Source organism: Leptotrichia sp. OH3620_COT-345, assembly GCF_003932895.1.
In the GTDB taxonomy this organism is placed as follows: Bacteria; Fusobacteriota; Fusobacteriia; order Fusobacteriales; family Leptotrichiaceae; genus Pseudoleptotrichia.
This window is the reverse complement of record NZ_RQYW01000008.1, coordinates 1-114,303: the sequence shown is the minus strand read 5'-3', so window position 1 is coordinate 114,303 and position 114,303 is coordinate 1. Positions and strand designations below refer to the sequence as shown.

The following is a 114,303-nucleotide window of genomic DNA, read 5'->3' as shown; positions in this document are numbered from 1 at the left end:
TAAATCAAAAGCATTTGACCATAACAACAGTTTAAACTGGACGATATCGGGAGAAGGTTATGTATCGAGAAGCGATATGCATAGAAAGTTCCTTGTAGCGGATGAAATATTTGAAGCTGAATCGACATATAATTCATACGGTTTTGCTGTAAAAAATGAAATGGGAAAAGAGTTCAGGACAGGAGAAAAATTCAGTATAAGACCATATGGAAATTTAAAACTTGAATATGGAAGATTTAATACAATAAAAGAAAAATCAGGAGAAATGAGAATAGAAGTAAAAGGGAATGATTATTATTCGATAAAACCTGAATTAGGAGTAGAACTTAAATATAAACAGCCTATAGCAAGAAAAGCATCATTCACTGCAATATTAGGATTAAAATATGATACTGAACTAGGAAAATCTTTAAGTCAAAAAAATAAAGCAAAAGTAAAACATACAACATCAGATTGGTATAATTTAAAAGATGAAAAAGAAAACAAAAAAGGAAATTTTAAAACTGATTTGAATATCGGAATGGAAAATACAAGATTTGGAGTAACATTAAATGTAGGATATGATACGAACGGAAAAAATATAAGAGGGGGAATAGGATTTAGAGCTATCTACTAACATTTGATATATTTTAGAATAGTCTGAAATTAAAAAAACTGATTTTCAATTTTATTTGAGAATCAGTTTTTTAATTGGATTTATTATTTTAAATTGCATAGTTCCTTTGCAATTTCAGTAGCCAGTTTTGTATTATTGAATACAAGTTCGATGTTTGCTTTTAAACTTGAACCTTCTGTTAATTTCTGTATTTTATCCAATAGAAACGGTGTAGACTCTTTTCCTTTTATACCTAATTTTTCAGCTTCTTCTATGGCATTTTCAATTACTTTTGAAATAATATTATTATCCATAGAATATTTTTCAGGAATAGGATTTGCTATGACAACACCGCCTTTTAAACCTAATTCCCATTTTGCATGAAGAAGGTTTGCAAATTCCTGAGGACTGTCAATGGCATAATCAAGGTTAAATCCACTGTTTCTTGTATAAAATGCCGGAAGTTCTTTTGTCTTATAACCTAAAACCGGAACTCCGTTAGTTTCCAAGTATTCAAGAGTTAATCCTAAGTCCAGAATTGATTTTGCTCCTGCACATATAACAGCAACATCTGTATTTGCAAGTTCTTGTAAATCTGCAGAAATATCCATGGTATTTTCTGCACCTCTATGAACTCCTCCGATACCTCCCGTGGCAAAAATCTTAATCCCCGCCATATTGGCAATGATCATAGTTGATGCTACTGTTGTAGCACCGTTCAGTTTGTTTGCAACAATATAAGGGATGTCTCTTCTACTTACTTTTATAACTTTTTCTCCTTCTTTTCCGAGAAGTTCAATTTCTTCAGCAGATAATCCTACTTTCAATTTTCCGTTTATAATAGCTATAGTTGCAGGAATTCCACCGTTTTCTCTTACAATGTTTTCAACTTTCAATGCAGTTTCAGCATTTTGAGGATAAGGCATACCGTGGGATATGATTGTAGATTCAAGTGCTATTACAGGTTTATTGTTTTCCAGTGCATTTTTTACTTCTTCGCTGATTTCAAGATATTTTTTAAACATTTATAATTCCATCTCCTCTATAATATTTTCAACATTTTTGACATTTATATGCTCACTTACTGTTTTTTCATTCAATGAAGTAAGAAGAGCGGCACCCAGACCGAATTTTGATGCTCTTTCTACATCATAATCATGATATTCTCCGTAAGAAATTCCCGCTACAAAAGCATCTCCGGCTCCTGTTGTACTTACAGTATTTATTCTTGGAATTTTTATAATTCCATTTTTTTCTTCAGTCATATAGAATATACCTTTAGGTCCTAATGAAATGAATATTTTTTTAACACCTTTGTTAAGAAAATGTTCTCCTACTCTTATTAAGTCATCGTTACCGTATATTGTGATATCAGACAGAACTTCCGCTTCAAGTCTGTTAGGTTTTATAATATGGAATCTTCCTATGAAGTCTTTTACTTTTAAAGCTTTTTTAGTAGATACAGTGTCAAGTATGAGATTAGGTTTTCTTCTTAAAAAAGCTACGTATCTTAAAGTTTCTTCTTCCAGATTAGTATCTAAAACAATGAGTTTTGCATTTGTTACTTTCTTTCTTATTGTGTCCAGAAATTCCGGAGTAATACTTTTACATATGTCTGTGGATGAAACTGCCATTTCCATTTCGTTATCATCATTTAAAATTGAAACATACATTGATGTCTGTTGATTTTTCAGAAAAAGTGAATCTGATATGTCGAGATTCTGGTTTTGAAGGTAATCTTTAATATCTTTTCCGTATATGTCATCTCCCAAGGCAGTTATAAGTTTGGAAGTAATACCGAGTTTTCCGATATTCTCAGCAATATTTTTTCCTACCCCTCCGAAAGAAATAGTCACTGAGCCGGGATTCGAATCATAACGTACAATACTATTATAAGATTTTCCCTGTATATCCACATTTGTTCCGCCAATAGTTAAAATATAAGGATCTTCATTAATAATATATTTTTTCCCCAGGATAACACCCTTTTTCATAAGGTTACTTATATGTACCGCGATGGAAGTTCTGGCACAATTCAATGTTTCCGCAATTTCTTCTTGAGTAATAAGGGGATTTTCCTTAATTAAATTGATAATCTGTTTTTCACGTTGAGTCATTTCCTGATTTCCTTTCTATTTTAAGATAAAATTTTACTTACTGAAATAAAAACAATTCAAAGACTTTTAAACAAAAACAAAATAGATTTAATTATGTTTATACAATAAAATAATACTACATAATATTTTAAAAGTCAATATACTTGAATGCAAAGTTTAAGTTTATTTTCTATAAATTATACCTTAATAATGCTACTTGTCAAGATTAAAAAGCTGATATTTTATATTTTCTTCAAGAAAATCGGTTAAAATTAAAACTGACAGACAGTCTATGAATATGTTATAATGTAAAAAATAAAACCGGTCTAAAGTTAGGTAGAAATGAAAGGAAATATATGAAAAAAGCAGTTATATTGGATACGAGTGCAATTATGTACAGAACTCACTTTGCACTTATGGGAATGAGAAATTCTCGAGGAATGGCAACCGGAGCGACATATGGTTTTGTAAATACTTTGGAGGGAGTAATAAAAGAATTTAATCCTGATTATTTGGTAGCTTGTCTTGATATAAAAAGAAGCGATCTGAAAAGATCTGAGGAGCTGGAAACATATAAGGCACATAGGGAAAGTATGCCTGATGATCTTGTTGCCCAACAGGAGTTTATAATGTCTGTACTTGACGGATACAGAATACCTAAATATAAAATAGACGGATATGAGGCTGATGACGTAATGGCAACTCTTGCTACAAAATTTTCCAAAGACGAAAATGAAGAAATAGAAGTGTATATAGTTACGGGAGATAAAGATTTGGCACAACTTGTAAACGGGAAAATAAATATAGCATTATTAGGAAAAGGGGATAAGAAATCATTATTCAGATATATAACAAATGATGATGAAGTAGTGGAATACTTAGGAGTTACTTCTGATAAAATACCGGATCTTTTTGGATTGATGGGGGATAGTTCCGACGGAATACCCGGAGTTTCAGGGATAGGCCCGAAAACAGGAGTGGAGCTCATAAATAAATACGGAAGCCTTGAAGGTCTTTATGAAAATATAGCAGAAATAAAAGGGAAAAGAAAGGAAAAGCTTTTAGAAGATAAGGAAAAAGCCTTTTTAAGCAGAAAACTGGCAACAGTTCATAAAGATATTGAAGTAGAATATGATAAAAATAAACTGAAAATAGAAAGTAAAGACTTGGAAAAGCTCCTTTCAATATACAAAACAATGGAATTTAAAAAGTTTTCGGCAACAATCGAAAATGAAATAAAGAAAAAGAGTACCGCCTTAAATGAAAACAGTCAATCTGACAGTAGTCAGATTTCCTTATTTGCAGGAGTGACAAATCATCCTGACGGGAAAAAGGAGATTTTGATTGAAAATGCTGAAAATAATACAAGAGAGAATAAAGTAAAAACGGAGAAAATTTTATGGTCAGTTGGGCCAGATGTTCTGGAAAAAATGGAAGAAAAAGTTGGAATATTCGGAAATGAATTTGGGATAGCAGTATGTGACGGTAAAAAGAATATAGTATTACTAAATGAAAATCAAGAAACAGTGAAAGAAGTATATGAAATATTAAAAGATAAAAAAATAGTCAGTTATAATGTAAAAGAATATATGAAGAAAGGGATAAACTGTAAGGAATATTTTGATGTAATGCTGGCATGGTATGTACTTGGAACAGAAAGTTCACAGGATTTGGAAAATATAATTTTTTCCGAGTTTGGAGAAAATCTTGAAAAATTTGAAGAGCAGTTTAAAAAACGTAAATTTCAAGAAATAAGTGAAGAAGAGAAGATAGAATTTCTTGGAAGAAGAGCATATTGTGTAAAAAAGCTTGAAACGGTATTAAAAAATAGATTGGAGAGTGAAGATCTCATAGATGTTTTTGAGAATCTTGAAAATAGACTGGTTCCTGTTCTGGCGAGTATGGAAATGTACGGTATAAAAATTGATAAAAAATATTTTGAAGATTATAAGTCAAAACTGCAGGAAAATATAGAAAAAGTGGAAAAAGAAATATTTTCTTTGTCCGGAGAAGCTTTTAATATAGGCTCTCCAAAACAGCTTTCCGAAATATTATTTGAAAAAATGGGAATAGATCCTGTGAAAAAAACAAAGACAGGATATTCCACAGATGTAGAGGTATTGGAGGAACTGGCGTTAAGAGGGATTGAAATTGCTGAAAAACTTCTTGTTTACAGAGGACTTACTAAACTACTTTCGACTTATGTGGAACCTTTACCTAAACTGGCAGATGAAAATGACAGAATACATACTACATTTAATCAGAATGGAACTTCCACGGGAAGGCTTTCTTCAACAAACCCCAATATACAGAATATTCCTGTGAGAACTGATGAGGGAATAAAAATACGTAAAGGATTTATTTCAGAAGAGGGATGGAGTCTTGTGTCTTTCGACTATTCGCAAATTGAACTGAGAGTTCTCACAGAACTGTCAAAAGATGAAAATCTTGTACTTGCGTATAAAAAAGACAGAGACCTTCATGACCTGACTGCAAGGAAAATATTTTTTAAAGCGGACGGAGAAGTAATTTCCAGAGAGGAAAGAAGTATAGCTAAAGTTATAAACTTCAGTATTTTATATGGTAAAACTCCTTTCGGACTATCCAAAGAGTTAAAAATTCCTGTAAGTGACGCTTCACTTTATATAAAAACTTATTTTGAACAGTATCCGAGAGTAAAGAAATTTCTTGAAAATGTTCTGGAAAATGCAAGACTGAACGGTTTTGTCGAAACATTATACGGAACAAGGAGATATATAAACGGAATAAATTCGAGCAATAAAAATATACGATCACAGGCTGACAGAATGGCTGTAAATACAGTTGTTCAAGGTACTGCTGCAAATATTATAAAAAAAGTCATGGTAGAGTTGTATAATGAATTTAAAGACAAAGATGATATAAGAATGCTGTTACAAGTTCATGATGAACTTATTTTTGAAATAAAAGATGAAACTATAGAAAAATATATGGAAAAAATTAAGGAAATAATGGAAAATACAATAACATTTGAAGATGTAAAGTTAAATTCAAACGGTTCTTATGCAAAAAATTGGGGAGCTTTAAAATAAAAATTTTGAATTTTATAATGTTTTTATGAAATTAGAATATTGAAGAAATATGAAAATTAAAAATAAGGAGTTATAAAACAGAAATATGTTACAAAATGCGAGAATGGAAAATTATTTAAAAGGATTAAATGAAGGATTAGGTATAGGAATTGCCTATATTCCTTTCGGGATAACATTAGGACTTATTTCTAAAAATTTTGGAATGGATACGTTACTTGTATTTTTAAAGTCATTAACTTTATATGCCGGAAGTGCACAATCATTTTTTTTAAAAGCGGTATATGAATTAAAATCAGGACCGGCAGAAATTCTTATTTCAATATTTATGATTAATTTAAGATATTCTCTTCTAAATCTTATAATTTATAGGGAACTTAAAAAGGGAGGAACATTATTGGAAAAAATGATTGTAGGGCTTGGACTTACAGATGAAACGGTTGCTTTCATTATGATAAGGAAAAATAAAAATCCTTATTATATGATGGGAGTAAATACTTTGCCTTATATTATGTTCGGATTGGGAACATTAGCAGGATCTTTATTCGGAAATTTAATTCCTCCGTTTTTTACGAAAAGTATGAATTTTATACTTTATGCAGCATTTTTAAGTCTTCTTGTAAGTGCTTTAAAAGCAAATTTTAAATATATAAAAGTTGTAATAATAGTAACAGTATTTAAGATAATATTTGAATATATACCTGTAAGTAAAGGCTGGGCAATGATTTTAATTATGTTTCTGGCAAGTATGACTTATGCTTTAATAACTTATAAAGAGGGAGTGAAAGAAAATGAGTAATTTTATGATAGTTATTTTGATTTTAGCAACAGCATTAATAACAGCTTTTATCAAATTAGTCCCTTTATTTATAAAAATTCCTGAAAATAATCCGATTATAAATAAGTTTTTTGAAGCATTGCCTTATACAGTTCTGACTATTTTGATTTTTCCGGGGATATTTACATCTACAGGAACGGATACATTCAATATTATAAAAGTATTGGCGGGGATAGGGATTATAGTGTGGCTTTCATTGAAAAAATTTAGTCTGGGAGTGGTAGTCCCCGTTTCTATAGGAATAATATTTTTGTTTGATATAATAAAATTTATGATCGGATAATATTCAGAAAAATGACGAACTGACAGTAAAATCTATCAGATAGTTAGAATAAACATATGATAGAAGCTTGATTAGTTAATATTTTGAAGTGAATTATATATTAAGGCGATAAATATAAATATGAAAATTTTTATATTTAAAAAATATAATTAAAAGGAGAAAATCAAAAATGAATAAACTAATTGAAAAATACTTGCTTACATTAAGTGAAGAAGAAAGAAAAAATGTCCATATAAATAAATTTGCTTTCGGATATGAGGAAAACATACAAGATGCTCTTGCAGACCTTGTGTTGAAAGGAGAGAAAAAAGCAACCACTTCTTTATATGTACTTTATGACCTTGAGAATGAAAGAGTTCCCAAGAAAGGAGATATAAATATAATATTAAACAGCAAAGGAGAAGAAGTATGTATAACGATAAATACGAAAGTGTACAGGACACCTTTTAAAGATGTAACGAAGGAATTTGCGTTTAAGGAAGGGGAGGGAGATAAAAGTTTAGAATATTGGAGAAAAGTGCATATAGATTTTTTTATGGAAGAAACTGACGGGAAATTTACAGAAGATATGGAAGTATTATGTGAAGAATTTGAATTAATGGAATAAAAAACAAATATGGAATATAAGGGGGTATTTATGAGTACAAATACGGAAAAAATAAATAGGGAATTTTAAAAATTTCCGGATAAAAATTTGAAAGATAAATGGACTTAGAAAAATGTCTATAGTTTAGTCAAATATTTGTAGAAGAGTATAATATAAAAAATGGAAATCGGGCTTTTTTTCAAATGGAAAAATTGTAAGAAGCTTTTGATGATTTTTTAAAACTTGTAGGAGGAGTCAAAAAGTAGTCAACTGTTCATTAGGTTTAGTGAAAAAGCTTTAAAATCGGATGCTGATGATTTAGATACTGAAATAATAATTGTCAGTCATAGTAGAGTTAATTAAATTGATATATTGAAAAAACCAGAGAAAATCTTGAAATGCGTTTTAAAAATATATTTAATTTTAAAACAACTGATTGGTATGTAGAATGTGCTTGTAATCAATTAAAAAAATGGAAACAGTTAAAAAAGAAAAAATAGTTATTAGTAAAGATTATAAATGAGAGGTGGACTTCATATGAAAAAAAACTTTAATTTAAAATGGTGGCATAAATCAACAGTATACCAGATTTACCCTAAAAGTTTCAATGATACTACTGGAAACGGACAAGGGGACATAAAAGGGATTATAGAAAAACTTGACTATTTAAAAGAGTTGGGGGTAGATGTACTGTGGCTTACTCCAATGTATAAATCTCCTCAGAAAGATAACGGATATGATATAAGTGATTATTATAATATAGATGAAAATTACGGAACAATGGAAGATTTTGAAAAACTTCTGGAAGAGGCTCATAGAAGAAATCTGAAAATAGTAATGGATATTGTAGTAAATCACTCATCAACTGAAAATGAATGGTTCAAAAAATCTGAAGCAGGAGACGAAGAATATAAAGATTTCTATATATGGAAAGATCCCATTAATGGAAAGGAACCGACAAACTGGCAGTCAAAATTCGGGGGAAATGCATGGAAATACAGTGAAAAAAGAAAGCAATATTATTTACATCTTTTTGATGTGACACAAGCTGATTTAAACTGGGAAAATGAAAAAGTAAGGAAAAAAGTTTATGAAATGATAAAATTCTGGCTTGATAAAGGTGTGGACGGGTTCAGATTGGATGTTATAAATCTCATTTCCAAAGATCAGAGATTTTTGAATGATGACGGAAGTGATAAAAGATTTGTTGCCGATGGAAGAAGATTTTATACTGACGGACCGAAAATACATGAATATTTGAAGGAACTTAATAAAGAAGCCTTTGGAGGTGGAGAACTCATAACAGTAGGAGAAATGTCATCGACAAGTATTGATAACTGTGTAAAATATTCCAATCCTGATGAAAAAGAACTTTCAATGGTATTTTCATTTCATCATTTAAAAGTCGATTATCCAAATGGGGAGAAATGGGTAAAAGCTCCATTTAATTTTATTCAGTTGAAAAAAATATTTTCTGAATGGCAGAAAGGAATGTATGAAGGAAACGGTTGGAATGCCACATTTTGGAATAATCACGATCAGCCGAGAGCATTGTCAAGATTTGGAAATGATAAGGAATATCGGAAAGAAGCGGCAAAAATGCTGGCAACGGTACTTCACGGACTGCAGGGAACACCTTATATATATCAAGGAGAAGAATTCGGTATGACAAATCCTTATTTTGATCATATTGACAAATACCGTGATGTAGAATCTTTGAATGTCTATAAGATAAAAGAAAAAGAAGGACTTTCAGATAAGGAAATACTTGATATTTTAATGCAGAAATCAAGAGATAATTCAAGAACTCCCATGCAGTGGAATGACAGTAAAAATGCAGGGTTTACTGAAGGGACGCCATGGATAGGAATTCCCGACAATTATCAAGAAATAAATGCCGAAGCGGCTTTAAAAGATGAAGATTCGATATTCTATTATTATAAGAAACTTATAGAACTCAGAAAAAACGAGGAACTTTTAATAACAGGAAAATACGAGGACATAGACCTTGAAAATGAAAAAGTATATGCTTATAAAAGAATAGGTGAAAATGGGGAACTTGTAATAATAAATAATTTTTACGGAGAAAAAAATGAATTTGACGTTACAGAACTTAACTTTGAAAATTCTGAAATTTTACTGTCAAATTATAAAACAGAAATTGAACTTAAAGATGGAAAAATACTATTGAAACCTTATGAAAGTGTGGTATTAAAAAAATATTTCTAACCTTTTTTGTAAAAAAGGTCAGACCAAAAAACCGCTCAACACAAATTTTACAGACACTTAAAAATGCCCGTTCGCTGTAAAAACAAAAAAAGGATGTTTTTACAACGCTCACTTATTGTAAAATTTGAATGTTGAAATAAAGATTAAGATTAAGAGAAACTATGAAAAAAAGTACAGTTAAATTTTATAGTAAACTATAATAATATTTTATAATTTTATCATATTTTTGAAAAAAGACTGAACCAAAAACTATGTAAAAGTATAATATAAAAAATATTTCTAACCTTTTTTGTAAAAAAGGTCAGACCAAAAAACCGTTCAACACAAATTTTACAGACACTTAAAAATGCCCGTTCGCTGTAAAAACAAAAAAGGGATGTTTTTACAACGCTCACTTACCGCATTTTTTACGTTGTAAAATTTGAATGTTGAAGAAAAAAGATGGAAATTCACTTAAAATTATTTAGTAAAAAACCTCATAAATAGAAATAATTGAAAATAAGAAGGTGGTTAAAATAAAAGCGGAAATTTTATGTATAGGAACAGAGCTTCTTATAGGGGATATTGTTAATACTAATGCTCAATACATATCAGAAAAACTTACAGATATCGGTGTAGATTTATACTATCAGACAACAGTGGGGGATAATTATAACAGAGTGAAGGAATGTCTTGAAATTGCTTTTAATAGAGTGAATCTTGTAATAACAACGGGAGGATTAGGGCCTACAATAGATGATATTACAAAAAAAGTTGTGGCAGATTTTTTCGGAGAAGAACTTGAAATAAATCAGAAGTACTATGATAAACTTGTTCAAAGGTATAAAGAAAGAGGTTTTGGCATTGATATTCCTGATGGTGGGAAAAAAGAAGCATCGATAATAAAAGGGTCGATATTAATAGAAAATGAAGTAGGACTTGCTCCGGGGTTTTACTATGAAAAAAGGGATAAAAAAATAATAGTGTTGCCCGGTCCGCCAAAAGAAATGATTTGGATGATGGATAATCAGGTTTTGCCTTTGTTAAGTCAATATTCGAACAGCATACTAATCATGAAAACTTTGGAAATAAAAGGTGTGCCTGAAGGGAAAATAGATGAAAGATTAAAAGAATACTTTCAAATGTCCAATCCTACAGTTGCTCCTTATGCCAAAGAAAGAAGGGTTCAAATAAGAGTAGCGATGAAAGGCTCAAGAAAAGATAAAAACGGGATTAATAAGGAAATAGACAGAATTATAAAAGGAATTAGAAAAATTTATCCCGATGCCGCTGAAGTAGAAAAAAATGACAGTTAAAGTAAAAATTTATAAAGAATAAGAAATGGAGAATTTATGAAAAAAAGAAAAGTATATTTAAATCACGATGGAGGGGTGGATGATTTAGTTTCATTATACTTGTTATTAAAAATGAAAGATGTGGAACTTGTGGGAATTAGTGTTATGGATGCGGACTGTTATATACAGCCTGCATCTTCAGCTACAAGGAAAATCATAGAAAAATTTGGATCTGAAAAAGATAAAAAAATAAAGGTTGCACTGTCGGACTCAAGAGCTGTGAATCCTTTTCCTAAAGACTGGAGAATGCATGCTTTTGTGATAGATGCATTACCTATTTTGAATGAGATTAAGCCTCTGACAGTAGAAGAAACCCATATAAAAGCCCATGAAGATATAGTCCGTGTGCTGAAAAAAGCTGATGGGAAAGTAGACCTTGTATTTGTAGGGCCTTTGACGGATTTGGCAAGGGCATTGGATATTGATTCAAGTATAGAAGAGAAAATAGGTAAACTGTATTGGATGGGAGGAACATTTTTAGAACATGGTAATGTGGAAGAACCTGAGCATGACGGCACGGCTGAATGGAATGTATACTGGGATCCTTTTGCAGCAAAAAGAGTATGGGATTCAAATATAAAAATAGAACTTGTAGCCCTTGAAAGTACGAGAATGGTACCTCTTACAGAGGAAATTCGTGATATGTGGGCAAGTCAGAGAAAAAATGAAGGAATTGATTTTTTAGGACAATGTTATGCAGTAGTACCTCCGTTAACACATTTTGTGACAAATTCCACTTACTTTTTGTGGGACGTTCTTACGACGGCATCTTTCGGAAAAGAAGAACTTGTAAAAAGAGAAGTTGTAAACAGTGATGTAATAACTGAAGGTCCAAGTAGAGGACGTACAGTAAGGAAACAAGGCGGACGTCCGGTTGATTTAGTCTATCATGTGGATAGAGACAGTTTTTTTGAATATATAACAAATTTGGCGAAATATTAAAATTTATTATCAAAGGAGAGAAAATGAAAAGAGGATTACTTCTATTATTTTTATTATCATTAAATTTATTTGCAAAATTTGAAGTCATAACTTTAGGAAACAGCGGAGGAGTGAAAGCGGGAACTACCACTTCGTACATTCTAAGAGATATCGGAAGCAAAGAATATCTGGCATTGGATGCGGGAAGTGTCGTGAACGGTCTTGAAGAAGCATTGAAAAAAGGAAATTTTAAGGATATTAAAGTTCCCGAAGATTCCAACTATACGAAATTGGGATATATATTCAGAGAATCAATAAAAGGTTATTTTTTGAGCCATGCACATATGGATCATATTGCAGGTCTTGTTTTATCGTCTACTGAAGATACGAAGAAAAATATATACGGCTTGCCTTCTGTTATAGATATACTGGAAAAGAATATTTTCAATTGGAAAGTATGGCCTAATTTCGGAGATTCCGGAGAAGGGTTTAAATTGGGAGTTTATTCCTATAAAAAACTTGAAATCGGAAAGGAATTCAAAATAGAGGGAACGGAACTGTATGGACAGGTATTTCCGTTAAGTCACAGTAACTACGAGTCTTCAATGTTACTAATAAGAAGCGGAGAAGAATATTTTGCCTTTTTCGGTGATACAGGTCCCGATAAAGTTGAAAAATCCCAATTGCTGAACAATATATGGAAAGAATTAGGTCCGAAACTGAAAGCTGGAAAATTGAAAGGGATTATTATTGAAGTTTCCTTTCCCAACTCAACGGAGGATAAAAATTTGTTCGGACATTTGACGGCTAAATGGCTGATGGAAGAAATGAAAGTGTTATCGGAATATAGTGGAGGAACCGAGAAATTAAAAAATCTGAACATAATCATAAACCATATAAAACCTAATTTTTTAAAAAATGTAGATAATGAAAAAACTGTAAAAAAAGAAATAGAAGCTTTAAATATTTATAAAATAAAGTTTTTATATCCTAAACAGAGAGAAAGCATGATTTTTTAGTAGTGTTTTTAAAATAAAGGCTGTTTTATAAGTCGGAAGGTATACTAATCCTAAATTTTATATATTTTATTATTTTTATAAAATGAGTAAAAACAATAATTTTCATTTTTGGAAATATGTATTATTTATCATTAGAAATCCGTTTCCGATTTATAGGACGGCTTTTTTGTTTTTGTAGTTTGGTTTTTTGTGAGACCATTGATATTTTTAAATTTAATTTTTGAGAGGTTTTTGTTTGTTGAAAAATTAATAAAATTATAAATTAACAGTTGAAATATTTTCATTATAGGATATAATTATAGCAGAAAATGAAAAAATTATTGGTCAAGGAGGAAGAAAGATGAGTAAAATATATGGGTATAAAAAATGGTGCAATTATAAAGAAGAAGTAAGAATAGAATTAGGAAGAACAGAAAGACCGAAAATTAAAAATGATGAAGAACATACGGAAATTAATTTAGTAGTTATTGATGAAAAAACTGAAAAATATAAAATAAATTTCAATAATAAAGAAGTATATTTAAAAATTTTGTATAATGAAAAATTAAAAAAAAGAATACTAGAAATAGATAAAGAAAAAAATAAGAATAGAAGTATAAAACTTAATTATGATAAAGAAACAAAGGATTATATTTTAATTTTTGATAATAAAAAAATTAGAGTAAAAAGAGAATATATTACAAAAAATAATAATGAAATTCCAGATAACACAGATACTAAAGAAAAAAATAAATATATTGTAAAAAGTAAGAGAGATGAAGATAAAATTAAAATTACAAATAGTAAATTTATAGAAAAACTTATAGAATATAAAACAGAAAATAACATACAAAAAGATTTTAATAGAAAATTTCATATGGGGAATATTTTATTTAAATTGAAAAAAGAAAATATTTTAATAAAAGGTGAAGATATTGTAGATGAGATAGAAGTATTATCACGAACCGAAAATCTTTCAAAAAAAATTACTAGAAAAAAGTTGAAAGAACAATTGAAAAAACAGTTGGATAAAGGAAAATTAAAAGAAAATTCCAAAGAAATTTATTTGACAATAAAAAATGAAAACATAAAAATTAAACTTGAATATAATAAAACTAAATTTGATAGAAATAAAGAGGAATATATTTTAAGTTGGAAAAAAATTGATGAAAAAGAAAGACAGGCAAAAATAGAAGTATACAGAAAGTTTCAAAATATAAATGAAAAATTTTATTATTTAATAGAAAACTTTGTAAATGAAGAACAAGGAGAAGTTAAGAATCTTAAAAAAAGATATTTTAGAGATTATATCGAAATTTTATTTTTAGAAAAAGAAGAAGAATACGGTAAGATTGTAGAACATATAGAGGAAATAAAGAAAAAAAATTCTGAAAACAAAAAATGGAATATTGATAAATTTGTAGAATTTTACTCTAATGTTGGTGGAAAAAAAGCAACTGAAAATAAAAAAATTTTTGTAAATAAAATTTTAAATTATATTTGTAACAGTGTTAAATTAACAAAAGAAGATATTGTAGATTATATAATTGGAGAACTGAAATATTGGGATATTGCAAAAAGAGTTGAACTTAAGAAAAAAGAAACTCAAGATATGCCGAAAGAAAAAATAGAAAAAGCCAGAATTAAAACATATGTAGAAATGGATAAACATGAAAAGTTTAAAGAAAAAGGAAAAGAAAAAAATGAAATAGTAAAATTATTTATAAAAGATATAGAAAGTAAAGTTATTAGAAATAAGATAGAGAAAATTTTAAAAGAATTTAAAATAGAAAAATTAGTAAATGATTTAAAAGATAAAATAAAAGAAGAAGAAAATTTTGATACAGAAATTTTTGGCTTATATAAAGGACATTACAAATCAATATTTAAAAAAGACGGAAATATAGAAGTAATTGGGGATAATTTTGAATTTGAAAAAATGCCCTGTAATGAAAAAGAACTATATAAAATTATATATAGATATATAAAGGGCAGAATAGAAAAAATACTTATTAACAGAAGAGAGATAAGAGAAAATTCTTTAAAAATAGAAAAAATATTAAATTTTGACTCACTGTTGAATAAAATAGAAAAAAGAGTTAAGCAATATACGTTAGAACATATTATGTATTTAGGAAAAATAAAACATAATAATATAGATATGACAAAAGTTAATACTAATGATTTTTCTAAACTTCACGCAAAAGAAGAATTAGATTTAGAATTGATAGCATTCTTTGCTGCTACTAATATGGAATTGAATAAAATATTTTCTAAAAAAAATGCTGAAGGTACTGAAAATATAGATTTTTTTGGAGGAGATAGGGAAAGAGATTATATACTGGATAAAAAAATTTCGAATTCAAAATTAAAAATAATGAGAGATTTAAAATTCTTAGATGACAAAAATGAGATTACAGAAAATTTCAAAAGTAAATTTATAAAGATAGGAACAAATGAAAGAAATAAAATACTGCATGCAAATGATAAAAGAAGAAATCAAAAAGAAATATTAGAGAATGATAATGACGACAAAACAAGAGACCAAAAAGGAACATTAGAAGACTATAATAAAGTGGTGAGTATAATTCAAAATCTAAAAATATCAAATGAAGAAATATCAAAAGCATTAAATTTAGATGTAGTTTTTAAAGGAAAAGAAAAAATAATTTCTAAAATAAATAATATAGATATCTCAAAAGAAAATAACAAAATTATTAAATTTCTTCCGTCGTTTTCTAAAGTACTTCCTGAAATATTGAATTTATATAAAAAAATGAATAAAAATAATCCGTTTGATACAATAGAAACAGAAAGAATTATAAGGAATGCTTTAATATATATAAATAAAGAATTGTATAAAAAATTGATTTTAGAAAAGGATTTGGGAAAAGAGAATAATAAGTATAAATTTTTAAAGGAATTGAAAAAAACGTTAAGTGGAACTGATGAAGTAGATAAACCTATTATAGAAAATTATTATAAAAATTCTCAGATTTTAGCTTCGAAAGGAAATAATAAAGCTATAAAAAAATATCAAAAAAAAGTTATAGAATGTTATATTGAATATTTGAAGAAAAATTACAAAGAAATTTTTGATTTTTCAAATTTTAATATGGATATAAAAAAAATTAAGCAAAAAATAAAAGATATTAATGATAATAAAACTTATAGAAGAAAAGTTATAATAAAATCTGACAATAAAAGCATAGAAATAAAAAATGATTTTGAATATATAATTTCAATATTTGCGTTATTAAATAACAATGTTGTTATAAATAAAATTAGAAATCGATTATTTGCAATATCAGTTTGGTTAGATAGACAAGAATATCAGAATATTATAGAAGTTTTAGATGAAATAATGCAAATAAATACATTAAAAACGGAATGGATAACAGAAAATTGGAAACTAGATTTAAAAAAATTTATTGAAAAAATGGAACTTATAGAGGAAGAATTTTTACTGACAAAAAGGGAATTTTTTGGTAAATACTATGAAGATATAAAAGAAAATATTAAAAGTAAATTCATAAATGATTATGAAATAAAAAAAATATTAGATAGAAAATTTAATCAAATTGTGAATTTTGAAGATGATACAAAAATAAAAATAAAAGCAGATAATTTAGATAGAAATGAGAAAAAAATATTAATGCCGAAGATTAATCCTAAAAATTTAAATAGTGTAGATATAATATCTGAAATAGATAAATTTATAGAAAAAATAAAAAATAGAAAGGCACTTAAATTAATATTTAACTCAAAATTTTTGAAAAAGTATAAAGAAATAATTGATAACTTAATAGAAAATGAAGATAAATTTGAAAAAGTATATTATCCAGAGAAAAATAAGAATGAGTTATATATTTACAAAAAGAATTTATTTTTAAATATTGGAAATCCAAATTTTGATAATATATATGAACTAATTTCAGAAGATATAAAAGTAGTTGATACAAAAGTGTTATTTGATAATAATATTAGAAATAATGAAATATTTGAAATTGATGAAATATTGAAATATTTAAATAATAAATTGAATGGGTATTCTAAAGAATACAAAGAAAAATATAAAGATAAATTGGAACAAAATAGTTGTTTCTTTATTCAAAATATAAAACATAAAAAATATGAGTCTTTTGAAAAATTGAAAGAAAATTATAATGAAGTTTCTGAATATAAAAGAGTTAGAGACTTGGTAGAATTTAACTACTTAAATAAAATAGAAAGTTATTTAATAGATATAAATTGGAAACTTGCCATTCAAATGGCTAGATTTGAAAGAGATATGCATTATATTGTAAACGGATTAAATTATTTAGATATTATAGAGTTAGAAAATAATAGGAATGAGAATAGATCATCGCCATATCCTAAGTATAAATATATAGACAAAAATGACAAGACAAAGGGTAGAGAATTGGATTTTGCAACTTCATACTATAATTTTAAAGATTACCCAAAATTAGTGAAAATTTGCTTGAAATTTGGAATTAATTTATCAGAAAATTCTGAAATTAATAAACCAGAGAAAAAAAGTATTAGAAACTATATTTCGCATTTTTATATTATAAGAGAACCTTTTAAAAAATACAGTATTGCAGAGCAGATAGATAAGGTTTCTGAAGTGATGGAGTATAGTACAAGATATAATAATTCCACATATAATAGTGTATTTGAAGTATTTAAGAAAGATGTGGATTTAAATTATAATAATTTAAAAAGAAAGTTTAGATTGTCAGATAATTGCCCAGATAATAGTAAAACTTTATTTGAAATAAAAAATTTGATAAATCCTAAAAAAGTTTCAGTGTTAGAATTAGAGCACTATAATTCTGAATATGTCGTAAAATTAATTGAAAAAATATTAACAAAGAAATTGTAATACTGTGTATTTGAAGGAGCTGAAGAAAAGTGTCAAATATAATTCATATAACGAGAGCTGATGATTTATCAATTTCCAATAATCAGCTTGTAATGATTGATGAAGATGATAACAATAAAATTGACAGGATTTCACTTAATGATGTGATGGCAGTTGTTATTGAAAATTGTAAGTGTAGAATAACAGGAGTATTACAGTTGAAATTGGTGGAAAACAATATTCCTCTTATAATATGTAATGAAAAACATCAGCCTGCTCTTCATTCTATGGGACTGTATAATCATTTTCAAGTAACTACCAGAATTAATGAGCAAATAAAATGGTCAGAAAAGAAAAAAGAAGAAATATGGTCGGAAATAGTCATAAAAAAAATAGAAAATCAAAGAGAGCTTTTAAAATTTCTTGAAAAATCAGAAACAGCAATAAACAGATTGTCAATGTATATTGATAATATCAGATTAAAAAAGACGGATGCCGAACATCAGGAAGCAATAGCCTCGAGGATATATTTTCAGGAATTATTCGGAAATTCATTTAAAAGATTCAGTGATGACGGTGTTAATTCTGCACTTAATTATGGATATATGATTTTACGGACATTGATTTCATCAAAGATAGTAGGAAAGGGATTTCATCCGAGTTTAGGTATACATCATAAATCTCAATTTAACAGTTATAATTTATCTGATGATATTATTGAGATATTCAGACCTATGGTGGATTTTGTTGTATATTTCAATAAAACTGAAGAAATAAGATTAAGTAAGGAATTAAGACAGAAATTATTAACGGTACTGAAGCAGAAAGTGTACTGGAAAGATAAAAAATATGATTTGTCTCAAGTAATTGACTACTTTATTGATAATATAAGAAATTATTTTGTTGATGAAAGTGTTGAAGCTGAAATTCCCGATGTGAGGATAGAAGATTATGAGTATTAAGTATATAGGATTGTTAATGTATGATTTTCCCATGCAGACAGATATTGAAATAAAGGAATATAATAATTTCAGAAAAATGATTATTAAAAAGGGGTATTATCAGATACAGAAATCTATTTATATAATGAGTTCCAATACAAAAGAAAGAATAGAAACGACTGAAAAGCAGATATCCGTGATGATTCCGAAAAATTCGTCAGTAAGGACATTGTTGCTGACAGAAGAACAGTTCAGAAAAATGAAGGTTCTGTCGGGAGAAATAACAATGGGAGAACTAATTTTAAAAAATAAAAATAGAATTTTGGAATATTAAAAAATCAAAAAATGTGGTATAATTAATATAAAAGGTGGTTCATATCATGAAAAAAATAAAAGAAAGTTTTAAAAATAATATAAAAACAGAAATAATATCAATAGTTATCTGTAATATCCCATTTTAGGATGGGATATGGACTACCTCAATATCGAAGAGGACTAAAACTTTATATGCCCTCTTTAATTTTTCTAATTTTGATATGGACTACCTCAATATCGAAGAGGACTAAAACAATTATTCTTTTATCCATACATATCTTTTTAGATATGGACTACCTCAATATCGAAGAGGACTAAAACTTAAATGTAACTTCATCCCAAAGTTATAATGATATGGACTACCTCAATATCGAAGAGGACTAAAACAAATTACAAAATTGAAAGAATGGGAAATTATGATATGGACTACCTCAATATCGAAGAGGACTAAAACTAAAATTATTTCATTCATATTTATCTGCCTTGATATGGACTACCTCAATATCGAAGAGGACTAAAACAAATTAACAGAAAATATCGTGCAGGCAATCGCGATATGGACTACCTCAATATCGAAGAGGACTAAAACTTTCTATCTTTCCGATTATGCTTCCTGCTGCGATATGGACTACCTCAATATCGAAGAGGACTAAAACTTTATCTAAAACGTCCCCTTGTATTATTTGGATATGGACTACCTCAATATCGAAGAGGACTAAAACTTTTAAGATTATTATTAAATCTTTTTTTTATGATATGGACTACCTCAATATCGAAGAGGACTAAAACTCTGCCGTTTAACTTAAAGACCAGTGCTTTTTGATATGGACTACCTCAATATCAAAGAGATGTAAAACAGTAAACTAAGAAAAATGATTTAAAATAAAAATGAGGATTATATTAAAATGGAACAGGACTCAGACTCAATAAATTAAAAAATTTGAAAGAAAAAAAGAAGGGAAAAGATTTTGAAAAAATTTTTGAAAACAATTTTAATTGGAATTGCAATAGTTGCATGCAGTCAAAATAATATTGAAGCAAAAAATAAAGACATATCATCAAAAAATAATGACAAGAGTGCAATAAAAACAGCAAAGGAAGTTTCAGGAAAATATAGGAACTTCAGATACAGCTTAGAAGAAATGAAGGATATAGCCAATCCTAACAAACTTTCATGGAGAATATTTTATGAAAATCCTTCAAGAGGATCAGATGCAGAATGGTTTGATGCAGTTAAACAGGGGAATTTAGAAAAAGTGAAAAAAATGGTAGAATCAGGGCAGAATATTGAATCAAAGGATACAGGAAGCTTGAATCAGACAGCTTTAGGTTGGGCTGCTTTCATAGGATACGAAGATATTGTGGATTATTTAGTTGAAAAAGGGGCTAATCTTGAAGCGACAGATACCGGAGATGTGTACAATGTTTTAAAATCTGCAGTTTTAGGAAAAAATGTCAAAGTAGTGGAAAAATTACATAAACTACTTATAAAAAGAGGAATTAAAGTAGATCTTAACGATCAAACGGTAGAAGACGATAATGAAACTTTAATAATGGTAGCAGCAAGCAACAATAGGATTGATATAGTAAAATATCTTCTATCTCAAGGAGCAAATGTAAATTTAGTAAGCAAGCCTAAAAATCAAAGTGCATTATCATTTGCCTGTGACAGAGGATATAAAGATATGCAGAAATTATTAATTGAAAATGGTGCAGTTAATCATCGGACAGGTAAACCTTCCTGTAATTAAGAAATTAAAGAAAATTTATTGAATAATATAGAACAAAATATGAATAATTTTAGTATTAAAGAGAATAAAAATAATATGCTTATCAGATATATTCTGATAAGTTTTTTAATAAATAAATTACAGAAAATGATATAAAAATTCGGCATATAGTATTTAAAGTTTTTAAACATTAGGAGAATATATGAAATTTTATAAACGTCCATTAACGGATAATGAAGTTAATCTGCTTAAAATTTTATTGGATAATCTGGATTTTAAATATTCCAAAATAAATATTTCTTTTCCTGATAATGTTATCACACTTGATGATGGAGGAATGGGCAGTTTTTTATTTTATTATGATGAAAAAATTCAGAATAACTTAGAGATTGTACCTATATCAGAGTATCAATTTAAAGATAAAGATGATATTCCCGTATTGGTAACTTTGTATTCCTATAGTAACGGACAATTATATGAAGTAGATATATGGAAAGTGGATTTTACTCCGTTATTAACTTATCCAAATAAACTATAATTGAACAGGTTGTTTGAAATCTTTCAAATAATTATGAAAATACAATAAGCTACTTCAATATTTAAAGGAATAACAGCTTTTACAGAAAAATAAAAATCATATTAAAGAATACGTTAAATTGAAAAATAGAAAAAAATATATTGAAAAAATAAAGATTTTTCTTTCCCTTTTTCTTTAAATTAAGTTATAATATTAAAAAAATTAAGGAGTGATTTTATGAAAAAAATTTTAGGATTGTTTTTATTAATTAGTATTTTCAGTTTTTCTTTTAATTTTGTAGAACAAATTAGAAAAAAAGTAATGAACTTTCCAAAAACAGTCCTTTTAAGTTTAAAGGAGAAAATAAAGGAAAAAAAGCTTTTTCTTATTCATGGAACACAGTAGATGCCAATGTTTTTTTATCGAGGAAATGAAGTAACTAAAGTAGAAATTAAAGGAAATTACATTGCAGAACAGAATAGCGGTAAAATTTTTGAAAAATTTTTGAGAGAATTAAGTAAAATCATAAATATTCAAAAGTTGGATGAAATAATTAATAAAAGTGAGTTAATGGAAGATTATCTTTACAATTCAACGGATAAAAAACAGGAATATTTAGCTGAAACAACTTATTATAATGTAAAATTAACAACAAAAAGAAATCTTGGAGAATTTTTCTTGGGGGCGGCATGGGATTCAAGAAGAACTAAAGATAAAAATGTATTAATAATAGAAATAACAAAAAAATAAAAAGTATTAAAAATAATAATATTATCAGGCACTCGGAGGGGTGCTTGTTTAATTTAAGAATTTCAGTTTTAATGTAATATTAAAAAGATCTTATTTTTACAAGCATTCTATAAATTGTTATCGGTTCAGTTAGACTTTTTAAGTAAAATTGTATAATAAATATTGTCAAAAATATGTATAAGATTTCTAAAGACAAAAAAATAAAAATTTGGTATAATGTTTGAAAATACAGATAAAAATAAACAGAAATTTATCATAATTTGACGGGAGGAAATAAATGAGCTATATAAAAGAATCAGATTTGGAAGTTTATAATGCAATAATTGAGGAAGAGAAAAGACAAGAGGAAGGAATAGAACTTATAGCTTCGGAGAATTTTGTTTCAAAAGCGGTTATGGAAGCTGCCGGATCAGTTTTTACGAATAAATATGCAGAAGGATATCCAAAAAAAAGATACTATGGAGGATGTAAAAATGCCGATACAGTTGAAGAGCTGGCAGTAAATAGACTGAAGAAAATATTTGATGCAAAGTATGCAAACGTACAGCCACATTCGGGGTCACAGGCAAATATGGGTGTATATGTAGCATTATTGGAGCCGGGAGATAAAATTTTAGGAATGGGATTAAGTTCGGGAGGGCATTTAACTCATGGATATAAAGTTAATTTTTCAGGGAAAAATTATAAAGGAATAGAATACGGACTAAATCCTGAAACTGAATTGATAGATTATGAAGAAGTAAGAAAACTTGCACTGGAAGAAAAACCGAAGCTGATTATAGCAGGAGCAAGTGCGTATTCAAGAATAATTGATTTTAAAAAATTCAGAGAAATAGCTGATGAAGCAGGAGCTTATTTAATGGTTGATATGGCACATATTGCAGGGCTTGTGGCAGCAGGAGAGCATCCGAATCCTATGGAATATGCCGACATAGTAACTTCCACTACTCATAAAACGTTGAAAGGACCGCGTGGGGGAGTAATTTTGACAAATAATGAAGAAATAGCTCGGAAAATAGATAAAATTGTATTTCCCGGAATACAGGGAGGTCCTTTAATGCATATAATTGCTGCAAAAGCAGTGGCATTTAAGGAAGCGTTAAGTCCTGAATTTAAAGAATATCAAAAACAGGTGGTTAAAAATGCCAAAATTTTTTCAGAAGAGTTGGTAAAAGGCGGATTGAGAATAGTCAGCGGCGGAACGGATAATCATTTAATGCTTGTAGACCTCAGAACTAAAGGAGTTACAGGAAAAATGGCTGAGGAAAAACTTGAAGAAGCGGGAATTACGTGTAATAAAAATTCAATACCTAACGATCCTGAAAAACCTTTCGTTACAAGCGGGATAAGACTGGGGACTCCTGCAATTACGGCAAGAGGAATGAAAGAAAAAGAAACGGCTGAAATTGCACGTATGATATTAAAAGTACTGGAAAATGTAAATGACGAAGAAAAAATAAAAGAAGTAAAAAATGAAGTTTTGGAATTGACGAAGAAATTCCCTTTGTATACAAAAACAGAGAATTAATAAGGAGAAATATCGGTGAGAGTAAATAGAAAAAATGATGAAATGAGAGAAATAAAAGTTACAAAAAATTATATTATACACCCTGAGGGCTCTGTGCTTATAGAGTTTGGCAATACTAAAGTTATCTGTAATGCCACCGTTGAGGAAAAAGTGCCGCCTTTTTTAAGAGGAACAGGAACGGGATGGATTACTGCAGAATACAGTATGCTTCCGAGGGCTACCAGTAATCGTGTGCAGCGTGAATCGGGAAAAGGGAAATTAATGGGCAGAACTATGGAAATACAGCGTTTAATCGGGAGGGCTTTAAGGGCTGCAGTCAATCTTGAAAAGTTAGGAGAAAGAACAGTTATTATTGATTGTGATGTGATACAGGCTGACGGAGGGACAAGGACAGCCTCTATTACGGGAGGATATCTGGCTTTGGAACTTGCCGTTGAAAAGCTCATTGATGAAGGAAAGTTGACTGAAATACCTATTAATTCAAAAGTTGCTGCGGTAAGTGTCGGAAAAGTCAAAAATGAAATTCTTCTGGATTTGGAATATGAAGAGGATTTTCGGGCAGATGTGGATATGAACATTGTAATGAACGATAAAGGTGAATTTATAGAATTACAGGGAACAGGAGAAGAAGCCACATTTACACAGGATGAACTTCTAAAATTTATTGAAATTTCAAGAAAAGGATTTGAGAAATTGTTTAAATTGTAGTATAGAGAGAAAAACTGTCAAAACAGTAAATAAATTGTTTGAACTATTAAATGATTGCACTGATTAATATAAAAGATATAGCTGTATTGTTAAAATAAAGTTATATCTTTTTTTATTTTCATAATTAGGTTTTTTATGTGGAAATATTTTGGATATAAATATTTAATGTTTCAAAAGTATAATAAAAATTTACTTTATTAAGTAAAAATGTTAGGATAGAAGAAATTTTCGAGGAATAAAGTCAATTACTAAGGAGTGATGAAAATTGTTGTCGAATATTAAGTTACTGAATAAAATGATAAAAATATTGGAAATAAAAAAGAGTCAGGCTTTTTTCCTGTTTTTTATCTGTCTGATTTCAGCTGTAGCACATATTTCCTATAATCTTTTATTGAAACCTGTCATTGATAAATCACTGATTTCAGAAAATAATATAAATTTTGAATACATTAAACTATTTTTATTGTCTGTCATTTTGTATATATTATTTACTTTTATAAGAAAGATAAGTTTTTTAATTATAAATATGAAAATCGAGAAAAAACTCAATTATAAAGTCAGCGAAACTATTTCACAAATGAAAATAAATGATTTTGATTCAAAAAAAGAAGGAGAGAAAGTTGCCATCTTAAGTAAAAAAGTGCCGGAATTAAAAAATTTTTTTGATAATTCATTTGAAAAAATTATATTTACTCCTGTAAATTTTCTTTTAACAATGGCAGGAATTTTATTGATAGACTATAAAACAGGAATTGTAATTATTCCCGAAGTTTTAATCAGTATTTTAATAGATTTCAAATACGGGAACGTTATAATCGATTCGTCAAATGAAGTTTTTAAAGCGGAAAATGAACTGCTATCATATCAAAAAGAAGTAATTGAAGATATGGAAAACATTAAAATGACCAAAAATGAAAATTATATTTATAAAAATTATTCTGAAAAATCAGAAAAATATTTAAGGAAAACGGATAAAATGCTGAAAGATTATCAGACAGCATATATTCCGGGATTGTTAAATGAATATTTACCTACAATTTTGCTGTTAGCTGTGGGAATATTCAGAGTGCCTGCAAATAAAATGAGCTACGGAACATTTTTGTCTTCGCTGAATTTAGTAGTGGGAGCTTCGTTGCCATTTTCTCATTTTCTTCGGACAATGACAAAATTGAAGGGCCAGAAGGCTAAAATAGATGAGATTTCAGAACTTTTTAAACAGAGAAACGGAAAATCGGAAGAAAAAAGTAAAAATGAAACTGAAGAAGAAAATAAAATCATAGAAATGAAGAATGTAAGTTATACTTATATAAACAAAAAAGATGAGATATTAAAAAATATTGATATGGAGATACTAAAGAATGAGAAAGTTGCAATTATAGGAAAGACAGGTAGCGGAAAAACTACATTACTGAAGATTATTTTAGGTTTATATAAAGTGGAAAAAGGAACAGTTAGAGTATTTAATATGAATCCTGAAAAGAATACGTAAAAATTATGGGAAAAAACGGGGTATGTGGATAATAACATATATTTGTTTGACAGTACGGTAAAATACAATGTAACTTTATTGGACAGAGAGCTGACAGAAGAAGAAAAAGTAAAACTGGAAAAAATAACGAAAGCTTTAAATATGAAAGAATTAGTCGAAAAAAATGCGAGCCTGAAACAGTTCGGGGCTAATTTATCAGGAGGTCAGAAATTAAAAATAAGTATAGCAAGAGCTTTATTTAAAAATACAGAATTACTTATATTAGATGAGCCGACGGCATCTTTAGACAAAGATTCAGAAGAGCTTTTATGTAATCTTTTATCAAAAATTCAGGCTACTGTTTTAATTGTTACTCATAGACCTGAAATATTGAAAATTTGCAATAAAGTGTATGAAATAAATGAAGAAAATCAAGTTATAAAAGTTAAGGATAACACTGAAAAAGGAGGAAGAGAATATGAAAACAAGATATAAGCTGCTTATGGAAAGTTATGATTTAAAAGGCGTAGCAGGATTTATTTTTAATTCCCTGCAAAGTGTGCTATCGGATTTTCTGTTTGGAATATCCTGTTTTTTCATATTCAATTATATTAAAAGAGACAGCAGATATCAGTTTTACGGAATAATTCTGATTATATTGATTTTTATATATTTCATATTCCTTATACCTTTATGGGGTTATTTAATGGAAAGATGTGAAAATATTTATAAAGTAAAACTGACAGAATATTTATTTGAAAATAAACTGAAAAAAGGAAGCTTTGAAAATGAACATTCATCAGTTTTTTTATCTTTATTACAACATGATGTGGAAATTTCTTCTCAGATTGCCGGCTGGGATCTTGCAGTTTTCTTTCAGGCAGTTATAGCAGGCAGTGTTTCATCAGTAATTATAGGTATTTTATCATATAAAATGCTGTTTATACTTTATGCAATGGGGATAATAGCTGTTACTATAGATATAGTGTGTTCCAAATACATCGGAAAATTAACTGAAAAAAATAGAAGTCACATAGAAAAGCGGTTAAAATATGTTATAGACTTTATAAATAACATATTGATTATTAAAATTTATAATCAGGAAAATAAATTTAGAACATATATTAATAAAGTATCTGAAAAAATAACGGAAAATAAAATGAAAATAAATATATTTGAAAATATTACAAATTTAATTAATAATATGATTTATTCAGTCGGATTTAAAATAACAGTCATTGTCATCGGATTAAAACTTGTTGTTCAGAAAGAGATAACTTTCGGAGCACTATTGTTAATATTTTCCATGATTGGCGGAATAGCTTTTGTTACTGAATATATGGGCGGATATATAAAAACTTTAAGAAGAATAGGAGTAAGTAATAAAAAAATAGATAATTATATTGAGAAAGCGAATATTAAAAATGAAAATAGAAAAGTAGTTAAATTTGAGAAAATAGAAAAAATAGAGTTAAAAAATGTAAATTTCAAATATTATGAAGAAGAAAGAGAAATTTTTAATAATTTGAATGTAATTTTTCAGTTTCCGAATAATTATATTATTTTAGGGGATAACGGCAGTGGAAAATCAACTTTGCTGAAACTTCTTTTCGGGATAAAATCACCGACATCAGGAGAAATATATATAGACGGAAAGAAGATAAATGAAAAAGATGAAAATTTGTTACCGTTCGGCTTTGTTCCGCAACAGGTTTCAGTCTATAATGAGAGTATAATAAAAAATATAAAAATGGGCACGGAGGAAGTGTCTGATGATGAAATACGGAAAGCTGTAAAAATATTGGAAGCTGAGGAATGGATAAACAGTCTGGAAAAAGGTATTTATACGGAAATTAATGAAAAAGGGAAAAATATTTCCAAAGGGGAAAAAACAAGGCTGGCTATAAGCAGAGAATTGATAAAAAATCCTGAAATACTGTTTTTAGATGAACCTGATTCCAATATTGATAAAAAAACGATGGAAAGTATCTTAAAAAATATAAGAAAAAATTATCCGACTTTAAGTTTAGTAATTATAACTCATCTTTCTCAAAGAAGTATGTATGAAGATTTTAAATCGGTATTAATCAAATGAAGAATACTTTTATATAAATAAAGATAAAAATGTGGTTATTATATTTGCAATTTTATTTTTTATATAAAATCCTTAAATTGAAAAATAATAATAAAAATGGTATAATCTTATACTATAATTATTGCTGATTATTAAAGGGTGAGAATAATGAATATTACATTATATAGAAAGTACAGACCGCAGAATTTTAACGAAATTGCAGGACAGGAATTTGTAACGAGAGCCATAAAAAATTCTCTGAGAGAGAACAGACTTTCTCATGCATATTTATTTACAGGACCGAGAGGAGTAGGGAAGACAACTATTGCAAGACTTATTGCAAAAGGTGTGAACTGTCTTAATAACGGTATTACCGATAATCCGTGTGGAGAATGTGATAATTGCAGAGAGATTGCTCAAGGAATTTCAATGGATATGATTGAAATTGATGCCGCTTCAAACAGAGGAATTGACGAAATACGTGAACTTAAAGAAAAAATAAATTATCAACCTGTAAAAGGAAGAAAAAAAGTATATATAATAGACGAAGTCCACATGCTTACAAAAGAGGCGTTCAATGCCCTTCTGAAAACTTTGGAAGAACCTCCTTCTCATGTAATATTTATATTGGCAACTACAGAAATAGATAAAATACCCGATACGGTAGTTTCCCGTTGTCAGAGATATGATTTTCTACCTATTGACAGGAAAGATATAACAGCTCTTTTAAGGGAAGTGTCGGAAAAGGAAAATATAGAAATAGATGATGCCAGCCTTGATCTTATTTACAGAAAGTCGGAAGGAAGTGCAAGAGACAGTTTTTCAATATTTGAGCAGGTCGTGTCAAATTTTAACGGTGAAAATATAGATATTTCAAAAACGCAAAATGCACTGGGAGTGGTACCTGAAATTGTTTTGAGTGAATTTCTTGAACTGATAAGGAAAAGAAATAAAGAAGAGCTTATAGACTTTATAGACAGGATATGGGAAGAAGGAATCGGAACGGAAATTTTTCTGAAAGATTTTGCTTATTATTTAAAAGAACAATTTAAAAAAAATAAGGAACTTTCAGCTGATTTTATACTTAATACAATAAGTTCAATATTTTCGGTACTGAATGAATTTAAGTATGAAGAAGATAAAAGACTTTTAGGATACGTGCTTATATATGAGTTGTACAAAGAAAGAGTAAATACCGGACAAAGTGCCGGAAATACAGTGAATATTAATGAAAAGGTATCAGGAATATCTTCAGGCAGTGGAAATTCGGTTTCGGTAAGTAAAAGAAAAGCTGAAAACAGTTCTTTAATAGGGAAAAACGGTGAAAATATTTCGGCAGCGGCGACAAATGTGTCGGATATTTCGGAAACAGACATAAGTAATATGAAATCAATATATTATACTATTGAGATGTTTGAAGAAAAATGGGCGGATATAAAAAAGGAGATAAAAAAGAAAAGTGTAATGCTTGAAGCTCTTTTATCCGATACATATCCTGAAAAGATAGACGGAAACATTCTTTTAATAAGATTTCCTGAAGGACATAAATTTCATAGTGATAAAATAATGGAAAATGAAAACAGGATAAAAATAGAAAAGATAATAAATAAAATATGTAGTTCGGATGTTTTAATAGATACTGTTTTTGAAGGAAAAGCAAAGGAGCATTCGGGAGATGACTTTATAAATAAAGTGATTGATTTTTTCGAAGGTGAAATAATTGATAAAAAATAGAATATAAAATAAAATATAAAGTTGTAAAACGGGAAAATATAAAAAATAAGAAGTATAATAGTGAATATGACATAATTATGTCATAATAAAAATTATTTAATAGTATACGATTATTTAAATATGATAGGAGGAAAGTAATGAAAGTAAAAGTAATTTTAAAAGACACAATAAAAGGTGTAGGAAAGAAGGATGAAATTGTTGAAGTAAAGGACGGATATGCAAATAATTTTTTATTTGCTCAAAATAAGGCAGTACCTGCAACTCCTGAGAATATAAATAAACTGAAAAATAGAAATGAAAAAATAAAAAGAAATCATGACAATGATGTAAAAAAAGCAAGTGAACTGAAAGAATTATTAAATTCGAAAGAAATAGTTCTGAAAGTAAAGTCGGGAAATAACGGAAAAGTATTCGGTTCTGTCGGAGGTAAAGAAATAGCGGAAGCAATAAAAGAGCAACTGAATATAGAGATAGATAAGAAAAAAATATCTTCGGATTCAAGAATGAAAGAGCTTGGTGAACACGATGTGGAAATAAAGCTTCATTCTGAGGTTAAAGCAATAATAAAAGTGAAATTGGAAGGACAGGAATAATAAATTATGGAATTATTCAGTGAAAATAAAAATGAAAACGAACTGAAAATACCTTACAGTATTGAAGCTGAAGAAGCTTTGCTCGGTTCGATTTTCATAAAACCCGATGTTGTCGGAGATGTGATTGAAATAGTATCGGCAGCAGACTTTTACAAAAATAATTACAGAATAATATTTAATGAAATGCTTAATGTCTATAATACAGGGAAAATTATAGATGTGCTTGTTATTAAAGATTCCCTTGAATATCAGAACCTTTTAGATGAAATAGGCGGAGAAGATATATTATATGATTTGACTGATGTAGTGCCTACCGCCGCCAATGCTGTGACTTATGCACAGATTATAAAAGAGCGTTCGGTCCAGAGGCAACTCATAGAAACAGGAGAAAGGATCACAAGAATGGCTTACAGAGGCTATGATGAAGTCGACAAAATGCTTGATAAAGCTGAAAGTATGATATTTAAAATAGCCGAATCAAAACAGAAAAAAGACGTAGTTTCATTGAGAGAACTGGCGGGACTGAAAATTTCCAGTCTGGATGAAATGTCCAAATATAAAGGGGGATTAAGAGGAATGAGCTCAGGTTTTACCGATTATGACACTCTTACGAGCGGATTTCACGGCTCAGACCTTATAATTCTCGCTGCAAGACCTGCCATGGGGAAAACGGCATTTGCATTAAATCTTGCTTTAAATGTGGCAAAATCAGGAAAACATGTACTTATATTCAGTCTGGAAATGGGAAATGAGCAACTTTTTGAAAGACTTCTTTCAATTGATTCAAAAATAAAGCTGAAATCTATAAAAGACGGAACATTGACGAATGATGATTACACCCTCTTAGGAAACAGCATGGGAAGATTATCCGAACTTCCACTTTATATTTCCGACTCATCAAGTGTAAATATACTTGAGATAAAGGCGGTGGCAAGACGATTGAAAGCTGAAGGGAAACTGGATTTTATGCTTATTGACTATTTACAGCTCATAACACCGTCAGAAGGTTCAAAAAAAAGTAGAGAACAGGAAATTTCAGAAATTTCCAGATCTCTTAAAATTATTGCTAAAGAATTGGATATTCCTATTATTACATTATCACAATTATCAAGAAGTGTGGAGTCAAGAACAAATAAAAGACCCATATTGTCTGATTTAAGAGAGTCGGGAGCAATAGAACAGGATGCCGATATGGTAATGTTCCTTTATAGGGAAGCTTATTATCAGAAAGAAGATCAAGGTCAGCAGGGAAGTCAAGGATTTAATGATCCTAATATGCCTCAAAGTTATACGGGACAACATTCTAACAGTTTTGAAAAGATAAATCCCGAAATAGAATCAGTGGAGGTAATTATCGGAAAGCACAGAAGTGGACCCACAGGGACTATAATTTTAGGATTCAGACCGAGCTATCAACAGTTTGTAAATGTAATAAGTGATGCCCGTGCAAATATGTATCCTGAATAAAAGATGAGAAAAGAATGAAAACGGGGTGATTTTTCATTACAACTGAAGTATACAGAATAACGTATAAATAACTAAATTAATATAAATTCAAGGAGGGAAAATGCAACAAAAAAGAAAAGTTGAGTTACTTGCGCCCGCAGGTAATATGGAAAAATTAAAGACAGCTTTTCATTTCGGAGCGGATGCGTGTTTCGTAGGAGGCAGTGCATTCAATTTAAGGGGAATGTCCTCAAATTTTAAAAATAGTGAATTAAGGGAAGCAATAGATTATGTTCACAGTTTAGGGAAGAAAATATATGTGACTTTAAACATATTCGCTCATAATTCTGAAATAGAGTATATGCCGAGATTTATCAAATTACTTGATGAGTATGGGGCTGATGCGGTAATAGTGGCGGACTTGGGAGTATTTCAGTTAGTAAGAGAACATGCACCGAACTTACCTATACATGTAAGTACGCAAGCTAATAATACAAACTGGATGAGTGTAAAAACATGGCGTGATATGGGAGCTAAAAGAGTAATTCTTGCAAGAGAAATGTCTCTTACGGAAATAAGGACAATTAAGGAAAAAGTACCTGATGTTGAAATAGAAGTATTTATACATGGAGCAATGTGTATGGCTATTTCAGGAAGATGCCTGTTAAGCAATTATTTTACTTCACGTGATGCCAATAGAGGGATATGCGCTCAAGATTGCAGATGGAATTATAAAGTGATAGCAGAAGGTCATGAAGAAAAAGGAGCTCATGACATTGTTGAAGAACATGGAAGTACATTTATATTCAATGCAAAAGATTTATGTACAATAGAATTTATAGATAAAGTTCTTGAAACAGGAGTAGATTCTTTGAAAATAGAAGGAAGAATGAAAAGCATATATTATAATTCCACTGTTGTCAAGCAGTACAGACAGGCTTTAGATTCATATTATTCAGGGGATTATAAATACAATCCGAAATGGTTGTATGAACTTCAAACAATAAGTCATAGACTGTATTCCAAAGGCTTTTATCTCGGTGTAACTACAGAAGAGGATCAAAATTATAATACAGGTTCATCTTACAGTCAGACTTATCAACTGGTAGCCAAGGTAATAGAAAAATTGGATGACAGCAGATATATATGGCAAATAAGAAATCGTGTATTTGCAGCTGACACTCTTGAACTTATGAGACCCAAGCAGGATCCTGTAAAATTTAAAATAGAAAATTTTCTGAATACTAAAAATAATGAAATTATCGAAGTTGCTCACCCGAACACGATTGCTATAGTAAAAACAGATGTAAAAATGGAGCCGATGGACTTAATAAGAGTAAAATTGCCTGAAGGACAATCGGATAGTGATATGGAAATGGGAGAGAACACTTTATAGAAAGTCATTTTAATAAAATGTTTAAGTTTTTTCAAAGTCAATCTAAAAATAAATCAAAGTATGATGACATATACTCTTTTGTGAAGAGGTAAATACACGATTTTAAAATGGTAGAGTATTATACTCTACTATTTTTTCATAAATTAGTGTATAATGTATTAAAATAAAAAATGAAGTGGTGATATTATGAGAGAGAAAATATTAGTAATTGAAGATGATCCGAAAATTTCCAGATTATTGGAAATAGAATTGAAATTTGAAGGATTTGACGTATTTTTCGCCTATGACGGTAAAGAAGGTCTTAATATGGCAAAATACGGTTCATATGATTTAATTTTACTTGACGTTATGCTTCCGAAAATGAGCGGCATGGAAGTGTGTAAAAGAATAAGAGAAGGTTCTCAAGTACCTATTATTATGCTTACGGCAAAAGACGAAATAAGTGATAAGATAGTAGGATTTGACTACGGTGCAGATGACTATATGACGAAACCTTTTTCAAATGAAGAACTTCTTGCAAGAATAAAGGCTCTTTTAAGAAGAACTAAAAAGACGGTAGATCATAAAGGAGTATTTGAGTTTGAAGATTTAAAAATCAATTATTCCACTTATGAAGTATTCAGAGGAGAAACACTTATATCTCTTTCAAAAAGAGAATTTGAACTTCTTGATTTCCTTGTTCTGAATAAAGGGATAGTTTTATCGAGAGATAAAATACTTGAAGAGGTTTGGGGATTTGATTACATAGGAAATGACAACATTCTGGATCTTTATATTAAATATTTAAGGGATAAAGTGGATAAACCTTATGAGAGAAAATTTATCCAAACAGTAAGAGGAATCGGATTTATTTTTAAATAAGGAGATAATCTATGAAAAAAATAAAATTAGAAGACCGTATTTCAATGAGTTACGTTCTTCTATTTTTAGCGTTAATATTAATTTCCAATTTTGTACTTATTTATATTCTAAAAAAAGAAAATTCAAGATCACTTCAAATGGCTGCTGCAGCAAAACAGGAAGAGTTAAATGAATATCTTGACAAATGGGCAGTTTACTCAAGATCCGAGCAATTTCAGTGGGAATCACCGTCAGGACAGCTTCAAGGTGAAAGGATAGTATATCTTAGACGTCCATTTAATCCCGGAGACAGTGAGTATCTTTATTTAATGCAGGCAAAGTCTGAAGAGACAAGGCAGATATTATTGAACAGTGTCACTCCCGTGGACATTCTTGATACGGGACTTGATAGGGAAAATATGGCAAGTCAGGGACAGGGGATTATAGATACTATAGAAAATAACAATATAAAGGAAAATGACATCAAAGGAAAAGATATAAGGCTTTCTGATAAAAAAATAGCGGAAAATGATTCTGACAGTGATATTTATCATGTATTTAAAGTAAGCAGAAAAATGAAAGCAGGCATAAGAGAATATACAGTTGACATTTATGTATTGAAAAATGTAAATCAGGAAACAAAAATATATAATAGATTACAGCTTCTTATTGTCCTATTTTCTTTAATAGGAGTAATTATTACAGTAATTATGTCAAGGCTGTTAAGTAAAAGGATTTTAAGACCTGTAAACAGTATTATAAAAACAGCGAAAACTATTAATACGGATGATTTGAGTAAAAGAATCGATGTTCCGAAAACGGAAGATGAATTACAGAACCTGACATTGATTATAAATGAAATGCTTGACAGACTCGAATTTTCTTTTGACAATCAGTCAAAATTCGTGTCTGATGCTTCACATGAGCTACGTACACCTCTGGCAATAATAAAAGGCTATGCGGAAATTATAAAGAAAAGAAGGCTTACTGATATGGAAATTTTTGAAGAGTCTATAGATTCCATAATAAATGAAGCGGAAAATATGAAAAGCCTTGTACAGAAGCTTTTATTTCTTGCTAAAGGAGAAGTTACTAAAATAAACACTAATTTTTCCGAAATAGATACGAGTGAGTTTATTCAACAGATATATTCCGATACGGTAGTATCAGTGAAAGACCACGTATTTAATTTGGAAAAATCTGAGGATTATAAAATTAAAGCGGATACGACACTACTTCAACAGGCAGTCAGAGCATTAATAGAAAATGCAGTAAAATATTCCGATAAAAATACTAATATTTATATAATTTCGGAAAAGAAAAACAATAAAGGAAGAATTACTATAAAAGATGAAGGCGTGGGAATGACCGATGAAGATGCCAAAAGAGTATTTGAAAGATTTTACAGAGTTGATGCATCAAGAACCAAAGCTACGGGAGGAACAGGACTTGGGCTTGCCATTGTTAAGAGAATAGTGGAAATACATAATGGAAAAATAGAAGTAAAGTCTGAACTCGGGAAAGGTACGGAAATAACTATAGTACTTCCTTTAGTAGAAGAAAAACTTATTGAAAAAGTTAAAAATAGTAAATCGATATTAAAAATAGTAAATAATAAGAAATAATATATACATTAATAAAATATTTAGGAGGAAAAATGGCTAGAAAATATTTCGGAACAGACGGTATGCGTGGAGAAGCCAATAAAGACCTTACAATTGATCTTGTAACGGATTTAGGATTGGCTCTGGGATATTATTTGAAAAAAAATAAGAAAGAAGCGGTAAAACCTAAAGTAATTTTGGGAACGGATACTAGAATATCCGGATATATGATAAGATCCGCACTGTCGGCCGGATTGACTTCAATGGGAGTACATATTGACTTTGTAGGAGTTCTTCCTACTCCGGGAGTATGTTATCTCACAAGGAAGTTGAATGCTGATGCGGGAATAATGATATCGGCTTCGCATAACCCTGTAAAAGATAACGGAATTAAAATTTTCAGTCAAAATGGATATAAGTTGCCTGATAATATTGAAGAAGAGCTCGAAGCTCTTATGGAAAATCGAGAAGAGCTTTTAAAACACCAAATATCGGGGGATGATTTAGGGAGATTTAAATATGTGGAAGATGATATGAGAATATATCTTGATTTTCTTGAATCTACAGTAAAAAGAAGTTTTAAAGGTACAAAAATAGTGATTGATGCTGCGAACGGTGCGGCATATAGAGTCGCCTCAAAAATTTTTCAGAGATTAGGTGCGGATATAATAGTTATAAATAACATACCTAATGGGAAAAATATAAATGTTGATTGTGGGTCTACCCATCCTGAACTGTTACAGGATGTAGTAAAAGTGTATAATGCAGACTTGGGACTGGCTTATGATGGAGATGCGGATAGACTTATAGCTGTAGATCATAAAGGGCATATAATAGACGGTGATCTTATAATAGCTATAATTGCTGAAAGTTTTAAAAAGAAAGGTCTTTTAAATGATAATAAGGTAGTTACCACAGTATCAAGCAATATGGGATTTGAAAAATATCTGGAAGAAAACGGTATAGGATTAATAAGAGCCAATGTAGGTGATAGATATGTTCTTGAAAAGATGAAAGAATTCGGACTCAATCTCGGGGGAGAACAGTCAGGGCATATTCTTATGCTTGATTACAATACTACAGGAGATGGAGTCCTATCATCAATTCAATTGGTTTCAGCGATATTGGAAAGTGGAAAAACTTTAAATGAGCTTGTAAAAGATATAAAATTATGGCCACAGGAATTACAGAATGTAACAGTGTCCAAAGAGAAAAAAGCTGCATGGGAAAGTAATAAAGCACTGACGGATTTTATTAAAGTAAAAGAGCAGGAAATAAATGGAAAAGGAAGAATTCTCGTAAGAGCATCAGGGACTGAACCTTTTATAAGAGTAATGGTAGAAGCTGAAACTCAGGATATAGTGAATAAATATATTAAAGAACTTATAGAAAAAGTTAAAGAGGAACTCGGATAATAAAGAAAATAGGATATAGAAAAGTTTGATACAAGAATATATGAAAATTTGTTTTGAAAGATAGGAGGGAAATATAATGCTGAATGAGATTTGTGAATTTTTTTTAAAAACGGCAGAAGAAGGGAGTATTTCCAAAGCGGCCGATAAGCTTTATATTTCTCAGCCTGCATTATCCCAGCAGCTGAAAAATCTGGAAAAAGAACTGGGAGTTTTTTTGTTTGTCAGAAGTAACAAAGGAATTGAACTGACAGAAGAAGGGAAAATAGTTTATAAATATTTTTCCATGTCTGAAAATCTTTTATATGAAATGAAAAAGGAACTTGAAGATAAAAAAAATAATGTAAAAAAAATCAGAATATCCGCAGTTCCTACAATGTGTAATTATTCTCTACCTTGTGTGATTTATCATCTGAAGCAGCATTATCCCAATATATCTGTGGAGCTTTACAGCAGGAGTGACAGTTTTACAATAGAAGAAGAACTTGTAAGAGAAAGGTGTGATATAGGTTTTCTTTCAGAAAATATTAAAAATAACTGTATTCTTACAAGCAAAAAAATATTTGAAGAGGAAATACTTCTTATTGCATCAAATATATCAAAAAAATATCCTGATTTTATAACAGTGAAAGAATTAAGCAAGTATGATTTAATAAATATATCTACTGAGAATGAAATTACGAAAACAGTTTCAAAATATATAAAAGGTTTTGAAAATTATAAATTTACATACAATCTGGAAAGTATAGATGCGATAAAGTCATGTGTAATAAATGGATATGGTCTGGCTTTTCTACCTTATTCAACTATAAAAAAGGAACTTTATAATAAAGAACTTAAAATAGTGAACATTAATAATTTCTCCATTATTCAGAATATAAGTCTTGTAAAAAGATTTTCCGAAGCTGACGGATTGAAAAGAGTTATTTCATATATAGAAAAACATATATCAAAATTTATTTACTGATAGTGATTTCCCATACACCTTTAAGAACTTCCTCAGTTGTATATCTGAATTTATTCAGTGTACAGTAATATTCAATATTGTGCAGTGCAAGGCTGTGATCAGTTACGAGAAGAACTTTTTTTCCGCTTATAATATGAGAGTGTTTTTCACGTAGCATTATTACAGGGAGTGGACAGTTATAGCCAAGACAGTTTATTTTGAGCATAAAATTAAAGTTCCTTTCAAGATTTATTTTTACAGTTATTTTTGATTAAAATTATGTCGGTTTATTAATTTTAATTTAAAAAAATTATTATAAAAAGACTATATAGAATACATTGTATATTTAATTATACAACAGAATATCTAAATAGTCTAATTTTTATTTTAAAATGTTATTTTTTGTTTATATTAATTTATTAATGCCGTTATTAAAATATACATAAAAAACATTATTACAAAAAAATACTTAAGAAAATAACACCTAAAATATATAAAAATATTATAAAAAAATTTTTTTTTTAGATTTATCTTTTTTTTCATTTTGATAGTCCCTTCAAATTTTTAAAATAACTTTCGGTTTCAAAAGTTATAAGAAAATTTATCGAACATATTAATGTTCTGTCATCCATGGTTCATATTCTTCATAATTTTTTATTTTTTTTCCGTTTAATTTTAAAAAATTCTGTATTGGCAACATTGGAGTTTTAATTTCTTTCTCTGAAAGAATTTTTTGCTGTTGTTCTTCAGATAGACTTCCTTTATATTCACCCGTTTTCAAATTTAAAATAAAATATTCTGTACATTGCTTTTTCAGAAGTTTAAAACTGTAATCACTTTCTTCTGTAGTTTTATGTTCTGCATATAAATTGTCACTTTCTATTAAAATATTATTATCTTGATATATTCCGATACCGTTTTCCTTATCACCATACTCGGATTTTCCATAAAGATACTCTTTTTTAGTATCATATCCTATTAAAATGAGTGTTCCACATCCTATATATTTTTTATTATTTTTATTTTCATAGGAAAAAAGGTCCGTTCCCACTCCTGCTCCCCTAAGATCCATTTCTTCTATTACTTTTACAATATAATTATCATTATTTATTTCAAAAACATTCATAGTATATTCCGAAGCAAAATATAATCCGATATAGAAGAGGATTATTATTGCCGGAAAAAAACTTGAAAGAATACCCGGAATAACAGCAATAGTTATTAAAATGATTTTTTTATATTTAATTTTTTTTCATTTTATTGTTCTCCTAATCTATCGGATATAATGTTGCATATTTCTAATTATTTTTTTTACTGCTTCGGATAATTTTTCCGGTCTGACCGTTTTTGAATATGCTTTTTTTAATTCTTCAGATATCTGTTCCAAATTTTTTACTGAAAATGTATATGATGAAGGAATACCTTTTGTTTTTATTTGAAACGGTTTACCTCCTTTAAATTCTCTTTTATTTTTTTCAATATTAAATAAATCGAGGACATCCTGAAAACTATCTTCTAATGAAGGGTTATAGTTGACTTTTACTTCATATTCTCCATTTTTCTTAGTAACAGTTCCTGAAATATTTTTTATTTGTAAAGTTGTTGTTCCCTATTCAAGACTTCCTTTAAAGAGTAGTTTTACTATTTCTTTTACATCATCATATTGAAAATGGAATTTTTCTCCTTCTTTCAAATTTCTTTTTTTCATATCGCTTTTTATATTATTCCCTATTTTTTTAATCCATCGGAAAATCCCATTTTGACTTCAGATAAGGATATTATTGCTACAAATTCTTTCGGAAATTTTTCTAAATACAATATAGGAGGATTTTTACCGTCTTTTTCAAGATAGTAGTTTCTAATATAATCAGGTGCAATATAAAGGGCAAAATATGCACTTTTATAATTTAACCATGATTGTCGGTCCGAATATTTTTCCTCCGACTTCTTTCAATTTCTTTTTCCTTGTTTTCTAAAGATGTAGTTCTTTGCCGGTTTTTAAAATGTATTCCTATCAGCTTATCTTTATTGTTTATGTTTTCCTGTACCATTTTTTCAAGTTCGCTTTGTGTCCATTTGGATAGATTTTCTTTGATTTGCTGTAAGTTTCTTACCATTTCTCTCCCTCTTCAGTTTTAAGGTGTGCCTTGTATAATTGGCTTATTTTTTGTATTCTGTATCATATAAGGAGAGAAATCAATTTTTAAAAAATTCATAAAAATATTAAAAAAACGAAAAAAGGCTATTTCGAGAAGATAGAAAAATTCATAATTTTACAAGTTTTATAATAATTATTTTTAAAAATTTAATAAAAATATAAATTTATAATTTATAAATTATTCTTCATTTTGCGAAATAACCTTTTTTAATTTTATTTATTTTTGTCAGTATTATTTATACTTAGATTCTATATTTAAATTTTTAACTTACGTAATAGAATTATTTTGTTCGGTTTCCATTTTCAGAAATATATTTTTCAGCATAATAACCTGCTATAGCACCGTCATTTACAGCAGTGGAAATTTGCCTTAAAGATTTGTTTCTTGCATCTCCTACACAATATACTCCTTTTATATTTGTTTCCATTTTTTCATTTGTAGGAATATATCCGTCAGAAGTCATATTAACAATATTTTTAAAAATTTCAGTATCCGGATTATATCCTATAAACAGAAAACATGTGTCAACTTTAAAAGAAAGAAGTTTATCATTTTTTGTATTTTTCAATATTACTTTTTCAAGAAATTCTCCTTTGCTTTCAAACGAATGTACTCTTGTGTTCCATATAAATTCCATTTTTTTATTTTTAAAAGCCTCTTCTTTTGCTGCATGATGACATTTGAGATTACCCACATCACGAGTAACTGAAACAATTACTTTTTTAGCAAACTTTGTAAGGAATATCCCTTCTTCAATGGCGGAATCTCCATTTCCGACAACCATAACAGTTTTATCAATATTAGCTGCTGCATCACAAGTTGCACAGAAAGAAATGCCTTTGCCGTATAAAAATTTTTCTTCGTTAGGAGCATTTGTCAATCGGGGCTTTCCTCCCGAAGCGATTATTACCGCTTTAGCTTCGTATATGTTTCTGAATGTTTCGACAGTTTTCCTTTCATGAGTTAAATTTACAGCTCTTACAGGAGTCTGCTTGAATTTAACGCCGAATTTTTTTGCCTGTTTATGAAACAGGTTCATCAGTTCCGTTCCTGTAATTTTTTCAGGAAAACCGGGATAATTTTCTACTTCATTTGTATATGTCGCCAAACCTCCGATTAAAGATTTTTCAATTATAAGAGTGTTCAGTTTTGCCCGTCCGCAATAAATTCCTGCTGTAAGTCCTGCACTTCCTCCTCCGATAATGACAACATCATAAAATTCTTTTGTTTTATCCATATTTTTATTCTTTCATAATGAAATTTATTAGTATTTTACTTCCTATAACCGCTCCTGTTAAAAGAGAAGCTGCAAAGAGCCAGCCTGTTAATGACAGTGCCGATAAGGCTGAAAACAGAGCGGCGATATTACAACCGGCTGCAAGTCTTGCTCCGACACCCATAAGAAATCCTCCTGCCATTGCTCCGAAAAGCTGCTTTTTTCCTTTTATTTTTCTGATTTTAAATTCTGAGGCATATAAAGCCGCTAAGGTTGCACCGACGATTATACCTATATTTCTTATGGAGCCCCCACTTTTCAAAACAGGAATTATTATAGCCCGTTTTAAACCGGGATTGGCAGTGAAATAGCTCCACTGGGTAGTATCAATACCTATAAAACGGAAAAATTTAGCTCCCCATACTGTAAAAGGTCCTGTAACACTCCAAGCTTCTTTGAAAACTGCAAGATGAGCAGTTGCGGTAACTCCGAGAAGTATAGCTCCTGCATTATAGGAAAGAGGAGTTTTCATTATTTTTTTATAAATTTTGTTTTGACTTAGTTTATTAAAAAATTCCATTTGGTTATTCTCCTTAGGTGTAGTTATGCTTTACACGAACCGCCGACTTTTCCTTCAACTTTACCGAAGTCATTTTCTGCGTCGGGTTTCTGCATATTATTAGGAGCACCTTTCTGTACAGGGAATTTTGAATCCATCTGCCAAGCGTTCCAGCCTCCGTCATAAATGTAACTGTTTTTCCAGCCTGCCATTTGAGTCATGAACCATGATACGGTTGCACGCCATCCTGTACCGCAGTAAAATGCAAGTTTATCATCTTTTTTAATACCCTGTTTTACCCATAATTCAAAAATTTCTTTGGGATTTCGCAAAGTTCCGTCAGGATCATAGTAATCTGCAACATTACTTGAGTCTGTTCCGGCAAATCCCCAGATAGCACCTTTAATTTCTCCTTTTCCGGGAATGTAGTCATATCCGCTTACTTTTCCGATATATTCGTCCCATGAACGGTTACTTATAAGCTTTAATCCTTCTTTTTCCTGCATATCCAGTGCCTGTTCGGGCATTGAAATATTAATATGCGGATTTGCAGGAATTACTGTACCGAAATCTGTTTCCGGTTTTGGAGTATTTACTTTAGTTTCAGTAGGAAACCCTGCGTCTGTCCATGTAATAAGATTACCGTCAAGAACTCTTACATCTTCCACTCCTGCCCATTTTAAAGCCCAGAATACACGATAAGCTGCAAGTTGGTTTTCTGCTGAATAAAGTACGATAGTTTTGTCTTTTGTAATACCGTTTTTCAATAAGTTTTGCTTCATAGTTTCAGGGTCACTTAAATTCCATACAGGAGCATTTTCTATCCAGTCAGTATCAAAATGATAGGCTCCCGTAATATGCTGAACATAACCTTTACTTTTTTCCAGAGGTCCCCACGATACTTCAAACAACATAAATTTATCATTAGTATAAGTTTCAGGCTTTTCTCCCTGTAAAAGGGCGTTTACCCATTTAGGCGAAACACTGAACTGAAAATTAGGAAAGGACTCCATAGGATTTTCTTTTGTGTTGGTATAATTGATAAAGTCATTATATGTTCTTACTTTATAGCCTCTTGATGCAAATTCGGCACTTACACAGTTGAGATTTTCCAAATCGGTACCGTAAAATACAAGAGTTTTGTCTTTAGTAATTCCCTTACCTGCGGCAAAACCTTCAAACTTGTCGTTCTGAATGTGATTAAGCCAAGCACAGCTGAACTGGATTGCATTTTTAATATGTCCTCCCCTTTCAGCTTTTCCGTCTTTAAATCCGTTATACAGACTGTCTTCTCTTGTGTCTATAATTACGTAAGCGGGATTATCGAGAACCTTCAGAAGTTCGTCGGTTTTTATTTCTTTAACAGAATTATTGTTACAGCTTGTAAAAATTCCCAGAACAACAGTAAGCGTGCTGAAAAGTAAAAATATTCTTAATTTCATTATATGTTTCTCCTTATTTATGATATAACGATATTTTCATGTATGACACAATTTACTATGAAAATACCGTATTTTGATTTACTTTGAAAGATTTATCATTTCAAAATAAAGTTTACAAGTATTTTACTTCCTATAATCGCTCCTACTAAAAGAGAAGCTGCAAAGAACCAACCTGTAAGGGATAAAGCGGACAAAGCCGAAAATAACGCGGCAATGTTACAGCCTGCTGCAAATCTGGCTCCGAAGCCCATAAGAAATCCGCCTGCCATTGCTCCGAAAAACTGTTTTTTTCCTTTTATTTTTTTGATTTTAAATTCTGAAGCATATAAAGTCGCTAAAGTTGCACCGACAATTATACCTATATTTCTTATGGAACCTCCATCTTTTAAAAAGGGAGTTATAATAGATTTTCCCATACCTGAATGGGTAACAAAGTAATTCCATTGGGTAGTCTCAATACCTATAAAACGGAAAAATTTGGCTCCCCAGACAGTAAAAGTTCCTGTAACTCCCCAAGCTTTGTTAAATATGGCTAAATGTGCGGTAGCTGCTACACCGAGTAGTGTTGCACCTGCATTGTATGATAGGGGAGTTTTCATCAGTTTTTTATAAATAATATTTTGACTGAGTTTATTGAAAAATTCCATTTTCTACTCTCCTTTTAATTATTTGCTTTTTTCTACTATAATATTCCATTCACCTTCTGAAATTTCTTCCACTTCAGTATTATATCCTACTTTTTCAGCCCATTCGGGAATATTTTTGATGGCACAGGAGTGGTCTACATTAATTACGAGAATATCTCCTACTTCCATAGTTTTAAATTTATTTTGAGCCTTTATTAAAGGTATAGGACAAGCCTCACCTAAACAGTCTAAATTGTACGTTTTCATTATTTTACCTCCATAGATTTATAATTTTATAATTTTTTTAAATTAAATTGATAATGTCAGTCAGGAATTTTAAAAGTTATAAGATTATTCTCCAGAACCTATTTTTTTTGTCTGCCATTTGACTGCTATAATATAAATAATAAGTATAATGGAAAATTGAAAAACGAGAGCTCCTATCCAACCGAGATAATCAGGTAAATATATTGCAAATTCTTTTTTTCTGAAAACAGGTTCTAAAAATCCCATTACCCATGCACCTATTACAGAGCCTAGTATAAAGAATATAAAAGAAATCCATTGCATTTCAAAGCCTTCACCGAATCTCATTAAAGTTCCTGAAGCACAACCTCCTGCGATAACCATACCGATTCCGAAAATAATTCCTCCAATAATTATGAGAACGGATAACGGTTCAACTGAATCAAGACCGACTGGTTTTCCTCCTGAGAGTACTGAACCGAAGCTGATAGCTGTAAATCCTATTGTTCCAATAGAAATTGCAAGTAAAACGGCTCTTGTAAGGGAAGTACTTCCTGTCAGAATCGGGTCACGAAAAGCAGCGGTAAAGCAAAATCTTGAACGCTGTAAAATCATTCCGAAAGCAATTCCGAATATCCAGTAAGTCACTAATTTGGAATTATTCAGATAAAATCCAAAGGCGATTATCAGAATTGTTAGAACTAATGCCATAGGAATCTGGGATTTTAAAGGCTTTTTTTTTGAACATCTTGTTACATTTATTTTTTCCGCTTCTTTATTCACTTAATATTCCTCCTTATTTATAGTTATTAAATAAATTAAAAAAATTATTTATTCAGTATCTTGATAAAATTATAACTTTGAAAAAAAATATAGGGAAGAAGTAAAAAAAAATACACTATTCAAATTTTGAATAGCAAAAATTATAAAAAATTAGATTTTAATAAAATTATATTACTTTTAAAGTCTATAATTATTAAGAAGATCATGAATCAGGATTATAATTTTGACTGTAGATAAAATAAGACGTTTTAATCTATTTTAAATTTTTAATATTGACTTTTTGAATTAATTAAGATATAACACAGGAAATAAAAGGAGAAAAAACAGAGTTTGAATATATTTCGAAAAAACGGAAAATATTCAGAAAGCTGATACAGGGTCAGATTATAGTATTATATTAAGGAGGATAAGTGTGAAAGATTATTACAAATGGGCAAAGGAATTTGCTGTTGAATATATAGCGCCTTTTGCAGAAGAAATTGACAAGACAGGTAAATTTCCTGAAGAAATTTTTAAAAAAATAGCAGAGGAAGGATTTTTTAAAATTCTTGTGCCGAAAGAGTTTGGAGGAGACGGAGAAGAGGTTACAGCTCATGCACAGGTTACGCGTGCATTTTCAGAAGCTTGTGCTACTGTGGGATTATGTTATACAATGCATAATGTTGCATTGAAATTTACACTTACATTTGGACGTGAAGAAATAAAAAATCAAGTTATAAAAGATGTAGTTGAAAATAAAAAGTTTATGACTCTTGCAAGAAGTGAGTTCGGCACAGGAGTACATGTTTTCAATTCCCAACTGGAAATAAAAAATACAGACGAATACAGTATCATAACAGGAGCTAAAAGTATGATTACTTCGGCTAATCATGCTTCATATTATCTTATTTCCGTTCCTGCAGATAAAGAAAAAGGTCCGGTAAACTGGCTTATACCATATGGTGCTGAAGGATTGTCCTTTAAGGAAAGTGAATGGAACGGTCTTGGAATGAGAGGAAATAATTCCTGTCCTATGTATATGGAAAATATGAAACTTGACAATAAATATGCGGTATATATAGATAGAAAAAAGGCAAATCAGATTTATCCTGTAAATATTGATGTTATATTTTTTATGACAGGTCTTGCAGCTGTGTATACCGGATTATCAAGAACTATTTATGAAGCTGCCAAAGAACATACTTTATCAAGAAAATATCCGGGAGACAAATCCTTAGCTTCTATTGAAACTGTACAATTACATTTATCCCAGCTTTTCAATAATGTTTTTATAAGTGAAAGTTTATTGGAAGTAGCGGCAAAATCTTTGGAAAATGGAGAGAAAGATGCATTTGAAAAAATTATGTCTGCAAGAGTTACCGCTTCTCTAAATTGTGTAGATTCAGCTACTCTTGCTATGAGAATAGGTGGAGGACAGGCATATAACAATAAAAATTCTCTTGCAAGACTTTTAAGAGATGCTTTTGCGGCTCCTGTCATGTTTCCGAGTGTAGATGTATTGCGTAATTGGATTGCCAAAGTGATTACAGGTCAAAATATATTGTAAAAGCTATATTTTTGTTTTTACAAAATTATAATGTATATTCGTTTTTGAATAATTTTATTGTTAGAAAGAAGATATAAAGATAATTTAGTAAATAAATGTTAAAAGACATTAAAATTAAAATGTGTATTTAAATTATTTTTCCGTGAGGATTTATCACTGTTCTTATGTGCTTAATGAAGAAAAAATCCCGACATTCAGGCTGTTCAACTTATGAAACAATCTGGGGTATCGGGATTTTATTTATTGTTTTTATTGAATTTTTTATTGCAAAATCACTTTATATTATTTTTGGTTTTTCCGACATTCAGAAATTCGTAAAATACGTGAATTATGTCGGGTTAGAAAATAAATATCTGAGTGAAGAAAGTTTTAGATTTTCCAAGTATAATAAATATTTTTTAAAATTTAAAATATTATAGTAGGAAATTAGATATACAAAAGATGGAATAAACTTCTAATTAAGAAAAATGTTTTTTAAATTAAACTATTTTTCAATAAAGTTATGTTAAACTTTTTTAAATAAAAATATGAAATATTTTATGAGAACATAAGCAACAGCAAAAATAGCTGTAAGTTCTCCAAAAATAACAAATTTTCTCAATAAAGCCGGATTTCCTCCCGAATTTTTTATAAACCCTACTGCAAGTTTAAGGGCAAGCCCGCTTATTGCAAGAGGGAAAGTAAAAGCTGAAAAACTCGGATAAAATTTCAGTTTTAACAGTTTCGGCATGGAAGTTATAACAAGTATGTAAAAGAAAACTGTCAAAAAAATGAGAAAATAAAATATAAATAAATTTTTTTCAGGAAAGCTGCTTATATATCCTGCCAGAAGTAGTGCTGCAGGAGCAGCAAAAACTGAAAATGTGGGTAATGCAGGCTCGGGGATATTTTTTATTACGAATACTCTGTAACAGACAATGGGAAGTAATATAAGATATGAAATAAAACCGAACCAGAAAGCTGTCTGTCCTACAGATATCAGTTTATATGCAGGAGCTGTAACACTTATTGTGACAATGCCTACATATACTATAAACCATGTTGTAAAAACAGTTTTTATGTTCCGCTTAGGTAAATAATATGAAGTAAACCATATTATAAGAGCGGTATGAACTATAATACCTGAAATCCAAAGAAAAAATCCCTGTTCTTTATTTCCGATATATGTAGATAAAACGATAAGAGCCATAGAAAATGTTGCAAAACTTCCTGCAATTAAAGGATTTTCCAATTCTTTTTTAAATTCTTGAAAATTTATAACTATTTTTATTAATAATAAAATAAGAATAACAGATGCTAAAAATCCTGATACATTTCTGTAAATCTCTCCATAGCTTCTTAATAGATTCCCCAAAGTTACCAATCCTAAAGCAATTCCCGAAATGGGAACAGGATATTTTTTAAAAAAATCTTTCATAGCAAATCTCCTTTATATAAAGTTTTATTAATAATTATTATAATCTATTTTTTAATTTTTTAAAAGTCTTAAAATTTTTTCAAAAAGTAAACTATGGAATATTAATTGGAAAGCAAGTATAAGTATAATCAAATATGTTAAAAAAATTAAAAGATCTTAAAAATCTGTAATTATTTAAGAATACAATTAAAAAAATGAAAACTTTTATCAGATTAAAAAATATAAGTAAGAGGAAAGATTTTATCTTAATTTTGTTATAAATTTAAAAAAATAAAAAATAATAAAAATTAAAATAATTTAATAAAAAATTGAAATATTGGGAAAAATCTTGAATTTATTGTGTAATAAAGAAACAGAGTAAGAAACGGAAATGTAGAAGTAAGTAAACGGATATAATGATTTTTTAAAGGTTTATTCTTATAATTAAAATTTATATACACTTCAATTTCAAAATGAGAAATGTATTTTTTAGTTGTTGACTTTTTAAGAAAATCAGGGTATAACTTAATTGAAGATAATAACTGATTTATTTGGATGAAGAACACAGGAGAGACTCTACAACGGAGCACCGAAGGTACAAGTCGGCAAAATTGCAGCTGCTGATGAAATTCTCAGGTAAAGGGACTGTGTTTGGACAAAACTCTGGAGTTATTTATAACAGGGAGAATGCAGAAGTGTTTTCCTATTTTTGATTTTATGGCAGAGAGTAATTTTAATAAGGAGATATGGAAGTGAAACTATTAACAAACAATCCTAAATTTTTAAATTATGTAAATAAAGGCATAGAAGTGGATTTCAGGGAAGTAAGTTATTTAAAAATATTAGAAATAGCACGTGATTATGTACATAAAAATTATGAGATACTTACTCATCCTATGTATGGAAGTGTGAAACCGAATGAAACTCTTTACAGATCAGTAGTTTTGGAACCTAAAGATACTTTAGATATTAATTCGGTTAATTTAATATCCCATGCAATAGAAACTTTTATAAAATTCAGAAAAAATAAAGAAACTCCATTATGGCAGGAAAACATAAAAGAAGATTTCAGTGTTATAGATCACGACCTGATTACCAATGCTATAGAAAGAATAATCAAGTAACAGACAAAAAAATTAAGGAGGCTGATTATGGCGGAACATTTTGACCTGATAATCATCGGTTCAGGACCGGCAGGTTTATCTTCAGCATTATATGCGTCAAGAGGAAGACTGAAGACACTAGTTTTGGAAAAAGGACAGAACGGAGGTCAAGCGGCGATTACTCACTTGATTGAAAATTATCCGGGGTCTATTGAAAATCCTACAGGACCTAATTTGACTGCAAGAATGCTTGAGCAATGTAAAAGTTTTGGTACTGAAGTAAGAAAAGAAGAAGTTGTAGAAGTGGATTTTTCAAGTAAAGAAAAAATTGTTAAATGTAAGGATACAGTTTATACTGCGAAGGCAGTAGTAATAGCTACAGGAGCTACTCCGAGAAAATTGGATGCTCCGGGAATAAAAGAACTTTCAGGAAAGGGAATTTCATACTGTGCAACATGTGATGCAGATTTTTTCAAAGAACTTGAAGTATATGTAGTAGGTGGGGGTAACAGTGCTATTGAAGAAGCTATTTTCCTGTCGAAATTCGCGAGACAAGTTCATATAGTTCATATGCTTGATCATTTCCAATGCGAAGGAATTACTCTGGAAAAAGCCAAAAATACTCCTAATATAGATATTACAACGAGAACGGTAGTTCAGGAAGTAAAAGGTGATGGTATTCTGGAGTCTATCGTATTTAAAAATTTGGATACAGAAGAAGTATATGAAGTTGAAGCTGATGAAGAAGATGGAACTATGGGATTGTTCGTATTTATAGGATATACCCCTCAGACAGAGTTATTCAAGGGAAAAATCGAACTTGATCAGTATGGATATATTGTAGCGGGAGAAAATACTGAAACAAATGTTCCGGGTGTATTTGTAGCAGGAGATTGCAGAATTAAGGAAGTGCGTCAGGTAGTTACGGCGGCGGCGGATGGTGCAGTTTCTGCGATAATGGCTGAAAAATATATTAGTGAGCATTTTGAATAATTTTGTGTATTTATTTACAAGGGAAAAATAATACTGCTAAATAATACGTTTATATATATTATTTAAAATATAAGGGAAAGGAGGAAAAATAAATGTTGGAATTGGATAAAGACACTTTTGAAACTGAAGTGTTGCAGGCGGAGGGATATGTATTTGTAGACTTCTGGAGTGAAGGTTGTGTACCATGTAAAGCTCTAATGCCGGAAGTTCATAAATTAGCTGAAAAATATGAAGGTAAAATGAAATTTACTTCTCTTGACACTACAAAAGCAAGACGTCTTGCTATTAAACAGAAAGTTTTAGGCTTGCCTACTTTAGCAGTTTATAAAGATGGTGAAAAACTTGAAGAAGTGACAAAAGACGATGCAACTGTAGAAAATGTGGAAGCATTAATAAAAAAATATTTGTAATTAACTGTAAATGTTACTTATTTTACAAAGTAAAGGAGGAATTTAAGCGTGCGTCTTGAATTAGGAAAGATTCATATAAAAGATATTCAATTTGCTTCAGAATCAAAAATTGAAAAAAATGTTTTATATGTCAATAAGGAAGAACTTATTAAGGAAATATGGAATGATGAAGCAATCGTATCTGTGGATCTCGAAATAGCTCGACCGGGAGAAAGCATACGTATTACTCCTGTAAAGGATGTAATTGAACCACGTGTAAAGACTGAAGGTCGTGGAGGAATATTTCCCGGTATTTTATCAAAAGTGGATACTGTAGGAGAAGGGAAAACAATAGCCCTTAAAGGTATGGCTGTAGTAACTACAGGTAAAATTGTAGGTTTCCAAGAAGGTATTATTGATATGACCGGAATTGGAGCTGAATACACACCATTCTCAAAGTTAAATAATTTAGTTGTTATTGCTGAACCGGCAGAAGGAGTAAAGCAGCATGAGCATGAGAAAGCTGTACGTTATATAGGATTTAAAGCAGCTAGATATTTGGGGGAATTGGCAAGAAATTTGGAACCGGAAGAAGTAAAAGTATATGAAACAAAACCTTTACTTGAGCAGATAGCCGAGTATCCTGATTTGCCTAAAGTGGGATATGTGTATATGCTTCAGACACAGGGTTTGTTGCATGATACTTACGTATACGGAGTAGATGCAAAACAGATAGTTCCTACACTTCTTTATCCTACAGAAATTATGGATGGAGCGATAGTAAGTGGAAATTGTGTGTCTGCATGTGATAAAAATCCTACTTACGTTCATTTGAATAACGGAGTAATAGAAGAGTTGTATGAAAAACACGGAAAGGAAATTAATTTCCTAGGTGTAATCATAACAAATGAGAATGTTTATCTGGCAGATAAAGAAAGATCATCAAATTGGACAGCGAAGTTTACAAAATATTTAGGCTTGGATGCTGCTATTGTTTCTCAAGAAGGATTCGGTAATCCTGATACCGACTTGATAATGAACTGTAAAAAAATTGAAAATGAAGGTGTAAAAACTGTTATTGTAACTGATGAGTATGCAGGACAGGATGGAGCAAGCCAAAGTCTTGCAGATGCTGATCCGAAAGCTGATGCAGTAGTAACAGGAGGAAATGCCAATCAGGTAATAGTATTACCAAAATTGGATAAAGTAATCGGACATATAGATGTGGTAAATGTAATTGCAGGAGGAAATCAAGATTCGTTGAGACAAGACGGAACTATTGAAGTGGAAATTCAGGCAATTACAGGAGCTACAAATGAAACAGGATTTGGATACTTAAGTGCAAAGACTTACTAATGCTGATGTGTAGTAAAACTAATTTTCAATTAAATAATTATAGATAATAAACAAAAAATATATAAATTAGGAGGAAAGATAATGAGTAGTCTTAAAGATAAAAAAGTAATTATTATCGGCGATAGAGACGGAATACCCGGATTAGCTATCGAAGAATGTGTAAAAACTATAGACGGAGCAGAAGTAGTATTTTCATCTACAGAATGCTTTGTCTGAACGGCTGCAGGTGCGATGGACTTAGAAAACCAAAAACGTGTTAAAGAAGCTGCCGAAAAATTCGGTGCAGAAAACGTTGTAGTTTTATTAGGTGCATCAGAAGCCGAAGCTGCTGGTCTAGCAGCTGAAACAGTAACTGTTGGAGATCCTACTTTTGCAGGGCCTTTAGCAGGAGTTGCATTAAATCTTGGTGTATACCATATTGTAGAAGAAGCGATGAAAGAACAAGTTGACCCTTCTGTTTATGAAGAACAGGTAGGAATGATGGAAATGGTATTGGATGTTGAAGAAATTTCAAAAGAAATGAAAGAAGTGCGTGGGGAGTAATCCGGTTTAGATAATTTTAAGGAGGTAATGCAAAATGTCTAAAATAAAAGTAGTACATTATATAAACCAATTCTTTGCAGGAGTTGGAGGAGAAGAAAAAGCCCATATCGAACCGGAACTTAGAAAGGAACTTCCGCCAATATCACAACAATTACAAGGACAATTAGGAGAAGATTTTGAGATAGTGGGAACGATAGTATGTGGTGACAGCTATTTCAATGAAAATCTGGAAAAAGTGCAAATTACTCTACTGGAAATGATAAAAAATCTAGAACCTCAGTTATTTATTGCAGGTCCGGCATTTAATGCAGGTCGTTATGGAGTTGCCGCAGGAACAATTACTAAACTTGTTCAGGATAAATTGCACATACCGTCTGTAACTGCTATGTATATTGAAAATCCGGGTGTGGATATGTATAAAAAAGATGTATATATTATTGAAACATCGGATAGTGCAGCAGGTATGAGAAATGCTCTGCCGAAATTGGCGAAATTTGCTCAAAAGTTGTCTAAAGGCGAAAAAATTCTTTCTCCGGGAGAAGAAGGGTATATTCCGAGAGGAGTGAGAGTGAATTTCTTTCATGAAGAAAGAGGTTCAAAGCGTGCAGTGGATATGCTTATAAAGAAAATAAAAGGTGAATCTTTTGAAACTGAATATCCGATGCCTAATTTTGACCGTGTCGAGCCTAATGCGGCAGTTAAAGATTTATCCAAGGCGAAGATCGCTTTAGTGACATCAGGAGGAATTGTACCTAAAGGGAATCCTGATCATATTGAATCCTCTTCAGCCTCAAAATATGGAGAATATTTCTTGAAGGACTTTGAGAATTTAACTGAAGAAACACATGAAACAGCTCATGGAGGATACGATCCTGTATATGCCAATTTGGATTCAGATCGTGTATTGCCGGTAGATGTATTACGTGATTTAGTAAAGGAAGGTGCAGTAGGAGAGTTACATGAAAAATTTTATACTACTGTAGGTAACGGGACGGCAGTTGCCAATGCGAAAGCATTTGCAGCGGAAATTGGTGCCAAATTAGTAGCTGATGGAGTAGATGCTGTTATTTTAACGTCTACTTGAGGTACTTGTACGCGTTGCGGAGCAACGATGGCAAAAGAAATAGAGAGAGCAGGAATACCTGTAGTTCATATGTGTACAGTTGTACCTATTTCTCTTACAGTTGGAGCAAACAGAATCGTTCCGACTATAGCGATACCTCATCCGTTGGGGAATCCAACATTAGAAAAAGAAGAAGAAAAAAAATTAAGAAGAAAATTAGTTGATAAAGCATTAAAAGCACTGACTACAGAAGTGACAAGCCAGACAGTGTTCGAAAATTAAATCTTATAATTCAGAAAGGAGATAGGGAAGGGATAGCCCTTCCCTAAATAAAAATATGAATTATCCAGTATTTAAAGGAGCAGGATATGTGCTAGTTCATACTCCGGACATGATTGAAAGCGGTTCGACATGTTCAATAGAAAAAATAACAAATCCTGATTCGGAATTTTTGCAAAATATAAAAAATCATATAAGAACATACGAAGAAGTAGTTAATTATTTGCCGAATCAAGTGTACATAGGGAAAAAAACTCCTGAAGAATTGAACACTTATCCGATGCCTTGGTATGATATAAAAGATCAGAAAGGGGATCGTTACGGAAAATTCGGTCAGATAGTTCCTCAAGATGAATTTTTAGCAATAATGAAATTATCTGATGCTTTTGATTTAGTAAAGTTGTCAGAGGAATTTATAAAAGAAGTATTACCGAAAGTAGAAAAAAATTTTAGTGAACTGTCTCATTTATTCGGACAGTTAAAAGGTTCGGATATCAGTGATATGAGCGATGCGGATCAACCACTGGTACATGACGGAAAAGTTGTGGGATATGTTAAAAGAGCCCATGATGTAGATCCTAACTTGAATTCACATGTAATGTTTGAAAATCTTGTAGTAAAAGCATCAGGTATAATATCTGCGTTGGAACTGCTAAAAGCTTCCAAAGTAAATCCTCAGGATATAGATTATGTTATAGAATGTTCAGAAGAAGCATGTGGGGATGTGAATCAGCGTGGAGGAGGAAACTTCGCCAAAGCTATAGCTGAAGCTGCCAACCTTACAAATGCCACAGGGTCTGATTTGAGAGGTTTCTGTGCGGCACCTACGCATGCGTTGATAAGTGCTGCCGCTTTAGTTAAATCAGGTGTTTATAAAAATGTTATGGTAGTTGCAGGAGGAGCAACTGCAAAACTTGGAATGAACGCTAAAGATCATGTTAAGAAAGGAATACCCGTACTGGAAGACGTACTTGGAGGATTTGCAGTTCTTATTTCGGAAAATGATGGTGTAAATCCAATAATCAGAACTGATTTAGTAGGAAAACACAATGTAGGAACAGGATCTTCTCCACAAGCTGTTATATCAGCATTGGTAACTCCGGGACTAGATAAGGCAGGATTAAAAATAACAGATGTAGATGTTTACTCCGTAGAAATGCAGAATCCTGATATAACAATGGCGGCGGGTGCAGGGAATGTACCTGAAGCAAACTATAAAATGATAGGAGCTCTGGCTGTATTACGTAAAGAAATGGAAAAAGCCAACTTGAAATCATTTATAGAAGAAAAAGGATTGCCGGGATGGGCTCCAACACAAGGACATATTCCATCGGGAGTACCTTATGTGGGATTCCTTTGTGATGATTTGACTACAGGAAATAAAAACAGAGCTATGATTGTTGGAAAAGGAAGTCTGTTCTTAGGAAGAATGACAAACTTATTTGACGGTGTATCATTCATAGCTGAAAGAAATACAGGGATGAAAGCCGAAGAAAGTTCAGTGTCTAAAGATGAAATTAAAAAGATAATAGCTGAATCAATTAAAAAACTTGCTCAGAATATTGCAGAAGAGTAGGGGTGATACAATGAGTAAAAAAATAATTTCCGAAGTGTTGTTGGAAGTAGCGGAGGCTATTGAAACAGGGAATTTCGGAGAAAAAATAAAAGTAGGAATAACAACTTTAGGTAGTGAACACGGTGTTGACAATGTTATAAAAGGAGCACAGCTGGCTAAAAATAATTTGTTTGATATAGTTTTAATAGGAAAAGGTCATAAAGATTTTAAAAGCTATGAAACCGATTCTGAAGACGAAGCACATAAAATAATGGAAGAGTTGTTGGACAAAGGAGAAATATCCTCATGTGTTACAATGCACTATAATTTTCCTATTGGAGTTTCCACAGTAGGTAGAGTAATAACTCCGGGGAAAGGAAATGAGATGTTTATAGCAACTACTACAGGTACATCGGCAACTGATAGAGTGGAAGCAATGGTAAGAAATGCGATATATGGAATAGCCACTGCAAAATCAGCCGGAATAAAACAGCCAACAGTGGGAATTATAAACATAGAAGGTGCAAGACAGACTGAAAAAGTATTGCTTGAACTTCAGAAAAACGGGTATGATTTTAAATTTACCGAATCTCAGAGAGCTGATGGAGGAGCAGTGATGAGAGGTAATGATTTATTGATGGGAACTCCTGATGTAATGGTTACTGATTCATTAACAGGAAATCTTTTTATGAAAATTTTCTCTTCATATACTACAGGAGGAGATTATGAGGCTCAGGGATACGGATATGGTCCTGGAGTAGGTGAAAATTATGACAGAAGAATATTAATTCTTTCAAGAGCTTCAGGTTCTCCTGTTGTTGCAAAAGCTTTACAATATGGTTATGAAGTAGCTTTAGGAAAAGTTAATGAAAAAGCAAGGGAAGAATATAAAAAAGCACAGAATGCAGGATTGGACAAAATTTTCTCTGAAATGAAAAATAAAAAACAGGATACAAAGCCTTCAGAGGAAATAAAGATGCCTGAGAAAGAAGTTGTAACATCTCAAATTTCAGGTGTTGATATTATGGATCTGGAAGATGCCGCAAAATTATTGTGGAAACACAACATTTATGCCGAAAGTGGAATGGGATGTACAGGTCCTATCATTTTAGTAAGTAAAGGAAATAAGGAAAAGTCTAAAGAAATTTTAAAAACTGAAGGGTTGTTATCATAATAGCCAAAAACATAAAAAAGAACCTATAAAATTAAGGTTATTATAGGTTCGGTTTTTGAATTATGATACCCTATATTTATATTATGTAAATATTTAGTTAAAAAATTAACAATATCTCTGTATGGATTTGCGGAAGTTGGAAATATTAATTATGGATACTTTGATTACACACAAATGAAAATTATAATAAATATAAATTTTACTGCAAAATAATTTTGAACTGTCGTTTTTCCATACATGAATTTAATAGAGTTTATGTAGGGAGTGAAGAATATGGGTTACGAACAGTTAGTAAATCTGATAAATACAATAAATGATTTTATTGCCAGTAATATCCTGATGTGGGGATTATTGGGAGCGGGAGCTTTTTTAAGTATTATTTTAGGATTTCCTCAAGTAACAAAATTTCCGAGAGCTTTAGGAATAGTATTTGGAGGTCTGTTTAAAAAACAGAAAAATTCCAAAGAAGGATCCATGTCATCGTTTCAGGCACTTGCCACTGCAATTGCGGCACAAGTGGGAACAGGGAATGTTGCCGGAGTTGCAACAGCCATAACAGCAGGAGGACCCGGAGCGATTTTCTGGATGTGGGTTTCAGCTTTTCTCGGAATGGGAACCATTTTTACTGAAGCTGCTTTAGCTCAGAAATATAGAACTAAAATTAATGGAGAATTAGTGGGAGGTCCGGCATATTACATATCTCACGGTTTGAAAAAAACGGGAATATTCGGTAAATTTTTGGCAGGATTTTTTGCAATATCTATAATTTTGGCATTAGGCTTTATGGGAAATGCGGTTCAGGCAAACTCCATAGCATCGGGAATTAAAGGAATAAGCGGACTGGAAAGTATAAATCCGGGAATAATAGGACTTATAGTGGCAGTTCTTGCTGCATTAATCTTTTTGGGAGGAATGCAGAGAATTGCAAAGTTTGCCGAATTGGTAGTTCCGGTTATGGCAACAGTGTATATATTTGCAAGTATTGCAGTTTTGTTTATGTTTCATGATAAAGTAATTCCTACATTTATATGGATATTACAAAGTGCTTTTACTCCTACTGCAGCGGCAGGAGGAATTTTAGGAGTAGCAGTAAAATCAGCAGTTCAAAAGGGTATTGCAAGAGGGTTGTTTTCAAATGAAGCAGGAATGGGTTCTACACCTCATGCCCATGCAGTAGCACATGTTAAACACCCGGCAGAACAGGGACTATCAGCTATAGTAGGAGTGTTTATAGATACTGTAGTTGTATGTTCTGCTACAGCTTTATCTATCCTTGTAACAGGAGCGTATAATGTTCAGGGAGCTGATGGAAAATACCTAAAGGGAGCTCAACTTACTCAGGGAGCTTTTAAAATATCCTTTGGTGAACCCGGAGCAATCTTATTGGCAGTGTGTCTTGCATTTTTTGCATTTACAACTATAATAGGATGGTATTATTTTGGTGAATCCAATATTAAATATTTATTCGGAAAATCGGCCTTACTTCCATATAGAATAATAGTAATAGTCTGTATAATAGTCGGATCATTACAGGAAGTGGAATTAGTATGGTCTTTAGCTGATATTTTCAATAGTCTTATGGTTCTTCCGAACTTAATAGCTATTGTCTGGCTATCATTTGAAGTCAGAGCATTATTAAAAGACTACAACAAGAAATATACAGAAGGAGATGTACATTACGATTATAAAGATGAATAGGTTTAAACAGTTTATTATAACTACTGATAATTTTATATCAGAAAAAAATAAACAAAAAATTATGATTATATTACTACGAGGAGGTAATATCAAATGAAACTAGAATTAGGAAAAATCAAAATAAATGACATTCAGTTTTCAGATAGAACTTATGTTGAAAATCATATTCTTTATGTGAATAAGGAAGAAGTTGAAAAACTGGTTCTGGAGGATGATAAACTTATAGGATGTAAGCTTGATATAGCAAGACCGGGAGAAAAAACAAGAATAACGCCTGTAAAAGATGTGATAGAACCTCGTGTTAAAGTAAGTGGAGGAGGAGAAATATTTCCGGGAGTAATCGGAAAAGTAAGTCCTACAGTTGGAGAAGGAAGAACACATACTCTTGACGGATGCTGTGTACTTACTGTAGGGCGTATAGTAGGTTTTCAGGAAGGTGTAATAGATATGAGCGGTCCTGCCGCAGATTACTGTCCTTTTTCGCAAACAGTAAATCTTTGTGTAGTTATAGAGCCTAAAGCAGGTTTGGAAACACATGTGTATGAAAAAGCCGGACGTATAGCGGGACTTAAAGTAGCTGCATTTTTAGGGGAAACGGCAAGAAACCTTGAGCCTGATGTTTTAGAAGTATATGAAACAAAACCTGTATTTGAACAGGCTGCTATGTATCCTGATCTTCCTAAAGTAGGGTATGTTCATATGCTGCAATCTCAAGGACTTCTGCACGACACTTATTACTATGGAGTAGATGCAAAACAATTTGTTCCTACATTTATGTATCCTACAGAAATTATGGATGGAGCGATAGTTTCAGGTAACTGTGTTGCTCCATGTGATAAAGTTACTACATATCACCATTTCCATAATCCCGTTATTGAGGACTGTTATAAGCATCATGGAAAAGACATAAATTTTATGGGAGTTATCCTGACTAATGAAAATGTCTTTCTTGCAGATAAGGAACGTCATTCGGATATGGTTGCAAAACTTGCTGAATGGATGGGTCTTGATGGAGTTATTATAACTGAAGAAGGATACGGAAACCCTGATACGGATCTTATGATGAACTGTCGTAAGGTAGAAAGAAAAGGGGTTAAAGTAGTTCTTGTAACAGATGAATTTCCAGGAAAAGATGGGAAATCTCAGTCACTTGCCGATACTTGTGAAGAAGCTACTGCACTTGCTTCATGCGGTCAGGGGAATGCTACTTTACAGTTCCCTGTTATGGATAAAGTAATAGGAACTATGGAATACATAGAAAGTCAAATCGGTGGTTGGGCCGGATGTGTTAATGAAGACGGCTCATTTGAAGCGGAAATTCAAATTATAATAGCATCTACAATAGCAAATGGATTTAATCGTCTTGCTGCAAGAGGATATTAAGGAGGATGAAAATTATGAAAAAATATAAAGTAGTACATTATATAAATCAATTTTTTGCCGGTATAGGTGGAGAAGAAAAAGCCGATCATAAACCTGAAGTAAAAGAAGGTCCGGTAGGTCCGGGAATGGCACTTCAAACTGCATTGGGCGATGAATATGAAGTAGTAGCTACAATTATATGTGGAGATAACTACTTCGGTGAAAATTTGGAAAAGGCTACTGAAACTGTTTTGGAAATGATAAAAAAATTTACTCCTGATGTCTTTGTAGCAGGACCTGCATTTAATGCGGGACGTTATGGAGTCGCTTGTGGAACTATATGTAAAGCTGTGGAAGAAAATTTAGGAATACCTGTAGTTACTGCAGCATACGAAGAAAATCCGGGAGTAGATATGTTCCGTAAAGATGTTATTATAGTTAAAACCGGAAATTCTGCAGCTGATATGAAAAAGTCCGTAGAAAATGTTGCTGCTCTTGTTAAGAAAATGGCAAAAGGTGAAGAAATATTGGGACCTTCAATTGAAGGTTATCATGAAAGAGGAATAAGAGTTAATTATTTCGCCGATGAAAGAGCTTCAGCAAGGGCAGTAAAAATGCTTGTTAAGAAAATGAAAGGTGAGGAATTTGAAACGGATCTTCCTATGCCTAAGTTTGATAGAGTAGATCCTGCAGAACCTGTTAAAGATATTAAAAAAGCTAAAATAGCTATAGTAACGTCAGGAGGAGTGGTTCCTACCGGAAACCCTGACCACATAGAATCTTCAAATGCTACTAAATTCGGTTCTTATTCTATAGAAGGAATGAGTGAATTATCGGCAAAAGATTTTACTACAATTCACGGAGGATATGATCGTCAGTTTGTTATGGAAAATCCTAATCTTGTAGTTCCTCTTGATGTATTGAGAGAAATGGAAAAAGATGGAGAATTCGGAGAACTTTACAATATTTTTTATTCCACAACAGGTACCGGGACTGCTACAGGTTCAGCTGCGAAATTCGGAACTGAAATAGGGCAGAAACTTATTGATGAACATGTAGATGCGGTTATCCTTGTAAGTACCTGAGGTACTTGTACACGTTGCGGTGCAACGATGGTAAAAGGAATTGAAAAATATGGAATACCTGTAGTTCATATGGCAACAGTAGTTCCGATTTCACTTACAATAGGTGCAAATAGAATTATTCCCGGTGTAGGAATACCTTATCCTCTTGGTGATCCTACACAAGGTGAGGAAGATTCTAAAAAAATACGTAAACGTATGGTTAGAAGAGCTCTCAAAGTATTACAGACTCCGGTTACAGAACAGACTGTTTTTGAAAAAGATGACTTTTAGAATTTTAAACTAAAATAATAGCAGGAGGAATCGATATATGGGAGAAGATAAACAGTTGGTAAACTGGAAAAGAGTCGTAATACTTGCAGGAGCAGTTATTGCGTTTACTATCGGTTCGGGATTTGCAACAGGACAGGAGATAATACAATATTACACTGCTTATGGAATGAACAGTCTCTTAGTTATTGCAGTTTTTCTGATAACATTTCTATATTACAATTTTAGCTTTGCGAAAGCAGGTTCTGAACAAAAATTTGAAAAAGCCAATGACATATATAAATATTATTGCGGAAATTACATAGGAACATTTTGTGATTATTATTCGACATTATTTTGCTATATGTCATTCTGGGTAATGGTTGGTGGAGCTGCATCGACACTTAATCAGGCATATGGATTGCCGATTTGGGTAGGAGCAACTGTACTGACTGTTATAACTGTTATAACGGTTGTAGGAGGATTAAATTCACTTGTGGATGCTATAGGTATTGTAGGTCCTATAATAGTAGTATTATGTATTACAATTGGTCTTATTACATGTATAAGAGATGGAGGAAGTATCCCAGAGGGATTGGAAATTATAAAAACTTCAGCTTATGAAGGAGGAGCAGCAGGTGAAAGCATTAAAAATGCAGGGGCAAATTGGCTTATATCAGGACTGTCCTATTCAGGATTTGTTCTTTTATGGTTTGCAAGCTTCACTTCGGCACTTGCTTCTAAAAACAGTAAAAAAGATCTTAATTATGGTATAATAGGTGGGACACTTGCAGTATGTATAGCTATAGGACTTGTTTCCTTTGCACAGATTTCAAACATAAACTTAGGCGAAAACGGTGTACATGTATGGAATGCGGCAATACCTAATCTTATACTTGCTACAAAAATTTGGAAGCCTTTTTCTGCAATATTTGCAATGGTAGTCTTTGCCGGAATATATACTACTGCTGTACCTTTACTTTATAATCCGGTATCAAGATTTTCAGAAGAAGGAACGGCAAGATTTAAAATACTTACTATATTACTTGCTTTGATAGGTTTAATAGTAGGATTATTTCTACCTTTTAGAGTTCTGGTAAATATAATATATGTTTTAAATGGTTATGTAGGAGCAGTTCTTATATTATTTATGCTTTGGAAAAATTTTAAAGATTTCATTAACAAAAAGAAGTAGTATGAGATCATTTTATAAAAAGTAAAATTTTATACTTTTAATATTGAAAAAATCCCCTGTCATACAGGTGATAGGGGAATTTTTTCAAATATAGTTGCTTTGATATTTTAAAAAGAGATTATTGAAATATAAAATATAATGTAAAGGAGACAGTATTTACATAATTATAAGTAAGAAGGAGAATATTTAATGTGGAATATAGAAAAGGTGATACTTGTTACTAATAACGATAAAGTCTATGAAAAATATAAAAATATGCTACAATGTGTCTTTGTAGAAAAATATGAGGAAGTTTTAATTAAAGTGAGAAATTTTGTTTATGACAGATATATCCTTCTGACTCATCCTCAGGCATCAAGTCTTAAACCTAATCAGACGCCTTACAGATCCGTAATGGTGTATCCTAGGAATGATGGGGAAGATAATACAAAAGACATACTCCTTATAGAAAAATGTATAGAGACTTTCAGGCAATGGCAAGATATAGCCCGTACTCCTGAAAATTATGAAAGGAAAGTAACGGAAGATTTTAAAACCATAGATTTATCGGTAATAGATAATATTATTCCACGTATAATTTAGATATAAACAATTTTATATAAAATGAAAAGTTCATACTGAGTAATAAATGATAAAACTAAATGCGGTTTGATAATTTAAAATATTGTCGACTGATCATACGGTAAAAATTCACAACAAACTAAAAGAAAAGGAGATGTGTGATTTTAATATTGTAATTTTTAAATAGATAAATCATACGAAGAGATATGAGCGAAAAAACAAAAGACAATTCAGTTTATATAATTTCGGTTTCGATTATAACTATTGTTGTGTTATGCGGTCTTGTATTTCCGAAAGGATTTGAGACGTTTGGTAATATGCTTCTGAAAGGGATAGTTCGTAATTTCGGATGGTTTTATACAATAGCAATGACATGTTTTATAGTTTTTGCTGTTTGGATAGCATATTTCAGCAAGTATAAGGATATGAAATTAGGTCCTGATGATTCCAAGCCTGAATATAGTAATATCTCGTGGTTTGCTATGCTGTTTTCTGCAGGAATGGGAATAGGACTGGTTTTTTACGGTATATATGAGCCTCTTTATCATTATGTCAATCCTGTAGGTTATGATTCAATGTCAGTAGATGCTGCAAAATTTGCTATGACTAAGTCATTCCTTCATTGGGGCTTACATCCATGGGCTAATTACAGTATATTGGGTCTGGGACTTGCATATATGCAGTTCAGAAGAAATAAGCCCGGATTGATAAGTAGCTTATTTATACCGCTTATAGGGGAAGAAAAGGCTAACGGATATATCGGGAAGCTGATTGATATATTGGCAATATTTGCTACGGCAGCGGGAATGGCAACATCTTTAGGATTGGGAACATATCAGATAAACAGTGGTCTGAATTTTATGTTTAAAGTACCTGAAAATTCTACTATACAGATAGCTATAGTAGTAATTATTACTATTATATATACATGGACAGCTGTAACAGGTATTGATAAAGGAATAAAATTAATTTCCAACCTAAATATGATTTTAGTTGTAGCACTGCTTGGACTGTCAATTATATTTGGACCGACTATTGATATACTTAATATTTTTGGAGAAAGCACAGGAAATTATTTACAGAGTTTACTATCCAATACATTTGAAATAGGTGCATTCAGTAAAACTGACTGGTATGGATTATGGACTTTGTTTTACTGGGCATGGTGGATTGCATGGGCACCATTTACAGGAACTTTCATAGCGAGAATATCAAAAGGTCGTACTATTAAGGAATTTATAAGCGGTGTACTTATTGTACCGTCAGTAGTATCATTTTTCTGGTTCTCTATTTTCGGTGCAATAGATTTCTCAATGGGAAAGGAAATTCTTGTAGAAGCTGCAAATAATGCATCGACAGCATTCTTTATTGTTATAAATAATATAACATTAGGAAATGTAATATCTGTAATAGCTATAGCTTTACTGTTTACATTCTTTATTACTTCCGCGAATTCGGCGACATTCGTTTTGGGAATGTTATCACATAACGGTGATTTGAATCCGCCTAACTCAAAGAAATTAGTATGGGGAATAGTACAGTCAGCTTTGGCATTATCATTAATGGTAGGTTCGGCAAATGGTCTTACAATGTTGCAAACGATATCCATTGTAGCGGCATTTCCATTCGCATTTATAATGCTACTGACTATAATATCAATAATGAAAGCACTAAAAGAAGATGAACAATATAATCAATTAAAATAATAATTTAGGAGGAACAGATGAAAAAATTAAGAATCCATAATTTTCATGTAGAAGATGTTGTATTTGGAGATAAGACAAAATACGAAAATAAAGTTTTATATATAAACAAGGAAGAAGCTATAAACTTTATAAAAGAAGATAAGCATATTACAAATGTAGATATAGAAATCGCAAAACCGGGAGAAGATATACGTATTGTACCTGTTAAAGAAGCTGTAGAACCTCGTGCAAGAAAAGACGGGAGAGCTACGTTTCCGGGAGTAACAGGAGAGCTTTCTCCATGCGGTGAAGGAGATCTATATGCTCTTAAAGGAGTTTCCGTACTTGGTGTAGGTATGCACTGGGGGTCATTCGGAGACGGTTTGATCGATATGTCGGGAGAAGGGCAGAAGTATACTATATACGGAGAGCTTATAAATATATGTTTAGTTGCGGATACTGACGAAGAATTTGAAAGACATGAGCAACAGAAAAAAAACAGAGCAATCAGATGGGCAAGTCATAAATTTGCTGAATATCTTGCTAAATGTGTATTGTCTGAAACGTCCAGTGATATAGAAGAATACAATTTTGAAGCTGTAAGAAACAGAAATTCAGATGTGGAAAAATTACCGAGTGTAGTACTTGTAATGCAGCCACAGTCACAAATGGAAGAAATGGGATATAATGATTTAATATATGGTTGGGATTTGAACCATTACGTACCTTCATTTGTAAATCCTAATGAAATACTTGACGGAGCTATTATATCAGGTTCATTCATGCCTGCTTCATCTAAATGGTCAACATATGATATGCAGAATTTTCCTACAATTAAAGAATTATACAATGAGCACGGTAAATCTATAAATTTCTTAGGAGTTATACTTTCAAACTTGAATGTTTCATTGGAACAGAAAGAAAGATCGGCAATTTTCGTAGCTAATTTAGCAAAAGCTTTAGGAGCTGACGGGGCTATAGTTACAGAAGAAGGATATGGAAATCCTGATACAGACTATATCAGATGTATAGTAGCACTGGAAGATGTAGGAGTTAAAGTAGTGGGTATAAGTAATGAATGTACAGGTAGAGATGGTGCGAGTCAACCGTTAGTTGTGCTTGATGAGAAAGCAAATGCACTTGTTTCTACAGGAAATGTGTCTGAACTTATAAAACTTCCTGCAGCTAAAAAAGTTATAGGAGAACTTCAATCACTGGCAAGAGACGGTTTATCAGGAGGATGGGCTCATGATGAAATACTGGGCTCAAGTGTGAAAGAAGACGGTTCTATCATTATGGAAAACAATGCTATGTTCTGCGGTGATGCTATAGCGGGTTGGTCTATAAAAACTATGAAAGAATTTTAAGATATTTAAAAAATATAAAACTCATTATATAGGAGGAAAAGAAAATATGAAAAAGGCAATTCTTTATATAAATCAATTTTTTGGAGGAATAGGAGGAGAGGACAAGGCTGATTTCAAACCTGTGTTACAGGAAGGAGTTGTGGGTCCGGGAATGGCTTTCAATGCAGCAATGAAAGAAGCTCAAATTACTCATACAATTATTTGCGGTGACAACTATATGGGGTCAAATAAAGATGAAGCAATAGCTGAGATATTGGAATTAATAAAAGATCTGGATTTTGACGTGTTTATAGCAGGACCTGCATTTCAAGCCGGAAGATATGGAGTGGCTTGTGGAAACATCTGTAAAGCAATTAAGGAAAAATATAATGTTCCTGTAGTGACTTCCATGAACGTAGAAAATCCGGGAGTGGAAATGTTTAAAAAGGAAATACCTATATTTGAAGGAGGACGTTCAGCCGCTTCTATGAAAAATGATGCTGAAGCGGTTACAAAATATATAGACAAAGTTCTTAAAAATGAAGAAACAGGAGGAGCTGAAGAAAACGGTTATTTTGCAAGAGGAATAAGACACCAGGTATGGCTTGACTCCAAAGTAAGTGCTGCTAAACGTGGTGTAGATATGCTTATCAAAAAACTTAAAGGTGAAGAGTTTCAGACTGAACTTCCTATACCTAAAAAAGATTCCGTTCCTGTTGCAGCACCTATAAAAGATTTAAAAAGTGCTAAAATTGCAGTTTTAACAACAGGAGGTATAGTTCCTGTAGATAATCCGGACAGAATACAATCCGCTTCTGCTACAAGATGGGGAAGATACGATATATCAAAAATGGATAGACTTAAATCGGGAGAATTTAAGACTATTCATGCAGGATTTGACCCTGCTGCTGCCGACAATGATCCAAATGTAATTGTACCTTTAGATGTAATGAAAGATTTATTGAAAAAAGGAGTTTACGGAAAGCTTCATGACTATTTCTACAGTACAGTAGGTACCGGAACTACTCAGGCAGAAGCTTCGAGAATGGGTAAAGAAATGTTGGAACATTTAAAAGCCGATAATGTAGACGGCGTTATAATGGTTTCCACTTGAGGTACTTGTACACGTTGCGGTGCAACGATTGTTAAAGAAATTGAAAAAGCTGGGATACCTATAGTTCAAATGTGTAACTTAGTACCGGTTGCTCTTACAGTAGGAGTAAATAAAATAGTACCTACTATATCTATTCCTTATCCTTTAGGAGATCCTGCTACATCTAAAGAAGAGCAGTATGAACTGAGAGAACACAGAGTTTCAGTGGCATTAGATGCTTTGACTAAAGAAGTAGACGGACAAACTGTATTTAAGGTATAGAAATTATACAGTAAAACAGGAAAAACTGAAACTGTTTCAAATAAAGATTTAATTTGAAATATACTATAACTGATATTTTAAAACTCCCGTTTAATCATAGTACTTTTATTCTGCTAATGATTATTCGGGAGTTTTAAAATATAATTTTTATTTTGAGAAAACTCTTCTATAAATAAGGATTTATTGGAAGAAAGCACATCATAAATAAAATAATCAGGAATAAGGAAAACGGAATAGAAAATAAAAAAACGGGTATCAGTATAGGAATTATTGTGTCGGTTCTTGCAGGAATGTGTTACGGATTTTATTCGGCATTTATTTCGGTAGGAATGAACAAGGGAATCTGGAGTGAATGGAAAGGAGTAAATACTTTACTGTCGGAATTTGCAGTTATTTACATTGTAGGAGCGCTGGGAGCTACTTTAAATGATTTGATAAGTGCAGTCTGGGCATGGATAATTATTATAAAGAAAAAGAAAAGCCGTAACTTTTTTGAATGCATCAGGTCAAAAGAAGGGAAAATCTTGTTTGCAGCAGCAATAGGAGGCCCCATTGCGGGAATAGCATATATAATCGCCTTTCAGCTTGCAGGTTTTTTAGTTATACCCATAACGGCACTGACACCGGCTACCGGTGCATTGCTTGGAAAAATAATATTGAAACAGGAATTGAATAAAAGAAAAATTTTTGGTGTGATAGTCTGCGTTTTTGCCGGACTTCTGATCGGGATGAGCAGTATTAACGGAACAGCAGGAAATAATCTGATTTTAGGATTAATTATTGCATTTATTGCTGCTTTCGGCTGGGGACTCGAAGGAATTGTTGCCGGATACAGTACAACTTTTATTGATTATGAAATAGGGATTACAGTCAGACAGACAATTTCAGGAATATTTAATTTATTTATTTTGTTACCTGTTCTCAGTTTCTTTAACGGCAGTATGACAGCGACTTTACAAATGGCAGTACAGGCAGTGACGGATACTTCATCAGTTATTTTCTTTATTATAAACGGATTTTTTACTCTTTTTGCTTTTTCGTTATGGTATAAAGGAAACTCCATATGCGGAGCTGCATTGGGAATGGCATGTAATGCTTCTTCATTTTGGGGACCGTTTTTCTGTTGGATTGTAATTAGAGTTATTATGGGAGAAGAAGGTTGGTTGCTTTCTCCGGAAGTTTGGATTGGAGCGGTTATAATGGTAATAGGAATTGGTTTTATAGCTTTAAATTCGATAGATTTATTTAAGAAGAGTTAATTTTCCTTCATTAAAAAAATTTTTCTATGTATTTTTTATGCAATAAGATTTGAATGTTGAAGGAGAGCTGAAGTATAAAGAAAATAGCTTTAAAAAACAGTACAGTTAGATTGTAATAATAGAAGTATACACTTAAATTATAATTTAAAACCCGATATTCAAATTATTTTAACGAAAAAAATATGTGAATGAACGTAAAGAGAAATCATTGTTTGAGCGAAGTGAGTTTGTAATTTTTTAGTGAACGGAGTGTTTTTGAGTTAGAAATAATTTGGGTTTGGGAGTTTTTTGGTTCAACCTTTTTACAAAAAAATGGTAATATCTTGTTAAGTTTTTTTAAAAGTGTAGAAAAAAATAGTAATAAGGAAGGGCGGCAGCGCACCCTCTCCCTCACGGAAAACTTATTTTTCAGAAGAAATTTTAATTAGCTATTCTCCATTTTCCATCGATTTTTTCAAATGTATAGGATTTAATCTGTATTTTAGTTTGTTTTACAGTTTTAAGCTTGTTTCCCAGAACTTCCCCTAAGATTTCGGAATATGCTGAAAAAACTTTTTCTGCTTCTTTTTGGGACGTTATTTTATTTTTCCATTGCTCTAAACTGTAACCTATCTTTTTTTCAACTTTTTGTTCGACAGTATTTCTTATTGTTTCGATTTCTTTTTCAGAAAGCAGACTGATATCTTTTATTTTGCTTTTTAATGTAACTTTTGCTTTTGTATTTGAAATGTATTCTATTTTTTCTATTTTTATAGAGCTTTCGACATTACTCTGTGCTATGGAATTTCCCAAAGCTACGGCAGAATTATAAAAAAATACTAAATCTCCCGTCCTTTTAAAATGTTCCAAAGAATACAGTTTTGCCATTTTTTTGATACCCTCTGTTGAAGAAAACTCAGTTACTGATTTTTCAAGCTCGGCATTTTCCTTTCTAAATGTTTCTTTTGAATAAGTTACAAGAGGACTTTTTATTATTGTATACTGTACTGAAAACCCTTGTATTGTAATTAAAATTGTTAATAAAATCAAAAATCTTTTCATAGTGATACACTCCTTTTTTTATTTACTTTTTATATATTATATTCCTAATTTTTTAAATTTTTCAATATTTTTTTTGTAAAGTGATTTATGACTGTTTTTTATTTTTTCATTTTCAATAGAAATAAATCTGAGAATATTAAATACATCTTTATTGCTGAATACTTTTTTTAAAGAAGGGTATACTAAAAAAAACTCATCAAATCCTTGTTCATAATTATTGTTTTTTAAATAAGAGTAAAATATTATTCTCTGTGAATTTATTATACCTTTTTCCTGTTCGTCAGGCGTTAAATAAAAATATTTTTCAGAAATATTGTTTTTATAGAGTTCTATTGCTTTTTGCGAATTAATAACGGCTTCTTTGTAATTTTTTTTATTATAATTAATAACGGCAGTTCCATAGTAACCTTCAGGATGTTCAGGGAATATTTGAATCATTTTTTTATATTCGGCTTCGGCTTCATTTTTCATTTCCAAAGCATTATATATTATTGCCAGTGCTTTATAACTTGGGAATACTCTTTTATTGTATGGAGCAGTTTTAATTGCTTTTTTGAAATATTCTTCAGCCTTTTTATAGTTTTCCTCTATATTGACATAGTATATCCCAAGCAGCATTAATGCGATGTAATTATTCTTATTCTTTTCTACGGATTTTAAAAGGATTTCTTCGGTATCGAGAGCAACGTAATTATTTCTTGCTATTGCCAACTGCGTATATATGTTTATATGTTTTCCAGTTTCAAGAAATTCTTTCAGTTGTTCCCCATACCATTGGTCGTCATTAGTATTTTTTCTTTCAGACGAAAAAGTCGGAATTATAAATAAAATTATCAAAATCATTTTTAATAAAGTCTTTTTCATTTTTTTCTCCTGTACATTCTTTTTAATTAAAAGGTATCTTTATAATATCAAAAATGTTTATTTTTTCTTTAATAGGGATTTTATTTTCTTCACTATATTTTAAGATTTTTCCGGTGTTTGCATCAATATTATAATTGTATCTTTTATTTTTGGTTAAAAATCTTATTTCATAAAAAAGTATTCTTTTCTCCTTTTTCAATATGAGTTTCGTTATTTTTATATCTTTTTCAGATAACCCTGAATGGGAAGTTAATATTTTTTTTACATTATAAATGGAAATTTTTATATTTGTATTGGTTATATTCATATTCAAAGTTTCTGTCGTTATTTCATCAGCTTTTGTAAGTTGAAAAAAAGATATGGTAAATATCAGCAGTAACAGGAAAAAGCTCTTTTTACTTTTCATCTTAGGAACTCCTTCTTATTTTGACTTTACTTTTTAGATTTTTAAATCTGTTTTATAAAGTGACAGTTATTTTCAAGTTATAAATAATAATTTTTACTGATTTTCCAAAATTTATAAAAATATAAATGAATATATTTTCCGACTTTTAAAAGGATTATGTGCAGTTTCGGTTTTTATATAATAAAACTGAATTAAATATAATAAATTAATAAGATATAGATTAACTGATTACTATATTTCAATATGATTTTTAAACCGATTATAAGTATGCTGTTTTTTATGTTATCAGAAGAATTATTTATATAATTATTATATCATTTTAATATTAAAATAAACTGAAATTTATAAGAATATCAAATATTTTTTTCAAATAAAGTATTTGAAAAATGTAATATCGGAATAAATATTTTTTACTGATATGCCGTATTTTCAAAATCTTCATATATTACGATTAAAAAATATGGAGGAATAATATCCTCCATTTTTATTTATTATTATTTTTTATTCTGTTTTACAAGTTCATTTACTTTTTCTTCCATTTTATCTGCAGCTTCTTCAGGTGTAAGTTTTCCCTGTCCTAACTGGTTAATAATATTAAACATTTCCGTACTCATTTTTGTATAATATTTCGGTACACCGTTAGGGAAAGGTGAAGCAACTATTTTGGATTGCTCTACTATTGAACCCGGAGTTTTGATAATACCTTCTTTTACCATCTGTTCTATTACACTTGTTCTTGTAGGAGTATTATTTATAGCTTTGTTAAGTTTAAGCTGAACATCAGATCTTGAGAACCATTCAACAAATTTTTTTGCAGCTTCTTTATTTTGAGAATAAGAAGATACACCTACTGCTTCAGTAAATGTAATAGTTTCTTTGGCAGAATCATTGATTCCCGGTACAGGAACAGTAGTAATCTGACCGACAACTTTGGATACTTTAGGATCATTTGAACTTGTGATGAAAGATGTAGGCCCTATTAGAAAAGCACCTAAAGCGTTATTAATACCTCTGAATGTGTCGATGCCCGGTGTGGACACACTGGAAGGATTTATATATCCTTTATCCAAATACATTTTTATCAATTTCAGAGCATCTAACGCACTTTCTTTATTCAAAGTATCATCAGCATTGAATATTTTCCCGTTTCTTGTATATGCTAAAGTGACAAATGATGTAGTAGTTTTTTCTTCAGCATTAAGAGGGAACTGCATAGGATATTCCACAACTTTATTTTGTTTCAGCTTATCAAAAGCTGCTTCCATTTCGACCCAGGTTTTCGGAAAATTATTGATTCCCGCTTTAGAGAACATTTCTTTGTTTATGTATGCTAATCTTAATCCGTTTGCATAAGGGACAGCATATATCTTGTTATCCACTTTGAAATAGGAAATAGACGGTATATCTTTCTGTGTAGTTTCATCCACTTCAAGAGGTTCGAGCCAGCCTGCACTTTGAAATTCACCAACCCATGACCAGTCTACTTCAATAACATCTGCTGCAGCTTTTTTTCCTGCTGCGGCAATAGAAATTTTACTTTTTGTATCATCCCATGCTGTGGGTAACACTTTAACGGTAATTCCCGTTTCAGCTTTAAATTCAGCCAACATTTCATCAGTAGGAGCTCCCCAATCGGGTATCATCAAAGTTATTTCACTCCCTTCTTTGCTTTCTGTGCTTTCTTTTTTTGTTTCTTCATTTTTTTTGGATTGGCAAGAAATGAAAAAACTCATAAGTAAAATTATTACTGTAACCAATCCTGCTTTTCTTTTTAACATTTTTTTCCTCCTTGTATAATATATTTCAGTATCTTTAAAGTCTTTACTGTGAGACTTTATATTATAAAAATATTTATAAATAAATTTAGGTTTCTATTTTATAGTATTTTTATAAAGATGGTATAATAAAATATCCTTTTGTCATAGGAAAACGCTGTCCGCTTTGCCAAGCTTTTTTTAAATTTACTTGTAAAACTGTATTTTGCTGCCACATTTTAATTTCTTTCTCAGTTTGTCCGTAAACTCTCTGGAGAATTTGAGGTATTTTGCCTTTTTCATCAAAAAAAAGAAAAGTATATCTTTTTTGAAATTGGATAATATTACTATTTTCAGGAAGAAGTGTTTTTAAATCAGGATTAAGTAACCACGAATGACATATAAAAACTGTTCCTGAAAAAGTCAATCCTTTTGATTTATAATATTCCAATGCTCTTTTGTATGAAATTTCACATAAATCAGGAAGAAGTTTTTCTCCTTCTCTGATGTGAACATTTACAAAAAGAAAATCTTTAATATTTCCTATTATAAGACGGAGCTTTTCATCTATATGCTCACATATTTCAAACTGAAGCCGTCCAAGTTTTATTACTTTCATTTCAAGGATACTGTTTATCCATTTCGCATTTTCTTCATATAAACCTATATTTCCTTTTTCTCTTTTATATTTATCCGACCAGATGGTAATATCTTTTATATTATCCTTATATATTTCATCGGATAATTTTTCTTTTTTGTATAAAAATTTTGTGTAGGTTTCGGCTTTTTTTGTAAGAAACTTATATGCGATTGTTTCATTATTGTATATTTTTTCATAATTTTTGTTATTTAATTTTGACAATTCAACGTTTCTCATTATATACACTCCTATTCAAAATTTTTATTCTTTTATTGAACCTGCTGTCAAACCTGAAATCAAATTTTTCCTGAATATTATACCTGCCAATAAAGGAGGAATTATTGTAATTATTCCTGACATCGCAATAATACTGTAATTAACAGCATCTCTTGTCATAAATTCGGACATTATGAGTGTCAGAACTTTGTTATTATGAGAAGACAATAATAGCATAGGTATAATGTACTGTTTCCATGACATCAGGAACATTATTAATATAGAAGTCAGGATTACAGGCTTAGCTAGTGGAAGTCCTATTTGGAAAAACAACTGTTTTTCATTTGCTCCTTCTAAAGCTGCAGCTTCCCATAAATCTTCAGGAAGTTCCCTGAAATAGTTCATTATTATCCATGTATTTAAAGGAATAAATGCAGATATAAATATTATGGATGTCCAAAACATACTATCAAGCATTGAATGTTCAGTAAAAAAGGAATAAATAGGAATAATTGTAGTAAATACAGGTATTACTACGGTCATTAAAATAAATCCGGTAATAAAATTTTTATATTTGAAATTATATCGGGCAAGGGCATAGCCTGTAATAACCGATAAAGGTACACCTGTTAGAACAGTAATAACGGTCAGATATACACTATTTGACAGCCCGTTTAAAAGAGCTGCACTTTCTTTACTTTGACTGTTTAATAAATTTTTATAATTAATAAATGTAACTGTATCGGGAAAAATTTTCATACTATTTTTGAGAAGATCCCCTTCAGGTGTTATACTTATTAAGAAGCACCAGAAAATAGGTCCTGCACAAAAAAGAATTATAAAAAAAACGGTAATATAGTAAATAAATTTTTCTTTTTTTGTTTCTTTCATAAGTTAATCCTTTCTTATTTTTCATAAGCCATATTTTTCACATAAAAATATCCAAAGATTCCTGATATAAACATTACTACATAAGAAATAGCACTTCCGTAGCCGAAATCAAGAAAATTGAATGTATTTGAATAATTATAAACAAGTAAGGTCTGGACTTCAAACTGATAGCCCGATATGGCAATAACTTCATCAAAAATATTGAATGCTGTCGTAGTCAGATTTATAAGGACTACTCCTATGGATGGAAGTAACATAGGTAATGTTATAAACCTGAATGCCTGAAACTTACTTCCCCCGAAAACGTATAAAGTATCATAATAGCTTTCAGGAATATTTTGTAAATTAGCTAGTATTACAAGAGATGAAAAAGGGATAATTCTCCATGCCACAACTACTGAAATTACAAATAAAAATAAGTATCTGTTATCTGTCCATGAAACGGGCTTATTTATAAGGTTTAAGTTAAGTAGAATTTTGTTCATAAATCCATAGCCCGGAAAAAAAATAAATTTCCACATTATTCCATTTACTATTGGGGGCATTGCCCAAGGAATAATTGCAAGTGCAGTTAATAGAGGACTTATTTTTGTTTTTTTGTTTAAAGTCAGACCTGTTATTATACTTAATATAAGTCCTATGACCATAACTAATAAAAGAATTATGAAACTGTTATAAAGTGCATTATAAAAATGCGGGTCTTTGAAAATTTTTATATAATTGTCAAACCAAATGAATTTTTCGTTATAGGGTTCTGTCAGATTGTAGTATTTCAGACTATAACGGAATGTCCAGATTATCGGGATTATAACTGAAATTAAAAGCAAAAATAATCCCGGTAATAGTAAAAGTAGACCTTTGGTGTTCTTTTTCATAAATTATCGTTTCCTTCCTAAAAATATTTATAAAAAATATAAAAACAAAACTTTCAGAAAAAAAGTGTACACAAATTTTAAAATAATTGTATTTTTGATGATATAAAACAGAAATTACCTAAAATTTTAAAAGAATGATTTTGTAGATAAGAAGCTTTTATATGACTTTTTACAGAAATGAAATCTTTACCTGAATAAAAGGAGAGATATACTGAAACTTAAGAAAAAGCGGTAATAAAAGACATCTTATTTCGAAACTTTACAGAAAGAACAACCTGCTCTTTTAAAAATACTGTTCAGGAATATAACAGGCTAATAAACTCGGTATTTTTTCGGTTGTTTTTAACATATATTATTTTAAAACTGAAGATGTCCAACTTTTCTCCTCCTTTTTCAACTAAGTATTTTAAAATATATTTACAGTTTTATTATACCCTATAATGTTCAATAATGCAATATTGTCTTTTTCTTTTTATATTGACTTTTAAAAGGTTATGTTATAACATACGGATAGATAAAGAAACATTTCATTTTTATATTCACATTTTCTCAAAGGAGGAAAAAATATGAAATTTTATAACAGTACACATAATTTTTATAGGGATAATACACTTCATAATCTCAGAAAATTTAATAACGATAATAAACTTTTGAAACTTGAAGTTGTAAAGAATGAAGAATTCGGTTTTTTTGTTGCAATAAATTTTCCATATAAATCCTGTTTGAATATAAACAGGGATATGGATTTGCCATGGTGGGGATTAAGTCATAGATATCGTTTGGAGGTAAATTCGGAATCTTCCGCCGTTTATCCCAGTCTTATAGATTATGTAAAAGATGATGACGGAATTGAAATAGCTGATATAATTTTGTCTGAACAAAGTAGAGTTTACCCGGCAGGAGAAGTACCTATATTTATACAAGGGAAAATACCCGAAAATTTTCAGAAAGATAAACTTACAGTAAATGTAAAACTTTTTGAAAGTGACGGATATAAAAAGGAAAGGCTTATAGAAGAAAAGGATATAATAATAGATATAATAGACTATTCTCTAAAAAATAATGATTTTTTTCTGGATTTGTGGCAACATCCATGTTCATGGGCAAGGGCGTATAATCTAAAATATTTTTCAAAAGAACATTTTTTAGTAATTGAAAATTATTTAAAAGAATTGGCAAAATTAGGTCAGAAAGTCATTAATCTTATAGTTTCGGATTTTCCATGGGCAGGGCAGAAATGTTTTGATATAGATAAAAATCCGTCACGTTTGTATGAATATAATATTATAAAAGTTTCAAAGAAAAATGGAAAATTAAACCTTGATTTCTCAAATTTGGACAGATACATTGATATTTGTTATAAATGTGGGATAAGTGAAGAAATAAATTTGTTCGGTCTTATAGGGAATTGGCATGGTTATGATTTTGGTTCTCCTCTTCAGGATTACTCTGATCCTATAAGAATAAGCTTTTATGATGAAGATAAAGAAGTTATGGATTATATACGTGATAAATCTGAGCTGGCAGATTATCTGAAAACATTGTTTCGGCATTTTAAAGATAAAAATTATTTAACGAAAACTAAAATAATAGGAGATGAACCTAATTCAATAGAAGTATTTAAAAGATATTCAGATTTTCTAAGCTCGTGTATTAAGGAAAAGCTACAGTTTAAATATGCAATCCATACTTCGGGATTTTTTGAAAAATATGAAGAGAGCCTTGAAAGTTTTTCCATAAATACTCTTCTTCTAGGAGAATATTATAAAGAAGATAATCTTGCTTATGAAAAATTAAAAGAAAACAGCTTTAAAATGACATGGTATTCATGTTGTTTTCCCGATACATTTAATATTTTCATAAAGAGTCCTTTAATAGAAACCAGATTGACAGGATTGTATACATATTTGTTCAAAATGAAAGGGATGTTGCGGTGGGCATATGGTTTATATGTTGAAGATGTATTTTCGGACATTTCTTATAAAAAGGAAAAATGGTCGGCGGGGGACATGTTTTTTGTATATCCGGGGAAAAACATGAAGCCGTTACACAGTTTAAGAGAAAAAAATATGCTTTATGGAATACAGGATTTTAATATTTTCAAACAGTTGGAACATAAGCATGGAGATTTAAGTGAACATTTAAAAAATGAATTATCAATAAAAAATCTTTTGAAAACAGAAAATGGAGATATTAAAATGGATACTTATCCTGATATTGAAAAATATAGGAAAGTAAGAAATAATTTAATAAAATTTTTAGAAGATAAATAATGTGATAAGCATAAATGAGGGTAAAAAATGAAGCCTTCATTTATTTTTCTTATTTAATAGTAATAATTTTATCCGATAGTCTTTTTGCCTGTTCAATATTGTGTGTGGTTAAAATTATTGTATATTTTTCAGATAATTTTTTTATCAATCTTTCAATTATTAATGAATTTTCAAGATCCAAAGAAGAACATGGTTCGTCAAAAATTAAAATGATAGGATCCGTTGCCAGCATTCTTGCAATACAGAGTCTTTGTTTCTGACCTCCTGATAATTTGTTTGCGAACATTTTAAGATTATCCTTGACTTCATTGTAAAGATTTACTTTTTTTAAATATTCCGCAACCTGTTCCTTTTTATTTTTTATTCGTTTTTTATAAAATTCCATAGGGTATAAGATGTTATTTTCTATGGATAATGGAAAAGGTATAGAATTTTGAAATAGAGTCGAAACTTTTTTTCTTAAATCTGTTAATTTTAAAGATTTTATATTTTCTCCATTTAAAATAACAGTTCCTGTATATTTTCCGCCATTTTCCGTTAAAAATCCGTTAATCAGAGATAGTAATGTGGATTTACCGCAACCTGACGGTCCCATGATACAAAGTATTTCATTTTTTTTAACACTGATATTGATATTTTTTAAAATTTCTTTTTCACCATAAAAAATGTTAACGTTTTCTATTTTCAATATATTCAACAATTTTCCCTCCTAATCGGCTTATTATAATTTCAGATAAAATATGCAGAATTATAAGAATACATATTAATACAAAAGCTGTAGCATAGGCTTTTTCATGTTGAGAAGTTTGTCCTAAAAGCATATGAAGGTGAAAAGGCAAAGCCATTACAGGGCTTAGGAGTTCAGTAGAATTTCCACCTATAAATACCGCTCCTGTTAAAAGAAGAGGAGCAGTTGCTCCTATGGCATAACTTCCTCCCAGTATTGCAGTAGAAATAATTTCATTTTTTATAATAGGAAATATCAGTTTTTTACACATATAATCCTTTTCAATTCCCAAGGAATTGCTTTCCTGTATAATTTGACGGTCAATATTTAAAATGGCTTTTTCAATTCTTGTTTCTACAAAAGGAAAAATCATAATTCCGAGAGCAATCCCTGCTGTCAGCATACTTTTCGGTATATCAAAAGTAACTATGAAAAATCCGTATACGAACAGTCCTGTAATTATTGATGGAATAGAGGCTATACACTGTATTATTAATCTGATTGAGGTGTTGATTATTCTTGAATTACAATAAACAGTGTTGTATACAGCGCAACTGACCCCAAATATTGTAGAAAATATAACGGCTATAACCATTAGAAAAACAGAACCTGTAATTGCTCCTTTTATACCTCCTTCAGTTCCGAGAGGAGTGCCTTCAGGATTTTTTGTAATAAAATCAAGACTTATTTCAGTAATACCATTGGACAGAATGAAATAAAGTATACTCCAGATAATATAGAACACAACGGCAACAGATGTATAAATCCATATTTTTATGATTAAATCCTTATTTTTCAACATATGTTTTCCTCATTCCGTTTAAAATAAAAAATATTATATTAATTATTATTACCGTGAATAATAATACAAAAGCCGAAGCAAATAATGCTGAATAATGCTTACTTCCTACTTCACTCATTCCGATTTCCAATGCAATTAAGGCAGGGATAGTTTCAGCTTTGGAAAGAAGCTTGGGGGTTTGAGGAGAATTGCCGATTACCATCATGACAGCCATTGTTTCTCCTGTGGCTCTTGCAAAAGCAAGAAGAAAAGATGTTATTATTGAAAGCCTTGTTTCTTTAAAAACGATTTTCCTTATAAAATATTCCTTTGTAACACCTAAAGAATCCGAATCTTTTTGAAATTTTTTTTTAACCGTTTTTATGCTTTCCATACAGTTTCCCACAAAAAAAGGAATAATCATTATTGAAAGAATCAATCCTCCTGCAATGACTGATTCTCCTGTTGACATAGAAAAATTTTTTTCAAGGACTTTCAGTATAATAGTCAGCCCGAAGAAGCCATATATTACGGAAGGGATTCCTGAAAGGATATTTACTGTCCATATGATTATTTTTTTCGTTACACCTTTTGAATAAAAACATATATACATTGAAACTCCGTATGAAATCGGAAATGATATTATACAGGCAAGGATGGAAATATAAAAACCCGCATACAAAATATTAAATATTTGAAAACTTTGTTTCGGTTCACTCGCTCTCCAGCTTTTACCTAATATGAAATTCAGTATTTTCTGTTCTTTGAAAAAAGGAAAAGCTTCTGAGAACAGATATATTAGTAATATCAATAATATAAGTATAGACAATCCAGTGAATAAATATATGGAATATTTAAAAAATTTTTTCACTTTTTTACCTCATTATCTATATATGAAATTTGTACAATGGAGTTTATTCAGAAATAGGAATAAATCCCATATCTTTTATAATTTTTTGATTTTCTTCAGTTTTTAGAAAATCCAGAAATAATTTTTCAGTTTTTGTTAACTCTCCTTTTTTCATTATTATTAAAGGTCTTGAAATATAATAAGATTTATTAATAATATTTTCATCGGTAGGCTCTACACCGTCTACTTTTAAAGGTATAAGTTTTCCTGTGTTTTGATTTGTTATCCCATATGAAGCATACCCTATAGCATTTTTATTTTCAATTATTTTAACAACTAATGCTCCCATTGTTGGTGCTTGAATAGCCCCTTCTTTCACAGGTATATCTTTCATTATACTTTTCTGAAAAACTTCATGAGCTCCTCCGCTTAAATCACGTGTTACAACAACTATCTCTTCATCAGGTAATGACTTGTCAATGTCACTCCACTTTTTATACTCTCCTGAAAATATTTTCACGATTTCTTCTTTTGTAATATTTCCGTCTTTTAACTGAATAAATTTATTTTCAGGATTTACCGAAATTGTTAAGGCATCTATTCCAAGTGTAAATATCTTTAAGTCTTTTATTTTCTCTTTTTCAGTATCTTTTATATCTCGTGCTAGCATTCCGAAATTTGCAACATCATCAAGAACAGCTTTCACGCCTGCTCCTGAGCCTCCTGCAGACACATATATCGTAATATTTTCAACAGGTAATGAAGAGTCAGCTTTGTCCCAAGTAATGTATTTTTCTATAAAATTTGTTGAAATTTTACTAATAACCGGAGCTAATGTAGAAGAACCGCTGAAGCTTATTTGTGTGTTAATATCATTTTTTTTCATTTCTTTTTCCTGTGTATTTTTATTTCCGCAACTTATAATTGTTAATAAGAATAATGCCGATATTGTTAATATTTTTTTCATATTTACCCTCCTGTATGATTATTTATTTTCTTCATTATACCCTACAAAAATAAAAAATCAAAATTTTTATTTCACAATTTTTTGACAGAGTATATTTTTTATGTTAAAGTTAAGTTATACAGGAGACATATAAAGTCCGATTTTTAAAGTAAAATCAGATAAAGGAGATGTATGTTTATGAAAAATCCCAATTCAAAAAATGGAAAAAGTCTTTTATTTACTTGTCAGAATGCAAAATCGCTTGATATTCTTGAACGTGACGGAAGATTTATAAATAAGAGAGAATATGTTGAAGAACATCTTGAAGATATTGCTCCGATGATACTGAAAGCTTATGACTGGTTTGTAGGAGCTGCAAGTAAAAGAATAAAAAAACCTGAAGATGTACAATATCAGATATGGTGTACCGTCAGTTCGGATGTCTGTATGAGACCCATTGAAAATGAAATAATATATGTACTCGAAGTTCCTGATGAGGAAATTATATATTTCAACTCTTTTAAATGGGATTATGTAATTAATCATCACTATGTTCCTTTTAATAATGAAGACCTTGAAAAATATGAAAAAGAAATGGAAAGAAAAGGTTTTGCAAATACGTATGAATTTCTTACAGGAAGATATGCGGGGAAATTTCCTTTGGAAGAGAGAAAAATAAAAGAAAGCTGGAATAGAGTGTTTGATATAGATAAATGGAATACTAGAGAAGTTCAGGCAAACCTTTGGGAAATAAAAAAAGAATGGGTAAAATGTATACTGAAATCGGGAGAAGTTATACCTGAAGAATATTATGTGAAGTAGGGGAACCGACTTTACAACCTTTTTTTCAAAAAATTGTATTAAAAAAACTGCTTAACTCAAATTTTATATACACTTAAAAATATTTATTCGCTGTAAAAATAAAAAAAGATGTTTTTACAATGCTTACTTTAAATATTTTTTGTGTTACCAAATTTGAATGTCGAAAAAGAGCTGAGATTAAGGTAAATTGTAAATGAAAATACATAGTTTCAGTATATTTTTTATTTGGATTATTATTTTTTCAAAAAATATGAAAAAAGGTTTATAGTAAAATACCAGAGTTTTCAGATGTTTTATAAAATTTTTAATTTTAATATACAAAGAAAAAAATTGCTTTATTTAATATAATAGGGTAAAATAAGACTATAATATTTAAAAAGTACACTTAAAATATAGAAAGGAGGAAGAAACAGCATGATGACGGATAATTTTAGAATAACACAGATTAAAGAAAATTTAGAAATCCTGAGAATTTCAGGTAATTTTGCTTTATGCTCCTGAGTATTACCGGAGTTAAAAAGAGCAGGTTGTTCTTTATGTGGAAGTTATGATAAGATGACTGTATTGTCGGCAGTTTCTTCCTGTTTTTATTTTGAATAATATTTAAGTGAGGTCATTTATAAATTATAAAGACTTTCAGAGCTTTTAAAAATCATATAAAATCATATCATAACTTCAAATTTAATTATATGTAATATTTTCTTGAAATCGGCTTGTATTGTCGATATCTGTTCTGTCTGTTACTTAAAAAACCGTTTCATGCTGTTTTTTCAAAATTTTTTATTTTATAGTGCTTTAATCATATTATAAAATTTATAAATTTAAGGAGGAACAGTTATGTCTAAATTATTATAAAGTTTACAAAAAAATATATTTTTTCCTGTATTAAGTGAAGCTGTGAAAAAAAGTTTCCTATTGAAATATTTAAAAAATATGAAGGATTAATATTTATACCTAAAGAATGCAAAGGAAATAAATTAGTAATTTCGGAATATACATATATTTGCCTTTAGCCAAAACAAAAAATTGTTTAAAGGAAAAATATAAATAACTTGTATGAATCTTTGAATTATGATGTTTTTTGAAGAGGAGATTGATAAAGTAAAAAATGTGAAAATTTATGCTGAAGAGCTTGAAACAGGAAAATATTTGATTATAATTTATATTTATTCAGTCTATTCGATTTGGAAAATTAAAAAATTATAGATTTTTGTGAAAATTTTTTTTGCTGGTACAATTTTAAATGACAAGATAAAAAAGTATAAAATTTGGAGGAATTATAAATGGAAAGAAAAATGAAAAGAATTATTTTTTTATTTGGAAGTTTGTTGCTGATGCTTGTAACGGTTGCATGCGGAAATAAAAGTGAGAATAAAGATAAAGGAACGGAAAGCAGTGAAAAAATTTTTAAGATAAGTGCAATTCCTGACTTTGACCAAGGGGAGCTTACAAGAGGATTTGGAGATTTTGCAAAATATTTAAGTGAAAAAACGGGAATGAAAGTGGAATATATTCCTGTTGTGGATTATGCAGCAGTTGTTACGGCATTTGAGCGGGGAGAAATAGATATGGTATGGTTCGGAGGATTGACAGGAGTACAGGCACGTTCTCTTGTACCTGAATCTGAAGCTGTAGCCCAAAGACCCGGCGATGAAAAATTTCAATCAGTGTTTATAAAACAGAAAGGATTACAGATATCTTCCTTAAATGATGTTAAAGGTCACAGTTTTGCCTTTGGAAGTGAAAGTTCCACTTCAGGACATTTAATGCCGAGATTTTTTCTTGAAAAAGAAGGGATAAATCCTGATAAAGACTTTGACGGATCTCCTATTTACAGCGGTTCCCATGATAAAACATACGGACTTGTAGAAGCCGGAAGTGTACAGGCAGGTGCAGTAAATAAACAGTACTGGGATAAAGCTGTGAAGGAAAAGAAAGTGAATACGGATAAAGTGGAGGTGTTTTATATTACTCCTGAATTTTACGATTATCAATGGACAATAAATGATGTGGATAAAAAATTCGGAGAAGGTACAAAGGAAAAAATGAAACAGGCTCTACTAAATATGAAAGCAGGAGATTCTGAAGTATTGAACTTACTCTCTACCGATAAATTCATACCTACTAAAAATGATAATTATAAAGATATTGAAAAAGTTGCAAAATCTCTTGGAATTATAAAATAGAGGGGAAAATGGATAATAAAAATGTATTGGATATAAAAAAAGTAACAAAAAAATTTAACGGAGGAACGGTTCTGGAAAATGTAAATTTAAGTGTGGATAGAGGAGAAATTGTAGCACTTATAGGACCGAGCGGGGCAGGAAAATCCACTTTGATGAATTTAATTGTAGGAATATTAAAACCTGATGAAGGGGAAATACTGATAGATAAGAAACGGATAACGGAAATGAATAGTAAGCAATCAGCTAAAAAAGTCGGAATGTTAAGACAACAGTTTGATTTGGTCGAAAATATAAATGTCGTACACAATGTTCTGATAGGGAGATTTAATGAATGGGGATTTTTCAAGTCATTTATTTCTTTATTTTATCCTCAAGATATTGAATATGCAAAAGCTGCACTTAGAAAAATGGGGATAGAAGATAAAATATATGAGTCTACTTCGGAATTATCAGGAGGACAGAAGCAGAGAGCGGCTATTGCCCGTCTGCTTGTCCAGAATCCTTTACTTGTTTTGGCGGATGAGCCTGTTTCCTCCCTAGACCCCGCCAATGCGGAAAATGTGCTTAGACTTATAACAGAACTGGCTAAAACTGAAAATAAGACTCTCATTGCGAGTATGCACTCAATAGAATACTCAAGACAGTTTTTTGACAGAATAATAGGAATGAAAGCAGGAAAAATAGTTTTTGATGATAAAGTAGAGAATGTTGACAACGGTATGATCAATGCTCTTTATGAAGGTGAAATAAATGAATAGAATAAAAAAAAATATTTTCAATAATAGAAGGAAAATACTGACATTTATCTTAGTTACAGTTTTTTTAATAAATTTGTCAAATATAAACGGAAACGGAGGAATGTTTCATACAGGAGGATACAGGACACTGAAAGCTATGTTTTCCTCTTTACTTTCTCCTGATTTATCTATTGATATTATTATACTTGCTTTAATATCTTGCTGGAAAACTTTTACTTATGCACTTATGAGTATATCTCTTGCTTTATTGGTGGCATTTCCTTTAGGAGTTTTGGCATCGGGTATAATTTTTTCAAATAAATATATTATTTTACTGACAAGAGGAATAATAGGATTTTTACGTGCTATACATGAACTGATATGGGCTTGGATTTTTGTTGCAGCAGTAGGTCTTAATCCTGTAGGGGCGGTTTTTGCTTTAGCTATACCTTATGCAGGATATTTAGGAAAAATTTTTGCGGATATTTTAAAAGAAACTCCTCAATTTCCTGTAACTGCCTTGAAAATTTCAGGAGCGGGGAAATTTCAGACATTATTTTACGGATACCTGCCTTTAGCTTTTCCTAATATGTTCAGCTACACAATGTATAGACTTGAATGTGCTGTGCGTTCATCTTCGGTTTTATCATTTATAGGGCTTGGAGGGATAGGATTTCAGATACAGCTGTCTCTTCAGGATTTAAAATACAGTCAGGTATGGACATTTATGTTTTTTTTGATTATGATGATACTCGGAATAGATAAATGGGGATATGAAATAAGAAGGAGAATAGGATAAATGGAAAAAATCAGAAATAGACAATTTATAAAGTATTCCTTTTCAATTTTCTGTCTGTTAATATTAGTTTCGTGGATTTATGTTTTTTCAGATGCTTCGGAAAGCATATCAAATCTTTTTAATTCAAGGAATCCGGTTTATCTAAACAGATTTTTTCGGAGATTGTTGGGAGAAAATGAAAAAAATCCTGCATTTCTTGATATTGAAATGTGGAAACAGGCATTGTATCTTACAATAAAGACTTTTGAAACAGGAATATTGGCTACAGGAATCGCTTCCATAGGAATGATGATTTTTGTCCTTCCTTTCGCTGCAAACACGGTTAGTGGGAAATTGTCACTTCATAAACATAGACATTATATTCTCTTTTATATAAGTAAGACAGTGTTTCTTATAACTAGGGCAATTCCTGAACTTATGTGGGCAATGATTTTAATATTTATACTTAAACCTGGGATTTTGCCCGGAGCTTTAGCTCTGGCTCTCCATAATATGGGAGTGCTTGGAAAGTTATGCGGAGAAGTTATAGAAGATATGGATAAAAAGCCTATACAGAATATGACTCTTAATGGGGCGGGACAGTTACAGATCTTATTTTATGGGATTTTACCCGATGTCATGCCGAAATTTATAAATTATATTTTATATAGGATGGAAAATATAATACGGGCTACTCTCATAGTGGGATTTGTGGGGGCAGGAGGTTTGGGATTACAGTTTAAACTTGCAATGAGCCATTTTAAATATTCGGAAATATCATTGTATTTACTATGTTATCTTATTTCAGTCTATATTGTTGACATAATATCAGCTTTGACAAAAAAATTTATAAAATAAGAATAAATGAATATTTTTATTTGAAATAATTTTAAATTTTTAATTACAAATAAAAAATATATTTTGATTTTTTAATTTGAATTTTTAAAAAAATTGAGGATATATAATTAGGTTTAAATGTAATTTTTAAACTGAAAAGTTTTTTTCTTAAATAAGGAATGATACTAAATAAACTATATGAGAAATGCGGTATTTTGAAATAAAAAAGTTGAAATTTTTATATTGATTTTCGATAATTTATAGTGTATAATTATGTTAATTATAAAATGGGAGTGGATGAGTTCTGGTGTGCTCTCCGGTCTTCAAAACCGGTGTGAGGGGTTAAGAGCCTCTTAGGTGGGTTCGATTCCCACACATTCCCGCCAATTAAAAAAAAGAAATCGAAAATAGATATTTGTTTAAATGCCGCCTATCATTAGTTTAAAGCGGTGTTTTTGTTTTATAATACTTTGAAAAGGAAGGAATAAATGTTATAATAAAATTATAATTTGAATAAAGTCAAAGTAATTTGGGAGGAGAATGTATGGAAAATAAAAAGTTGAACATGACAGTCTGTGGCGGATGAAACTCCAAGATCGGGCCGGGAGCTCTTTCAGATTTATTAAAGGGGTTACCTAAAAAAGAAGATAAAGACCTTATAGTAGGGTATGACTCTTCAGACGATGCCGCAGTATACAGAATATCAGATGACAAAGCTATTATCCAGACATTGGACTTTTTTACTACAATGATTAATGATCCTTATTTATACGGACAGATTGCAGCTACAAACGCACTTAGTGATATTTATGCAATGGGCGGCAAAGTCATATCTGCTTTAAATATAGTAGCTTTCCCTGAAAAAATGGATATGGAAGTATTGCGTCAAATATTAAAAGGAGGAGCGGAAAAAGTACATGAAGCGGGAGGAGTTCTTGCAGGAGGACATTCTATCCATGATGTTACACCGAAATACGGGCTGTCAGTCACAGGAATTATTCATCCTGATAAAATACTGATGAACAACAGCTGTAAGCCGGGAGACGTTCTTATAGTTACGAAACCTTTAGGAGTGAGTATTATTAATTCAGCATATATGATAAATGAATGCTCTGAAGAAACATTTAATATCTGTGTCAGACAAATGACTACACTGAATAAGTATGCGGCTGAAATTATGAACGATTATCCTGTAAACAGCTGTACCGATATAACAGGTTTCGGATTTCTGGGACATCTTACGGAAATGTTGGATAATAAATATTCGGCAGAAATTTTTTCTGAAAATATACCTATGCTGCCTGAAGCACATCATTGTGCAGGAGAATTTATAATTACTTCGGGAGGGCAGTTGAACAGAAATTATTTACAGGATAAAGTGGAATTTAAAATAAAAGATTTTGCACTGGAAGAAATATTGTATGATCCTCAGACATCAGGGGGATTGCTTATAAGTGTTCCTTCAGAATATGGAGAAGAACTCTTGGAAAAACTGAACAAACTTGAAATTAAAAGTGCAATAGTGGGAAAAGTTACAGAAAGACAGTATAAAGATGTAATAGTTTTATAAGCTTTAATATGTAAGTTAATGTAACGAAATTTTAAATAAGAAAGATTTAGAAAATAAAAAAATCCTATAACTAAAAAACAAAATGATTAATTATAAGGAGAAAAGAAAATGAAAAAATATGAATTGAATGCGAAAGGAATGGCATGTCCTCTGCCTGTAATAGAGACAAAAAAACTTCTGACTGAATATGATATCGTAGAAACAACAGTAGATAATGTTATTGCCACTCAAAATTTGGAAAAACTTGCAACTCAGTTGGACTACAGTTTTAATTTTGAAAAAATATCCGATGAAGAATATAAAGTCACAATATCAAGTAAAAAAATTGTAAATGTTACTGAAAATAATATTATTCAGAAAGACGGAAATGAAAAAAATATTAAAACATTCAATAATAATTATATAACGGTAATTAACAAAAAAACGATGGGACATGGAAGTGACGAACTTGGAAATAAGCTCATAAAAGCATATTTATATGCTCTGTCCGAACAGGAAGTATTACCGAAAAAAATAGTTTTTTATAATGAAGGAGCAATACTTGTGGATAAAAATAGAAGTCATGTATTATCCGAATTAAAAGAGCTTGAAAATAAAGGTGTAGAAATTGTTTGTTGTGGAGTATGTCTTGAATATTATAATGTAGAAATTGCAATAGGAAAACCGACAAATATGTATTTTATTGTAGAAGATATGCGAAAAAATAAAGTAATTCATCCGTAGGTGCAGATATGATAAAAGAAGGATTGGTAGTATTTTATGATACTCATGATTCAATAAAAGCGGATAATATTTGTCTATCACAAAATGTCGATGCCGATCTTGTTCCTGTACATCCTGATATTTCTTTAGGTTGCGGTTTTATGTTAAAAACAGGATGGAATAACTTCAGTAATCTTATAAAAATGTTGGAAAATCAAAATATAAGATACAGAGCGTTATATTATTCTAAAAAGACGGGAATGAAGAGAGAGATAGAACTATTGTATGAAGATGAGAAATAATTTATTGAAAAGTTATAATATTTGAGAAAGAGGGAAAATATATGAGCAATATAATAATAGGAACAGCAGGGCATATTGATCATGGAAAGACGACTTTGATTAAAGCTCTCAGCGGAATTGAAACCGATACGACGGCAGAAGAGAAAGAACGTGGAATGTCAATTAATCTCGGATTTGCCTATTTTGATTTGCCGAGTGGAAAAAGATGCGGAGTCGTTGATGTCCCGGGACATGAAAAATTTATAAAAAATATGCTTGCAGGAGTGAGTGGGATTAATCTTGTATTGCTTTTAGTAGATTCGAGAGAGGGAATAATGCCTCAGACGAGAGAGCATGCGGACATACTTTCTCTGCTGGGTGTGGAAAATTATATAATAGTAATGACAAAGGCTGATTTGGCAGAAGACGGGTACAGGGAACTGGTCAAAGAGGAAATAGAAGACTTCATAAAAGGAACTTCTCTTGAAGGCAGTCCTATAATTGAAGTAGATTCCATAAGCGGAAAAGGGATAGATTTACTTCTTAAAGAAATTGATATTCAAACGGAAAAAGTAGCTGAAATGAAAAAAAGTAAAAATGCAAGGCTGAATGTTGACAGAGCCTTTCAAGTGAAAGGATTTGGAACAGTAGTTACAGGGACTTTAACTGAAGGAGAAATTTCAGTGGGAGATGAATTGGAAATTTATCCTAAAAATATTAAAACAAAAGTCAGAAACATTCAGGTACATAAGTCAGATGTAAAGACCGCTTATGCAGGGCAAAGAACGGCAATAAGTTTGAGTAATGTAAAAATGGAGGATGCGGGTAGAGGGTGTACACTGGCAACTCCTGATACATTAACTCAGACATATATGCTTGATACTGAAGTAAAAATAATAAACAATTCTGATTCAGAGCTTGAGTTGTGGGACAGAGTGAGGTTATATATAGGAACTTCTGAAGTAATGGCAAGGATAGTTCCTCTTGGAAGTGAAGTCCTTGAGGCTGGAAAAAGCGGATTTGCCCAATTCCGACTCGAAGAAGAAGTCTCAGTGAAAAATTATGATAAATTTATTATAAGAACTTATTCGCCTATGATTACTGTGGGAGGAGGAGTGGTTTTAGATGCCGCTCCAAAAAAACATAGCAGGTTTAATGAAGAAATCCTGAATAAACTGAAAGTCAGATTACAGGGTAATAGTAAGGACCTGATTTCAAACTACATTTTAACTGCTCATAATTATCTGATTACAACAGAGGAAATTTCCAAAGAACTTGAACAAAATATGGACAGTGTAGCGGCAGATTTATTAGAACTGATAGAGGAAGGCATAGTGCACAGAATGCCGTCAGGATATATACATAATAAAAAATATGAAGAAATCCGTGAAAAAATTTCAGGTATAATAAGAGATTATCATGAAAAATATAAGCTGAAACCGGGAATATACAAAGCCGAGTTATTTTCAAAATTTAAAATAAATCAGAAAGAACTTGCTGCAATAATGGAATTACTTATAAATAATAAAAATTTAAAAGCTCAAGGAAACTTTATTTCTCTCTATGATTTTGAGGTAAAATATGATCCTGCTCAACTGAAAGAAAAAGAACGTATAGAAAAAATACTTTTAGAAAGTAAATTTACACCGCCGGGTATAAAAGAGATTACAAAAGGTGACAGGAAGTCAAACGAATTATTGAATTCTCTTGTAGGGGCTACTCTTATAAAATTGGATGATGATATTGTTATTCATACCAAAGTATTTGAAGAAGCTGAAAAAAAAGTGTTAAAACACTTTGAAAATAATAAAAAATTGACATTGGCAGAATTCCGTGATGTGACAGGCTCCAGTAGAAAGTATGCATTGCCTATTCTTGAATATATGGATAGACAGGGAATAACAAAAAGAGTGGAAGATTACAGAATTTTAGGAAAATAAGGAAATTACAAAAAGGTTGGAGTGATTTTTCTGAAATATATAAATATCATAAAGGAGAAAAAATGAAACATCTGCTATCAAAGATACCGTCTATAAATAAAGTTTTATTAACAGATACGGTAAAACAACTATTAGATGAACATCCTGAAATATTTGTAAAAGATATTTTGAAAAAAGAAATAGATAATATTAAAGTGAATGTACTACAGGGTAAATTAGCCGAGATTCCATCGATGGAGGAAATTATCAAGAAACTGATGGAGGAAGTAAAAAAACAGGATAGATTTTCTTTAAGACGTGTTATTAATGCAACAGGAACAATATTACATACAAATCTTGGACGTAGCCTGTTAAGTGATCGAGTAAAAGAACATTTAACAGAAACAGCGTTTAATTATTCTAATCTTGAATTTGATATTGAAGGGAAAAAAAGAGGAAGTCGTTATAATCATTTGACGGATATTATTAAAAGACTGACGGGAGCTGAAGATGTTCTTGTGGTAAATAATAATGCCGCAGCTGTAATGCTTACTCTTAATACATTGTCAAAAGATAGGGAAATAATCGTATCAAGAGGAGAACTTGTTGAAATAGGGGGAGCGTTCAGAATACCTGAAATTATAAAGTTAAGCGGAGGAATTCCTAATGAAATAGGAACAACAAATAAAACTCACTTGAAAGACTATATTAGTGCAATTAATGAAAATACGGCAGCATTGTTGAAAGTACATACAAGTAATTATAAAATAACAGGATTTACAAAAGAAGTAACTAACAAAGAAGTCGCAGAGCTTGCTCATGAGCATGGACTTATAGCCATAAATGATTTAGGAAGCGGGCAATTTATAGATTTCAGAGAATACGGACTGCCTTATGAACCTACTGTAAAAGAAGTGCTGGATAGTGGAATGGATGTAGTGACTTTCAGTGGAGATAAACTTTTAGGAGGGCCTCAGGCAGGAATAATTGTAGGTAAAAAAAATTATATAGAAGAAATGAAGAAAAATCAGCTTACACGTGCATTGCGTGTGGATAAAATGACCATTGCAGCATTGGAAGCAACCCTTAAACTGTATTTGGATAAAAATGAGGCTTTAAAAGAAATACCTACATTACATATGATTTCTATTTCAAAGGAAAAGCTTCTGAAAAAAGCGAAAAATTTTGTAAAACAGTTGAAGAATACCGGATTTTTATCTGAAATAATTGAAGAACGGGCAGAAGTAGGAGGGGGAAGTTATCCGAGCAGTTATTTAGAAAGTATAGCGGTAAAATTAACTCATAATATAAAGTCTTCGACAGAAATAGAGAAAAAGCTTCTTGAAGAAAAAATCCCGATTATTACAAGAATTAAAGAAAACAGTATTATTCTTGATATGAGAACTTTAAGAGAAGATGAATTTGGAATAGTGGTGGAGAGTCTTTCTAAAAAAGATTTAAAATAGAAATGTTTTTTTCATAAGTACTTATTGTCATTCTTACCTTTCTGTTAACAACTGCAAAAATTTTTGGGAAAATTTTGCATGTTGGGAGGATTAGAAAAGGAATAAAAAAGAATAAAGATATATTTTTTATTAGGATAGTAGATATAAAATTTCAACATTTAAATTATTTCAACAAAAAAATACAGGAATGAGTGTAAAGAAAAATTACTGTTTGAGTGGAACGAGTTTTTGATTTTTCAATGTATGGAATATTTTTAAGTATGAAATAATTTGAGTTGGTACGTTTTTATCAAATTTTTTATAGATGGATTATCAAAGCAAATGTAACACCTAATGTAGGTAATTGAAAAGTACTTCGTTAGGTGTTATTTTTGGTTTCGAACTTTAACTCCTCTTTTTCATTTGACCCGAATATAATAAAACTATAAATAAGAAGTAATAAACTGACGTATTTTTTCATATTATACTTTCTGAAATATTTATTATTTATATAATACATTACTATAATTAAAAATAAAATGAGAAATTATTTTTTTGAAAATAAAGTGGAAAAAAAGTGATAAATGGATTATAATAAATAAAAAAGTCAAAAAAAGAAATTATAATTTTATGTTTTATCGGAATTTTAAAAAAATAGAGAAAAAATAAGGAGTAGTAAATATAATAAAAATGGATAATACAGAGGAACAGAGGACTTAAAAATAAAAAACAATACAGTAATTTTGAGATATAATGTTGTATTTATTAAAAAGTAATATCTGATAATCTCAAAATTAAAGAAAGGAGAATATGATATTCAATATTGATATATCATAAAAATATGGAAAAAGTTATTGGAATAAATCCTGTTACGGAAATTCTCAAATCAAATAAAAATATAGAGAAAATAGAAGTTTATAAAGGTGTGAAAAAGGATACGATAAAAGAAATACTTAATTTGGCAAGTAGAAGAAATATAAAAATATTTTATACTGACAGAAGAAGTGAAAATTCTCAAGGAGTAGTTGCATTAATTTCAGAATTTGACTATTATCTGGAGCTTTCCGAATTTTTCGAGAAGATATTGGCAAAGGACAAATCGGCAGTAATCATTTTGGATCAGGTACAGGATCCGAGAAATTTCGGAGCAATAATAAGAAGTGCCGAATGCTTCGGAGCTGACGGTATTATAATTCAGGATAGAAACAGTGTAAAAGTTACCGAGACGGTAGTAAAATCATCTACAGGAGCAATAGAGCATATGGATATCGTAAAAGTGACAAATATTTCAGATACAATTGATAAATTTAAAAAATACGGATATGCTGTTTATGGAACTGAAGCTGATGGAGAAAAGTTTTACTATGAAGAAACTTATCCGGATAAAGTTTGCCTTGTTTTGGGAAGTGAAGGAAACGGTATGAGAAAAAAAGTAAGAGAACACTGCGACAAAATATTGAAAATACATTTAAGAGGACGGATAAATTCTCTTAATGTATCAGTTGCAGGTGGAATAGTTTTGGCTGAAATGACAAAAAAATTTTGAAAAAGTAAATTGATAAAATAAATAACAGCAGATGAAATTTAAAAATATTACAAAATGAGATATGGAGGAAAAATGGTAAGAGAATATAAACCCGGACAAATTGAAAAGAAATGGCAGGAAAAATGGCATAGTGAAAATATTTTTAAAAATAAAAATAAAATTGATGGTAAAGAAAACTATTATGTTTTGGAAATGTTTGCTTATCCTTCAGGAAAACTTCATGTGGGACATTTAAGAAATTATTCAATAGGGGATGCCGTTGCAAGATATAAGAAAATGAAAGGTTTCAATGTGCTGCATCCTTTCGGTTGGGACAGTTTCGGACTTCCTGCTGAAAATGCCGCTATAGACAATGGAGCTCATCCGGGTCAATGGACTAAAAATAATATCGATAATATGAGAAGACAATTGAAATTAATGGGGCTTTCATACGATTGGGACAGAGAAATAAGTACGTATACCCCTGAGTATTATAAATGGAATCAGCTTTTCTTTATAGAGATGTACAAAAAAGGTCTTGTATATAAGAAAAAATCCTATGTAAACTGGTGCCCTGAATGTAATACAGTGTTAGCAAATGAGCAGGTAGAAAATGGAAAATGTTGGAGACATTCAAAAACAGATGTAATTCAGAAAGAATTATCCCAGTGGTATTTGAAAATTACTGATTATGCTGAAGAATTGTTACAGGGGCATGAAGAATTAAGAGGGTATTGGCCTGAGCAGGTATTGACAATGCAGAAAAACTGGATAGGAAAATCTATGGGGAGTGAAATCGACTTCATACTTGATTATAAGCTGGGGAGTAAGGAAAAAAATAAAGAAAGTGGATTAAATATTGATGATGAAGGAAATATTATAATACCTGTATTTACTACAAGAACTGATACTTTATTCGGAGTGACTTATGCAGTAATAGCACCTGAACATTCTGTTGTAGAAGAAATTGTATTGAAAGAAAATCCTTCTTTGAAAAATCAAGTGGAAAATATGATTAATGAAGATAAAATAAACCGTACAGCTGACGACAAAGAAAAAGAAGGTGTATTTACAGGACTTTATGTCATAAATCCTGTCAATAATGAGAAAATTCCTTTATGGATAGGAAATTATGTTTTGACTGATTATGGAACAGGAGCAGTTATGGCAGTTCCTGCTCATGATGAAAGGGATTTTATGTTTGCTGAAAAATACGGACTTCCTAAAAAAGTTGTAATTAATCCTATTGATAAAGATGGTAATTGTGAAGAATTGAATCTTCAAGAAATGAAAAAAGCTTACGGATTTGACGGAATTTTAGTTAATTCGGAAGAATTTAACGGATTGAATAATAACGAAGCAAAAATAAAAATAACAGAAAAACTTGAAAAAGAGAGAAAAGGAAAGAAAACGGTAAATTATAGGCTTCATGATTGGTTAATAAGCAGACAGAGATATTGGGGAACGCCGATTCCCGTAATTTATGATGAAGATGGAAATATTCATTTGGAGAAAATTGAAAATCTTCCTGTTAAATTACCTACCGATATTGAATTTAGCGGAAAAGGAAATCCCCTTGAAACTTCCGAAGACTTTAAAAATGTAACATTACCTGATGGGAGAAAAGGAAGAAGGGAAACAGATACAATGGATACTTTTGTCGATTCTTCATGGTATTATCTCAGATATTTGGATGCTCATAATAATGAAAAACCTTTTGAAAAGGAATATGCGGATAACTGGACTCCGGTGAATCAGTATATAGGAGGAATAGAGCATGCCGTAATGCACCTTTTATATGCGAGATTTTTCCATAAAGTCTTGAGAGATATGGGATTGGTAAAAACAAGCGAACCGTTTAAAAGGCTTTTAACTCAGGGAATGGTTCTCGGTCCGTCTTATTATTCTTCAAATGAAAGAAAATATTACTTTGCTGAAGATGTTGAAATGAAAGATGGAAAAGCTTTTTTGAAAGAAACGGGAGAAGAATTGACAGTAAAAGTTGAAAAAATGAGTAAATCCAAAAATAACGGTATGGATCCCGAAGAAATAGTGAAGCAGTATGGAGCGGATCCTGCAAGAGTGTTTACTTTATTTGCGGCACCTCCTGAAAAGGAACTTGAATGGAATATGAACGGACTTGCAGGAGCATACAGATTTATAAACAGACTCTATCTGCTTATTTCAGATACGATACATTTTGCTGATAAAAATGCTGATAAAGAAAATAATTATAATATTGATATGGATAAAAGAAATGAAAAAGATGAAGAAATACAAAAAAAATTACATCAGACAGTGAAAAAGGTTACTGAAAGTATAGAAGACGATTTTCATTTTAATACGGCAATAGCCGCTGTCATGGAATTGCTGAACGATATGACTACATATAAACAGGAGGTAATAGAAAAAAATAATGTTTCTTCTGAATCACAAAAAATATGGAAAGAAGTACTGGAAAAAGTAATTCTGCTGATTTCACCTTTTGCACCTCATATAGCTGATGAACTTTGGGAAATGACAGGAAACAAAACTTATACTTTTGAAGAAGAGTGGCCTATATTTGATGAGGAATTAACAAAAGAAAATAAAATAAATCTTGTTATTCAGATAAACGGAAAAGTTAGAGATATGGTACCTATAAAAATAGGTTTTTCTAAAGAAGAGGCTGAAAAACTGGCTTTTGCTTCAGAAAAGACGAAAAAGTTTATAGAAGGAAAAGAAATAGTAAAAGTTATAGTTGTACCTGATAAACTTGTAAATATAGTAGTAAAATAATATTTTCAGATAATTCTTTAAAAAGTTATGAGAAAATGTGATTATAATGAATAAAGATTACCGGTATATTAATGCTGAAGTAATTAATCGCCGGATAGAAGAAGCTTGGGAATGGATAAAGCCTATAGATTATCAGGCATATGTAAATGCTGAAAAAGGAAAATGGAATATATTGCTGACTCCTATAAAGTTTGTGCCGCATGAGCGGTTTGGAGAACTGAAAAATAAAAAACTTTTAGGGCTGGTTTCAGGAGGAGGTCAGCAAATTCCTGTTTTTTAGCACTCGGTGTTAAATGTACGGTTTTGGATTATTCTGACAGGCAGCTTGAAACTGAAAGAGAGATTCCCGAAAGGTAAGGATGTGAAGTCGGAATAGTAAAAGCTGACATGAGTAAAACACTTTCTTTTGAAGATGAATGTTTTGATATTATTTTTCATCCTGTCAGTAACTGTTATATAGAAAAAGTTGAGCCGTTATTTAAGGAATGTTATCGTATACTGAAAAAAGGCGGCATTCTACTGTGCGGGTTAGATATAGGAATAAACTATATTGTAGATGTCAGTGAAGAAAAAATTATTAACAGTTTGCCTTTTAATCCGCTAATAAATGAAAATAACAGAAAACAGCTGGAGGAAGAAGATGGAGGAATACAGTTTTCCCATAATTGACAGAACAGATAGGGGGACAGCTGAAAGAGGGATTTATTTTGACTGATATTGATGAAGATACAAACGGAACAGGAAGGCTGCACAAATTGAATATTCCTTCATTTATTATGACAAGAGCGGTAAAAAAATAAATAAAATTTTATATTGAAAGAGGGATTTTTATGAAAAAAATTGTGATGCTGTTTTGTTTATTAATGTGTATGTCACTATTTTCAAATGAAAAAAATATAAGCGTGGTTGTAGAGCCTACATTTACTATTTCAAAAGAAGAACTGAAAAATGAAAATCAGAAGATTTTAGAAGAAATAAAAAAAGAATTCATAGGAAGTAAAATAGCTCAAAGTATGAATTTTGATATGTTGTCTTCTGTTGAAAATCTGGAAGGTATACAGAAAGAAATGATAACAAAAGTTTTTGAAACGGTTTTTAAATACACTAAAGTTGAAGTTTCAGAAATTAATTACGTATCACCTCATAAAGCTTATTTAACTATAATTGTAAAAACTCCTGATATACTTGGTAATATGGATAAATTGCAGGAAAAAATAGAAGAAAAACTGTTAAGCAACATTGGAGATATGGACTATTTTGAAAAAAATAAGAATCTGTCTATGGAGGAAGTAGAAAAAAAGATTCAGAAAAAAATGATTGAAGATGTTTTTAAATTAATGGAAGAAGAAAATGCGAAAATTACAAAAGAAAATAAATATTTAATAAATAATTTTATAGTAAAAGTTGAAAAAAAGGCGAATAATTGGAAAATAAATAACAATATTTTCAAAGTAATGAGAAGTTATTAAAAATTTGAAAAACATAATATATTGAATTTAAGAATATGAAAAGAGAAAAAATGGATAAATTAAAAAGAGTGGTAGTCGGGATGAGCGGCGGTATAGACAGTTCTGTTGCCGCTCTTTTATTAAAAGAACAGGGCTATGATGTGATAGGAGTTACATTAAAACATCTTCCTGACGAACTGTCTGAAATTTCAGGGAAAACATGTTGTTCCTTAGATGATATATCTGATGCAAAAATGACATGTTATACTTTAGGAATTCCCCATTATACTATAAATGTAACTGAAGAATTTCAGAAAGAAGTTATGAATTATTTTGTAGAAACATATCATGCAGGTAAAACTCCGTCACCTTGTGTAATATGTGATGAAAAAGTAAAAATAAATAAAATTGTGGAATTTTCTGATAAAATGGGAATAAAATATATAGCCACAGGACATTATTCAAAAAAAAGCATGAGCGATTTACTCTTATGGGATAAAAATAATCCGAAAGATCAGTCATATATGCTGTATCGTTTAGATAGATCCGTTATAGAAAGATTTTTATTTCCTCTTTCAGGATATGAAAAATCTGAGGTTAGGAAAATAGCCAGAGAAAATGGTATTCACATTCATGCAAAGCCTGACAGTCAAGGAATATGTTTTGCTCCTGACGGTTATATACCGTTTTTGAAAAATGTACTTGGAAATTCAGTCGAAAAAGGGAAGTTTATAAATAAAAAAGGGGAAACAATAGGTGAACATGAAGGTTATCAGTTATATACTATAGGACAAAGACGGGGACTGGGATTAAATTTGGGAAGACCTTTTTTTGTGTTGGAAATCCGTCCCGATACAAATGAAGTCGTAATAGGAGATTTTGATGAACTTCTTATAAACCGGATAGAAATAATAAACCATAAATTTCATTATAAGATAGAGAAATTATTAAACAAAGTTCTTATCGCCAGACCGAGATTTTCTTCAAAAGGTTTAAAAGGAGAACTTATATCGGAAATTAAAAATGGAAAAGAAAAATTATATTTTAAATTTGATAAGAAAAATGCTGAAAATTCAGAAGGACAACATATAGTTTTTTATTTAGAAAATGAACTTGTAGGTGGTGGAGAAATAAAAAAAGTGTTGTAAAAATAAAAATTTATAAAAATTATAAATATTATATTTATAATTAATTTTACTAATGATTGAAAAAGTGATAAAATACAGAAAAAATTTTAAGAGAAGTTTTACGGAGGCTTAAATGAATAATGAATTTATGAAATATGCATATTTCAAGAATGAAATAATTGAATTTGAAAAAGCGACTGTAAGTATAGCGACTCACAGTCTTCAGTATGGAACTACTTGTTTTGGAGGAATAAGAGGATACTACAGAAATGGCAAGGTATATATTTTCAGATTGAAAGACCACTATATAAGATTAATGAATGCTTCTAAAATGTTGGGATTTGAATATTTTATATCATGGGAAAAATTCAGAAAAATAATTTCAGAATTAGTTGAAAAAAATGACATAAAAGAAGATTTTTATATGCGACCTTTTGTATTTTGCAGTCAGCCTAGAATATCACCTAAGAAAAAAGGACTTGATTTTGAATTGGCAATATATCTGCTTCCTCTTGCCGATTATGTAAATATCGACAACGGGGGAATAAAGTTTATGAGCTCCACATACAGAAAATATAGTGATGCGGCGATACCTACGAAAGCCAAGGCGGGAGGGTCTTATATTAATTCTTTCCTTGCTACAAGTGATGCTCAGAGAAACGGTTATGATGAGGCTTTGATGTTTGATAATGCAGGAAATGTAGTGGAAGCTTCAGTTGCTAATATTATTTTAATATATAGAGATAAAGTGATTGTTCCTGATACAGGTTTTGATGCTCTTGAAGGAATTACAGTAAGGTCAATGATTGAACTCCTTGAATACAACGGTTATAAAATACATAAAGGAAAAATAGACAGGTCTATGGTTTTTAATGCTGATGAACTTCTTGTTACAGGAACTGCTATGAAAGTAGTGTATGCAGAATCTCTGGATGGGAGACCTATTGGCACACCTGATTTTTCAGCTACAGTAAATCCGGGAAAATACTTTAAACTTTTAAAATCAGAGTTTGAAAAAGTGATAGCAGGAGAACATGAGTTATCAAAAAAATGGTTGGATGAATTTTAAAAATAAATGAATATACGGTCATATTTTATAAAATAGAGGGAATAAATTAAAAAAAATTAAAATGATAATAAATTTTTATAAAAGATAAAAAAAAGACCCCTTGATTTTACTAAAAGTGAAGTAATTTTGAAATTTTATAATCAAAAAAAGGAAAAAAATTTTAAAAATTCTATTGACAATTGACAAAAAGAATGGTATAACTTATTTGTCTAAGAGAGACGCCCCATCTCTACATTTAGACTTCTTTCATACAAGAAACGAGCACACGGCTCGTTTTTTTTGTTTTAGAAAATAATTTATTTTAACATTTTAAAAGAAAAAATCAGATTTTGGAAATAAACTTATTCATTTGAAAGATTGTGTTGACATTTAAGAAAAACGGGGGTAGAATGAATATAAATAAAATATCTTTAGGAGGGAAAAGATGAAAAATATAAAACAAATAAAAAAATTATTTTTATTTTTTTCAGTAATTATTGCTATATTAATCGGTTGTTCCAAAAAGGAGAAAATTACAGGGGGAAATTTTGAGGGAAAAACATTGAATGTCATTGCAACTTCAGAAAAATATAAAAAACTATTTGATAAATTTTCTGAAGAAACAAAGGCTGATGTGCAATTTTTGTCTATGTCAAGTGGAGAAGTAATAGCTAAAATTAAAGCTGAAGGTGGAAAACCTATGGCAGATGTCTGGTTCGGAGGAGGAATAGATGCTTTTATGAAAGCTAAAAATGATAATCTTCTGGAGATGTATAAACCTAAAGGATTTGAAAATATTAAAGAAGGATATAAAGATAATGAAGGGTATTGGATTTCCAAAGGTATTACAGTAGTAGGTTTTCTTATAAATAATGATATTTTAAAAGAAAAGGGGCTTCCTGTTCCTTTCACATGGGAAGAAATTGCAGATCCAAAATATAAAAATGAAATTATTATGGCTAATCCTGCGGTTTCAGGAACAAGTTATGCAAATGTAAAAGGAATTCTTGATATGTATGGAGAACAAAAAGGTTGGGAATATTTGGAGAAATTAAATAAAAATGTGAAGTTTTATGGAAAAAGAGGGAAAGATCCTCAGGAAAAAACTGTTGCAGGAGAATTCGGTATAGGAATTATCCCTATAGACAAATCTTCGTTTGACGTGGCGGAAAAGCATAATTTAACAGCTGTTTATCCTACTGACGGTCTTTTTTGGGTGCCGGAAGGAGTAGCAATATTTAAAAATAGTCCAAATTTGGAACTTGCGAAAGCATTTGAAGATTTTATTTTAAGACCCGAAATTCAGCAGCTTATAGCGGAGTTGGATGGAAAAGATGGAGCACAAATGGTAATAGACGGAACAAAAGGATATAAGCTCGGATTACCGAAAGATAAATTTGTAAAAGAGGATTTATCCACTTTCGGAACAAAAAGAGCGGAAATTTTGGAAAAATGGGAGAAAATGACTAAAGGAAAGTAATATAAAGTGGGGAAAGTTATGAAAAAAATTTTAAAATTCGCAGATATTCCCATATTATTACTAATAATTTTCTTAATAATCTGTTTCATATTATTTCCATTTTTAAAAATTTTTATTTCAGGTTTTTTTTATGAGGGATATTTTACTTTAGAAGGATTTCAATTTTTATCAGACGGAAACATTTTACTTTATAATTCTCTTTATACGGGGATTTTCACTACTGTTATTACAGTTGTGGTATCTGTTTCAATAGGGATTTTCTGTTACATTTACGGTTGTGTTTGTAGAAAAATTATTTCTTTTATTTTAATGATTACAATGATTTCACCTCCTTTTGTTTCTTCCCTTGCATATATAAAATTATTTGGAAGACGCGGATTTATAACTCATGAAATTTTAAATTTGTCATTTGATGCATATGGGTTATACGGAGTAGTTCTTATGCAAAGTATAGGTTTGATTTCATTGGGAAGTTTAATAATAATATCTTCTTTAGATAATATAGATAAGGCTCAGATAAACAGTGCCCGTTCTTTTGGAGCGGAAACCGGCAATATTATTTCTGATATTTTGCTGACTGAACTGTTTCCGAGTATAAAAACAGTTGCTATTTTGAGTTTTATAAGAAGTATATCGGATTTTTCAACTCCTCTGATTATAGGAGGGGCATTTGAAACTCTTGCTTCAGAATCTTATATTACATTTATTTCCGAGGGAAATGTATTAAAAGCATCTGCAATGAATATTTTACTTTGTATACCTGTGCTTTTTATTTTTGTTTTTTATATGAAAAATTTAAAGATAATTGAAAAAAATATAGAAAAATCAGATATATCAGAATTTTTTTTAGAAAAAAAAGGGAAAATTTTTTATTTTATCGCTTTTTTGGCATTATTATTTCTATTTTTTCTGTTTTTACAATACGGTTCGATTATTTTATCCGCTTTTACCGACTATCGGAAAGGGAAAATGTATTTTACATTTGAACATTTTGCGGAAATAGGGGATTATATTGATAAAACTGTATTCAGAAGTGTATATTATTCTCTTATAGGAGCCTTTTCGGGGAGTGTTCTGGGAATGCTTCTTCAGTATTATATTATTATAAGAAATAAGAGTATGTTAAAGATTTTTGATTTTATAGGTACTATGCCTTATATATTCCCGGGAATTTTTTTTGGGATAGGGTATATTCTTGCTTTTAATGATTATCCTTTACAGATAACAGGAACTTCATTAATAGTAATATTGAATATGACTTTCAGGCAACTTCCTTTTTCAATTAAAATTTTTGGTGTAAGTATGGGAGATATTGATAAAAGTGAAATTTTAAGCGGAAAAGATTTAGGAGCAGGAGAATTTTATATTTTTAAAGATATAATTCTTCCCAATTCAGTTGAAAAATTTATAGTAAGTATGATGAATAATTTTAACGGTATAATGACTACAGTAGGAACAATAATTTTTTTAGTTCGTCCGAATCAGAAAGTTTTGACACTTGTAATGTTTGATGCTATAAACAGCGGAAAATATAATATTGCATCTGTAATAGCACTAATAATAATAGTAATATGTTTCAGTTTTAATGTATTGTTTTCATCTATGAACATATTTTTAAAAATTAGGAGGAAGTATGTTTCTGGAAATAAAAAATCTGACAAAATCATACAATAAGAAAGAGGTTGTTCGGAATGTGACTTTTTCTTTGGAAAAAGGGAAAATACTCTGTATACTGGGACCTTCAGGATGTGGGAAAACAACAATATTAAATGCAATAGGCGGATTTATAAAAATTGACAAAGGGAAAATAATACTGGACGGTAAAGATATAACGTATTTCAGTCCTGAAAAAAGGAATATTGCTACAGTTTTTCAATCATATGGGCTTTTTAGGCATAAAAATGTTCTGGAAAACATAGAATATGGTTTAAAGTTTAAAAAAATTTCCAAGAAGGCAAGAAAAGAAAAAGCAATGCAGATAATTCAGGATGTGGGATTAAAAGGATTTGAAAAAAGAGAAATACATGAATTATCAGGAGGACAAAGACAGAGAGTTGCTCTTGCAAGGAGTATTGTAATAAATCCTGAAATAATTTTAATGGATGAACCTTTTTCAAATCTGGATAGAAATTTAAGAGGAAGTATGAGAAAAGAACTGAAGAATCTTGTAAATAATTTTAATATGACCGTTATTCTCGTTACTCATGATCAGGAAGATGTTTTCAGTATTGCCGATAAAGTAATTTTAATGAATGAAGGAAAAATAGAACAGAATGATAGTCCTGTAAATTTATACAATAATCCTGTTAATGAATTTGTCCTTGAGTTTATGGGAAAATCAAATAAGCTTAACGACAGAAAGTATATCAGACCCGAAAAAATAAAAATATATGAAAAGTCAGGGAAAAAGGCGGTTATAAAAGAAGCTGTTTTTAAAGGAGCATTAATAGAATATATTGTAGAAACTGAAGAAAGAGAAAGCTTCGTTTTGATGGAAATGAATTCGGGAGAAATAAGAAAAGAAGGAGATGTTCTATATATCAATTATAAGGAAAGTATGTATTAAGCTTAAAAACCAAAAGGAAATTTACACCGAAATAAGTTTAAAATCAGAAATATAGTGTATTGAGCAGTTTATAAAATAAATAAGTCCGATTTTAAATAATTTATAAATAAAAAATTAAAGATATAAAAGAAACGGAGATGTTATAATGAGAATACTTCATGTAATAGCACAGTTACCTCAAAAAACAGGAAGCGGAGTATATTTTACAAATGTCATTGAGGAATTGAAAAATTACGGGAATATCGAACAGACATGTCTGTATGGAACTACAGAAGAATATGATATAAATATATTGAAAAAGGAAAAACAGTATGAAGTTGTATTTCAGAATGAAAATCTTCCTTTTCCCATAGTAGGAATGAGTGACATAATGCCTTATGAAAATACACTTTATTCAGAAATGTCTGAAAATATGATAAAGTTGTGGAGAAAGGTTTTTACAGAAAAACTGAGACAGGCAAAGAAAGAATTCAATCCTGACATAATAATTACCCATCATTTATGGATACTTACTTCTATAGTATGTGAGATTTTTAAAGATAAAAAGATTTTTGCGATATGTCATAACACTGATTTAAGACAGGCTGAGAAAAATAGAATTATGAAAGAAAAGTATGTTTCAGGGTTTGAACATATTAATATGATATTTTCCTTAAGTGATTTACAAACAGATGATATAGTAAAGATTTATAAGTATGATAAAAACAAAATATTTAATTTAGGTGCAGGATATAATGAAAAACTGTTTTATCCTCCTAAAAAATATGAAAAGAAAGATAAAATTGAACTTCTTTACATAGGAAAATTTGATCAGGCTAAAGGATTTTATGAATTAATAAAAGCTTTTAAAATAATTTCCGAGAAAAGAGAAGATGTAAAATTGACTTTAGTAGGTGCAGTTAAAGATGAAAATAGGAAAGAAATAGAAAATGCAGTAAAAGGAATAAAAAATATAGAAATATACAACCTTCCGAATCAACAGGCGGTGGCTGAGGTTATGAGGGAAAAGGATGTATTTATTCTTCCCTCATATTTTGAAGGATTGGGACTGATAGCAGTAGAAGCACTGGGAAGCGGACTTCGAGCAGTGACTACAAATATTGCAGGACTGATAGAACTTCTTGGAGATAAAATCAATAATTCAGGGATAATAGAATATATAGATATGCCTACAATATACGATACAGATAAGGCTGTAGAAGCTGAAAAGCCCGACTTTGTAAAACGCCTTGTAAAAGGAGTTGAAAAACAGATGAAAAAGTCTTTGGAAAAAAGGGAAATTGATGAAAAATTACTTGAAGAAATAAGAAAAAATTCATGGAAATCAAAGATAGAAATATTATTAAAAATTATAAGTGAAAAATAACGGTATTTAAAACAAGTAATATAAATTTTGAAAAATTTAAGAATTTAAGTAAAAAAATATGTGGAAGTTCATAAAATAATTATTGTGCATCGTATTAATAAAAAATAACGGTATTTAAAAAATAAATGACTAATTAAAAAATAACGGAGAATATTATGAAGACTGAAATAGCAGTTATCGGAGGGGGAGCTGCGGGATTTGTTGGAGCAATTACAGCAGGAAGAGCAGGTAAAAAAGTTGTAATTCTTGAAAGAAAAGAAAGAGTATTAAAAAAACTGCTAATTACAGGGAATGGAAGATGTAACATAACAAATATAGGAGCATCGATATCTAATTATTTCGGAGAAAATATCAATTCAGTAAATAATATACTAGACAGATTTACTCCTGAACATACTTTGGATTTTTTTCAAGAACTCGGTATTATGTGTAATGAAGAGAAAAGAGGGAAAATTTATCCTATGAGTGGACAGGCATCATCAGTAGTTGATTCTTTAAGATTTGAAGCTGAAAAAATAGGAATTGAAATAAAGACGGAATTTTATGTGAGAAAAATCGAAAAAAAAAATTCAGGATTTAGAATTTATTCAGAAGATAAAAGAGAGATAGAAGCGGACAAAGTTATATTGGCTACAGGAGGAAAGTCTTATCCTGAACTTGGTTCAAACGGATCAGGTTTTGAAATAGCTGAAAAATTGGGACATACTATAACAGAGCTTATTCCCTCTATTGTACAGTTAAAAGTAGAGAAGTGTCAGGTGAAGGGGTTACAGGGAATTAAAGTTGATACTACAGTTACAGCTTACGGAAATGGAAAAAAGATATGTACTTATAACGGTGAGCTGCTTTTTACCGATTATGGAATTTCCGGAAATGTGATATTTAATATTTCTTACGTTTTTCCCCTTTATAAAAATATTGAATTTGAAATTGATTTTATGCCTAAGTTTAATTATAATGAATTATATGTAATACTTCAAAAAAGAAAAGAAATACTTTCTCATCTGACAATGGAGCAGTTTTTTAACGGGATGATAAATAAAAAATTGGGACAGTTTTTGTCTAAAATGTCAGGAATAGAAAAGCTTTCTAAACCTGTAAATTCACTGAATGATTCGGAATTAAAAAAACTCTGTACTATACTAAAAAAATATAAAGTAACTATTTTGGAAACAACGGGATTTAAAAATGCTCAAGTAACTGCAGGAGGAGTATCTTTAAATGAAATAAATACTGAAACTCTTGAATCTCGAAAAGTAAAGGGACTATATTTTGCAGGGGAGATTCTTGATGTATATGGAGAATGTGGCGGATATAATCTTCAATGGGCATGGGCTTCAGGGTATACTGCAGGAAAAAATGCAGGAAAATAAAATTTTTAATAGTGATAATTAAAGAAAAGGAAAAATATGTTAAGAATAAATAATATAAAAATGCCTATTAATCATAATATTGATGATTTAAAAAAGGTTGCTGCGAAAAAACTGAATATAAGTGAAATGGAGTTTAAGAAATTTGAAATAACAGGACAGGCAATAGATGCAAGAAATAAAAATAATGTACATTATGTTTATTCAGCGGATATATTACTGAGTGATGAAGAAAAATATAAAAATTTACCTGATGTAAGAGAAATAGTAAAACAGGAATATATTATAGAAAAAATTGAACTTAACGATAGGAAGCGTCCTGTAGTTGTGGGAAGCGGTCCTGCAGGAATTTTTGCGGCACTTGTACTGGCAGAGGCAGGGTTAAAGCCAATTATAATTGAACAGGGAAAAAGTGTGGAAAAAAGACAAAGAGATGTATATAATTTTTTTAAAGGAGGAAAGCTTAACAAGTATTCCAATGTACAATTTGGAGAGGGAGGAGCAGGAACATTTTCCGACGGCAAACTGACTACGAATACAAATAACTTCAGAATGCAAAAAATATACAGTGAGTTTATACTTGCAGGCGCTGAAAAAAAGATAGCGTATATGTCAAAACCTCATGTGGGTACAGACAGATTAATAGGAATAATGAAAAATATAAGAAAGAAAATAGAAAATTTGGGTGGAGAATATAGGTTTCAAAATAAGCTTGTATCAATAAATCGAAATAGTAATAAAGTAACCGGAGCTGTTGTTCAAGTTATTGATGAAAATAAAGAAAGTTCCGAAAAATATGAAATTGATACAGATATTATCATATTAGCAATAGGGCATAGTTCGAGAGATACTTTTTATATGTTGGATGAAAGAAATATAAAAATGGAAAGAAAACCTTTTTCAGTAGGTGTGAGGATAGAACATAAGCAATCAGTAATTAATCATGCACAATATGGAAAGTTTGCAGATATACTGCCTCCTGCTGAATATAAGCTGAATATCAAATCTGAAAATGGAAGAGGAGTGTATACTTTCTGTATGTGTCCCGGAGGAGTGGTTGTACCTGCCGCAAGTGAAGAAAAAAGACTTGTAGTAAATGGTATGAGTTATTCAAAAAGAAATTTGGAAAATGCCAATTCAGCTGTTCTTGTAAATGTTTATCCTGAGGATTTTGGACAGGGAGGAGTTCTTGCAGGAGTCGAATTTCAAAGAAAACTTGAAGAAAAAGCGTTTAAACTTGGCGGAGAAGATTATAAAGCTCCTGTTCAATTGTTTGGAGATTTTGTAAAAAATAAGAAATCGGAAAAGTTAGGTTCAATAAAACCGAGTTATGCGGGAGGATATAGATTTGCCAATTTGAATGAGTGCTTTCCGGATTATATAAATAAAGCTTTGAAAGAGGGAATAAAAGCTATGGATAGGAAAATCAAAGGTTTTGGGAATGAAGATACAGTACTGACAGCTGTGGAAAGTAGAAGCTCTTCACCTGTAAAAATTCTCCGAAATGAAAGATTTTTTTCAAATATTGAAGGGATTATGCCTTGTGGAGAAGGTGCAGGTTATGCAGGAGGAATAATGTCGGCAGCGGTAGACGGTATAAAATGTGCTGAATTTGCAATAAAATATTATAAAAGTACGGTAAGGTAAGAACAGGATTGAAATATTATACAGTATATGTAGTATAACAGACAGATTATAAATAAGGTGTCAAAGAAAATCAGGCATAAATAATTATTTTAAAAGATAATTGACTTGATATAAAATTAATTAATGTGATATCAAAGATTAAATATAAATAACAATCTTAATTAAGATGAAAAAAGTATAAATTAATATAGTACCCAAAAAAATTGATATAGATTTGAAATAAAAATTAAATAATTAAATATATTAAATATAAGGAGAAAAAAATGGACAAAAGAACTGAAAAATTAACGAGAATTTTAAATGAATTGAATCTTGACGGAATATTTTTGACAGATTTATACAACTTAAGATATTTTACAGGATTTACCGGGACTACAGGAGTAGCTCTCGTAACTAAAAAAGGGAATTATTTTTATTCTGATTTCAGATATAGAAGCCAAGCTGAAGAAGAAGTTTCAAAAATGGGATTTGAATTTAAAGAAACAACAAGAGGTTCGTTAAAATTTGTAGGACAAGATGCTGAAAAACTGGGTATTAAAAAAATAGGATTTGAAGATAAAAATGTAACATTTTCATTGTATGAAACAATAAAAGAAATATTTAAAGCAGACCTTGTTCCTATAGGGGATAAACTTTTACTGGAAAGAATGGTGAAAACAGATGAGGAAATCAGTTTAATTAAAAAAGCAGTAGAAATAAGCGATATAGCATTTAGTGAAGTACTGAAAATTATAAAAGAGGGGATTTCGGAAAAAGAAATAGCAGCTTATATGGAATATATTCAAAGAAAGATGGGAGCAGACGACAAATCATTTGAAACAATTGTAGCAAGCGGCGTAAGATCTGCAATGCCTCACGGAGTGGCTTCGGATAAGAAAATACAGAAAGAAGAATTTATTACGATGGATTTTGGTGCTTATTATAATGGATATGTATCGGATATGACAAGAACGATTTATTACGGAAATAATATAACTAAAAAACATAACGAAGTATATAATCTTGTTTTGGAAGCACAGATGCTCGGTATTAATACAATAAAAGAAGGTTTGATGTCCGATAATGTGGATAAGACAGTAAGAGACTTTCTGACTGAAAAAGGATATGGACAATATTTCGGTCATGGATTAGGACACGGTATAGGAGTTGAAGTTCATGAACTGCCATATTTATCAGGAATGTCTCATATAGAATTAAAGGAAAATATGGTAGTTACATCAGAACCCGGACTTTATTTTGAAGGTTGGGGTGGAGTAAGAATAGAAGACGATGTTGTTGTGAAAAAGGACGGATGTGAAATTTTAAATAAAAGTAATAAAGAACTTATAATAATAAATAACTAATATTCAATATTTTTAGGAAAAAGATTTGGAATAAAAAATTTTCTAGATTTTTTTGAGAAAAGAATTTTTTTATGAGGGCTTAATTGTCCTCACATTTTTTCATACAGTAAAATTTGAATATTGAAGGGGACTGAAATTGTAAGTGAAAATTCGACATTTAAATTGTTTCAACGAAAAAAATATGGGAATGAGCGTAAAGAAAAGTCATTGTTTGAGTGAAATAAGTTTGTGATTTTTTAGTGAATGGAGTGTTTTTGAGTTACAAATAATTTGTGTTGACAGTTTTTTGCCAAACTTTTTTTCAAAAAAGTTTGGAACACACAACAATTATCCCTTATAAACTTTTTATAGTAAAAATAAATGAATATATAGGACAAAATATATGAAATTATGATATACTTACGCTAACAGGAGCTTCAATAAATGTTCAGGCGGAAAATTTATAGGTGGAGTAGGAATAAATCATGAATTTCCTGTAAGTAAAGTATAATAAGAAATACGGTATTAAGCGATAATAATATTAGGGAATAGGTACAAAAGAAGTAAAAGAGTATAAGAAAAATATAGTATTAGACGATATTGAAATGGAGAGCTGACAGGGATTTTATAAGTATAGATAAAGTTGATATTAAAAAGGATATTTCAATTAATGAAAAAGTTTAAAATTAAAACAAGACCCGAAAAATCAGAAGATTGTATCGGAAACGGAAAAGCAGGAATTTTTGTAAGCAATGAAATGAAAAAGCTGATAAAGGAAGCATATGAAATCTTTTTTTATGATTTAAACGGAAAACTTTCTGTCTGTACTCCCTGCTGTGTAAGCTCGGAAAATGTAAAAAAATTATTGGAAATTCCTGTAAATAGACTGTCAAGAGAACTTATATGGGAATATCTTGATGCGGTACATTATGATGAAACAGGTTTTGAAATAAAGCATTTTTTACCTAAAATACTTGAATTTACAGCCCAAAATGAAAATATAAGAATGGATGTTTCTTTGAATTTGGATAAATGTTATTTTGAAAAGAAAAATGTATGGAGTAAAAATGAACTTGATTTTATGTATCGCTTTTCAAAACAACTTATTTCAGATTTTCTGGACATTAATCCTGATACTTGAGCAGTCGGAAATATATCGGAATATGTTCTTATGTTTGATTTGTCGGGATTGAAAACGGAACATTTACTGGATATGGATATGTGGAAGGAAAAATCTTTGAAAACAAGTACATTGATTCATTTTGAAGAAATAGCTTATTACTATACTGAAAATTATACTTATTTCCGTAATTCCTTTTCTCATAATAAGAAATTTAACAGGAATATGGACTTATGGTTGAACAGTAGGGAAATTGCGGAGATTTTTATACCGTCTATTGAAAAGTTTTATTTTGAAAATTCTGAAATGAAATGTGAAAGACAGTGGCGTTTTGATATATTGTATTCAGTTCTTGAAAAAAATTTGAAAAAATAGAAAAAAAGACTTGAAAAAAAGAAAAAAATATATTATTATATAGTTAGCAATCTATCAGAGTGAGTGCTAAAACAAAAGGAAAGTATAAAAATTAAAGACTTTCATCAATAAAGAAAATAATAGGAGGATTGAGACAATGAAAATAAAACCTTTAGGAAAAAGAGTTTTGATAAAACAGGTTGAGCAGGAAGAAGTAACAAAAAGCGGAATAGTTCTTCCGGGAACGGTTTCTAAAGAAAAGCCTATTACAGGAGAAGTTCTGGCAATAGGAAAAGAAGTTGAAGATGTAAAAGCAGGAGACAAAGTAATTTTTGAAAAATATTCAGGAACTGAAGTAAAGGACGGAGATGAGAATTATCTTATATTAGATATAGATAATGTACTTGGAATAGTTGAGTAAATAAAATTAAGAGTTTTTATATTATAATTAGGAGGAAAAAATGGCAAAAATAATTAAATTTAACGAAGAAGCAAGAAAAGCCTTAGAAACGGGAGTAGATACGCTAGCGGATGCTGTAAAAGTAACATTGGGACCTAAAGGAAGAAATGTAATTTTAGATAAAGGATATGGAATACCTACAATTACAAATGATGGAGTTACAATTGCAAAAGAAATTGAATTAAAGGATCCTTTTGAAAATCTGGGAGCTCAGATTGTAAAAGAAGTCGCTACAAAATCAAATGATGTTGCAGGAGACGGGACTACTACAGCAACTGTACTGGCTCAAGCTTTAATAAAAGAAGGATTGAAAATGGTAGCTTCTGGAGCAAACCCTGTTTTCATAAGAAAAGGAATGGAAAAAGCTTCTAAGAAAGTTATCGAAGAATTGGTAAAAAGAGCGAAAAAAATAGAATCAAATGATGAAATAGCACAAGTAGGAGCAATTTCAGCTTCTGATGAAGAAATAGGAAAGTTAATAGCACAAGCTATGGAAAAAGTGGGAGAATCAGGTGTAATTACTGTTGAAGAAGCAAAGTCTCTTGATACTACACTTGAAGTAGTGGAAGGAATGCAGTTTGATAATGGATATTTATCACCTTATATGGTTTCGGATTCTGAAAGAATGGTTGTAGAACTTGATAATCCGTTTATTCTTATAACTGATAAAAAAATATCAAGTATGAAGGAGTTATTACCGATACTTGAAAAAACCGTCGAAACAGGTAAACCGATGCTTATAATTGCTGAAGATGTTGAAGGAGAAGCACTTGCAACGTTAGTAGTAAACAAACTTAGAGGAACTTTAAATATTGCAGCGGTTAAAGCGCCTGCATTTGGAGATAGAAGAAAAGCAATGCTTGAAGATATAGCAATATTAACAGGTGGAGAAGTAATTTCTGAAGAGAAAGGTATAAAACTTGAAAATGCTGAGATAGACTTTTTAGGGCAAGCTAAAAAAGTTAGAATTACAAAAGATAATACTGTTATCGTAGATGGTGTAGGAGAAAGTAAGGATATTCAGGCAAGAATTGCTCAAATAAAAAATACTATTGAAACTACTACATCAGATTATGATAAAGAAAAATTGCAGGAAAGATTGGCAAAATTATCAGGAGGAGTTGCAGTTATAAAAGTAGGAGCTGCTACAGAAACTGAAATGAAAGAAAGAAAACTGAGAATAGAAGATGCGTTAAATGCTACAAAAGCAGCAGTTGAAGAGGGTATAGTTCCGGGAGGAGGAACAATACTTGTTCAGATAGCTAAAGCAATAGAAGACTATAAACTCGAAGGGGAAGAAGGTTTAGGAGTGGAAATAGTAAAGAGAGCTCTATACTCACCTATGAAACAGATAGTTGTAAATGCAGGACTTGATGCCGGAGTAGTAGTGGAAAAAGTTAAAAATTCTGAAGCAGAAGTAGGTTTTGATGCTGCAAAAGAAGAATATGTGGATATGGTGAAAGCAGGAATAATCGATCCCGCAAAAGTCACAAGATCGGCTATTCAAAATGCAATATCAGTGTCATCAGTATTACTGACAACTGAAGTTGCAGTTGCAAATGAAAAAGAAGAAGCACCTATGGGTGGAGGAATGCCGGGTGGAATGGGAATGCCGGGAATGATGTAAGAAATAAAAAGTTGTATTAGTTAAAGGTAGATCTTTAATTAAATACAACTTTTTTAAGTTAATATGTTTAAATTGTTTGTATAAATATAAACTTTTTTCTTAATATTTATCTCAAAAATATAATAATATGAATTTGCTATTTATCTTATTTTTTATTTTTTTTTTATCTTATAGAGATTGTATAATTTATTTTCTTTTAAGAAATTATATACAATAAAATATATAATTTAGGAAAGTATTAACAATAATTTTAGGGATTTAGATACAGATAATGATAAAATTTTTATGTAATCATTTTTAGTTTGCATATAGAAAAGTAAAATAAATTAATGCCAAAAGTTTTTAACTTTTATTTTTAATAAAAAGAAAATCTTGATAATTTTTTTTCTTAAAATAGCTAATAGATTTTTTGAGTTTAAAAGAAATATGTCCGATATAAAAATCATATTTATTAATTATTTTAGATTTTTATGAGTAAGATGAATAAAAATTTTTGTTATCCTTAAAATTATTGAAAAGGTATTATTATTAATATAGAAAATTGAAGTTTCTATTTTTTAAAAATGAATATAAAATTATGGACTGAGATGAGTAATATTTTTAAAAGTCTGAAGAATATAATATAAACATTTTAGATATTAAGATAATAATGAGCATTTGAAGTTATTTATAAAATTGAATTCCCAACCTAATGAGGTATAAATTATATGAAAACTCTGATTTTTAAATATGAAAAGATAAATTCTCAAAAAAATGTTGTTAGTTGGGAAAAAAAAGTGTATAATACAGATATAATTGAGATTTTTCCTTATAAAAAATATTAGAGATAATAGAATAAATCGGCATTGAATAGAAACATATGATGTATTTAAATCATTGAAACTCTAAAGAAATTGTGTTGTTTGTTGCTGATTGAATAGAAACATATGATGTATTTAAATAGCAAAGACCGAAAAATATAAGGAAGTTATACTATATTGAATAGAAACATATGATGTATTTAAATTAATGATTTAATGACTGATAAAAAAATAAAATTAAGATTGAATAGAAACATATGATGTATTTAAATCAGGTAAAAATGGTTTTTTAGCAAGTGTTAGAGGGATTGAATAGAAACATATGATGTATTTAAATTTAACGAGCATTTTGTGTTCCTTAAAGTGTAGCTTGATTGAATAGAAACATATGATGTATTTAAATACGGCTAAAGCTGGGACATCAATGAGAGCAATGTTTATTGAATAGAAACATATGATGTATTTAAATAGAGGTATAGTATGGAAAAAAAGACAAAAAAAAGGGATTGAATAGAAACATATGATGTATTTAAATCAGTCATTAATTTGATTGTGATTTTTTAATGACAGAATTGAATAGAAACATATGATGTATTTAAATCAGTATACACAATTTTCCTTTGTGTACAATGTATAGATTGAATAGAAACATATGATGTATTTAAAT

General features: G+C 30.4%; 95 protein-coding genes, 1 tRNA gene, 2 pseudogenes, 2 CRISPR repeat arrays and 1 riboswitch. Of the genes and pseudogenes, 75 read left to right on the top strand and 23 right to left on the bottom strand.

All coding sequences use genetic code 11. The features are described from left to right. Positions 1 to 616: autotransporter outer membrane beta-barrel domain-containing protein (locus EII29_RS06450; protein WP_148096409.1), on the top strand; the 616-nt coding region annotated here is incomplete at its 5' end. A gap of 83 nt (positions 617 to 699) precedes the next feature. On the opposite strand, the gene EII29_RS06445 is transcribed toward EII29_RS06450, so the two are convergent. Next, positions 700 to 1,620: a pseudouridine-5'-phosphate glycosidase gene (locus EII29_RS06445; protein WP_125236712.1), complete on the bottom strand. Its 921-nt coding sequence runs from the start codon at positions 1,618 to 1,620 to the stop codon at positions 700 to 702. Then, positions 1,621 to 2,712 carry a PfkB family carbohydrate kinase gene (locus tag EII29_RS06440; RefSeq protein ID WP_125236711.1) on the bottom strand — a complete coding sequence of 364 codons (1,092 nt, stop codon included), beginning with the start codon at positions 2,710 to 2,712 and terminating at the stop codon, positions 1,621 to 1,623. It lies immediately after the preceding gene. A gap of 335 nt (positions 2,713 to 3,047) precedes the next feature. On the opposite strand from EII29_RS06440, the gene polA reads away from it, so the two are divergent. The 27 genes and pseudogenes from polA to EII29_RS06305 all read left to right on the top strand — a co-directional run bounded on the left by polA (position 3,048) and on the right by EII29_RS06305 (position 37,838). Next, a complete protein-coding gene (gene polA, locus EII29_RS06435) occupies positions 3,048 to 5,762 on the top strand; it encodes a DNA polymerase I (RefSeq protein WP_125236710.1) in 2,715 nt (904 codons plus the stop codon). 85 nt (positions 5,763 to 5,847) lie between these two features. Further along, positions 5,848 to 6,558, top strand: coding sequence for an AzlC family ABC transporter permease (locus tag EII29_RS06430; RefSeq protein ID WP_233573272.1), 711 nt, complete (start codon positions 5,848 to 5,850; stop codon positions 6,556 to 6,558). Then, a complete protein-coding gene (locus tag EII29_RS06425) occupies positions 6,551 to 6,880 on the top strand; it encodes an AzlD domain-containing protein (protein ID WP_125236709.1) in 330 nt (109 codons plus the stop codon). The genes EII29_RS06430 and EII29_RS06425 overlap by 8 nt, the downstream gene beginning before the upstream one ends. 169 nt (positions 6,881 to 7,049) lie before the next feature. Continuing rightward, entirely contained in the window at positions 7,050 to 7,487 is a 438-nt protein-coding gene (locus EII29_RS06420) for an ASCH domain-containing protein (protein ID WP_125236708.1), read from the top strand. Positions 7,488 to 8,003: 516 nt separating this feature from the next. Beyond that, complete coding sequence (gene treC, locus EII29_RS06415) at positions 8,004 to 9,695, top strand: alpha,alpha-phosphotrehalase (RefSeq protein ID WP_125236707.1); 1,692 nt, start codon at positions 8,004 to 8,006, stop codon at positions 9,693 to 9,695. Between the two features lie 506 nt (positions 9,696 to 10,201). Next, complete coding sequence (locus tag EII29_RS06410; RefSeq protein WP_233573271.1) at positions 10,202 to 10,990, top strand: molybdopterin-binding protein; 789 nt, start codon at positions 10,202 to 10,204, stop codon at positions 10,988 to 10,990. A gap of 36 nt (positions 10,991 to 11,026) precedes the next feature. Beyond that, the gene (locus EII29_RS06405) at positions 11,027 to 11,971 is read left to right on the top strand and encodes a nucleoside hydrolase (protein ID WP_125236706.1); all 945 of its coding nucleotides are present in this window, start codon (positions 11,027 to 11,029) and stop codon (positions 11,969 to 11,971) included. Positions 11,972 to 11,994: 23 nt separating this feature from the next. After that, positions 11,995 to 12,969, top strand: a complete 975-nt coding sequence (locus EII29_RS06400; RefSeq protein ID WP_125236705.1) for an MBL fold metallo-hydrolase — start codon at positions 11,995 to 11,997, stop codon at positions 12,967 to 12,969. 340 nt (positions 12,970 to 13,309) lie between these two features. Further along, complete coding sequence (cas13a, locus tag EII29_RS12055) at positions 13,310 to 17,836, top strand: type VI-A CRISPR-associated RNA-guided ribonuclease Cas13a (RefSeq protein WP_158612478.1); 4,527 nt, start codon at positions 13,310 to 13,312, stop codon at positions 17,834 to 17,836. A 29-nt stretch (positions 17,837 to 17,865) separates the two neighbouring features. After that, on the top strand, positions 17,866 to 18,777 hold the full coding sequence (gene cas1 / locus EII29_RS06390) for a type II CRISPR-associated endonuclease Cas1 (RefSeq protein WP_125236704.1): 912 nt from the start codon (positions 17,866 to 17,868) through the stop codon (positions 18,775 to 18,777). Further along, positions 18,767 to 19,090 (top strand): CRISPR-associated endonuclease Cas2, encoded by a 324-nt coding sequence (gene cas2 / locus EII29_RS06385; RefSeq protein WP_125236703.1) that lies wholly within the window; start codon positions 18,767 to 18,769, stop codon positions 19,088 to 19,090. The genes cas1 and cas2 overlap by 11 nt, the downstream gene beginning before the upstream one ends. A 132-nt stretch (positions 19,091 to 19,222) precedes the next feature. After that, a CRISPR array of direct repeats spans positions 19,223 to 19,928; the repeat unit is 36 nt; unit sequence GATATGGACTACCTCAATATCGAAGAGGACTAAAAC. A gap of 111 nt (positions 19,929 to 20,039) precedes the next feature. Further along, positions 20,040 to 20,822 (top strand): ankyrin repeat domain-containing protein, encoded by a 783-nt coding sequence (locus tag EII29_RS06380; protein ID WP_199726039.1) that lies wholly within the window; start codon positions 20,040 to 20,042, stop codon positions 20,820 to 20,822. A gap of 181 nt (positions 20,823 to 21,003) precedes the next feature. Beyond that, entirely contained in the window at positions 21,004 to 21,339 is a 336-nt protein-coding gene (locus tag EII29_RS06375; RefSeq protein WP_125236702.1) for a hypothetical protein, read from the top strand. A gap of 216 nt (positions 21,340 to 21,555) precedes the next feature. Next, a complete protein-coding gene (locus tag EII29_RS12050) occupies positions 21,556 to 21,723 on the top strand; it encodes a hypothetical protein (protein WP_158612477.1) in 168 nt (55 codons plus the stop codon). Beyond that, a complete protein-coding gene (locus EII29_RS06370) occupies positions 21,724 to 22,068 on the top strand; it encodes a hypothetical protein (RefSeq protein WP_148096408.1) in 345 nt (114 codons plus the stop codon). It begins immediately after the preceding gene. Positions 22,069 to 22,345: 277 nt separating this feature from the next. Beyond that, positions 22,346 to 23,596 (top strand): serine hydroxymethyltransferase, encoded by a 1,251-nt coding sequence (glyA, locus tag EII29_RS06365; RefSeq protein ID WP_125236700.1) that lies wholly within the window; start codon positions 22,346 to 22,348, stop codon positions 23,594 to 23,596. Positions 23,597 to 23,611: 15 nt separating this feature from the next. Further along, the gene (gene rph, locus EII29_RS06360; RefSeq protein WP_125236699.1) at positions 23,612 to 24,304 is read left to right on the top strand and encodes a ribonuclease PH; all 693 of its coding nucleotides are present in this window, start codon (positions 23,612 to 23,614) and stop codon (positions 24,302 to 24,304) included. A gap of 295 nt (positions 24,305 to 24,599) precedes the next feature. Continuing rightward, positions 24,600 to 26,267, top strand: a pseudogene (locus EII29_RS06355) (ATP-binding cassette domain-containing protein). Further along, positions 26,251 to 27,867 carry an ABC transporter ATP-binding protein gene (locus EII29_RS06345; protein WP_125236696.1) on the top strand — a complete coding sequence of 539 codons (1,617 nt, stop codon included), beginning with the start codon at positions 26,251 to 26,253 and terminating at the stop codon, positions 27,865 to 27,867. The pseudogene EII29_RS06355 and the gene EII29_RS06345 overlap by 17 nt, the downstream one beginning before the upstream one ends. A gap of 147 nt (positions 27,868 to 28,014) precedes the next feature. After that, positions 28,015 to 29,580: a DNA polymerase III subunit gamma/tau gene (gene dnaX / locus EII29_RS06340; RefSeq protein ID WP_125236695.1), complete on the top strand. Its 1,566-nt coding sequence runs from the start codon at positions 28,015 to 28,017 to the stop codon at positions 29,578 to 29,580. Positions 29,581 to 29,717: 137 nt separating this feature from the next. Continuing rightward, the gene (gene rplI, locus EII29_RS06335) at positions 29,718 to 30,173 is read left to right on the top strand and encodes a 50S ribosomal protein L9 (protein ID WP_125236694.1); all 456 of its coding nucleotides are present in this window, start codon (positions 29,718 to 29,720) and stop codon (positions 30,171 to 30,173) included. A gap of 6 nt (positions 30,174 to 30,179) precedes the next feature. Further along, complete coding sequence (gene dnaB, locus EII29_RS06330; RefSeq protein WP_125236693.1) at positions 30,180 to 31,640, top strand: replicative DNA helicase; 1,461 nt, start codon at positions 30,180 to 30,182, stop codon at positions 31,638 to 31,640. A 100-nt stretch (positions 31,641 to 31,740) separates the two neighbouring features. Continuing rightward, positions 31,741 to 33,015, top strand: coding sequence for a U32 family peptidase (locus tag EII29_RS06325; protein WP_125236692.1), 1,275 nt, complete (start codon positions 31,741 to 31,743; stop codon positions 33,013 to 33,015). 186 nt (positions 33,016 to 33,201) lie between these two features. Then, positions 33,202 to 33,876: a response regulator transcription factor gene (locus EII29_RS06320; RefSeq protein ID WP_021766961.1), complete on the top strand. Its 675-nt coding sequence runs from the start codon at positions 33,202 to 33,204 to the stop codon at positions 33,874 to 33,876. Between the two features lie 11 nt (positions 33,877 to 33,887). Then, on the top strand, positions 33,888 to 35,480 hold the full coding sequence (locus EII29_RS06315; protein ID WP_125236691.1) for an ATP-binding protein: 1,593 nt from the start codon (positions 33,888 to 33,890) through the stop codon (positions 35,478 to 35,480). Between the two features lie 32 nt (positions 35,481 to 35,512). Beyond that, positions 35,513 to 36,874, top strand: coding sequence for a phosphoglucosamine mutase (gene glmM, locus EII29_RS06310; protein ID WP_125236690.1), 1,362 nt, complete (start codon positions 35,513 to 35,515; stop codon positions 36,872 to 36,874). A gap of 76 nt (positions 36,875 to 36,950) precedes the next feature. Next, positions 36,951 to 37,838, top strand: a complete 888-nt coding sequence (locus tag EII29_RS06305) for a LysR family transcriptional regulator (RefSeq protein ID WP_125236689.1) — start codon at positions 36,951 to 36,953, stop codon at positions 37,836 to 37,838. Here EII29_RS06305 and EII29_RS06300 read toward each other — a convergent pair. From EII29_RS06300 to EII29_RS06260, 9 genes are all read right to left on the bottom strand, one after another. Next, positions 37,828 to 38,043, bottom strand: a complete 216-nt coding sequence (locus EII29_RS06300; RefSeq protein WP_125236688.1) for a sulfurtransferase TusA family protein — start codon at positions 38,041 to 38,043, stop codon at positions 37,828 to 37,830. The genes EII29_RS06305 and EII29_RS06300 overlap by 11 nt on opposite strands. 387 nt (positions 38,044 to 38,430) lie before the next feature. Beyond that, complete coding sequence (locus EII29_RS06295; protein WP_125236687.1) at positions 38,431 to 38,943, bottom strand: hypothetical protein; 513 nt, start codon at positions 38,941 to 38,943, stop codon at positions 38,431 to 38,433. Positions 38,944 to 39,724: 781 nt separating this feature from the next. Further along, positions 39,725 to 39,934: a hypothetical protein gene (locus EII29_RS06290; protein ID WP_125236686.1), complete on the bottom strand. Its 210-nt coding sequence runs from the start codon at positions 39,932 to 39,934 to the stop codon at positions 39,725 to 39,727. A 322-nt stretch (positions 39,935 to 40,256) separates the two neighbouring features. After that, positions 40,257 to 41,213, bottom strand: a complete 957-nt coding sequence (locus tag EII29_RS06285) for an NAD(P)/FAD-dependent oxidoreductase (protein WP_125236685.1) — start codon at positions 41,211 to 41,213, stop codon at positions 40,257 to 40,259. A gap of 4 nt (positions 41,214 to 41,217) precedes the next feature. Further along, positions 41,218 to 41,772, bottom strand: a complete 555-nt coding sequence (locus tag EII29_RS06280; protein ID WP_125236684.1) for a YeeE/YedE thiosulfate transporter family protein — start codon at positions 41,770 to 41,772, stop codon at positions 41,218 to 41,220. A 23-nt stretch (positions 41,773 to 41,795) separates the two neighbouring features. Further along, positions 41,796 to 43,193: a rhodanese-like domain-containing protein gene (locus EII29_RS06275; protein WP_125236683.1), complete on the bottom strand. Its 1,398-nt coding sequence runs from the start codon at positions 43,191 to 43,193 to the stop codon at positions 41,796 to 41,798. Positions 43,194 to 43,288: 95 nt separating this feature from the next. After that, a complete protein-coding gene (locus EII29_RS06270; RefSeq protein ID WP_125236682.1) occupies positions 43,289 to 43,840 on the bottom strand; it encodes a YeeE/YedE thiosulfate transporter family protein in 552 nt (183 codons plus the stop codon). 18 nt (positions 43,841 to 43,858) lie between these two features. After that, the gene (locus EII29_RS06265) at positions 43,859 to 44,086 is read right to left on the bottom strand and encodes a sulfurtransferase TusA family protein (RefSeq protein WP_125236681.1); all 228 of its coding nucleotides are present in this window, start codon (positions 44,084 to 44,086) and stop codon (positions 43,859 to 43,861) included. Between the two features lie 84 nt (positions 44,087 to 44,170). Then, positions 44,171 to 44,848, bottom strand: a complete 678-nt coding sequence (locus tag EII29_RS06260; protein WP_233573270.1) for a YeeE/YedE thiosulfate transporter family protein — start codon at positions 44,846 to 44,848, stop codon at positions 44,171 to 44,173. A 412-nt stretch (positions 44,849 to 45,260) separates the two neighbouring features. Between EII29_RS06260 and EII29_RS06255 the strand changes: the two genes are divergently transcribed. Continuing rightward, positions 45,261 to 46,394: an acyl-CoA dehydrogenase family protein gene (locus EII29_RS06255; protein WP_125236680.1), complete on the top strand. Its 1,134-nt coding sequence runs from the start codon at positions 45,261 to 45,263 to the stop codon at positions 46,392 to 46,394. Between the two features lie 505 nt (positions 46,395 to 46,899). On the opposite strand, the gene EII29_RS06250 is transcribed toward EII29_RS06255, so the two are convergent. Further along, positions 46,900 to 47,811: a TDT family transporter gene (locus EII29_RS06250; RefSeq protein ID WP_125236679.1), complete on the bottom strand. Its 912-nt coding sequence runs from the start codon at positions 47,809 to 47,811 to the stop codon at positions 46,900 to 46,902. 534 nt (positions 47,812 to 48,345) lie between these two features. Beyond that, a riboswitch (glycine riboswitch) is annotated at positions 48,346 to 48,448 on the top strand. Positions 48,449 to 48,542: 94 nt separating this feature from the next. Between EII29_RS06250 and EII29_RS06245 the strand changes: the two genes are divergently transcribed. The 17 genes from EII29_RS06245 to EII29_RS06165 all read left to right on the top strand — a co-directional run bounded on the left by EII29_RS06245 (position 48,543) and on the right by EII29_RS06165 (position 68,057). Then, positions 48,543 to 48,914, top strand: a complete 372-nt coding sequence (locus EII29_RS06245) for a GrdX family protein (RefSeq protein WP_125236678.1) — start codon at positions 48,543 to 48,545, stop codon at positions 48,912 to 48,914. Between the two features lie 27 nt (positions 48,915 to 48,941). Beyond that, positions 48,942 to 49,886 carry a thioredoxin-disulfide reductase gene (trxB, locus tag EII29_RS06240; RefSeq protein WP_125236677.1) on the top strand — a complete coding sequence of 315 codons (945 nt, stop codon included), beginning with the start codon at positions 48,942 to 48,944 and terminating at the stop codon, positions 49,884 to 49,886. A 92-nt stretch (positions 49,887 to 49,978) separates the two neighbouring features. After that, on the top strand, positions 49,979 to 50,296 hold the full coding sequence (locus tag EII29_RS06235; RefSeq protein ID WP_125236676.1) for a co-chaperone YbbN: 318 nt from the start codon (positions 49,979 to 49,981) through the stop codon (positions 50,294 to 50,296). Positions 50,297 to 50,344: 48 nt separating this feature from the next. Then, positions 50,345 to 51,631, top strand: coding sequence for a glycine/sarcosine/betaine reductase component B subunit (locus EII29_RS06230; protein ID WP_125236675.1), 1,287 nt, complete (start codon positions 50,345 to 50,347; stop codon positions 51,629 to 51,631). A gap of 81 nt (positions 51,632 to 51,712) precedes the next feature. Then, positions 51,713 to 52,174, top strand: a complete 462-nt coding sequence (grdA, locus tag EII29_RS06225) for a glycine/sarcosine/betaine reductase complex selenoprotein A (RefSeq protein WP_125236674.1) — start codon at positions 51,713 to 51,715, stop codon at positions 52,172 to 52,174. A gap of 34 nt (positions 52,175 to 52,208) precedes the next feature. Then, positions 52,209 to 53,519, top strand: a complete 1,311-nt coding sequence (gene grdB, locus EII29_RS06220) for a glycine reductase complex selenoprotein B (protein WP_125236673.1) — start codon at positions 52,209 to 52,211, stop codon at positions 53,517 to 53,519. A 55-nt stretch (positions 53,520 to 53,574) separates the two neighbouring features. After that, a complete protein-coding gene (gene grdC / locus EII29_RS06215) occupies positions 53,575 to 55,092 on the top strand; it encodes a glycine/sarcosine/betaine reductase complex component C subunit beta (protein WP_125236672.1) in 1,518 nt (505 codons plus the stop codon). A 10-nt stretch (positions 55,093 to 55,102) separates the two neighbouring features. Next, positions 55,103 to 56,245 (top strand): glycine/sarcosine/betaine reductase complex component C subunit alpha, encoded by a 1,143-nt coding sequence (gene grdD / locus EII29_RS06210; protein WP_125236671.1) that lies wholly within the window; start codon positions 55,103 to 55,105, stop codon positions 56,243 to 56,245. Positions 56,246 to 56,518: 273 nt separating this feature from the next. Further along, positions 56,519 to 57,943, top strand: coding sequence for a sodium:alanine symporter family protein (locus EII29_RS06205; protein ID WP_125236670.1), 1,425 nt, complete (start codon positions 56,519 to 56,521; stop codon positions 57,941 to 57,943). 93 nt (positions 57,944 to 58,036) lie between these two features. Next, positions 58,037 to 59,326, top strand: a complete 1,290-nt coding sequence (grdG, locus tag EII29_RS06200; protein ID WP_125236669.1) for a sarcosine reductase complex component B subunit alpha — start codon at positions 58,037 to 58,039, stop codon at positions 59,324 to 59,326. Between the two features lie 14 nt (positions 59,327 to 59,340). Next, entirely contained in the window at positions 59,341 to 60,660 is a 1,320-nt protein-coding gene (gene grdF / locus EII29_RS06195) for a sarcosine reductase complex component B subunit beta (protein WP_125236668.1), read from the top strand. A gap of 37 nt (positions 60,661 to 60,697) precedes the next feature. Further along, positions 60,698 to 61,831 carry a hypothetical protein gene (locus EII29_RS06190; RefSeq protein ID WP_125236667.1) on the top strand — a complete coding sequence of 378 codons (1,134 nt, stop codon included), beginning with the start codon at positions 60,698 to 60,700 and terminating at the stop codon, positions 61,829 to 61,831. Positions 61,832 to 62,020: 189 nt separating this feature from the next. After that, a complete protein-coding gene (locus EII29_RS06185) occupies positions 62,021 to 62,413 on the top strand; it encodes a GrdX family protein (RefSeq protein WP_125236666.1) in 393 nt (130 codons plus the stop codon). A 185-nt stretch (positions 62,414 to 62,598) separates the two neighbouring features. Next, the gene (locus EII29_RS06180; protein ID WP_125236665.1) at positions 62,599 to 64,098 is read left to right on the top strand and encodes a BCCT family transporter; all 1,500 of its coding nucleotides are present in this window, start codon (positions 62,599 to 62,601) and stop codon (positions 64,096 to 64,098) included. 17 nt (positions 64,099 to 64,115) lie between these two features. Beyond that, positions 64,116 to 65,444: a glycine/sarcosine/betaine reductase component B subunit gene (locus EII29_RS06175; protein WP_125236664.1), complete on the top strand. Its 1,329-nt coding sequence runs from the start codon at positions 64,116 to 64,118 to the stop codon at positions 65,442 to 65,444. A 46-nt stretch (positions 65,445 to 65,490) separates the two neighbouring features. After that, positions 65,491 to 66,798: a betaine reductase selenoprotein B gene (grdH, locus tag EII29_RS06170; protein ID WP_125236663.1), complete on the top strand. Its 1,308-nt coding sequence runs from the start codon at positions 65,491 to 65,493 to the stop codon at positions 66,796 to 66,798. 272 nt (positions 66,799 to 67,070) lie between these two features. After that, on the top strand, positions 67,071 to 68,057 hold the full coding sequence (locus tag EII29_RS06165; protein ID WP_125236662.1) for a hypothetical protein: 987 nt from the start codon (positions 67,071 to 67,073) through the stop codon (positions 68,055 to 68,057). 420 nt (positions 68,058 to 68,477) lie between these two features. Here the strand turns inward: EII29_RS06165 and EII29_RS06160 are convergent, their stop codons facing one another. The 7 genes from EII29_RS06160 to EII29_RS06130 form a co-directional block, all read right to left on the bottom strand. Next, positions 68,478 to 69,098, bottom strand: a complete 621-nt coding sequence (locus EII29_RS06160; protein ID WP_125236661.1) for a hypothetical protein — start codon at positions 69,096 to 69,098, stop codon at positions 68,478 to 68,480. Between the two features lie 36 nt (positions 69,099 to 69,134). After that, positions 69,135 to 69,962 (bottom strand): M48 family metallopeptidase, encoded by an 828-nt coding sequence (locus EII29_RS06155; protein ID WP_125236660.1) that lies wholly within the window; start codon positions 69,960 to 69,962, stop codon positions 69,135 to 69,137. Between the two features lie 22 nt (positions 69,963 to 69,984). After that, entirely contained in the window at positions 69,985 to 70,368 is a 384-nt protein-coding gene (locus tag EII29_RS06150; protein ID WP_125236659.1) for a PepSY domain-containing protein, read from the bottom strand. A 494-nt stretch (positions 70,369 to 70,862) separates the two neighbouring features. Continuing rightward, positions 70,863 to 72,146, bottom strand: a complete 1,284-nt coding sequence (locus EII29_RS06145) for an extracellular solute-binding protein (RefSeq protein ID WP_125236658.1) — start codon at positions 72,144 to 72,146, stop codon at positions 70,863 to 70,865. Positions 72,147 to 72,255: 109 nt separating this feature from the next. Then, positions 72,256 to 72,999: a hypothetical protein gene (locus EII29_RS06140; RefSeq protein WP_125236657.1), complete on the bottom strand. Its 744-nt coding sequence runs from the start codon at positions 72,997 to 72,999 to the stop codon at positions 72,256 to 72,258. A 24-nt stretch (positions 73,000 to 73,023) separates the two neighbouring features. Beyond that, entirely contained in the window at positions 73,024 to 73,869 is an 846-nt protein-coding gene (locus EII29_RS06135; protein ID WP_125236656.1) for a carbohydrate ABC transporter permease, read from the bottom strand. A 14-nt stretch (positions 73,870 to 73,883) separates the two neighbouring features. After that, on the bottom strand, positions 73,884 to 74,744 hold the full coding sequence (locus tag EII29_RS06130) for a carbohydrate ABC transporter permease (protein ID WP_125236655.1): 861 nt from the start codon (positions 74,742 to 74,744) through the stop codon (positions 73,884 to 73,886). 566 nt (positions 74,745 to 75,310) lie between these two features. Between EII29_RS06130 and EII29_RS06125 the strand changes: the two genes are divergently transcribed. Further along, a complete protein-coding gene (locus EII29_RS06125; protein WP_125236654.1) occupies positions 75,311 to 77,017 on the top strand; it encodes a DUF4091 domain-containing protein in 1,707 nt (568 codons plus the stop codon). Between the two features lie 49 nt (positions 77,018 to 77,066). Here EII29_RS06125 and EII29_RS06120 read toward each other — a convergent pair whose 3' ends face one another. Genes EII29_RS06120 through EII29_RS06105 form a run of 4 tightly spaced genes read right to left on the bottom strand, consistent with a single transcriptional unit; the run spans position 77,067 to position 80,342 of the window. Beyond that, a complete protein-coding gene (locus EII29_RS06120) occupies positions 77,067 to 77,717 on the bottom strand; it encodes a phosphate ABC transporter ATP-binding protein (protein ID WP_233573269.1) in 651 nt (216 codons plus the stop codon). Next, positions 77,686 to 78,546 (bottom strand): PstA family ABC transporter permease, encoded by an 861-nt coding sequence (locus tag EII29_RS06115; RefSeq protein WP_125236653.1) that lies wholly within the window; start codon positions 78,544 to 78,546, stop codon positions 77,686 to 77,688. The genes EII29_RS06120 and EII29_RS06115 overlap by 32 nt, the downstream gene beginning before the upstream one ends. Next, positions 78,533 to 79,396: a phosphate ABC transporter permease subunit PstC gene (gene pstC, locus EII29_RS06110; protein ID WP_125236652.1), complete on the bottom strand. Its 864-nt coding sequence runs from the start codon at positions 79,394 to 79,396 to the stop codon at positions 78,533 to 78,535. Before pstC ends, EII29_RS06115 begins: the two co-directional genes overlap by 14 nt. A gap of 43 nt (positions 79,397 to 79,439) precedes the next feature. Then, positions 79,440 to 80,342, bottom strand: coding sequence for a phosphate ABC transporter substrate-binding protein (locus EII29_RS06105; RefSeq protein WP_125236651.1), 903 nt, complete (start codon positions 80,340 to 80,342; stop codon positions 79,440 to 79,442). Positions 80,343 to 80,519: 177 nt separating this feature from the next. On the opposite strand from EII29_RS06105, the gene EII29_RS06100 reads away from it, so the two are divergent. From EII29_RS06100 to groL, 28 genes and pseudogenes are all read left to right on the top strand, one after another. After that, a complete protein-coding gene (locus tag EII29_RS06100; RefSeq protein ID WP_125236650.1) occupies positions 80,520 to 81,143 on the top strand; it encodes a DUF3841 domain-containing protein in 624 nt (207 codons plus the stop codon). Positions 81,144 to 82,426: 1,283 nt separating this feature from the next. Next, entirely contained in the window at positions 82,427 to 83,329 is a 903-nt protein-coding gene (locus EII29_RS06095; protein ID WP_199726035.1) for a putative selenate ABC transporter substrate-binding protein, read from the top strand. Positions 83,330 to 83,337: 8 nt separating this feature from the next. Further along, a complete protein-coding gene (locus EII29_RS06090) occupies positions 83,338 to 84,087 on the top strand; it encodes a phosphonate ABC transporter ATP-binding protein (protein WP_125236649.1) in 750 nt (249 codons plus the stop codon). After that, positions 84,080 to 84,865, top strand: a complete 786-nt coding sequence (locus EII29_RS12675; protein ID WP_199726034.1) for an ABC transporter permease — start codon at positions 84,080 to 84,082, stop codon at positions 84,863 to 84,865. Before EII29_RS06090 ends, EII29_RS12675 begins: the two co-directional genes overlap by 8 nt. After that, entirely contained in the window at positions 84,866 to 85,702 is an 837-nt protein-coding gene (locus tag EII29_RS12670) for an ABC transporter permease (protein WP_199726033.1), read from the top strand. It begins immediately after the preceding gene. A gap of 268 nt (positions 85,703 to 85,970) precedes the next feature. Further along, positions 85,971 to 86,067, top strand: a tRNA-Sec gene (locus EII29_RS06080). Between the two features lie 209 nt (positions 86,068 to 86,276). Continuing rightward, positions 86,277 to 87,251, top strand: coding sequence for a selenide, water dikinase SelD (gene selD, locus EII29_RS06075; protein WP_199726040.1), 975 nt, complete (start codon positions 86,277 to 86,279; stop codon positions 87,249 to 87,251). 108 nt (positions 87,252 to 87,359) lie between these two features. Beyond that, entirely contained in the window at positions 87,360 to 87,974 is a 615-nt protein-coding gene (gene yedF / locus EII29_RS06070; RefSeq protein WP_125236647.1) for a sulfurtransferase-like selenium metabolism protein YedF, read from the top strand. 8 nt (positions 87,975 to 87,982) lie between these two features. After that, entirely contained in the window at positions 87,983 to 88,255 is a 273-nt protein-coding gene (locus EII29_RS06065) for a DUF3343 domain-containing protein (RefSeq protein WP_125236646.1), read from the top strand. Positions 88,256 to 88,296: 41 nt separating this feature from the next. Beyond that, on the top strand, positions 88,297 to 90,174 hold the full coding sequence (gene selB, locus EII29_RS06060) for a selenocysteine-specific translation elongation factor (protein WP_125236645.1): 1,878 nt from the start codon (positions 88,297 to 88,299) through the stop codon (positions 90,172 to 90,174). Between the two features lie 62 nt (positions 90,175 to 90,236). Then, the gene (gene selA / locus EII29_RS06055; protein ID WP_125236644.1) at positions 90,237 to 91,619 is read left to right on the top strand and encodes an L-seryl-tRNA(Sec) selenium transferase; all 1,383 of its coding nucleotides are present in this window, start codon (positions 90,237 to 90,239) and stop codon (positions 91,617 to 91,619) included. An 820-nt stretch (positions 91,620 to 92,439) separates the two neighbouring features. Next, positions 92,440 to 93,144, top strand: a complete 705-nt coding sequence (gene rlmB / locus EII29_RS06050) for a 23S rRNA (guanosine(2251)-2'-O)-methyltransferase RlmB (RefSeq protein ID WP_125236643.1) — start codon at positions 92,440 to 92,442, stop codon at positions 93,142 to 93,144. Between the two features lie 72 nt (positions 93,145 to 93,216). Then, on the top strand, positions 93,217 to 95,901 hold the full coding sequence (gene leuS / locus EII29_RS06045) for a leucine--tRNA ligase (RefSeq protein ID WP_125236642.1): 2,685 nt from the start codon (positions 93,217 to 93,219) through the stop codon (positions 95,899 to 95,901). Between the two features lie 46 nt (positions 95,902 to 95,947). Then, positions 95,948 to 96,701: pseudogene (locus EII29_RS06040) on the top strand (class I SAM-dependent methyltransferase). Between the two features lie 30 nt (positions 96,702 to 96,731). After that, entirely contained in the window at positions 96,732 to 97,370 is a 639-nt protein-coding gene (locus EII29_RS06035; protein WP_125236641.1) for a hypothetical protein, read from the top strand. A 50-nt stretch (positions 97,371 to 97,420) separates the two neighbouring features. Further along, a complete protein-coding gene (gene mnmA / locus EII29_RS06030) occupies positions 97,421 to 98,497 on the top strand; it encodes a tRNA 2-thiouridine(34) synthase MnmA (protein WP_125236640.1) in 1,077 nt (358 codons plus the stop codon). A gap of 112 nt (positions 98,498 to 98,609) precedes the next feature. Then, the gene (locus EII29_RS06025; protein ID WP_125236639.1) at positions 98,610 to 99,545 is read left to right on the top strand and encodes an aminotransferase class IV; all 936 of its coding nucleotides are present in this window, start codon (positions 98,610 to 98,612) and stop codon (positions 99,543 to 99,545) included. A 424-nt stretch (positions 99,546 to 99,969) separates the two neighbouring features. Further along, a complete protein-coding gene (locus EII29_RS06020; RefSeq protein ID WP_125236638.1) occupies positions 99,970 to 101,004 on the top strand; it encodes an ABC transporter substrate-binding protein in 1,035 nt (344 codons plus the stop codon). A gap of 18 nt (positions 101,005 to 101,022) precedes the next feature. Then, positions 101,023 to 102,678 carry an iron ABC transporter permease gene (locus EII29_RS06015; protein ID WP_125236637.1) on the top strand — a complete coding sequence of 552 codons (1,656 nt, stop codon included), beginning with the start codon at positions 101,023 to 101,025 and terminating at the stop codon, positions 102,676 to 102,678. Further along, positions 102,638 to 103,570: an ABC transporter ATP-binding protein gene (locus tag EII29_RS06010; protein ID WP_125236636.1), complete on the top strand. Its 933-nt coding sequence runs from the start codon at positions 102,638 to 102,640 to the stop codon at positions 103,568 to 103,570. The genes EII29_RS06015 and EII29_RS06010 overlap by 41 nt, the downstream gene beginning before the upstream one ends. 145 nt (positions 103,571 to 103,715) lie before the next feature. Then, positions 103,716 to 104,936 carry a glycosyltransferase family 4 protein gene (locus EII29_RS06005; RefSeq protein ID WP_125236635.1) on the top strand — a complete coding sequence of 407 codons (1,221 nt, stop codon included), beginning with the start codon at positions 103,716 to 103,718 and terminating at the stop codon, positions 104,934 to 104,936. A 155-nt stretch (positions 104,937 to 105,091) separates the two neighbouring features. Next, positions 105,092 to 106,309, top strand: coding sequence for an NAD(P)/FAD-dependent oxidoreductase (locus tag EII29_RS06000; RefSeq protein WP_125236634.1), 1,218 nt, complete (start codon positions 105,092 to 105,094; stop codon positions 106,307 to 106,309). A 36-nt stretch (positions 106,310 to 106,345) separates the two neighbouring features. After that, positions 106,346 to 107,953 carry an NAD(P)/FAD-dependent oxidoreductase gene (locus tag EII29_RS05995; RefSeq protein ID WP_125236633.1) on the top strand — a complete coding sequence of 536 codons (1,608 nt, stop codon included), beginning with the start codon at positions 106,346 to 106,348 and terminating at the stop codon, positions 107,951 to 107,953. A gap of 263 nt (positions 107,954 to 108,216) precedes the next feature. Continuing rightward, positions 108,217 to 109,296, top strand: coding sequence for a Xaa-Pro peptidase family protein (locus EII29_RS05990; protein WP_125236632.1), 1,080 nt, complete (start codon positions 108,217 to 108,219; stop codon positions 109,294 to 109,296). 649 nt (positions 109,297 to 109,945) lie between these two features. Then, positions 109,946 to 110,416 carry a hypothetical protein gene (locus EII29_RS05985; protein WP_125236631.1) on the top strand — a complete coding sequence of 157 codons (471 nt, stop codon included), beginning with the start codon at positions 109,946 to 109,948 and terminating at the stop codon, positions 110,414 to 110,416. 30 nt (positions 110,417 to 110,446) lie between these two features. Continuing rightward, on the top strand, positions 110,447 to 110,770 hold the full coding sequence (locus tag EII29_RS05980) for a hypothetical protein (protein ID WP_125236630.1): 324 nt from the start codon (positions 110,447 to 110,449) through the stop codon (positions 110,768 to 110,770). Positions 110,771 to 110,906: 136 nt separating this feature from the next. Beyond that, a complete protein-coding gene (gene groES, locus EII29_RS05975; protein ID WP_125236629.1) occupies positions 110,907 to 111,170 on the top strand; it encodes a co-chaperone GroES in 264 nt (87 codons plus the stop codon). Positions 111,171 to 111,210: 40 nt separating this feature from the next. Beyond that, entirely contained in the window at positions 111,211 to 112,836 is a 1,626-nt protein-coding gene (groL, locus tag EII29_RS05970) for a chaperonin GroEL (RefSeq protein WP_125236628.1), read from the top strand. A gap of 844 nt (positions 112,837 to 113,680) precedes the next feature. Further along, positions 113,681 to 114,303: direct repeats of the CRISPR family, unit length 30 nt; unit sequence ATTGAATAGAAACATATGATGTATTTAAAT.

Bases quoted from the DNA above. Each gene is read 5' to 3' on its own strand.
- EII29_RS06020 (WP_125236638.1), top strand. From the start codon at position 99,970: ATGAAAAATATAAAACAAATAAAAAAATTATTTTTATTTTTTTCAGTA.
- dnaB (WP_125236693.1), top strand. From the start codon at position 30,180: ATGGAATTATTCAGTGAAAATAAAAATGAAAACGAACTGAAAATACCT.
- EII29_RS06180 (WP_125236665.1), top strand. From the start codon at position 62,599: ATGAGCGAAAAAACAAAAGACAATTCAGTTTATATAATTTCGGTTTCG.
- EII29_RS06280 (WP_125236684.1), bottom strand. From the start codon at position 41,772: ATGGAATTTTTTAATAAACTAAGTCAAAACAAAATTTATAAAAAAATA.
- EII29_RS06130 (WP_125236655.1), bottom strand. From the start codon at position 74,744: ATGAAAAAGAACACCAAAGGTCTACTTTTACTATTACCGGGATTATTT.
- EII29_RS06160 (WP_125236661.1), bottom strand. From the start codon at position 69,098: ATGAAAAGATTTTTGATTTTATTAACAATTTTAATTACAATACAAGGG.
- EII29_RS06370 (WP_148096408.1), top strand. From the start codon at position 21,724: ATGCCAATGTTTTTTTATCGAGGAAATGAAGTAACTAAAGTAGAAATT.
- treC (WP_125236707.1), top strand. From the start codon at position 8,004: ATGAAAAAAAACTTTAATTTAAAATGGTGGCATAAATCAACAGTATAC.
- EII29_RS06035 (WP_125236641.1), top strand. From the start codon at position 96,732: ATGAAAAAAATTGTGATGCTGTTTTGTTTATTAATGTGTATGTCACTA.
- trxB (WP_125236677.1), top strand. From the start codon at position 48,942: ATGGCGGAACATTTTGACCTGATAATCATCGGTTCAGGACCGGCAGGT.
- EII29_RS12050 (WP_158612477.1), top strand. From the start codon at position 21,556: ATGAAAAAAATTTTAGGATTGTTTTTATTAATTAGTATTTTCAGTTTT.
- EII29_RS06135 (WP_125236656.1), bottom strand. From the start codon at position 73,869: ATGAAAGAAACAAAAAAAGAAAAATTTATTTACTATATTACCGTTTTT.
- EII29_RS12670 (WP_199726033.1), top strand. From the start codon at position 84,866: ATGGAAAAAATCAGAAATAGACAATTTATAAAGTATTCCTTTTCAATT.
- EII29_RS12675 (WP_199726034.1), top strand. From the start codon at position 84,080: ATGAATAGAATAAAAAAAAATATTTTCAATAATAGAAGGAAAATACTG.
- EII29_RS05995 (WP_125236633.1), top strand. From the start codon at position 106,346: ATGTTAAGAATAAATAATATAAAAATGCCTATTAATCATAATATTGAT.
- EII29_RS06065 (WP_125236646.1), top strand. From the start codon at position 87,983: ATGATAAAAGAAGGATTGGTAGTATTTTATGATACTCATGATTCAATA.
- selB (WP_125236645.1), top strand. From the start codon at position 88,297: ATGAGCAATATAATAATAGGAACAGCAGGGCATATTGATCATGGAAAG.
- EII29_RS06275 (WP_125236683.1), bottom strand. From the start codon at position 43,193: ATGAAATTAAGAATATTTTTACTTTTCAGCACGCTTACTGTTGTTCTG.
- EII29_RS05980 (WP_125236630.1), top strand. From the start codon at position 110,447: ATGTTTGATTTGTCGGGATTGAAAACGGAACATTTACTGGATATGGAT.
- rplI (WP_125236694.1), top strand. From the start codon at position 29,718: ATGAAAGTAAAAGTAATTTTAAAAGACACAATAAAAGGTGTAGGAAAG.
- EII29_RS06125 (WP_125236654.1), top strand. From the start codon at position 75,311: ATGAAATTTTATAACAGTACACATAATTTTTATAGGGATAATACACTT.
- EII29_RS06015 (WP_125236637.1), top strand. From the start codon at position 101,023: ATGAAAAAAATTTTAAAATTCGCAGATATTCCCATATTATTACTAATA.
- EII29_RS06285 (WP_125236685.1), bottom strand. From the start codon at position 41,213: ATGGATAAAACAAAAGAATTTTATGATGTTGTCATTATCGGAGGAGGA.
- groES (WP_125236629.1), top strand. From the start codon at position 110,907: ATGAAAATAAAACCTTTAGGAAAAAGAGTTTTGATAAAACAGGTTGAG.
- EII29_RS06445 (WP_125236712.1), bottom strand. From the start codon at position 1,620: ATGTTTAAAAAATATCTTGAAATCAGCGAAGAAGTAAAAAATGCACTG.
- EII29_RS06265 (WP_125236681.1), bottom strand. From the start codon at position 44,086: ATGAAAACGTACAATTTAGACTGTTTAGGTGAGGCTTGTCCTATACCT.
- EII29_RS05985 (WP_125236631.1), top strand. From the start codon at position 109,946: ATGAAAAAGTTTAAAATTAAAACAAGACCCGAAAAATCAGAAGATTGT.
- EII29_RS06235 (WP_125236676.1), top strand. From the start codon at position 49,979: ATGTTGGAATTGGATAAAGACACTTTTGAAACTGAAGTGTTGCAGGCG.
- EII29_RS06430 (WP_233573272.1), top strand. From the start codon at position 5,848: ATGTTACAAAATGCGAGAATGGAAAATTATTTAAAAGGATTAAATGAA.
- EII29_RS06095 (WP_199726035.1), top strand. From the start codon at position 82,427: ATGGAAAGAAAAATGAAAAGAATTATTTTTTTATTTGGAAGTTTGTTG.
- EII29_RS06315 (WP_125236691.1), top strand. From the start codon at position 33,888: ATGAAAAAAATAAAATTAGAAGACCGTATTTCAATGAGTTACGTTCTT.
- EII29_RS06270 (WP_125236682.1), bottom strand. From the start codon at position 43,840: ATGGAATTTTTCAATAAACTCAGTCAAAATATTATTTATAAAAAACTG.
- EII29_RS06010 (WP_125236636.1), top strand. From the start codon at position 102,638: ATGTTTCTGGAAATAAAAAATCTGACAAAATCATACAATAAGAAAGAG.
- glmM (WP_125236690.1), top strand. From the start codon at position 35,513: ATGGCTAGAAAATATTTCGGAACAGACGGTATGCGTGGAGAAGCCAAT.
- grdC (WP_125236672.1), top strand. From the start codon at position 53,575: ATGAATTATCCAGTATTTAAAGGAGCAGGATATGTGCTAGTTCATACT.
- EII29_RS06305 (WP_125236689.1), top strand. From the start codon at position 36,951: ATGCTGAATGAGATTTGTGAATTTTTTTTAAAAACGGCAGAAGAAGGG.
- leuS (WP_125236642.1), top strand. From the start codon at position 93,217: ATGGTAAGAGAATATAAACCCGGACAAATTGAAAAGAAATGGCAGGAA.
- EII29_RS06325 (WP_125236692.1), top strand. From the start codon at position 31,741: ATGCAACAAAAAAGAAAAGTTGAGTTACTTGCGCCCGCAGGTAATATG.
- EII29_RS06205 (WP_125236670.1), top strand. From the start codon at position 56,519: ATGGGTTACGAACAGTTAGTAAATCTGATAAATACAATAAATGATTTT.
- mnmA (WP_125236640.1), top strand. From the start codon at position 97,421: ATGGATAAATTAAAAAGAGTGGTAGTCGGGATGAGCGGCGGTATAGAC.
- EII29_RS06025 (WP_125236639.1), top strand. From the start codon at position 98,610: ATGAATAATGAATTTATGAAATATGCATATTTCAAGAATGAAATAATT.
- grdD (WP_125236671.1), top strand. From the start codon at position 55,103: ATGAGTAAAAAAATAATTTCCGAAGTGTTGTTGGAAGTAGCGGAGGCT.
- EII29_RS06145 (WP_125236658.1), bottom strand. From the start codon at position 72,146: ATGTTAAAAAGAAAAGCAGGATTGGTTACAGTAATAATTTTACTTATG.
- EII29_RS06405 (WP_125236706.1), top strand. From the start codon at position 11,027: ATGAAAAAAAGAAAAGTATATTTAAATCACGATGGAGGGGTGGATGAT.
- groL (WP_125236628.1), top strand. From the start codon at position 111,211: ATGGCAAAAATAATTAAATTTAACGAAGAAGCAAGAAAAGCCTTAGAA.
- EII29_RS06400 (WP_125236705.1), top strand. From the start codon at position 11,995: ATGAAAAGAGGATTACTTCTATTATTTTTATTATCATTAAATTTATTT.
- EII29_RS06420 (WP_125236708.1), top strand. From the start codon at position 7,050: ATGAATAAACTAATTGAAAAATACTTGCTTACATTAAGTGAAGAAGAA.
- EII29_RS06115 (WP_125236653.1), bottom strand. From the start codon at position 78,546: ATGTTGAAAAATAAGGATTTAATCATAAAAATATGGATTTATACATCT.
- EII29_RS06090 (WP_125236649.1), top strand. From the start codon at position 83,338: ATGGATAATAAAAATGTATTGGATATAAAAAAAGTAACAAAAAAATTT.
- EII29_RS06295 (WP_125236687.1), bottom strand. From the start codon at position 38,943: ATGAATGTTTTTGAAATAAATAATGATAATTATATTGTAAAAGTAATA.
- EII29_RS06440 (WP_125236711.1), bottom strand. From the start codon at position 2,712: ATGACTCAACGTGAAAAACAGATTATCAATTTAATTAAGGAAAATCCC.
- cas13a (WP_158612478.1), top strand. From the start codon at position 13,310: ATGAGTAAAATATATGGGTATAAAAAATGGTGCAATTATAAAGAAGAA.
- EII29_RS06155 (WP_125236660.1), bottom strand. From the start codon at position 69,962: ATGAAAAAGACTTTATTAAAAATGATTTTGATAATTTTATTTATAATT.
- EII29_RS06425 (WP_125236709.1), top strand. From the start codon at position 6,551: ATGAGTAATTTTATGATAGTTATTTTGATTTTAGCAACAGCATTAATA.
- EII29_RS06150 (WP_125236659.1), bottom strand. From the start codon at position 70,368: ATGAAAAGTAAAAAGAGCTTTTTCCTGTTACTGCTGATATTTACCATA.
- cas2 (WP_125236703.1), top strand. From the start codon at position 18,767: ATGAGTATTAAGTATATAGGATTGTTAATGTATGATTTTCCCATGCAG.
- yedF (WP_125236647.1), top strand. From the start codon at position 87,360: ATGAAAAAATATGAATTGAATGCGAAAGGAATGGCATGTCCTCTGCCT.
- EII29_RS06375 (WP_125236702.1), top strand. From the start codon at position 21,004: ATGAAATTTTATAAACGTCCATTAACGGATAATGAAGTTAATCTGCTT.
- rlmB (WP_125236643.1), top strand. From the start codon at position 92,440: ATGGAAAAAGTTATTGGAATAAATCCTGTTACGGAAATTCTCAAATCA.
- EII29_RS06140 (WP_125236657.1), bottom strand. From the start codon at position 72,999: ATGAGAAACGTTGAATTGTCAAAATTAAATAACAAAAATTATGAAAAA.
- selA (WP_125236644.1), top strand. From the start codon at position 90,237: ATGAAACATCTGCTATCAAAGATACCGTCTATAAATAAAGTTTTATTA.
- EII29_RS06345 (WP_125236696.1), top strand. From the start codon at position 26,251: ATGAAAACAAGATATAAGCTGCTTATGGAAAGTTATGATTTAAAAGGC.
- EII29_RS06000 (WP_125236634.1), top strand. From the start codon at position 105,092: ATGAAGACTGAAATAGCAGTTATCGGAGGGGGAGCTGCGGGATTTGTT.
- EII29_RS06320 (WP_021766961.1), top strand. From the start codon at position 33,202: ATGAGAGAGAAAATATTAGTAATTGAAGATGATCCGAAAATTTCCAGA.
- EII29_RS06290 (WP_125236686.1), bottom strand. From the start codon at position 39,934: ATGGTAAGAAACTTACAGCAAATCAAAGAAAATCTATCCAAATGGACA.
- EII29_RS05990 (WP_125236632.1), top strand. From the start codon at position 108,217: ATGGACAAAAGAACTGAAAAATTAACGAGAATTTTAAATGAATTGAAT.
- EII29_RS06185 (WP_125236666.1), top strand. From the start codon at position 62,021: ATGTGGAATATAGAAAAGGTGATACTTGTTACTAATAACGATAAAGTC.
- EII29_RS06250 (WP_125236679.1), bottom strand. From the start codon at position 47,811: ATGAAAGATTTTTTTAAAAAATATCCTGTTCCCATTTCGGGAATTGCT.
- EII29_RS06105 (WP_125236651.1), bottom strand. From the start codon at position 80,342: ATGAAAAAAATATTAACAATATCGGCATTATTCTTATTAACAATTATA.
- EII29_RS06175 (WP_125236664.1), top strand. From the start codon at position 64,116: ATGAAAAAATTAAGAATCCATAATTTTCATGTAGAAGATGTTGTATTT.
- polA (WP_125236710.1), top strand. From the start codon at position 3,048: ATGAAAAAAGCAGTTATATTGGATACGAGTGCAATTATGTACAGAACT.
- EII29_RS06100 (WP_125236650.1), top strand. From the start codon at position 80,520: ATGAAAAATCCCAATTCAAAAAATGGAAAAAGTCTTTTATTTACTTGT.
- EII29_RS06005 (WP_125236635.1), top strand. From the start codon at position 103,716: ATGAGAATACTTCATGTAATAGCACAGTTACCTCAAAAAACAGGAAGC.
- dnaX (WP_125236695.1), top strand. From the start codon at position 28,015: ATGAATATTACATTATATAGAAAGTACAGACCGCAGAATTTTAACGAA.
- glyA (WP_125236700.1), top strand. From the start codon at position 22,346: ATGAGCTATATAAAAGAATCAGATTTGGAAGTTTATAATGCAATAATT.
- EII29_RS06190 (WP_125236667.1), top strand. From the start codon at position 60,698: ATGGGAGAAGATAAACAGTTGGTAAACTGGAAAAGAGTCGTAATACTT.
- EII29_RS06300 (WP_125236688.1), bottom strand. From the start codon at position 38,043: ATGCTCAAAATAAACTGTCTTGGCTATAACTGTCCACTCCCTGTAATA.
- grdG (WP_125236669.1), top strand. From the start codon at position 58,037: ATGAAACTAGAATTAGGAAAAATCAAAATAAATGACATTCAGTTTTCA.